The sequence below is a fragment of the Bacillus sp. MT94 genome, assembly GCF_058792475.1.
Genome location: NZ_JBXAEZ010000002.1, coordinates 707,973 through 823,315, shown reverse-complemented (window position 1 = coordinate 823,315; position 115,343 = coordinate 707,973). Strand labels below are relative to the sequence as shown.

Here is a 115,343-nt window from a genome sequence, read left to right as displayed (position 1 = left end):
CATTTATTCCGCCAGAAGTGCGTGAAGATGGAAAAGAAATTGAATTAATTAAAGAGTATCCAAACTTAATTCAGTTTTCCGATATACAAGGTGATTTACATATGCATACAACTTGGAGTGACGGTGCTTTTTCTATTGAAGAAATGGTACAAGCGTGCCGTGCTCGTGGATACAAGTTTATGGCGATTACTGATCACTCGCAATACTTGAAAGTAGCGAATGGTTTAACGAAAGAGCGTCTTCGTGAGCAAGCGAAAGAAATTGAACGTATGAATGAAAAGTATCCAGACATTACAATTTTACGCGGAATTGAAATGGACATTTTACCAGATGCCTCGCTTGATTTTGATGATGAAGTATTAGAAGAATTAGACTATGTCATTGGAGCGATTCACTCTAGCTTCTCACAAGACCGTGAAACGATTATGAAACGTCTGCGTACTGCACTTGAGAATAAACATGTCACAATGATTGCCCATCCGACAGGACGTCTTCTCGGGCGCCGTGAGGGTTATGATGTAGATACAGATTTATTAATTGAACTCGCAAAAGAGACAAATACAGTTTTAGAATTAAATGCGAATCCGAACCGTCTAGATTTAAGCGCGAAATTATTAAAACAAGCACAAGATGCTGGTGTAAAAGTAGCGATTAATACGGATGCTCATACACTTGAAATGTTAGAAGATATGGAAACAGGTGTAGCTGCAGCACGTAAAGGTTGGATTCAAAAAGATAACGTGATTAACACATGGGATATTGAACGTTTATTAGACTATATTAAACGTAATAAGTAACACAAGGGGGACCTGCAACATGTTAGAAAGAACGTTGCGTGTATTAGAATACAATAAAGTAAAAGAACAATTACTTGAACATACAGCCTCTTCACTTGGCCGTGATAAAGTGAAGAATTTAGTGCCGAGCACTGATTTTGAAGAAATTGTAGAAATGCAAGATACAACGGATGAAGCAGCGAAAGTCATTCGTTTAAAAGGTAGTGCACCATTAGGTGGCATTACGGATATTCGCTCAAATGTGAAGCGTGCAAAGATTGGAAGTATGTTAAGCCCTAATGAACTACTTGATATTGCGAATACGATGTATGGTAGTCGTAATATGAAACGTTTCATTGAAGATATGGCTGATAACGGTGTCGAGCTTCCGATTTTAGAAACTCACGTCGCTCAAATTGTATCTTTATATGATTTAGAAAAGAAAATTACAAATTGCATCGGTGATGGCGGTGAAGTAGTCGATAGCGCGAGTGATAAACTGCGTGGTATTCGTACTCAAATTCGTACTGCGGAAAGCCGTATTCGTGAAAAGTTAGAAAATATGACGCGTTCTTCAAACGCACAAAAGATGCTGTCTGACTCGATTGTAACGATTCGTAACGAACGTTACGTAATCCCAGTAAAGCAAGAATACCGCGGCGTATATGGCGGTATTGTTCACGATCAATCTGCTTCTGGACAAACGTTATTTATTGAACCACAAGTAATTGTAGAATTAAATAATGCACTACAAGAAGCACGAGTGAAAGAAAAACAAGAAATTGAACGCATCTTATTAATGTTAACAGAAGAAGTGGCAGCAGAAGCCGATATCGTTTTATCAAACGTAGAAGTAGTTGCAAATCTTGATTTCATCTTTGCGAAAGCTTTTTATGCGAAACGAATTAAAGCAACGAAACCAATTGTAAATAACGAGCGTTATATGGATTTAAGACAAGCTCGTCATCCGCTAATCGATCCAGAAATTATTGTGCCAAATAACATTATGCTAGGTAAAGATTTCACAACAATTGTTATTACAGGACCGAATACAGGTGGTAAAACAGTTACGCTGAAAACAGTTGGTATTTGTGTATTAATGGCGCAATCTGGTCTTCACATTCCAGTAATGGATGAGTCAGAGATTTGTGTATTTAAAAATATCTTTGCTGATATCGGTGATGAGCAGTCGATTGAACAAAGCTTAAGTACGTTCTCCTCACATATGGTGAACATTGTAGATATTTTAGAAAAAGCTGATTTTGAAAGCTTAGTTTTATTTGATGAATTAGGTGCTGGAACAGACCCGCAAGAAGGTGCTGCACTAGCAATTTCGATTTTAGATGAGGTATGTAACCGCGGTGCTCGCGTTGTTGCTACGACGCATTACCCAGAATTAAAAGCGTACGGATATAACCGTGAGCAAGTTATTAATGCGAGTGTTGAGTTTGATGTAAATACATTAAGTCCAACTTATAAGTTATTAATCGGTGTACCAGGTCGCAGTAACGCCTTTGAAATTTCGAAGCGCCTTGGATTATCTGATCGCGTTATTGACCAAGCACGTAACCACATTAGTACAGATACAAATAAAATTGAAAATATGATTGCGAAGTTAGAAGAAAGCCAGAAGAACGCAGAGCGTGACTGGAACGAAGCAGAGGCACTTCGCAAACAATCTGAGAAACTTCATCGTGAGTTGCAACGTCAAATTATTGAGTTTAACGATGAGCGTGATGAAAAATTATTAAAAGCGCAAAAAGAAGGGGAAGAAAAAGTCGAAGCTGCGAAGAAAGAAGCAGAAGGTATTATTCAAGAACTTCGTCAATTGCGTAAAGCACAGCTTGTAAATGTGAAAGACCATGAGCTTATTGAAGCGAAGAGCCGTCTAGAAGGAACAGCGCCAGAGCTTGTGAAGAAACAAAAAGTAAACGTGAAAAACACTGCGCCGAAACAACAGTTACGCGCAGGTGATGAAGTAAAAGTATTAACGTTCGGTCAAAAGGGTCAATTACTTGAAAAAGTAAGTGATACAGAGTGGAGCGTACAAATCGGTATTCTGAAGATGAAAGTAAAAGAATCTAACATGGAATACATTAACACACCGAAGCAAACAGAGAAAAAAGCAGTCGCAAGTGTGAAGGGTAGAGATTACCACGTTTCATTGGAACTTGATCTTCGCGGTGAACGTTATGAAGATGCAATGATGCGCGTTGAAAAATATTTAGACGATGCCCAGCTTGCAAGTTATCCTCGTGTATCAATCATTCACGGTAAAGGAACAGGAGCGCTTCGCCAAGGTGTACAAGATTACTTGAAGAAGCATCGCGGCGTGAAGAATTACCGTTACGGTGACATGGGCGAGGGAGGCCTAGGCGTAACAGTTGTCGAATTAAAATAGCAAACAACGAAACAAAGGGGAAACCATTATATGTTTATGGACAAACTTGCAAAAGTATTGTTAGCTTGTTGTGGAATATTTTTGGTGATTGGGGTTATTTATTTAGTTGTTTTTGCGAAGTGAAAAAGCGTCAATCGTGGCATAATGATATTGCCATAGATTGACGTTTTTATTATATATGAAAAGGAATAAAACATGAAAATCAACCAATACATAAGCGAAGCAAAATCATGCTCAAGACGTGAAACAGACCGCCTTATTAAAGCTGGACGCGTGGCTATTAATGGCGAAATATGTACGCACGGTGCACTTGTGAGCGATGGTGATGTTGTAACGATTGATGGACAGGTTATTGCGAAAGAAGAGAAAGAAAAGGTGTATATCGCATTCCATAAACCAGTCGGAATTACTTGTACAGCAGCTGATCATATTGAAGATAATATTATTGATTATATCAATTACCCAGAGCGAATCTTTCCAGTTGGGCGATTAGATAAAGCATCAGAAGGACTTATTTTATTAACGAATGATGGCGCGATTGCCAATCAAATTTTACACGGTGATCACGAACACGAGAAAGAATATGTTGTCACAGTCGATAAACCTTTTACGGACTGGTTTATTGATGAGATGTCCAGCGGTGTAAAGATTAAAGATGGTATGACGAAGCCGTGCAAAGTGACGAGAGTCGATCAATCAACATTTCGTATCGTTTTAACGCAAGGAATGAACAGGCAAATTCGTAGAATGAGTCGTGCTTTCGGATTTACTGTAATAAAGCTAAAGCGAGTGCGCATTATGAATATAGAGCTAAATGAGCTTGGAGTAGGAAAATGGCGGAACATTGCAACTGAGGAATTAGAGATATTAAGAGGGCAGTTATAGGGAGGAAAAATTTTCTCCCTATATTTTTTTGTCAGAAAAAATAAAACTATTGATTTTTTAAAAAATAGCCCATATAATAAAAAACAACAAGTTTCGACAAGATATTTTATAAAAGTAATGATGAGGACATGAGTTGTATTTTACGATTCTCAGAGAGGGGAGCCTTAGGCTGTGAGCTTCCTAATACGAAAAGACAAGCTTACCACCTCTAAACTTCAAGAGTGAACTGCATACATGATGCATTGTAATTCTTGACGGATAAAACCGTTATCAATTTACACGAGCTATAAAATGAGCTTATTTTGCTATAAATTCATTTTATTAGAATAAGGGTGGAACCACGATTTCAACACTCGTCCCTTTGTTAGGGACGGGTGTTTTTTGCGTTCTTTTACGGGGAAGTATGCTTGAAAGAGGATATGTGACGGATTTAAAATCAGAATATTTTGTCAATTAATTATTTTAGGAGGTTAGTAGAAATGAAATCATCTTTAAAGTTTTCAGAGATGTTTGCAATAAGTTTAATGTTATTTGCACTGTTTTTTGGTGCAGGCAATATGATTTTTCCACCAGCGTTAGGGCAAGGTGCTGGAACGGACGTATGGATCGCGCTGTTTGGTTTTATCGTAACAGGGGTTGGACTACCTTTATTAGGAGTAATTGTTATAGCTTTAAAGGGAGATATTAATGAGCTAGCAGGACGTGTACATCCTATATTCGCACTTGTTTTTATCACTGCAATTTATTTATGTTTAGGCGTATTCGTAAGTGTGCCGCGTACAGGAACAGTAGCTTATGAGATGAGTGTTGCACCGTTTTTACCAAGTGAGATAGCTGGTCAGTCATATCCACTTGTTATCTTTACACTTATTTTCTTTGCAGTCACTTTCTATTTAGCTTTAAATCCTTCGAAATTAGTGGGGCGTATTGGTAAAGTACTAACTCCAATATTATTAGCAGTTATTGCAATTATCGTAGGTAAAGCACTTATTACACCAATTGGAGAATTTGGTGCACCGACAGAAGCGTATAGTGCTCCTCTCTTCAAAGGATTTATTGATGGATATTTAACTTTAGATGGACTTGCAGCACTTGTTTTCGGAAATGTTGTAATTCATGCGTTAAAAGAAAAAGGCATTACAAATAAAAATAGTATTGCAAAAGTAACAATCTTTGCAGGATTTATTGCAGCACTTGGTTTACTACTTGTATATTTAGCGCTTGCGTATCTTGGAGCTTCTAGTGTATCGCTTGGAATGGGCGCAAACGGAGGAATTATTTTAACAAATGTCGTGAATCATTTATTTGGTAGCTACGGAACTTTATTACTAGGGATCGCAATTACAGCAGCATGTTTAACAACTTCTGTAGGTATTGTTGCAGCTTGTGGTGATTACTTCTCTTCCTTATTACCAAAGCTTTCTTATCAAAAAGTCGTTTTTATTTTCTGTGTATTAGCATTTATGGTAGCAAACCTTGGGTTAACTCAGTTAAATGCATTAGCATTACCAATCTTAATCGCCATTTATCCAATTGGAATCGTACTTATCGTATTATCACTTGTTGAAAACTACGTTCGTCTTCCATTAGCGATGTATGTGGGCGGGATTGTAGGAGCATTTGCAATAAGTTTCTTTGATGGGTTACACAATGCAAACCTTCAAATTGCAGCGCTAGCACCTATTTTAGATAAGATTCCATTATATAGTGTAGGAATTGGTTGGTTAGTTCCAGGCATAATCGGTATAGGATTTGGTTATATAGTTTCTAAGTTTCAAAAACAGGAAATTGCTGTAGAAAAATAGAGAAAAGAGGCTTTCTATAATAGAAAGTCTCTTTTTTTGTAGAAAAAGCCACATATAGAGAAATTCAGATATTAAAAATTTTATACGTAATATAGTTGACAAAAAATTTATGAGTAGGCTAAGATTGACTTAGTTGTGGAAATATTGGAAGGGAAGTGAGGGAAAAGGGTTTTCTATAACTAAAGTGTTGTTAGGGGGAAGAGGTGAAAGAAGAGGAGAAGAGATAGTTTATTTTTTTTGATTTATATTGAGAATGATAATCAATAAATAAGTTTTGAAATTTTTTCTCAGTTTCTATGCCTTCATATAAGGAATAGGGTGAGATATTATTTTTAACATTCAATGAGAATGATAATCAATAATGCTTATATTACATAAAAGAATGCTAATTAAATAATAGGTAGAAGAGATTATTTTTTTTCTTATAAATTGAGAATAATTATCATTTTCAAAAAGTGAAGTGAAAGATAACAAAGGAGGAAACAAGAAAAATGAAAAAGGTTTCTGTATTACCCGCTTTTATTATAACGTTCGTATGTATGCTAGCTTTTCTTGTAATGCCATACGGGAATGCTTCAGCAAAACTAGCTGATGGTACTTACGATATTAATTACGTAATTCAAAAAGCGGAAAATGATTCAGCTTCAATGGCAAATGACTATTTTGAAAAGCCAGCAAAATTAATAGTGAAAAACGGTGAGATGAGAGTACAAGTTCCGATGAATCATAGTGCTTGGATTACAGAATTTAAAGCACCAGAGAACGGGAATTTTGTTGATGCGAAAGTTGTTAGTAAAGATGAATCGGCAGATAAAAGAACAGTAGAGTTTAAAGTAGATGATTTATCCAAACCAGCAGCTGTAAAAATTCATGTTGTTGTACCAAATGCAAACTATGACCACCACTACATAATTCGTTTTGCTTTTGATGCAAATGTAAAAGCTGTAGGTGGCGATAACGGCGTAGCTGCTACAACAAAAAATAATGATCAAGCGAAAACAGATACACAAGTAAAAGAAGAGAAAACAAAAGTAGAGAGTAAGGAAACAGCTAAAGAAGCGAACAAAGAAACAAAAAATGAAAATGGAAAAGCTGAAAAAACAGATAACCCAAAAACAGGCGATGAAGCACGTATTGGATTGTTTACAGCGTTAATTCTTATTTCAGGTGCTTTCTTAATTCGTAAAGTGAAATTGAGTAAATAAATCTTTTGAAGGGTGATGAATATATGTTTAAACAATTTAAAATGATTATTGCCGTATTTGCTGTTTTATTTACGTTTATCGCAACACTAGGTTTACAAGATGCAAAGGCTGCTACAAAACTAGCTGATGGAAAATATAATATTGCTTTTACTGTATGGAAAGGCGATAAAGATGAATCGTCTAGAATGAATAGTTATTTTGAAAGCCCAGCAACATTAACAGTTAAAAATGGAAAACAATATGTTTCATTTAAAGTGAAAGATAGTGCTTCTATTAAAAGTTTCCAAGTAGAAAAAGATGGTCAATTTGTAGAAACAACCGTGTTAAGTGAAAACAAAAAAGATAATACTAGAGTTGTAGAATTTGAAGTTGCTGACTTGTCAAAAAAACTAAATGGCAAGGTGAAAATTAATATTCCAATTATTAATTATAATGCTTCGTATGATATTCGCTTTGTATTTGATGGGAACAGTATTAAATAATTTTCAAAAGGGAGAGTCGTTCCATTGAACAGGTATACAAAAATTATTGTTGCTATGTTTTTAATGATATTTACATTCGTATCAACATTACAACCACTTGCAGTTCAAGCAGCTACCAAGTTGGCTGACGGTGAATATTCAATTGGCTTCAAAGTTTTAAAAGATACATCAGATGAAGAATCGATGATGAATCAATATTCAGTAAGCCCGGGAACTTTAAAAGTGAAGGATGGGAAAAAGAAAGTATCCTTTACATTAACGAATAGTTCATGGATTACGAAGTTTGAAACAGAAAAAGCAGGTAAGCTAGTTGCGACAAATGTAATTAGTGAAGATAAAGAAAAAGACACAAGAGTAGTAGAATTTGATGTAGAAGATGTAGAGAAGGTATTAAATGCAAAAGTAAAAGTAGATATTGATTTTTTAAATTATCATCATGAGTACGACGTTCGTATTGCATTTGATCAAAATAGCATTACACCAATTCATGTAGAAAAACCAAATGAAAAAGAGGACCCAGCTAATAAGCCAGATCCAAATGAAACTACCGATCCAGGTCAGAAGCCCGACCAAAAGCTTGACCCAGATCAACAACCAAATTCTAACACAATTACAGATGGTGCGTACAGCATTCCATTTAAAGTATTAAAAGATCAAACAGATGAAGAATCTAAGATGAATACTTACATGGTAAATCCAGGAGTATTAAAAGTAGAAAACGGTAAGAAAAAAGCAATTGTAACACTAAAAAGTAGCTCATTAATTAAAAATTTCCAAACGGAAAAAGATGGCGCATTTGTTGATGCAAAAGTAGTGAGTGAGGATAAGGAAAAAGATACAAGAGTAGTAGAGTTTGAAGTAAACGATTTATCTAAAAAACTAAATACAAAAGTATTTATCGAAATGGCATCAAGAAATTATAAGCAAACGCATGATGTACAACTTTTATTTGAACAAGATAAACTTGAACAAATTAAAAATGAAGAGAAACAACCAGAAGTAGAAAAACCGGAAGTAGAAAAACCAGAAGTAGAAAAACCGGAAGTAGAAAAACCAGAAGTAGAAAAACCGGAAGTAGAAAAACCAGAAGCAGAAAAACCAGAAGTAGAAAAACCGGAAGCAGAAAAACCAGATGAAAATAAAAAACCAGATGCTGAAACAATTAAAGATGGTGAATACAGCATCAATTTTAAAGCATTAAAAGATCAAACAGACGAAATTTCAATGATGAACACATATACAAAAAGTCCAGGTGTGCTAAAAGTAAAAGATGGTAAGAAGTATGTATCATTTACGTTAACGAACAGTTCTTGGATTACAAAATTTGAATTTGAGAAAAATGGTTCGTTTGTTGATGCGAAAGTAATAAGTGAAGATAAAAAAGCTGATACACGCGTAGTGGAAGTAGAAGTACCAGATTTATCGAAAAAGTTAAATGCAAAAGTAAAAGTAGATATCGATTCAATGAATTATCACCATTTTTACGATATTCAATTTGCATTTGATAAAGGTAGCATTAAGCCGTTAGATAACCAAGGAGGAAACGACAACCAAGGCGGAAATAACAACCAAGGAGGAAACGACAACCAAGGCGGAAATAACAACCAAGGAGGAAACGACAACCAAGATAATAACACAACAATTGATCCAAAAGCTCTTAAAGATGGTGAATACAGCATTGGCTTTAAAGTGTTAAAAGATCAAACAGATGAAATCTCAATGATGAACACATACACAAAAAGCCCAGGTGTATTAAAAGTAAAAGATGGTAAGAAATACGTATCGTTTACATTAACAAATAGTACATGGATTACGAAATTTGAATTTGAGAAGAATGGTTCTTTCGTTAATGCAAAAGTGTTAAGTGAAAATAAAGAACAAAATACAAGAGTAGTAGAAGTAGAAGTAAACGATTTGTCTAAAAAATTAAATGCAAAAGTAAAAGTAGATATTGATTCAATGAATTATCACCATTTCTACGATGTTCAATTTGTATTTGATCAAGACAGTATTAAAGCTTTAGGGAACCAAGGAGGAAACGACAACCAAGGCGGGAATGACAACCAAGGTGGAAATGACAACCAAGGCGGGAATGGAAACCAAGGTGGAAATGACAACCAAGGTGGAAATAATAACCCGAAAGTAATAGTTGATCCGAAAAATTTAGTAGATGGCCAATATGATATTACATTTAAAGTATTAAAAGATAAAACAGATGAGATTTCAAAGATGAATGACTATGTTGTAAATCCAGCGAAATTAATCGTAAAAGATGGTAAAAAATACATTGAGATGACGCTGAAAAATAGTGCGTGGATTACGAAATTCCAAACGGAAAACAAGGAACTATTCGCTGATGCGAAAGTAGTAAGCGAAGATAAAAATGCAAATACGCGAGTAGTACAGTTTGAAGTAGAAGATCTATTTAAAAAATTAAACGCAAAAGTAAAGGTAGATATCGATGAGATGAACTACCATCATTTCTACGATGTACAAATTCAATTTGATACAAATAATATCGGCGCGTTAGGAACTATTAAAGAGGAACCGAAAAATGAACCGAAAAATCCAGTGACTACACCGAAAGTAGATAATGTAAAAACAGTAGGTACTCCTGATTTTAACCGAAATGCAGATGATCAGAAGAAAAAAGAAGATACAAAAAATGATTCAAAAAAAGAGAAAAACTCAAAAACTGCAGATACAGCACAACTTGGTTTATACATGGTGTTACTGCTAGGTTCACTTGCTTTACTAGTTCGTAAATATAGAGCAGGTAGATTGTAATTTTTGGAGTCTTGATGCATGTTCGCGTGCATCAAGACTTGTTTCATATTGTATGGAAGGGAGTGGTGATTGAGAGTGAAGAAAATCGTAAGTGTACTAATGGCTATCATTTTGTTAATGAGTATAGCCGGGTGCTCATCACCAAAAAAAGAAACAGCAAAGCAGGTAAAGAGTGAGAGTAAAGAGCGCGTTGTTGCAACAACAGTGGCTGTTACTGAAATTATGGATGCGTTAGAAGTAGATTTAGTCGGCGTTCCAACAAGTTCTAAAACTTTACCGAAGCGATATAAAGGTTTACCTGAAGTTGGGAATCCAATGAGTCCAGATATGGAAAAGGTAAAGTCATTAAAGCCTTCAGAAGTGTTATCTGTGACAACACTTGAATATGAATTAAAGCCAGTTATTGATGGTGTGGGTATGAAAGCAAACTTTTTAGATTTAACGAGTTTAAAAAATATGCAAAGTTCTATTAGCGATTTAGGTAAGAAATATGGACGTGAAAAGCAGGCTGAAGCAGTAGTAACTAAGTTAGATAAAAAGGTTGCTAGCATTCAAAAGGAAGTAAAAGGAAAGAAAGAACCGACAGTGCTTATATTATTAGGTGTGCCGGGCAGTTATTTAGTAGCAACAGAGCATTCTTATATTGGAGATTTAGTGAAACAACTAGGTGGTAAAAATATTGTACAAGGTGAACAAGTAGAATATTTAGCTTCTAATACAGAGTATTTAAAGAAAGCTGATCCAGATATTATTTTACGAGCAGCTCATGGTATGCCTGATGAAGTTGTAAAAATGTTTGATAAAGAATTTAAAACAAATGACATTTGGAAACACTTTGCTGCGGTTAAAAATAACCGTGTTTACGATTTAGAAGAGCGTTTATTTGGAACGACAGGCAATTTAGCAGCAATTGAAGCGTTAGATGAATTGAAAAAAATGATGTATCCGTGATGCATTTTAATATAAAGGAAGAGCAGAATGAATAAAAAAACTTGGAGTTTCCTCATTGTTACTGCATTGCTCATTGTTATGACATCATTGTCAGCGATGAAAGGGAGTTTAGAAGTAGGTATTGTTGAACTTGTGCAAGGGATATTTACAGGTGGGAATGAAGATGTTGAAGTCATTAAAGATTTACGTTTCCCGCGTATTATTATTGCGCTGTTCACTGGAGCGGCTCTTGCTGTTTCAGGGGTGCTTTTTCAAGCTGTTATGAAGAATCCACTCGCTGATGCTGGGGTAATCGGTATATCTTCAGGAGCTAGTTTTATGACACTCGTTATTATTACATTGTTCCCGCAATTCTTTTTCTGGACACCCGTATTCGCCTTTTTAGGTGGTGCGTTTGCGTGTTATCTCGTTTATTCGTTTTCATGGAAGTCAGGGTTAAGCCCGCTTCGCATTATTTTAATTGGTATTGCCATTAATGCGATGTTTACTGGATTAAATGAATCATTCGTTACGATTTGTGGGTATTTTATTAAGAGTATTAAGCAAACGACGACTTCTAACATAACAATGAAGACGTGGGGCGATGTAGAAATAATGGTGACTTATGGAACGATTGGTCTTATTCTTGCTCTGTTCGTAGGAGCTTGGTGTAACTTATTATCGCTACAAGATAAGACTGCGAAAAACTTAGGCTTGCACGTGACGAGAGTTCGTCTTATTATTTCTGCCATTGCAGTACTCTTAGCGGCAGTATCAACAGCGATTGCAGGTGTTATTGCTTTTGTAGGATTACTAGTTCCGCATATTTCAAGACAATTAGTCGGTTCAGACCATAAAGTATTAATTCCATTTTCTGCTCTTGCAGGCGCGTTATTAATTTTGACGGCGGATACGATTGGAAGGTTAATTGTGCCACCTAACGAAATTCCAGCAGCAACAATTATGGCGGTTATTGGTGGTCCATTCTTAATATTCTTGCTTAGAAAGAGTGATAAAGTTCATGGAAATTAAAAATGTAACCTTTTCATACGATAACGTAACAAATCGTTTAAAGTCTGTTAGTAGTGAAATAGAAATTGGGAAAATTACAACAATCATCGGCCCGAATGGATGCGGGAAATCAACATTACTTAGTGTCATGTCTAGAAATCACGTTCCTAGCAGTGGAGAAGTAATACTTGATGGGAAAGCGATTAGTGAATATAAACCGAAAGAGTTTGCTAGAAAGCTAGCAGTTGTCCATCAACAAAATGAGGCTCCAGCAGATATTACAGTGGAAAAGCTAATAAGCTTTGGGCGTATGCCATATAAAAATATTTTCTCTCCGCAAACAGATGAAGATAGAGAAGCGATAGAGCGCGCACTAGTATGTACGAATTTACAAAGTAAGCGTGATAAGCCAATCTATGCTTTATCTGGTGGAGAGAGGCAGCGAGTTTGGATCGCAATGACATTAGCTCAAAATACACCAATGCTTTTCTTAGATGAACCGACAACATATTTAGATATTTACTATCAGCTAGAAATATTAGAGTTAGTGAAAGAGTTAAATGAAGTGTATGGGCTAACGATTGTAATGGTATTACATGATATTAATCAAGCCATTCGTTATAGCGACCATATTATCGTTATGAAAGATGGAGAGATCATTACGAAAGGTAATCCTAATGATGTAATAACAGAAGAAATGGTTAAAGCAATATATGGTGTAGATGTCATTGTAAAGCAGGATGAAGATACCGGATTGTACATGGTACCTATGGGAATCTAAAGGCTGAGCATAATCCGTTTTGAGGTGATAATTTGAATAGCAAGAAAGGACGGAAAAAGAATTCTTTTTTTCAACGCATACTTACAATTGCGTTTTTAGGAATCTTTTTCTATTCAATGTATGAGTTGGGCGGGATTTTCATGGATTATTATGAAAATCGTAAAGTAATGGCTGAGGCACAACATATTTATAAAAGAAGTCCAATGGAAGAAAAATCGGAAGACGGAGAGGTACGTAAACAGTTTCAGGATCTCCAGAAAATTAATCCAGAGATAGTCGGATGGATTACGATGGATAATACACAAATTAATTATCCAATCGTTCAAGCAAAAGATAATGAGTACTATTTATTTCGTAATTATAAAGGTGAAGATATGAGAGCGGGCAGCATTTTTATGGACCATCGTAATGATGTGAAATCTCGAAATCGCAATACGATTTTATATGGTCATCGTATGAAAGACGGTTCTATGTTTGGTAGTTTAAAAAAGATGTTGGACGAAGACTTTTTCATGTCCCATCGTAAATTATATTACGATACATTATTTGAAGGATACGACGTTGAAGTTTTTTCAGTATACACGACAACAACGGACTTTTATTACATTGAAACGGATTTTGAAAATGATGCAGCATATACATCGTTCTTAAAGGAAATTCAAGAAAAATCACTGTACAAAACGGATACGGAATTGACGGCTAATGATGAAATTGTAACACTTTCTACTTGTGACTATGCGCTTGATCCAGAGGCTGGAAGGCTAGTTGTACACGCAAAATTAGTAAAAAGAAATTAAAGAAAAAAGTATAGAATATGAGAAGTGATAGATAACGCTTCTCATATTCTATACTTTAAAAAAGAACTGTATTTACTGTGCTGCAGCCATTGGCATACGTACAACTTTTACATCATAGTAAGCAATTTTATTATCAAGAATATATTCTGGCATCCCGCCTTGATGTGAGTGAGCATCTTTAAATGCGGCGCTCTTTGTCCAACCTTGGAAATCTTCTTTTGCATTCCAGCGAGTGCTAATTGTTACTTCATCATAATCAACGGTATTTTGCGTTAAAAGAACTTCTAGACCTAAAAAGCCTGGCATCGTTTCAACTTTACCTACTTTATTAAAACGCTCAATTAATTTATGTCCATTTCCCTTTGTAATTTTAGCTGTATTTGTAACAATAATCATGTTTATTCCTCCTATAAATGTAGCTATATTTTCAAGAACTCATATACATTAAATGATAATGAAAATCATTATCAATGTCAATGGTAAATGTGAAATATATAATTTTTTTCTATTATTTTGGACAGTGAGAGTTCCATTTCAAAACGTAGTAAATATGTGGCGGTTAAGTGCGAGAATGAGCGAGTTGTACTAGCAAAGCAATAATATGGTATAGTGAAACGAGGCTGTTTTTTCAGGCTCGTTTTTTAAATGCTTCCTATAGAGAAAGCATGCAAATGGAAAGGAAGTTATTATATGCGATCAGAAGTAACTATAAAAATAAAACCGAAATTTATAAAAGAAATTAAAAGTGGATACCCACTTATTTTAAAAGATGCAATTCAAAATTTAAACGATGTTCGTGAAGAAGGGACAATCATCAAAGTAGTAGATGAGAAGAACAACTTTGTCGGAAAAGGTTATTATGGAAAACAAAATAAAGGGTACGGCTGGATTTTAACGAGAAAAGAGAGTGAACAAATTAATCAATCTTTCTTTGAAAGTAAAATCAAATCTGCCTTACATAAACGAAAACAATTTTATAAATCAAGTGATACGACAGCATTCCGTGTGGTGAATGGTGAAGGTGATGGTCTTGGCGGATTAATTATTGATTACTATGACGGCTACTACGTAGTAAGTTGGTATAGTGAAGGGATTTACACTTTCAGAGATGAGATTATAGCAGCTCTTCAAAAAGTAGCAAACTTTAAAGGCATTTATGAGAAAAAGCGTTTTGATACGAAAGGGAAATACATTGAAGGTGATGATTTCGTAGCAGGAGAGCGCGGTGAGTTCCCGCTTATCGTAAAAGAGAATGGTGTGAACTTCGCTGTATATTTAAATGACGGAGCGATGGTTGGTGTATTTTTAGATCAGCGTAACGTGCGAAAACAAATTCGTGATAAATATGCAAAGGGAAGAACAGTGTTAAATATGTTCTCTTATACAGGTGCTTTCTCTGTATTTGCAGCGCTGGGCGGAGCGAGTAAAACGACGAGTGTTGACCTTGCAAATCGTAGTTTAAGTAAAACAATTGAGCAGTTTAGTGTCAATGAAGTTGATTATGAAGCACAAGATATTATTGTAGAAGATGTATTTCTTTACTTCAAATATGCAGCGAAGAAAAAGATGAAATTTGATATGGTCGTACTTGATCCTCCAAGCTTCGCCCGATCAAAAAAATATACATTTAGTGCAGCAAAAGATTATAAAAATTTATTAAAAGAAACAATTGCTATTACAGAAAATAACGGTATTATCGTTGCTTCTACAAATTGTAGCGCATTCGATATGAAAAAGTTTAAAGGCTTTATCGATACAGCCTTTAAAGAAATGAATGGCAAATATAAAATATTAGAAGAACATTCTTTACCAGAAGATTTCCGTACCATTGATCAATTTAAAGAAGGAGACTACTTAAAAGTAGTTTTCATCGAGAAAATTAAAGGTTAATAAAGAAAAGGAGCTCGAGTTTACTTGAGCTCCTTTTCTTATTGAACGATATTTTGTACTCTACCGACTTGCCCGTCCTGCAATCGTACTTTAATGCCATGCGGATGAGAAGGGGATTTTGTTAAAATATCTTTTACAATTCCACGTGTTAATTTGCCTGTTCGTTGATCTTGTTTTAATACAATATCAACTTCAAGACCGGGCGCGATATTAGAACGTTTTTGTCCGTTCATTTACACACCTGTACGTCTACGTTGGTTGTTTGTTTTCTTCGTTTGTTGGTTTTGTAATTTTTTCGTTTCTTGGCTTTGATTTTTTGCATTTTGACCATTTCCATTTCCTTGCTTTTTCTTAGCAAGTTGTTCGCGCATTAAATCAGCTAAGCTTACTTTTTTATTCTCTGACATGATAAGTCTCCTTTATATAAAGTTAATTATGAACAATCGTAGTGAATTTCATCATATCATTGTTAAGGAAGGAAGGGAAGTTGGTTTGAAAATTCATATAATTGTTTCCAGTCTGTAGTAGTTACGATACAATTGGATTGTTAACGTTTGTAAAAAGGGGATAGACAGATGTCACATCATATTTTATTAGTTGAAGATGATATCTCAATTCAAGAGATGGTGGAAAAGTATTTAATAAAAGAGGGCTTTCAAGTAACAATTGCGTCTGATGGAGAAGAAGGTGTGAACACATATTTAAAAGGTTCATTTGATTTGATTATCCTTGACATTATGATGCCAAAGCTAGATGGCTTAGAGGTTGTACGAATCATTCGTGAAAAAAGTGCAGTTCCGATTTTAATGATGTCGGCAAAAGATACAGATGTTGATAAAGCTGTTGGATTAGGACTTGGAGCAGATGATTACATTTGTAAGCCGTTTTCTATGATTGAATTGGCTGCACGTGTAAAAGCAGGTATTCGGAGGTCTACGAAATACTCGGCTACAGAAACAATAGAAAAAATGATTCAAATTGGTGATTTAACAATTGATCCAATTAATTTTACAGTTGAAAAAAACGGGAAGCCTCTCAAACTTACTTTAAAAGAATTTGAGATTTTAAAGCTATTCGTAAAGAACCAAAATCGTGTATTTACAAAAGCGCAAATATATACGTTAGTTTGGAATGAAGAGTATTACGGTGATGATAACGTTATTAATGTTCATATGAGAAGATTGCGTGAGAAAATCGAAAGTGATCCATCTAATCCAGAATATATTAAAACGTTATGGGGCATCGGCTATAAGTTGGAAGTGATGTAATATGGTCAATTTGTTAATAGGTATTATTTTTATATTGTTATGTGTTATTTATATGCAATATAGAATGAGAAAAAATAGTAGTAAAAATTTACGATACACATATGAAAAGTTAGAAAGTATTGTAAATGACAAAACAGGCGAGACGTTACTCGTTATGACAGATGATCTAGAATTGCAAAAATTATTAGTGGCAATTAATCAATTATTAGATGCAAAACAGAAAACGAATGCAGATCATGCAAAAGTAGAAATTTCGATGAGAAAAATGCTTTCAAATATTTCGCATGACTTGAAAACACCACTAACAGTTATTCTTGGATATACAGAAATGTTAAATAAGGATAAAACGATAAATAAAGAAGAACAACAAATATTACTTGAAAAAGTGCATACGAAAACACTAGAAGTGATGGAGTTAATTCATAAGTTTTTTGACTTGGCAAAATTAGAATCTGGTGACAAAGCAATTGAAATGACAAAAGTAAATATGAATGAAGTTTGCCGCGAGAAGATTTTATCTTTTTATGATTTAGTGACGACGAAAGGTTTTCAGGTTCATATTGATGTACCAGAAAGAAATATATACGCACTTGGAAATGTAGAAGTATTAGGTAGGGTATTGAATAATTTAATATCAAATGCGATTACATATGGAGACGATGGAAAGGCACTTGGTATGACGTTAAGAGATGATGAAACGAGTGTGTATATAGACGTATGGGATAAAGGAAAAGGGATTGATGAATCTCATATTGATAAAGTATTTGAGCGTATGTACACACTTGAAGATTCAAGAAATAGATTGTACCAAGGAAGCGGTCTAGGATTAACGATTACGAAACGGCTTGTGGAAGCGATGGACGGAAAAATTCACCTTTCTAGTAAACCGTATGAAAAAACAATTTTTACAATTGTATTAACAAAGATGCAGTTTTAGCTTGTAGAGCAGTAGATTCTACAAGCTTTTTTTCAGCGTAAGGAATTTGTAAGAAACGGGTAAGAAAAAAGAGATTTCCGTTGTCTATTATAGAAATATAGAGTATTGCGAAAGGGGAAAGTAACATGACATATATATTAAAAACAAACCAGTTAACGAAAGTGTTTAAAGGGAAAGAAGTTATTTCCGGTGTTAACATGCATGTGAAAAAAGGAGAAATTTACGGTTTTTTAGGACCAAACGGTGCTGGTAAAACAACGATTATGAAAATGATTACAAATTTAATAAAACCGACGAGTGGTGATATTGAAATCTTCGGTGAGAAATTAACAGATACATCTTATGAAGTATTAAAAAGAATGGGGACAATTATTGAATACCCAATCTTTTATGATAAATTAACGGCGAAAGAAAACTTAGACCTGCATTGTGAATATATGGGCTACTACGATAAAAATGCAATTGACCATGCTTTACATTTAGTGAAACTACAAGGGATAGATAATAAAAAAGTAAAAGATTTTTCATTAGGAATGAAACAACGACTCGGTATTGCAAGGGCAATCGTGACAAAGCCAGAATTGCTCATTTTAGATGAACCAATTAACGGTTTAGATCCAATTGGTATTAAAGAGTTACGAGAATTATTTAAAATGCTCTGCAAAGAATACGGTATTACATTATTAGTTTCTAGTCATATTTTAGGTGAGATGGAACTAATGGCCGATACAATTGGTGTGATTCAAAATGGAAAACTAATAAAAGAAGTTTCAATGAAGAGTATTAACGGAAAGCAAACAGAGTACATTGAAATCACTGTTCCTGATGTGAAACGTGCAGCTTATATTTTAGAAGATAAACTTGGTATAAAAAACTACAAAATAATGAGTGGAACCATGATTCGTGTGTATGATACGTCAGCGTCTCAGCAGGCCATTTCAAAAGCACTTATTATGAACGATGTGGAAATTGAAAGTATTAATAAGAAACATAGTTCCTTAGAAGAATATTTCTTAAATGTAATGGATGGAGAAGGTATTCATGCTTAATGGACTGTGGCTGAACCTGGTAAGTGGATTTATCGTAATGCTAATAAGTGGAATTTTATATTATAGAAAACCAGAGCGGAAATGGTTGTTAATTCTACTAGTGATAGGAATGTTAAGCTTCGTTACTGCTGGAATTAGAATGTTAGCTGCATAAAGACAGTTATATAAAGAATGGAGGAGTGGTTTGTATGCTTAGATTAATGAAGCTCGAATGGAAGAAACATAAATTATCTAGTTACTTTAAAGGGGTAGCAATTTGTATTATAGCAATTTTCGCTGCAGTAAGCCTTATGGCATTGGGAATGAAAGCCGAGGAAGACATGCTCTTCTCTGACTTCACACAGAATATGGCTTTAGTAAATATTTTTATTAGGATAACATTCATTATTTTTAGTTCGGTCATTTTATCACGTTTAGTAATTGATGAGTATAAGAATAAAACGATACAACTATCATTTATGTATCCGCTTCAAAGGAAAATGCTAATGAGTGCGAAATTAACAATTGTTTTTTGTTTTTGTTTTGTGAGTACCATTATCGCGACTTTCATTATTAGTTTGCTTGTTTATTTTGTGAGTCCAATGATGGGACTGATTGAAAGACCAGCTACGATAGGTGAAATAATAGCTATCGTTCCAGGTACTATTATAAGTGCATTTATGATATCTGGTATAAGTTTAATTCCTTTGTTTTTTGGAATGAGAAAGAAATCGACACCGACAACGATTACTTCGGCAGTAATAATTGGTATGCTGATTAGTGGTAACTTTGGACCTGGAAACGGTCAAGTAAGTATGTTTGATTTTATAGCTATCCCAATCGTGCTCTGTTTATTAGGAATTTTCATTAGTTATCTATCGTTTCGTAAAATCGACAAGATCGATGTGGCGTGAAGCAAGCTTAAAACAAAAAACGAACTGGGGTATGAATGGTGAAAAAAATAATAGTAATTGCAATATTATTCATTACAATTGCTAGTGCGGTTTTTGGTTTTAAGGTGTTTCAGGGGAAAGATTTTAAGAAAGAAAAGTCTTTTGAAATCAATAATATAAAAGAAATAGAAGTAGACAATGAAAATTGGAATCTTGAATTTAAAAGTAAAGACGCTAATAAAATAGTAATTTCCGCTCAAGGTGAACAAGTAGATAAAGAGATAGATCCTGTCAAAATAGAAAATGATGAAAATAAAATTATGATTAAACAAAAACAAAAGATGAACAGATTTTTTAATGGTTTCACGTTTAGGAAGAAAAATAGTATATCTATAGCTATTCCGAAGAAAGAAATAGATAAAATTGTAGTAAATAATAAATCGGGTGATGTGAAAATAAGAGATATAGTAGTAAAAAGCATCGTGACAAAAGGAAAATCTGGAGATGGAATGATTACAGGGTTATCGGCAGAGAAGGGTGAATTTACATCCGAAAGCGGAGATTTAATGTTAAAAGATAGTTCATTACAAGAAGTAAATATAACTTCCACTACTGGAGATAATTATGTAAAAAATGTAAAAAATAAAAATATGAACATCAATTCAACATCTGGGGAAGTATTACTGAAAGATATGACAGAAGGAAAATCATTATTTGTAGAAACAGAATCAGGGGATATTGGCGTACGGTATAAAGGTGTCCCTACATCATTGAAGCTTATGGCTAAAAGTAATTCGGCTGACGTAATAGTGGATTTAAAAGGACTTAAGAAAGATAAAAATACAGACAAAATAAAAGTAGGAACGATTGGTGATGCAAAAAATGAAGCGAAGATTTTAAGTGAAACAGGAGTCATTTATATTGATTAAGTCCAAGGAGGAAGGAGGAATATCATGCTACGTCTTATGAAGTTAGAATTGAAGAAATTTAAGTTTGGATGGTATGTGAGGGGAGCAGTTATTGCAAATATTATTATACTGGCATTATTAATCTTTGTTAGTTTCATTGCACAAATAGAAGGAGATCCAGAAATAAGAGATCCGCAGATGATTTTGTTAATGGCTAGTACAGTAGTAAGAGCAACATTTATTATTTTTGGTAGTGTATTAATAGCAAGGTTAATAATTGGCGAATATAAAAATAAAACAATACTACTCATGTTTTCTTATCCCATTAACCGAAAGAAAATGATGGCTAGTAAGTTGGCTATTACAGCGATAGTAACATTTATAACAGTTATTGTATCTAACATTTTAGTAGTAGGAATCTTCTTTGGGATAGATAGTTGTTTTTCAATTCTTCCTAATTCATTCACAGTAGATCAATTGGTGCAAGAAGGAATAAAACTAGTTCCTTTAGCCATTGCAACTGCGGGGATGAGTTTAATCCCATTATATTTCGGAATGCGTAAACGTTCAGTGCCAACTACAATTGTTTCATCTCTTATCGTTGTCTCAATTGCAATGAATACCAACCCAGAGTTTCCTACAGCAACTTTACTTCCCCTTCAACTAGCACTCGCAGCAATTGGAGTTGTGATTGCGTATTACGGCATTAAAAATATAGAGAAGGAAGATATAACTGTATGATAAGAATATGTGAAAAAGAGTTGGCGTTACACCAACTCTTTTTTGTATATGTACGCTTCGTTACTACTCTGTAAATTTAGAGTGTGTGCTTAAATACTTTTGCACGTCTGGAGAAATGTTAAAGTTATTAGGACTTTTATATTCGATAGTAAACTCGCCGTCGGTACTTGTTTCAAAGGAGATTGCATAGCTATTCATTTTAGCATCGTAAGAAGTATTTTTGACTTCTGCATCTAGATTAAAATATTTTGTAATATACTCTTTTGAGTCCGTAATTGCTACTTGTTTTCCCCAAGGGGTACCATAATAGGTGAAATAAAGAGATACACTAATAACTCCAATAATAGAAGTTAGTAAAATAGTTCCCATAGCTATTTTTTTATTTTTTGTATTCAATTTGGTTACTCCTCTTCGTAATATGTATTCATTTTAACCTATCTTTTCCATAAAACAACCATTAAGAAAAAATAGTTTCACATGAAACAAGTTACAGAAAAAGACAAGATATGTAAACATCTTGTCTTTTTTGTCGTTACATTTTAGGAGCTTCCATTCCAGCCGCAGCCCATTCTTCTTTTGCGGGGCCATATACGCCAGGAACTGTTAAGCCAGCTTGTCGCATTAAAACCGTCATTTGTCCGCGGTGGTGATTTTGATGATTAATGAGTGTCATTAGAAATATAGAATTCGGCATAGGGCGACCAAAGAAGTCATTAATAGTAGCTAAGTCTTTATCAGTCCATTTACTTTGAAGTGTTTCAACAAAAGCCGCGTTTACTTTACGGTATTCATCTGCAATTGTTTTTGCAGAAGTTGGAACAGGATAATCTTTCAATTCTCCTTCAAACTTTAGCCCTGTGCCAGATAGTATAACAGGAATTGCCGTCACGATGTGCCAAGCAACTCTACCTAACGTCCAGTGCCCAGGTGCAATTTCTTGTGATAAAGATGCATCGGTTAATGAATCAAGCATTTTCTGAGTAGACTCTGCTTCGTATGTCCATGATTGCAAGAAGCCTTCAATTGTTTGGTACATAGTTATCCCTCCTATTTTTGTTCATAGATTAAATTCGTGAGAGATAGTATAATCCCTGTTCCATAAGAAATAATTACTTAAGCATTGCTACAATATGAAAACAATTAGAAAATATTTGTAAAAGTGTCAGGAAACGAATGTGCTCATTCGTATATATAATGAATAAAGAATTGGATAAAGAGTGGTGATAAGGGTGAAGGATATAGAAATAGTAGAAGGTCTTCGAAAACAAGATATGTTAGCATTACATACAGCAATTGATCGATATGGAGATTTAATTTATAAGGTAGTTCATAGTGTTTTAGATACGGCACAGAGTAAGGTGTTAGTGGATGAATGTGTTGACGATATTTTATTAATCGTTTGGTACAACATTAGTAGCTATGATGAAAATCGTGGGAAGTTTAGAAACTGGCTTATATCTGTCGCTAAGTTTAAAGCCATTGATTATAAACGAAAAAGTAATAAGGTTTATCAATTACAAGAGTTTCAGCAAGAAATATATGAAGATAGAAAAAATATCAATTTAACAAAAGAAGAGCGAGATTATAATTTTTACGTTTTAATTAAAGAATTGAATGAAGAAGATAAGAAAATTTTTATAAAAAGGTATTTAGATGAATATAGCGTACAAGAAATAGCGCTTGAATTCGGTATGACACGAGATACGGTATATAGTAGGCTTTCAAGAGGGAGAAAGAAATTGAAGAAGCTGCTGGGGGGGGAAAGGAATGAATAAAGAAAAGTTACTTCAGGAATTAAATAACTTACAGTATAGCGATAATTTTGTAGATGATTATAGAAATGATGAGAAAATAGATAAAAAGAAAATAGATCGTACAAAAGAAGTTGTAACAAAAACAATTTTAATGAAACGTTGTTATGAGGTTGTACAAGAAGAGTTACAGGGAAGCGAAGAGATTTTATATAGTATGCTTGCCGAAAATCATCGTGTGAAAAATTGGCAGACAGGCACAGCCATGACATTAGGGATAGGCGTTCTTGCAATGAACTTTGGTATTAATAATGTGTTAATCGTTACAAATAAACGGTTGTATGTGTTTTTTATGGATCGTTATTATAATGAAGTTGATTTAAAAGTATGTGTATTGAATGAAGTAGCTTATATGAAAACAATATTAGACCGTAAAGGTGGAAGTGAGTTTCTGCATATAAAGTATAAAAATGATAACGAATACGTATTATTGGGAAATGCTGATGATTACAGAGAGTTATTTCAAATAGTAGGTAGGTTGAAAATAGCGAATGGAATAGAATTGAGATTACAAGATAAGAAATTAAAGAGAAAGTTAACTTTAAAACGAAGTGTGTTCAATATAATCATGTATTCACTTGTTATATATATTATGTACAAAGCCTATGCTAATTTTATGCCATAATAGGAAAAGACGGCTTCACATATATGAAGCCGTCTTTTAATTAACCTTCTTCCCACTCTTCCTCATCAACCATAAGAAATAAGGCGCTCCAAGTACAGCGACGACAAGGCCAGAAGGGATTTCTTTCGGATATGCGATTGTACGTCCAAGTAAGTCAGCGACAGAAAGAAGGATTGCTCCAAATAGTGCTGAACAAACGAATAGTCTTTGATGGTTCATACCAACAACAATTCTTGCTAAGTGAGGTGCGACAAGGCCTAAAAAGGCAATTGTACCGACAGCAGCGATATTTACTGATGCAAGTAGTGTCGCTAGCACAATTAGAGCAAGACGTGTTTTATTTACTGGTTGCCCAAGTCCAGTTGCTAAATCGTCTCCCAGTACGAGAACGTCAAGTTGTTTTATTAAGAAAAAGATAATTAATACAAGAATTAGAGATGGATATAGAATGATATTTTCTAAGTGATTCCACCCTCTTGCATACGTACTGCCAGATAACCATGTTAAAGCAGCGGCAACATTCAAATTGGCTCTAACGATAAAGATTTGAATAATTGCTGAGCCAAGTGCAGAAATACCAATCCCTATTAAAGCAAGAGCTGTGGGGCTAAACCCTGATTTCCATGAGAAGAAGAGGACAATTCCTACTGCAAGTAGTCCACCAATAAATGCACCAATTGGTAGGAAGAAACCAGGAAGTGCAGGAAAGACATACATAACAGTTAAAGCACCGACACCAGCTCCCGATGAAATACCAATAATAGAAGGATCGGCAAGTGGGTTTCGTAGTATACCTTGGAAAACAAGCCCACTTATTGCAAGGCATGCACCAGCAATAGCGGCAACGAGCATTCTTGGTAATCGAAGATTCATCATCATGTTTTTGTCAAATTGTGTTAATTGACCTGATATAACATTTGTAATGCTTTCGATATAAGCGTTACTACCGATTGTAACACCAAGAGCAATCGTCACAATACAAAGTGTGATAGATATAATGATTACCTTTTTATAAGAGTAATAGCGGGAACTAGCTCCAGCTGCATTCGCACCGTTATCATTCATATATTGTTTCGACTTCATCATTCGATAAACTAAGTAAATAAGCCAAGGAGATCCAATCATTGCTGTGACTGCCCCAACAGGAAGTTCTGCACCGGTTGGATCTATTAATCTACCGACAACATCTGCTCCAAGCAATAATACTGCCCCCCATAAGAAAGAAGAGAGAAGAAGAGTAAAGTGTTGACGGTATCCGATAAGGCGCATTAAATGAGGTGCAACTAAGCCGACAAATCCAATTGGTCCAACAACAGTAACAATTACTGCTGTTAAAAAGATTGCAGCAATGAAGGCGATAAGACGTGTTACTGCTGTTTTTTCACCAAGAGAAACAGCAACATCATCACCAAGTAAGAGAATGTTGAGTTTACGAGATATAAATAGTAAAACTAGGAAAGAAATAATGATAAATGGAAAAGCAAATTGAACGCCATCCCAGTTATTTTGAATAAGAGATCCAGCTCCCCATAAAAATAAACCAGCTGTTTCATTTTCATAGAAAAGCTGCATCGTTCCGGTAAAGGCAGAGAGCATTAATGTAACGACCATACCAGCTAATGCCATTCTAAGTGGGGTTCCCTTTTTTCCACCAGAAATACGGTATACAAATAAAGCAGTAATAGCACCGCCGATAAATGTGAACAGAAGCGAATTAATTTGCAAGCCTTTCGGTAAGAAAATTGTAGCCGCTACTAGAAAGAAATATGCGCCAGAGTGAATACCCATTGTACTGGATTCAGCAAGTGGATTTTTCGTTAACGTTTGTAAAATAACCCCTGATGCAGCAAGAGCACCTCCAGCTAAAATGGCAATTACAGCTCTAGGTAATCGAAGCATGATTAAAGTTTGATGTTCTAGCGATTGGTTCGGTGAGATAAGAGCATCAATAATCATACTATAGGAAATGTTTGCTTGACCTTGTCCGATATGAATAAAGAAAAGGAGGAGCAAGAGAGCTGCTCCTCCTCCGAATACAAGACTTGCTCGAAGTGTATGTTGTAAGCTATTCATCGTGTAATCACTTCTTCGCTGTCATTACATCTGCTACTTGTGTTGCTAAAGATGTTGCAGACTCAGGACCACCGAAAATCCAAGTGTCGCCTTTTAATTTATACATTTTGTTTTCTTTTTTGAACTTTAATTCTTCCCAAGCAGGGTTGCCTTTTAGTTGCGTGTCAAAAATGTTATCTTCATCCGCTACAATGTAAATGAAGTTTGAATCTTGTACACTTTGTAATGATTCTACAGTTGTTTGTTTGAAACCATCTGGCTCAGATTTTCCTGCTTCAAAAGTATTTGTTAAACCTAATTTTTTTGTAACTTGTAAAGCTAAAGAATTGTCAGTTAAGATACGGAACGTTGGTACGTTTTTAGCAGTAAATGCTTGTGCCATTGCGATGTTTTTATCTTTTAAGTCTGCTTTCTCAATTTTTGCTTTTGCATCAGCGAATGCTTTATCCATATCAGCTAATACTTTTTTACCTTCTTCTTCTTTTCCAACTGCTGTTGCAATTTGTTTAAATGTTTCTGTCATTTCAGCAAAGTGATCATTATTGCTTGTTGATGGATCAAACATAACTGTTGGTGCAATTTGCTCTAATTCATTTTTAATTGCTTTACCACGGAATGAAGCTGTGATAATTAAGTCTGGTTTTAAACGGCTAATTTCTTCTAAGTTTGGTTGTTGACGTGTCCCTACATCTACAACATCTTTACTTGGTTTTGTTTTTGTATTTACCCATTTATTATAATTCTTAATGTCTGCCATCCCTACTGGCTGAACACCAAGTGCTAATAAGTCTTCTGAATATACCCACTCAAGTACAACTACTTTTTTCGCTGGTTTATCTAACTTCGTTTCCCCTTCAGCGTGTTTAATTGTTATAGCTTGATTTTTATTGTCCGCTTTTGTTTCTTTTTTCTCCTCTTTTTGCTGTCCGCATCCAACAGCGAATAGAAGAACTACTATGAAAATACTGAGAATTTTCTTCATCTTCTGCCCCCAAATTAAGTGTTTTTTGTAACTAGTACCATAAGTGAAAATGGTTATCAATTACAACACCCAAATCATACTATGAGGGTATTTTAAGTGTCAATATATTTTTAAAATTTTGACGAAAAATAACGAATTATACGGATTTTTATATATTATAGTCGCTATTTATGAAGAATAAGCCTCTTTACTAAAAATATTGGCGAATGTGGAAAGTTTAAATGGGAAAGTGGCTGTGTACGATAGTGTAATGTGTATTGTTAATAGTCTGTGGAGATAAGGCGAAAGTACAAGCAAAAGGAGAGTGAATCGCATGTAATAATTACTAGAATGTATGGAGGAAATCTGTGTTTTATCCCCGACTAGGCAAAGTATTTCTTTGTTATTTAGATAGGTGTTTTTTAAGTCGGTGATTGCGCTAAAAAGATCGAATGTAAAGGAAGTGATCAACATGTCTTCATGGAGCAATAACGTAAATGGATATTGTGGGTGTAATAATCAAAATGGTGTACATGTTGATTCATGCTGTTTTAGTTGCGATGGGACAGTTCCTAAGGTTGGTCCAACCGGTCCGACGGGGGCAACAGGTGGCACAGGCCCAACGGGGGCGACAGGAGTAACAGGCGACACAGGTCCAACGGGAGCAATAGGCCCAACGGGAGCGACGGGAGTAACAGGCGATACAGGGGCAACAGGTCCAACGGGAGCGACAGGAATAACAGGAGCAACGGGTTCAACAGGTCCAACGGGAGCGACAGGAATAACAGGAGCAACGGGTTCAACAGGTCCAACAGGAGCGACAGGAATAACAGGAGCAACGGGTCCAACGGGAGCGACGGGAATAACAGGAACAACGGGTCCAACGGGAGCGACAGGAGCAACGGGTCCAACAGGAGCGACAGGAATAACAGGAGCAACGGGTTCAACAGGTCCAACAGGAGCGACAGGAATAACAGGAGCAACGGGTTCAACAGGTCCAACGGGAGCGACGGGAATAACAGGAACAACGGGTTCAACAGGTTCAACAGGTACAAGTATCACGGCGACATATGCATTTGCAAATAATACGTCAGGAACAGCGATATCAGTACTTCTAGGTGGAACGAATGTCCCGCTTCCGAATAATCAAAATATCGGTCCAGGTATTACGGTTTCCGGGGGAAATACAGTATTTACGGTTGCAAATGCTGGAAATTACTATATTTCATATTCGATTAATATAACGGCTTCATTATTAGTTAGTTCACGGATTACAATCAATGGAGCACCACTTGCCGGAACAATCAATTCTCCTGCTGTAGCGACCACATCATTTAGCGCAACAATCATTACAACTCTTGCAGCAGGAGATGCTATTAGCTTGCAATTATTTGGTTTGTTAGCTGTCGCAACATTATCAACAACTACCCCAGGAGCGGTATTAACAATTATAAGATTAAGTTAATGACAAACTCTCTTACTCTTTTAAGATTAAGAGAGTTTCTACATATAATAAGAAGTTAATGAAGTAAAGCATAGTTATACAAAAGTCAGAATATTATGATTGTAACGCTATGGTGACTATAATATAATGAAAATAACCATCATGAATGAACATTCATTTATTTTTTATGTATTTGAAGGGGGAATGAAGGTGGAAAAATCATGGTTGAAAAGTTATCCAGAGGAAATTCCGAGTACGATTTCTTATGATATTCAGCCGCTTCATAGATATGTAGAACAGATGGCTTCTCGCTACCCAGAAAAGAAAGCGCTTCACTTTTTGGGGAAGGATATTACGTTTTCGGACTTCCATGATAAGGTGAAGCGGTTTGCAAATTATCTTCAAAAACTCGGTGTGGAAAAGGGTGATCGAGTTGCTATTATGTTGCCGAATTGTCCGCAAGCTGTAATTGGTTATTACGGTACATTACTTGCGGGAGGTATCGTAGTACAAACCAATCCACTGTATACAGAAAGGGAATTAGAATATCAGCTTCATGACTCGGGAGCAAAAGTAATTCTTTGTCTCGATTTAGTGTTTCCAAGAGTAACGAATGTTCAATCTGCTACAAAAATTGAGCATATTATCGTAACTCGTATTGCAGACTTTTTACCATTCCCTAAAAATCTATTGTATCCATTTGTGCAGAAAAAACAATCGAATTTAGTTGTGAAAGTATCAGAGAGTGAAACAATTCATCTTTGGAATTCAGTAGAAAAAGAAGTGAATACGAATGTTGAGGTGCCTTGTGATCCTGAAAATGATCTAGCTCTTTTACAGTACACAGGAGGAACAACCGGATTTCCGAAAGGAGTTATGTTAACGCATAAAAACCTCGTCTCTAACACGTTAATGGGAGTTCAATGGTTATATAATTGCAAAGAAGGAGAAGAAGTCGTTCTTGGGGTTCTTCCATTTTTCCATGTTTATGGTATGACAGCTGTTATGAATTTAAGTATTATGCAAGGATACAAAATGGTCCTTATTCCAAAGTTTGATATGAAAATGGTTTTTGAAGCGATTAAGAAGCATAAAGTGACATTGTTTCCAGGGGCACCAACTATTTATATCGCTCTTTTAAATAGTCCGCTTTTAAAAGAATACGATATTTCTTCTATTCGTGCTTGTATTAGTGGATCAGCACCACTGCCAGTAGAAGTACAGGAAAAGTTCGAAAAAGTTACAGGTGGTAAACTAGTAGAGGGATATGGTTTAACAGAATCCTCTCCGGTTACACATAGTAATTTTTTATGGGAAAAGCGAGTGCCAGGTAGCATCGGAGTTCCGTGGCCAGATACAGAAGCAATTATTATGTCGCTTGAAACTGGTGAGGCATTACCGCCAGGAGAAATAGGTGAAATTGTAGTGAAAGGCCCTCAAATTATGAAAGGATATTGGAATAAGCCAGAGGAAACAGCGGCTGTATTGCAAGATGGCTGGCTCCATACAGGTGATGTTGGCTACATGGATGAAGATGGGTTCTTCTATGTAAAAGATCGCAAGAAAGATATGATTGTCGCGAGTGGATTTAATGTGTATCCTCGTGAAGTTGAAGAAGTATTATATGAGCATGAAAAAGTGCAAGAAGTAGTGACAATTGGAGTTCCAGATCCGTACCGAGGAGAGACAGTTAAAGCATTTGTTGTGTTAAAAGAAGGTACGGAATGCTCTGAGGAAGAATTAAATCAGTTTGCACGTAAATATTTAGCGGCTTATAAAGTTCCGAAAGTATATGAGTTTAGAGATGAATTGCCGAAAACGACAGTAGGGAAAATTTTGCGCCGTGTTCTAATAGATGAAGAGAAGAGAAAGAATGAGGATGAGCAAACGGGCTAAGGCCCTTTCTTTTTGAAAAAATAGGATTGACACTTTTCTAAATAGTCAGTATTATAAGAATATGAATGACTATTCATTCAGTCATCTTCTTGAAGGGGACAGTAAAGTGAAGAAAAATAGACCGAAATACAATCAAATTATTGATGCGGCAGTCATTGTGATTGCGGAGAATGGGTACCACCAAGCGCAAGTTTCTAAAATCGCAAAGCAAGCTGGGGTAGCTGATGGCACGATTTATTTATATTTTAAAAATAAAGAAGATATATTAATATCCTTATTCCAAGAGAAGATGGGAGAATTTGTCGAAACAATTCGTCAAAAAACAGCAGGAATTGAAAGCGCTGTATCGAAGTTATTCATGTTGGTAGAAACGCACTTCTTGCTGTTGTCGCAAAATGATCCGCTTGCTATCGTTACGCAATTAGAGCTAAGGCAGTCCAATCAAGACTTGCGCCTTAAAATAAATGAAGTATTAAAAGGCTACTTACAAGTTATGGATGAGATTTTAGAGACTGGTATAAAACAAGGTGAATTTCAAGCAGATTTAAATGTTCGCGTGGCAAGACAAATGATCTTTGGAACAGTAGATGAAGTTGTGACCAATTGGGTAATGAGCGATCATAAGTATGATCTGGTCGCACTTTCAAAAACGGTACACGGGCTACTTATTGCAGCTTGTGGTTATCGTCAATAATGGGAGGGATCATGTTGAAATTCCTATCTGTAAGAGTTGAAGATCATATCGCGGTGGCGACGTTAAATCACGCACCAGCGAATGCGATGTCTTCACAAGTTATGCATGACGTTACTGAATTAATTGATCAAGTGGAAAAGGATGATAACATTCGTGTTGTTGTTATTCACGGTGAAGGACGTTTTTTCTCAGCAGGAGCAGATATTAAAGAATTTACATCTGTTACTGAAGCGAAGCAAGCAACAGAATTAGCACAGCTTGGACAAGTTACGTTTGAGCGTGTTGAAAAATGTTCAAAACCAGTTATTGCGGCAATTCATGGAGCGGCACTGGGCGGCGGCCTTGAGTTTGCTATGTCTTGCCACATGCGCTTTGCAACTGAAAGTGCAAAACTTGGTTTACCTGAATTAACACTTGGATTAATTCCTGGCTTTGCAGGTACACAGCGCTTACCACGTTATGTTGGGAAAGCGAAAGCTTGTGAAATGATGTTAACAAGTACACCAATTACTGGTGCAGAAGCATTAAAGTGGGGACTTGTTAACGGATTGTTCTCTGAAGAATCATTTTTAGATGATACGCTTAAAGTTGCAAAACAAATTGCTGGAAAAAGTCCAGCAACAACTCGTGCTGTACTAGAGTTATTGCAAACGACAAAATCGTCTCATTACTATGAAGGTGTACAACGTGAATCACAAATTTTTGGTGAAGTATTTACGAGTGAAGATGGAAGAGAAGGTGTAGCCGCATTTTTAGAAAAGCGTAAACCTTCATTTAGTGGCAGGTAGTTCAATTATTTTTTTAATATAAATTAACAGAAAATTAAAATTGATAGAATCTTTCTGAAAAACAAGGGGGTAAATGGAATGAACATCTACGTACTCATGAAACGAACATTTGATACAGAAGAAAAAATCGTAATTAAAAACGGTGCAATTTACGATGGCGAAGCGGAATTCATCATCAACCCTTACGATGAATATGCAATTGAAGAAGCAATTCAAGTAAGAGACGCACAAGGTGGAGAAGTTACAGTTGTAACAGTCGGTGGCGAAGATAGTGAGAAAGAACTTCGTACTGCATTAGCAATGGGCTGTGATAAAGCGGTATTAATTAATATTGAAGATGATGTAGAAAATGGTGACCAGTTCACGACAGCAAAAGTACTTGCTGAGTATTTAAAAGATAAAGATGCAGATTTAATTTTAGGCGGAAACGTTGCAATTGATGGTGCATCTGGACAAGTAGGGCCACGCGTAGCTGAAGCGTTAAATATTCCATATGTAACGACAATTACAAAACTTGAAATTGACGGTACAAATGTGAAGATTGAGCGTGATGTTGAAGGTGATACAGAAGTGATTGCAACTTCATTACCAGTTTTAGTAACAGCACAGCAAGGTTTAAATGAACCTCGTTACCCATCGCTTCCAGGTATTATGAAAGCGAAGAAAAAGCCACTAGAAGAATTAGAATTAGATGATTTAGATTTAGAAGAAGATGATGTGGAAGCAAAGACAAAAACAATTGAAATCTATTTGCCTCCTAAGAAAGATGCAGGAAAAGTGTTACAAGGCGAGCTGCAAGATCAAGTAAAAGAACTTGTATCGTTGCTCCATACAGAAGCGAAAGTAATCTAATAAAATACGAAATTATATATGCAGGAGGGAAAATCTATGGCTCGTAAAGTATTAGTAATGGGTGAAGTTCGTGATGGATCGCTACGTAACGTTTCGTTTGAAGCGGTAGCAGCAGCAAAAACAATTGCAGAAGGCGGTGAAGTAGTAGGTCTTCTAATTGGAGACAGCGTTGCCTCTTTTGCAAATGAATTGATTCATTACGGTGCAGATCGCGTTGTGACAGTTGAAAATGATAAATTAAAATCATATACATCTGATGGTTATGCACAAGCGTTTTTAGCTGTACATGCTGAAGAAAATCCAGAAGGTATTGTCTTTGGACATACGGCACTTGGTAAAGATTTATCACCAAAATTAGCAGCGAAGCTTGAAGCTGGTTTAGTTTCTGACGTAACTGCTTTAGAGGTTGAAGGTGGAAATGTTATCTTCACTCGTCCAATTTACTCTGGTAAAGCATTCGAGAAGAAGATTGTAACAGACGGCATCTTATTTGCAACAGTGCGTCCAAATAACATTGCAACTCTGGAAAAAGATGAGTCTCGCAGCGGTGACGTATCTTCTATTACAGTTGATGTGAAAGATTTACGTACAATTATTCAAGATGTTGTCCGTAAAACAGCAGAAGGTGTGGATCTTTCTGAAGCGAAAGTTATTATCGCTGGCGGACGCGGTGTGAAGAGTGAAGAAGGATTTAAACCATTAAAAGAGTTAGCTGACGTACTAGGCGGCGCTGTTGGGGCATCTCGTGGTGCTTGTGACGCTGAATACTGTGAGTACTCATTACAAATTGGTCAAACTGGTAAAGTTGTTACGCCAGACTTATACATTGCATGTGGTATTTCTGGTGCGATTCAGCATTTAGCAGGTATGTCTAACTCAAAAATAATCGTTGCGATTAATAAAGATCCAGAAGCAAGTATCTTCAAAGTAGCTGACTACGGTATTGTTGGTGACTTGTTCGAAGTTGTACCTCTTTTAACAGAAGAGTTTAAAAAGTTAAAAGTACATTCATGATTTAAGTACCCTTGAGTTCCAAGTGAAGTACCCCTATATATAGAAAAAGGTGAGAGATCCCCTGTCTCTCATCTTTTTAGTATTTAATCCATATTTTTATATAGTATAAAGGAACATTTTTTTGTTACAATACATAACGATACATATTATTCGCCACGTATATAAGTTAATGATATACTCTTGGTAGAATATACTTGAAGGAGGAAATAAAATGGCAATTGTAAACGCAAATGACCAAAGCTTCGCAGCTGAAACTAGCGAAGGTGTTGTATTATTAGATTTCTGGGCACCTTGGTGTGGACCTTGTAAAATGATCGCTCCTGTATTAGAGGAAATCGATGCAGAACTAGGCGAAAAAGTAAAAGTAGTAAAAGTAGATGTTGATGAGAACCAAGAAACTGCTCGTCAATTCGAAGTAATGAGCATTCCAGCTCTTTTCGTATTAAAAGACGGTAAAGTAGTTGATCAAACGTTAGGTTACAAACCGAAAGAAGCGTTAGTAGAATTAGTTTCTAAACATTTCTAAAATAAAAAAGCTACCAGTTGGTAGCTTTTTTTATTTTCTTTTTTACAGTCTTTCCGTTACAATAAAAGAACGTATGTTGGGTGTTTGAGCATAGTATGTTTTCAAGGGAAAATAAAAATGCTAAGTATGTAGAAATGGAGGGAGACGAGTGCACGAACATTTGAAAGAGAAGTTGGCTATTTTACCAGATCAACCTGGTTGTTATTTGATGAAAGATAAGCAAGGAACGGTTATATATGTTGGAAAGGCAAAAGTGCTTAAAAATCGTGTGCGCTCGTACTTTACTGGTTCACATGATGGGAAAACACTGCGGCTTGTAGGAGAAATTGTTGATTTTGAATATATCGTAACCTCTTCGAATTTAGAAGCACTTATTTTAGAGTTAAATCTAATTAAAAAATATGATCCGAAATATAATATTCAATTAAAAGATGATAAAACATATCCTTTTATTAAAATTACGGCGGAGAAGCAACCGCGCTTACTCATTACTCGAAATGTAAAAAAGGATAAAGGAAAGTATTTTGGTCCTTATCCAAATGCACAATCTGCTCATGAAACGAAAAAACTACTAGATCGTATGTATCCACTTCGGAAATGTACGAATATGCCAGATAAAGTTTGTTTGTATTATCATATGGGTCAATGCTTAGCGCCGTGTGTGAAAGAAGTGACGGAAGAACAAAATAAAGAAATTGTAGATGAAATTATTAAGTTTTTAAATGGTGGACATAAAGAAGTTCGTTCAGAATTAGAAGTAAAAATGTATGAGGCCTCAGAGAAACTAGAGTTTGAACGTGCAAAAGAGTTGCGTGATCAAATTGCTCATATTGATGCGATTATGGAAAAACAAAAGATGATTATGAGTGACTTAGTGGATCGTGATGTGTTTGGATATGCAGTGGATAAAGGATGGATGTGTGTTCAAGTTTTCTTCGTTCGAAAAGGAAAGCTAATTGAACGTGATGTTTCTATGTTTCCAATTTACGATGAACCAGAAGAGGGCTTTTTAACGTTTATCGGCCAATTTTATGAAAACAGTAGTCATTTTAAGCCGAAGGAAATTGTCGTTCCAGGAAGTATAGACTCGGAATTAGTAGAGCGCTTTTTAGAAGTAGAAGCGACACAGCCGAAACGTGGTAAGAAAAAAGACCTTGTAGAATTAGCAAATAAAAACGCGAAAATTGCTCTTGAAGAGAAGTTTTACTTAATTGAACGTGATGAAGAACGAACGATTAAAGCAGTAGATCATTTAGGGAAGCAGCTTGGGATTGAAACGCCGTATCGTATTGAAGCGTTTGATAACTCAAATATTCAAGGAACAAATCCTGTTTCTGCAATGATTGCTTTTATCGATGGGAAACCGGCGAAGAAAGAGTATCGAAAATATAAAATTAAAACGGTTCAAGGACCAGACGATTATGAGTCTATGAGAGAAGTTGTGAGGCGCCGTTATACAAGGGCCCTTAAAGAAAATTCACCTTTACCTGATTTGATTATTATTGATGGAGGAAAAGGCCATCTAGCGGCTGCAAGTGATATTCTAGAGAATGAGCTCGGATTATATATTCCGATGGCAGGTCTTGTGAAAGATGATAAACATAAAACCTCCCATTTAATTATTGGGGACCCACCGGAACCTGTGATGCTTGAGAGAAATAGCCAAGAATTTTATTTATTGCAGCGTATTCAAGATGAGGTGCATCGATTTGCGATTACATTCCATCGTCAATTACATGGGAAATCTGTCATTCAATCAGCATTGGATGACATTCCAGGAATAGGTGATAAACGGAAAAAGGTATTGTTAAAACATTTTGGTTCATTAAAGAAGATGAAAGAAGCTTCTATAGAGGAATTTGTCGAAGCGGGTATGCCGAAAAATGTCGCGGAGACGATTTATACGTATTTAACAGATAAGAAGACGTTGTAGTTTACAACGTCTTCTGTTTTTTGGTATAATTTCTGAAGATTTAAAATAAATGCATCTGAATGAAAATACAAAAAAGTCAACTAAACTGATATGTCTAGTTGACTGTAGGTAATGCTTACACTTCAATGAGATCTTTTATATCCCATTTTACAAGAAATGTAATAGAGTCAGAACGTTTTTTCTTTTCTTCGTATGACTCTGCAACGACGTTCCGTTGCTTTTGAATTTGTTCAGCGATGAATCCAGCTTCTAGTTGATAAGAAGAATGTCGTTTTTGTTTTTGACGTTCTGCAATGAGTGTGCCTTTAAGTTGGAACTGCATTTCACGACGCTTATGTTCAATAATGCTTAAAGTGCCCCAGCCAGCTTTTTCAAAGAACTGAATGACTTCTTCAATTGTTTCTAGCGGATATTTTCTTGCAAGGTTTCTACCAGACCAGTATAAAATACCATCTAAATCGTTGCCGATTAAATCAGGTAGTAATTCTTCACGTAGCAATTCATAAGCGAAGGCGTTCAATGAAACATCTTCTAAAGATGTTATATCGATTGTATTTTTACTCACAATATTCCCCTCTTTCTATAGGGATTATTATATAACATTTTTCATTTATAAAAACAGATTTTTCTTTAGGGAAATCTGAATATCTAAGAAGAAAAAAAGAATTGCCAAATTATATGCAAATTATGTATACGTTTTCTTGACGCTTCGACAAAAATAGGGGTAAAATGAACTTGTTATCAAATTATGCTGAAATATTTCGAATAATTTTTTCAGTTTTTCTTATGCCAATAGTGAAAAAACATTATTGTTATAAATTAATCTGAAAACAGCAGTCAAACATTCAAGGGGGTAATGGGGACATGAAAGGCCGCGAGTATACGTTTCGTAAGTGGCACTCATTAATGGGGGTCATCCCGGTTGGTGTCTTTTTGACGCAACATCTAATTGTAAACAACTTTGCAACAAGAGGAGCAGAGGCTTTTAACAAGGCTGCAGGCTTTATGGAGCTCCTTCCATTCCGGTATGCGCTAGAAATTTTCATCATCTTTTTACCGATACTGTACCATGCTATATATGGCTTATATATTGCATTTACAGCTAAGAACAATGCGGTTTCTTACGGTTATTTCCGTAACTGGATGTTCGTTTTCCAAAGAATTTCAGGTATCGTTACGCTGATTTTCATTTCTTGGCACGTCTGGGAAACTCGTATTCAAGCAATGTTAGGTAAAGAGGTAAACTATGATATGATGGCAGATATTTTAAACAATCCAGCTATGTTTGCATTCTACTTAGTTGGTGTTGTTTCAACAATTTTCCACTTTGCAAATGGACTATGGACATTCTGCATCAGCTGGGGAATTACAGTATCTCCACGTTCACAAAGAATCTCTACTTATGTAACATTAGCTATTTTCTTAGGTCTATCTTATGTAGGTGTGAGTGCATTATTAGCGTTCATCGATCCACAGCTAGCAAATCAGTAAGGAGTGGGAGAGCATGAAAGGGAAACTTATAGTAGTCGGCGGTGGCTTGGCTGGCTTAATGGCAACGATTAAAGCGGCAGAAGCAGGAGTAAATGTTGAACTGTTTTCTTTAGTACCAGTAAAACGTTCACATTCTGTATGTGCTCAGGGCGGAATTAACGGTGCCGTAAATACGAAAGGTGAAGGGGATTCTCCATGGATCCACTTTGACGATACAATTTATGGTGGGGACTTCTTAGCGAACCAACCACCAGTTAAAGCAATGTGTGAAGCAGCACCTGGTATCATTCATTTAATGGACCGTATGGGTGTTATGTTCAACCGTACGGAAGAAGGACTTCTTGATTTCCGTCGATTTGGTGGAACGCAACATCACCGTACAGCATTTGCTGGTGCAACAACTGGACAGCAATTACTTTACGCATTAGATGAGCAAGTACGTCGTCACGAAGTAGCAGGACTTGTAACGAAATATGAAGGCTGGGATTTCTTACGAGCTGTTGTTGATGATGAAGGTGTGTGCCGAGGAATCGTTGCACAAGACTTACAAACTATGGAGATTAAAAGTTTCGGAGCTGATGCCGTGATTATGGCAACAGGGGGCCCTGGTATCATTTTCGGAAAATCAACAAACTCCATTATTAATACAGGTACAGCAGCTTCTGCTGTATATCAACAAGGTGCATATTATGCAAATGGTGAGTTCATTCAAATTCACCCAACGGCAATTCCTGGAGACGATAAATTACGTCTTATGAGTGAATCTGCACGTGGTGAAGGTGGACGTGTTTGGACATATAAAGATGGTAAACCATGGTACTTCTTAGAAGAAAAATATCCGGCTTACGGAAACCTTGTACCTCGTGATATCGCAACGCGTGAAATCTTTGATGTTTGCGTAGAGCAAAAACTAGGTATTAACGGTGAAAACATGGTGTACTTAGATCTTTCTCATAAAGATCCGAAAGAACTAGATATTAAACTTGGTGGAATTATTGAAATCTATGAGAAATTTACAGGGGATGATCCTCGTAAACTACCAATGAAAATCTTCCCAGCTGTTCACTATTCAATGGGTGGACTATGGGTTGACTATAAGCAAATGACTAGTATTCCAGGTTTATTTGCAGCAGGTGAGTGTGATTATTCTATGCACGGTGGTAACCGCCTTGGTGCAAACTCACTATTATCAGCAATTTACGGTGGTATGGTAGCAGGACCAAACGCAATTGAATATATGAAAGGTCTTTCTAAATCATCAGATGCTGTTTCATCTACTGTATATGAGCAAAATGAATTAATCGAAACAGAGAAATTTAACAATATTTTAACGATGGATGGTAATGAAAATGCATATGTTCTTCATAAAGAGCTTGGAGAATGGATGACAGATAACGTTACAGTAGTTCGTGAAAATAAAAAGTTATTAGAAACAGATGCGAAAATTGAAGAGTTAATGGATCGTTACAAACGTATTAACATTAACGATACAGCGAGATGGAGTAACCAAGGTGCTTCATTTACACGTCAACTTGCAAATATGTTTGAGTTAGCACGTGTTATTACAATTGGCGCATATAACCGTAATGAGAGCCGCGGGGCGCATTACAAACCTGAATTCCCAAATCGTGATGATGCAAACTTCTTAAAAACTACTATGGCAAAATTTGAAGGAGAAGGAAATGCACCAGCATTCCATTACGAAGACGTTGATGTTTCATTAATTAAACCACGTAAACGTGATTATTCTTCAAAACATGATGTAGCTGCTAAGGGTGAAGAGAAGGGGGATAAACAACATGTCTGAGAAAACAATCCGCCTCATCATTACGAGACAAGATGGACCAGATGCACAAGAGTTTGACCAAGAGTTTGAAATTCCATATCGTCCTAATATGAATATTATTTCGGCGCTTATGGAAATTCGTCGTAATCCTGTTGATTCAAAAGGAAACCAAACAACTCCGATCGCATGGGATATGAACTGCTTAGAGGAAGTATGCGGTGCATGTTCGATGGTTATTAACGGAAAGCCACGTCAATCATGTACGGCTCTTATTGACCAATTAGAACAGCCAATTCGCTTAAAGCCGATGAAGACATTCCCAGTTGTACGTGATTTACAAGTTGATCGCAGTCGCATGTTTAATGCTCTAAAACGCGTTAAAGCTTGGATTCCAATTGATGGTACGTATGACTTAGGTCCAGGACCAAGAATGCCTGAGAAAAAGCGTCAATGGGCTTATGAGCTTTCAAAATGTATGACATGTGGTGTTTGCTTAGAATCATGTCCAAACGTAAACAGTAAGTCTGACTTTATTGGACCAGCGCCGTTATCACAAGCTCGTTTATTCAACTCACATCCAACGGGTGAAATGCATAAAGCAGATCGCTTACGTGCAATTATGGGAGATGGAGGACTAGCAAACTGTGGTAACTCTCAAAACTGTGTGCAATCATGTCCGAAGGGTATTCCTTTAACAACTTCAATTGCGGCATTAAACCGTGATACAACAATTCAATCGTTCAAAGATTTCTTTGGTAGCGATAATAACTATTAATAAATATTGCCTCTTCATCTTGAAGGGGCAATATTTATAACTTCATTTTTCAGTTTATTCTGTTTTTTTGGCAGGAAGGGGAGATAGCGTTGAAGAGAATTTCTTATATTGAAGACTTCGAGAAATGGGAAAGTGGTTTTTCATTTTACAATCCTGTAAAGGTTCGTTTTGGTGAAGTAGATATGTTTGGACATGTAAATAATGTCGTTGCTTTTACTTATTTTGAAGAAGCTCGTATCGCGTTGTTTAAAGAACTTGGATTTATGCAAGAGTGGACACATGCATCATCAGAAACGATGATCGTTGTTGCGGATTTACAATGTAATTTTATTAAGCAAATATATTTTGATGAACAGTTGAAGGTGTATGTAAAGGCAGGATCGGTTGGGAACTCTTCTTTAGATCTACATTATATGGTGAAGAATGCAGAAGGAGAGGTTTGTTTAGTAGGTCGTGGAATGATGGTTCAAGCGTCGAAAAAAACAGGAAGAGGCGAACCATGGCCTGAAGAATGGAAGAAGAAATTACTACAATGATAGAGTGAAAGAAAAATAAGAGAGCAATTTGCTCTCTTATTTTTTGTCTTCCATCGCTTCTTCTAATGTTAAGTGATGTTTATATAGGTATGTAGCGTATGGATTACCAACGTAGCGTAAGTGCCATGGTTCATATGCATATTCTGTTGTATCTGTTTTATCTTCTAAGTAACGAATGACAAAGCCGAATTCATGAGCGTGTTCCGCGACCCATTTTCCTTCTGCTGTCTCCCCGAAAATAGGCTCTAATTGAAATTTAGCTGTTTTTGAACTAATATCCATTGCTAAACCCGTTTGGTGTTCACTCGTACCAGGAATTGCGCTTACTGAATTAGCCTCAGCTTTTCCTTGACGCCTAACGTATGTATCATGCAACGATTTTTGGCGTTTGTATGAACGATAACCAGATACAGCTGTAAGATCAAGCCCTTCTTTTTTCGCAGCTTTGAACATGTTTTCAAGTGCCTCTGCAGCATCTTTGCGTAGCAATGTTTTTTCTTTATCTTTTGGACTAGCAAATGGTACGTTTGGTCTCGTTAAGTCTTCAGGAATGTATCCATCTGGTAGTTTTCGATGTTTATTAATTAAGACAAGATTAGATTTTGGATTTGTTACAACTGAAAAGTTATTGTCTATTTTCTTTGCATTATGATCAGCTTTTGGAAAAGCAGGAATCTCTTCTTTTGGGTGGTTAGTATGTTTTTGACTTTCGACAGCTTTCGCTTCATTATGTAGTGGTGATTTAGAACCAAAGTAAGTGAAAGATGTGATACCGATTACAATAGTAGTGGCAGAAATAATTATTATCTTTTTCATAATGCCTTGTAATCACAGTCCCTTCTTAATAAAATGTGTATCGTTTTTTTATTATAAGTCTAGTTTGTTGGAAAAGGAATATAAGAGTCATAACGTAATAGAAATGCAAAGAAAATGTCAGAAAATGTGTGAATTTGTAGTATTTTTTTATATAATTCATTTCTTATCTTTCATGAATTGCATTTTTTATGTAATATATATACATAAGAAGATGTAGCGATTATCGAGAATAAAGAACTTCTTGTATAGACTAGGAGTGAATGGGAATGGATTTTGCAACAATTATTGGACTTGTTTTAGGATTTTTAGCAGTGGTAGTAGGGATGGTCGTCAAGGGCGCTGACGTAACAGCCTTATTAAATCCTGCCGCAGCATTAATTATTTTTATCGGTACATTTGCTGCAGTATGTATTGCATTTCCGATGAATCAACTAAAAAGGGTTCCAAAACTATTTAAAGTTCTTTTTGGTTCAAATAAAAAGGATTTAAGTTATGAACAGTTGCTAGAATTATTTGTTCATTGGACATCTGAAAGTAGAAAATACGGTATTTTGTCTTTAGAGCAACAATTAGACAAAATTCAAGATGAATTTCTTTTGCGCGGTATGAAATTTGTGATTGATGGCGTATCCGCAGAAGATTTAGAGCAGATTTTGGAATCTGAATTAGAGGCAATTGAAGAAAGACATGCAAAGGGAGCTGCTATTTTTTCACAAGCTGGTACGTATGCACCGACATTAGGAGTTTTAGGTGCTGTTATCGGTCTTGTAGCTGCGCTTGGTAACTTAACTGATATTGAAAAGTTAGGTCATGCTATTTCGGGTGCGTTTATTGCAACGATTTTTGGTATTTTTTCAGGTTATGTATTATGGCATCCATTTGCAAATAAGTTAAAGCAAAAATCTTCAGCTGAAATTGAGAAAAAACGTTTAATCATTGATTGTTTATTAATGCTACAAGAAGGTACATATCCGTTTATTATGAAGAACCGCATTTTAGGTGCACTTTCTGCAACTGAGCGTAAAAAGCTAGAAAAAGGAGCAGAAAAAAATGCGGAGTAAGAAAAATAGAAGAGGCAAAAAGAAAAAACATGATGAGCATATCGATGAAACGTGGTTAATTCCATATTCTGATATGTTAACGTTGTTATTTGCATTGTTTATCGTTTTATTCGCAATGAGTAGTATAGATGCTGCGAAGTTTAAACAGATGGCAGTTGCTTTTCGAAGTGAATTAGCTGGGGGAACAGGTAACAAAGAATTTTTAAGTGATCAAAAGCCAAATGAGGAAAAAGAATTATCAGCAAGTAGCCTTGAGGCAGAACAAGCAAAAAAACAAGAAGAAGCTAGAGCTAAAGAAAAAAAAGAGATGGATGAATTGAAAGCATTACAAAAAAAGATTGATCAATATATTAATGAAAAACAATTATCCTCTTCTTTTCAAACTAAATTAACTGAAAAGGGATTAATGGTGACAATATTAGAAAATATACTGTTTGATTCGGGGAAAGCAGATGTGAAATTAGAATCTTTAGGGATTGCGAAAGAGATGTCTAGCTTACTTGTTTCAGCGTCACCTCGTGAAATTACAGTATCGGGTCATACGGATAATGTCCCTATTGCCAATGCGCAGTTTGCGTCGAATTGGGAATTAAGTACGCAGCGGGCAGTTAATTTTATGCAAGTATTACTGCAAAATAAAGAATTACAACCAGAAAAATTTAGTGCGATTGGATACGGAGAATACCGTTCAATTGCTCCAAACGATACACAAGAAGGAAAGGCAAAGAATAGACGTGTGGAAGTGTTTATCTTGCCTTTAACAGAGAAAGTAAAATAAAAGAGGATGGCGAATGCCATCCTCTTTTATTTTACTTCAAATGATTTTAAGTTGTCGCGACGGATTTTATCTTTTTCTGCATCTGATTTTTTGAAATCATAATCATATAAAGCGCCTTCCCAATCGCCATACATTGGATTCGGGAAAATAATGAATTTCTCACCAAATTGTGCTTTTGAATCTTCTACTGTTTGGTTACGATCTTTTACAGATTTTCCATCAAAACCTGTGAAATCAGATAAGTTATCACCGAAGAATAAGACAATATCATGGGTTTGAGAAACGAGTTCACGGCGTTTTTCTTTTCCTTTTTCTTTCGGATCTTGTAGTAATATATGTTCTTTCGTTGCTTGAGGAGCACCTACACGCTCAAGATTTTTAATTGTTGCATCTAGTTGGTTCGTTTTACGATTTGAGATGTAGTAAATATCTACACCTTTAGACTCTGTATATTTTAAGAAATCAATTGCGCCTGGAAGGGCTTCAGCCTCAGCTTTATTAATCCAATCATCCCATTTGTAAGGATAGCCTTTGCCTGTTTTTACGCTCATTGCTTGATGAGGACTGTTATCTAAAACAGTTTCGTCTAAATCAAGTACGATAGCAGGTTTTTTCTCTGTCCCTTTTGCAAGAACTGCATCAAGCTTTAATTGACCGATATTGTACCCTTGGTAGTAAAGTGCTTTCGTTTCGCCAGCTGTTTGATACCATAAATCAGCCATTAATTGCTGTTCTGTTAATTTTACTTTCTCTTCTTTCGCCACTGTTTTCTCTGGTGTTCCTGAACATGCTACAAGTGATGTAGATAGAACCGCTACAGATAATAGAGTGGTAATGCCCCTCTTCATCTTCATATGTATCCTCCTTGATGTTAGAAAATCATTTTATATTATATATTAAAATATAATATTTTTATATGAACATTTGCATATTGTCTTTTGTATATATAGTAGTATGTCCTATATTAGAAAGATGAGCAAAATAATAATAGTTATTTTGACAAGTTTTATTGTCGTAATGACAATTATAATTGACAAAAAGGGTTTTGTTATTTACAATTTTAACTAAATAGAACAAATGATGGATTAATGACGGTGTTTACATATAAGAGGATGAAGTGTAGTGCTATATTTTTTCTTGAATAAACATAGTCTTTGAAAGAGAGTACGAATGATACTAAAGGGGAGGCTTTATACTTTGAGTTTACAAATTCAAAACTTAACGAAACAATTTGGGGAATCAAAAGCAGTTAACGGTTTGCAAATTTCGTTACCAAAAGGTGAAGTACTAGGATTACTTGGACGAAATGGTGCAGGGAAAACAACAACAATCAAAATGCTTCTCGGATTATTAACGCCTAATGAAGGTACGATTACGTGGGATGGAAAAGCATTTGGGGATAGTGGCGTAACAATTGGGTATTTACCAGAAGAAAGAGGTTTATATACAAAAAGTAGAGTAATAGATCAGTTGCGATATTTTGGTAGATTAGAAGGAATGTCGAAGAAAGAAGTAGATCAAGCTATTGATCATTGGTTAGAGCGTTTAGCGATACCAGAATATAAATTTAAAACGGCTGGAGAGCTTTCAAAAGGGAATCAGCAAAAAATCCAATTAATTGCTGCTCTTCTTCATAATCCGGAACTTCTCATTTTAGATGAACCATTCAGCGGCCTTGATCCAGTTAACGCCGGGATGTTAGCTAGTATTATTGAAGAACAAGTACAGAGCGGAAAGACGATTATTTTATCAAGTCATCGTATGGAACAAGTAGAGGCTTTTTGCCAACATGTATGTATTTTGAAAAAAGGTGAAGCAGTCGTAAAAGGACAGCTAAGTGATATTAAGAAAGAATACGGTTTCCGTAATTTAACGATTGAAGATACAGTAGAGAATGAAAAGGGATTAGAGGCTATACATGTATCGTATGAAAAACAACAAGGCCTTCTTTATGTGAAAGTACAAGACGATGCGGAAGCTCTCAAGATTTTGCAACAGTTGCAAGAGCAAGGTGTTAGCTTACGACAATTCAAAATGTTAGAGCCGACGTTAAATGAAATCTTTGTAGAGAGGGCGAAATAACGATGCGTAAATTTTCTCACGTATTTTCATTTTATTTTAGGGAAGCATTTTTATCTAAAAAATCATTAATTACGAGTGCCATTTTATTTTTAGTTGTGTTTGGGATTTTTGCATTTAATCATTTTACTTCAGGCGATGATAAAAATAAGGATAAAGATAAAATTGCAGTTGTAGTAGAGAGTTACACATATAAAGTACAAAAAGATGAGCTAAATAAGCTATTGCCATCAGCAAAAATAACACTTGGTTCAAAGGATGATTTTGATAAACTGCATAAGCAAGTAGAAGAAGGCGATTTAGATGGTCTATTCCATGTGACGGAAAAGGGTGGGGCTCCATCGATTACATATATGTATAATGGATTTCCAAGCCAAGCAACTTCTGCAATTATGGCAGGATATTTAAAGCAACAATATACGATGGTGACAATTGCCAAAAATAATGTTTCACCAGAAATTGCACAGCAATTACAAACAGAAATTCAAGTAAAGCAAGAAGCGATAAAAGATCGTACATCTTCTTTCGGAATTGCCTATTTCTTTACATTTGCTTTATATATGTTTATTGTAGCGTTCGGAAATACAATCGCAATGAATATTGCATCTGAGAAGGCGTCACGTGTAATGGAAGTAATGCTTCCGAAAGTGAAACCTCTTACGATGATGTATGCGAAAATTTTAGCGGTTGTTTCAACGGCTTTATTGCAACTTGTCATATTGGCGTGTGGTTATCTTATTCCATATTTGTTAGGTTGGGTCGATTTAGAAAGTGCCTCACTATTTGGTATTCCAATTGACTTTACGAAATTAGATGCAAAGGTTGTAAGCATGTTTCTTGTTTATTTCATTACGGGATATTTACTTTATGCAATGATGTATGCTGCTGCTGGAGCTGTCGTGTCTAAGACGGAGGATTTACAAGCTGTATCTTTCCCGGTAATGATTTTAATTATGGCTGCATTCTTCATTAGTATTAAATCATTAAGTGATCCGAATAGTACTATCGTTGTTGTAAGTTCTTACGTTCCATTTTTTACACCGATGGTTACCTTCTCACGTATTGTAGCTGGTGAAGCAGGTATGCTAGAAATTACGATAACATTAGCAGTCTTATTGGCGACAATTGCGATATTAAATGCTGTTACAAGCCGCATTTACGTAAATGGCGTAATGAATTACTCAGATAAAGTGAAATTTAAAGATTTAGCGAAATTTATAAAGCGTCAATAATGAGAGAAAAGCATGATTTCCTATTGAAATCATGCTTTTTCTTTATGTATAAATTAAAAATAGTATATAATAATAAGAGTCGTCTTTTAATAGAATGAATAAAAAGGAGGGTGTGCAGATGGGGATTAGTAGTCGTTTTACAGTAGGTGTTCATATGCTGACATTACTTGCGATAGATCGAAACTCTCGCTGTACCTCTGAATGGATTGCCGGTAGTGTGAATACAAATCCAGTTGTGATTCGTCGCATTACAGGAATGTTGAAGAGAGCAGGACTTGTTGATGTACAAGCTGGTAAAGGTGGTACGACACTTGCTCGAGATTTAGAAGAAATTACATTACTTGATGTATATAAAGCAGTGGAAGTTGTAGAAGAAGGACAGCTATTTTCCTTCCATGAAAATCCCAACATTGAATGTCCAGTAGGAGCTAATATTCAATCAGTATTAGAAATTATTTTAATGCAAGCGCAAGAAGCGATGGAAAACGTGCTTGCAAATGTAACGGTAGATCAATTAGTTACAAATTTAAAGTCTAAAATGAAAGAATAAAAAAGCGAGCTTCCTCATAATGAGGGCTCGCTTTTTTTTATTCAGAAATATTGAAAATTCTATTTTTCAGTATTTAAAATGAATTTACCTACGATAGCTGCGAAGATACCACCAAGAATTGGTGCTACGATGAATACCCATAGTTGAGAAAGTGCTTCTCCACCAACAAATAAAGCTGGTGCGATACTACGAGCTGGGTTAACAGATGTTCCAGTTAACGGAATTCCTAATAAGTGGATTAAAACTAATGTGAAACCAATTACTAGTCCAGCTAAAGAAGAACTTCCTTTTTTACCTGTTACAGCGACGATAACTAAAATAAATACGAAAGTTAAAATGAACTCAACTAAAAATGCTCCAGATAAACCAAGAGTTCCGAAACCATTTTGTCCTAAATTATCTAAAGGTGTTTTAGCAGATTTTAAAATTGTTACTAACGTTGCAGTTCCTAATAAACCACCTAAAATTTGAGCTAATACATAATAACAAAGTTCCATAGCGTTCATGCGTTTGTTGATGAACATAGCTACTGATACTGCTGGGTTAATGTGACATCCAGAAATTGTTCCGATGCTATATGCCATAGCTACAATAGATAAGCCGAAAGCCATAGCGATTCCTAATGTTCCAATTCCTTCGATTCCGCCGCCAGTGACAGCTACTCCAGTTCCGAATAATACAAGTACAAAGGTACCAATAAATTCAGCGATTGCTTTTTTTAACATAATTTACCTCCTATTAATGCGCATGAAACGTATTATAACATACGTTTTAGTATAAACAGCCAATGAAATACTATTCTGATAAGGCGAAATAGGGGGACAATAAAAAAGAGTATGGTTCATCTCTATAGAACCATACTCTTTTTTTATGCTGATTTTTTCTGTTTAACGGCTGGAATAGATCGGTTTAAAATACTATTTGCAACCATTCCTAACATAATAATAATCATTCCAAGTAGGGAAAGCCCGCCAGGAAACGAACCATTCAAGAAAACAATTTCTCCAAGTACGGTAAAGACCATCGTTCCAGCTTGTGTTGCTTCAACAGCTCCAAGTAAAGCCAGGTTATCTTTTGCTAAGTCAGTAGCAAAGAAAAATGTCATCGTTGCAATAACGCCGGAACATAATGCTAACAAAAATCCTTGAAGCATTTGGCTAGATGTTGGAATACCCGTAGTAGAAAATCCGTATACACCAAGCAAAATTGTTATAGGAAGACTTCCAATTGCCATTCCTAATACACGTTGGAACGTATCAAGGCGTCCGCCAACAAGCTCCATCATTTTTCGGTTACCGAACGGATATAAGAAAGCGGCTAATACGACAGGTAAAAAACCTGAAATGAACTGAGTCATTGTAATATGGCCTGCGGCAGTTGCTTGCATACAAATTACACCAAGTAAAATAAATAAAGCAACATATAAGCTACGAAGTGGAATTTTTCCACGTACAAGTTTCGTACCTGATTTTGTTTCTATTTTCACAAAAAATAGTGGTGATAGTAGTAAACCAGCTAAAATCGTAACTTGCCAAGTTCCAGCAACGAGCCAAGCTGGAGAAAAGACAGCTGCGAAACTTAATAAAGAATAAAAACCAATACCGGCAACAGAACCCCATCCGATCCACGCCAATGGATGTTTTTTTAACTCTTCCCATAATCCCCTAAAGTTTTTGCGAAATAAAACGATAAGGAATAAAATAGGGAGAGCAAATAAAAAACGGAAGGAAGCTGTCCAAGCCCAGCTCGTTCCAGATACATTCATTGCTCTATTAATAATAAAGGTTGCAGAAAAAAAGGCCGATGATAAAAGACCTAATAAAATTGCGCGCATGAAGTATAGCACTCCTTTCAAAATAAATAATTATGTATAGTATGATATACTTTAATTGAATAAAAGTAAACTATTTTATACTTAGAGGTGGTTTTATATATGAAAGAAAATGAAGATATGCAAACGAAAGAAGTCATTCAACAAGTTGGACAGTTATTGAGACAAATTCGAAATGAACAGAAATTAAGTTTAGAAGAATTAGCTCATAAAACAGGAGTTAGTAAATTAACATTAGGAAAGATCGAAAGAGGGGAAACAAATCCGACGCTAGCTGTCATTTGGAAAATAACGAAAGGGTTATCAATTCCTTTATCTAGATTAATGGTTTTTGGAGAACCAGTAGCCGTTGCGCGCTGTGGAGAAGGATTTGCAGTAGATGTAGGACAAGCATGGCATTTAGAAACGATGTTCCGTTATACGAAAGAAACAGGGATGGAAATGCACCGTGCTTGTTTACGATCAAATAGTATATATGAACCAGAAGCTCATCATGAAGGTGCGATTGAGCTTGTAACGGTAATGAAAGGGAAAGTGTCTATTCAAGTGGAGAATGATGTATATGAATTAAATGAGTTTGATTCCATTCAATTTGAAGCGAATAAGAAGCATATTTATAAAAATGAAGAAGAAGAAGTGGCGGTATTACATTTAACGATGAAATATTCTTCATGAAAAAATCCCCTATAGAAAAATCTATAGGGGATTTTGTATACACTATGCTCAAATATATGAAAGAATGTTATTAGTAAGAGCGTGGCATAAGTAATAAAAAAATAAAATAAACTAAAAACCCCGTCCCAAAACATAAAACTGCAATGACCCAAAGTATGCGAATGAGAGTAGAGCTAATATCAAAATATTCTCCTAAACCACCGCATATACCAAATAGCATTTTATCAGTTTCGGATTTACATAATCTTTTTGACATCTTCCAATACACTCCTTTTTATAGCAAACTCTATACTTCTATTCTATATGGAAATCTATGAGGAGACTATGAGGTTGTATGACATTTTTTTAGGGAACAGTCATATTAATTGTCTTAATTTTCAGTTTATATTAAAGTTATAGTAAGAGGTAACTTTTAATAAAGGGTGGGGAAATAGAGATGACGGTATATTGGTTGACTAATGTAACGCTTGAATCGGGGTATACATATGAAGAGGGGAGAATTTCAAAAACAGAAACAGAGTTATGTAGTTTACTTATTGAAGAGGGACGAATTAAAAAAATTATAGCAGGGACTGTTCAAGAGGAAGGGGTACTCATTCTTGATGCTAATCGTTTATTAATTTTGCCCGCTTTCGAAGAGATGCATATTCACATTGATAAGACATATTATAGTGGTCCTTGGAAAGCTTGTATGCCAGCAGAAAGTATTTTTACACGTTTTAATGAAGAAGAAAAAATTTTACCAAAGCAATTAGCGACTGCCCAAAATAGAGCGGAAAATATGCTAGAGTTACTACTGCAAAATGGTGCAACGAATATTAGAACGCATTGTAATGTTGATCCAATTATTGGGCTTGGTAATTTGGAGGCGACGTTAGCGGCATTAGAAACATATAAAAATCGAGTGTCTAGTAGAATTGTTGCGTTTCCGCAACATGGATTATTGCGCAGTAATTCTGTGCAACTCGTGAAAGATGCGATGCGTATGGGTGCTCATCTAGTCGGAGGCGTAGATCCAGCTACAGTGGATAATGACATTGAAAAATCATTACATACAATTATGGATATCGCAGTAGAATTTAATGCGGATGTTGATATTCATTTGCATGATGCGAATAATCTTGGAACATTTACGATGAAGAGATTGGCAAGTTTAACAGAAGAAGCAGGATGGCAAGGTCGTGTAACAATTAGTCATGCACTTGGACTTGGTGGTGTTACTGATAAAGAGGCTGAAGAAGTGGCAGAAAGACTCGCAAATGTAAATATTGATATTACTTCAACGGTACCAATTGGTAAACAAGTAATCCCAATTCCGTTATTAGATAAAAAAGGTGTTAAGGTTTCATTAGGAAATGATAGTATTACAGATCATTGGTCACCGTTTGGAACAGGTGATATGCTTCAAAAGGCGAATCGATTAGCAGAGCGTTTTGGGTGGAGTGACGAAAGGTCTTTAGGAAAAGCACTTCGCTTTATTACAGGAGGAAAAGAAACGTTAAATAATGAAGGGAAGCGAGTATGGCCGAATGTAGGGGATGAAGCGAGTTTTGTTTTGACAAATGCGACATGCGCTGCTGAAGCAGTAGCGCGTCAAACAGAAAAACGTTTAGTCGTGTATAAAGGAAATATTGTTGTTGGAAGTTTAAATGAGGTGGAATTAAATAATCTTGTGTAGAAGAATCGTTTAAATATTTTGAGGGGGGTTCTAATGGTAAGTCTAGAACTCTTCTTTTTTATTCTTACAGTATATTTTTTATAGGAAAGCTAGAAGGGATGAAAATTTTGGACAATCAACATAACCAAAATCATATTATGGGAACTTTGCAATGGTTTATATTTTTATTAGCAAATTCAATCGCACTACCAATTGTCGTTGGCGGATTATTTCATCTTACGACGGAAGAAATATTTTATTTAATGCAGCGTACGTTTTTTGTAGTTGGTATATCTTCTTTTTTACAAGGCTGGCTTGGGCATAGACTGCCAATTGCGGATGGGCCGGCTGGATCTTGGGTTGGTGTATTTACCGTGCTTGCTTATGCAACGGCCGGACAGGATCAATTACATAGTACACTGCAAATTTTAGAATTAGGAATGATAATCTCCGGTGTTATTTTAATAGGATTAGGAGTAACTGGTTTTATAGGACGTATTTTATTTTTATTTACGCCGCTTGTGACAGGGACGTTTTTACTTTTATTATGTTTACAATTAAGTGGTGTATTTTTAAAAGGAATGTTAGGGATTACAGCTACTATTTCTCAAATTGACGGATTTACAGCAATGATCGCGTTTAGTATATTTTTGTTCGTTATTATACTATCTAATTTCGGAAAAGGCTTTGTCAAAAGTTATGCAGTTTTAATAGGATTAATTAGTGGGTGGATTATTTTTCTCATTGCAGGAAAAGTGACAATCCCATCTCAAGTAACTCATTTTGTGCAACTTCCACATATATTTGCTTGGGGACTTCCAAAATGGAATACAGGTATGGCTGTATCAAGTTTCGTTATGGTATGTATTTTAGTTTCGAATACGGTGGCAGCTATTATAGCAATTAATCAAGCAACTATTCATAAAGCGACTATTGAACAAAAACAGTTGAAAGCTGGAACATGGGTTGGGGGGATTTCACATATCATCTCTTCTGTATTTTCAACTGTAGGTGTCGTTCCGTTACCAGCAACGGCAGGATTTATACGTTTAACAAAACAAAAGTATATACGATCGTTCTTAATGGCATGTGCGTTACTAGTCGTAATGTCTCTTTTTCCAAGTATTATTCGTTACTTAGCATCTTTACCATCTGCTATCGCATCGGCTGTTTTAATGGCTTCGTTCGTACAGTTAATTGGAATTGGATTTAATAATATAAAACAAGTGCCGATGAGTGAAAGGAATGTAACGATTTTAGGCGTTGCAGTATTATTTGGCAGCGGCGTTATGTTTTTACCGTCTGGAGCACTCCAATCCTTGCCGTCTGTTATGCAATATATATTCGGTAATGGTTTATTTGTAGGTACGGTTGTAAGTATATTGCTAGAACAAATATGGCGCGTTGGAAAGTAAGTGGATAAAAAGAGTGTACGCACTGTATAAAAGTCTAAAATAACATAGGAAATAAAGCCCATTTTCATTCACCACCTGCACATTTCGTTCATACAATATCTTGACTAAATAAACACCCAACTTACACATACACAGCTCTGGCTTAAGCAAGGAGGGTTATACCAGTTGAAGGAAAAAGCGTATCAATCTAAACCTTTACTCACAAAGAGAGAAAGAGAAGTATTTGAATTACTGGTTCAAGATAAAACAACGAAGGAAATTGCAGGTGAACTTTTTATAAGTGAAAAGACAGTTCGCAACCACATCTCAAACGCAATGCAAAAGCTAGGGGTTAAAGGACGTTCACAAGCAGTTGTGGAGCTTCTTCGTATGGGAGAGCTCGAACTATAAGAAAGCAGCCGACTTTTATACAAAGAGTCGGCTATTTTTTTGTTTGCTTCACTTGCTATATGAATGATAAGAACACTCCATACATAAATAGGTAATAAGGAGGGGATATGTTGAAAAGGATACTGTTAGTTTCAACAAGTGCTCATGATATGAATGGACACCCGACTGGTTTGTGGCTTGAAGAGCTCGCAGCTCCTTATCATTTATTTAAAAAGGCTAAGTTTGATGTTGATATTGTGTCAATAAAAGGCGGGAGAGTACCTATAGATAGAGTGTCTATTCCGAATGGTATACCTCGTGAATTCAAGCACGTAGCTTCTTTATTGCAAAATACAAGGCCGATTTCAAATGTTCATTTTTCGGATTATGATGCGGTTTTATTTGGTGGTGGGCACGGGGCGATTGTAGATTTTCCAGGTAATCCATATGTAGCAAATTTGATTGAGAATATGTATAAGAATAACCGGATTGTAGCGGCTGTTTGTCACGGAGTAAGCTCCTTAGTCGGTGTGAAAAATAAGGATGGCTCGTTTTTTGTTGCCGGTAAGCGTATAACAGGTTATACAAACGATGAAGAAAAAGCTGTACATTTAGAAAAGCGCGTTCCGTTTTTGTTAGAAAGTAAGTTGAAAGAAGAAGGAGCTTTGTTTTATGTAGCGCCTAATTTTACGCCGCATGTGGTAGTAGATGGGCATTTAATTACAGGGCAAAATCCACAGTCTAGCGTGGAAATAGGTAAGGCTATAAAAAGGGCTGTAAATAAATTATAGAAAAAGTACCCGCTACTAACAAAGGTAGTGGGTATTTTTATCCTAAAATTCCCCCTCAAAATTGGTTTGTAACCGTCCAGTTGGTGATAATGGATTCTAGTTCTCTATGTATAGTATATGAAAATGTAATAAACTAAAAAAGCATAATGAGTATAATAACTTCATTTATAATCATTCGTGAATTTGCTATACTATTTTGTATGGACAAAAGGGGAGGCTCTTTTAAATGAGAAAAGTCGCATGTGCAAATACTTATATTAATAAAATAAAGCCCGTTATTAGAAAGACGAGTTTTAGCCAATTGAAAATAGATGAAATTGCGAAATATATGGATATTAGTAAAGCTACTTTATATAAACGTTTTTCTTCGAAAGATGAAATTATTGAGGCGGTAGTAGAGGATTTTATAAATTATCTACTCGAAGGTGATGCGGACAATCAAGATGAAAGCATGTCTTTTGCAGAACGTTTCCAAAAGACGTTTATCCACTCTTTAAAATGTGTGACATATATTTCGGATGTTTTTTTGCAAGATTTGAAAGAAGCATATCCGCATTTGTCAGATCAATTAGTCGCTGCACAACAAAATCGTAATCATAATTTGCAAATGTTTTTTGAAGCGGGTATGGAACAAGGTTATTTTAATAAAATGAATGCACAATTATTTATGGTACAAGATGATGTGATGTTACGACGTATTATAGATCATTCTTTTTGTATTCAGTACGATATTACTTTAAAGAAAGCGATATTTGATTTTTATCAATTAAAGAAGTATCAACTTTTTAAACCAGAGTATATAGAAGCAATTGATGATTCTGAAATTGAAAAAGAAGTTATTGCTATTTTGCAAATGATTTCGTAAAAAAGCAGATCTCCCTTAATAGAGGGGAATCTGCTTTTTTTAGTACATAATTATTTTTGCAACTGTTTTAATACTAATTCGGCTACTGGACCACCTGAAGCTGGGTTTTGACCAGTGATAACACGATTATCTTCTAGAGCAAAAGCTTCCCAAGGCTGTGCAGCTTTTTCGTAAAGTCCTCCATTTTTAATGAGTTCATCTTCTGTTAAAAATGGAACGAATTGATCTAATTCAGCTAATTTTTCTTCTTCATTTGAAAAGCCTGTTACCTTCTTACCGCTAATTAAACGATCCCCATTACTTAATATAATATGAAATAAACCAGCAGCTCCATGACAAACGGAAGAAACAATACCGCCGTTTTCATAAATATTACGGCTAATATTTTGAAGTTCTTTATTTTCTGGGAAGTCCCAAATAACTCCGTGACCACCTGCGTAATAAATAACAGCGTAGTCTTCTGGATTCACTTCACTTGGTTTCATTGTAGAACCGAGGCGATTCATAAACTCTTTCTTTTGGTACCATTCCCAATCGATGCTCTCCGCCATTGCTAAACTATGTGGATCAATTGGTGTATAACCGCCTTGTGGACTGACGTAATCAACTTCGTAACCCGCTTCTTCTACTTTTTTTACGAAATGTACAGCTTCACCGAGCCAAAGTCCGGTAGCCCTATTTAAATTTGGGTATTTTTCTACGCTTGTTAATACAACTAACATTTTTTTCTTCATCATAATCCTCCTATAATGTCTCTTCTATATAAAAGTTCTGTATTCGTTTCATTTTATTAAGTTAAAAAATGCAAATTTGAATAATTATGCCAGTCCTCCTTATATCAGCTTCGAAATTAGTGTATAATAACTTTTGAACAAAGTAAACTAAAAAGACTGAATTAGTTTACTTTGTATGTTTTTCGTTGACAAACTGTAATGTTGAAACTATGATAGTTCCATGAATATCGAACAACATACGTGTTTCGTTTCGAATTCAATTTATCGCGCGATAAATTAGCACCATTTATACATTTAATGAAGTTGTTTAGTGGTGATACAACATTTAAATAACTTCATTTTTTTATCTATAGTTTGACAGTTTTAAAATTGCAATCAGGAGAGTGTTACACATGGGGAAAGATATAAGTAACCATTCGAAATGGTTTGTTTTTACATTATGTTTTATTGTTTTGTTAGGACCGATGAACGCTGTGTTATTTAATGTAGCGCTAGAGGATATTGCTAATGATTTATCAATTAGTCAATCGAAAGTAAGTTGGGTTGTAGTAGGGTATTCTTTAGTCGTCGGTATCGGTTCGATGATATATGGAAAACTGGCTGATCGTTACAGTGTAAAAAGGCTATTAATTATTTCTATTATCATATTTGTAGCTGGTTCTATTGTTGGGTTTGTGAATCAATCTTATGAGATTATCATTTTCGCAAGGTTAGTGCAGGCGAGCGGAGGAGCAGCGTTTATTGCGCTTAGTATGATTGCGGTGGCGAAATTAGTTGCTCCAGCTAAAAAACCGGGTGCGTTAGCAATGATTAGTTCTTCTATTGCATTAGCGGTTGGTATTGGACCTTTAGTTGGTGGGGCAATTACAAATACGTTAGGGTGGCCGTATTTATTTTTATTTATGGTTATTTCAATGGTTGGTATTTTCTTGCTCGTAAAATTTATGCCAGAAGAGGTGCAACATACCGATGAAGTGTTTCACTTTGATTTCATTGGAGCAGTTTTATTATTTGTATTGATTACGACCGTTTTATTAGGAGTGAATATTAATAGTTGGCTTTTTGTGTTATCTGTTGCTTTCTTATTTTTATTCAAGGCTCATATGAAGAGAGCAGAGTCGCCGTTTATTGATATTGAGTTGTTTACAAATAAACCATTACTGCGTTTAATAGCGGTCGGATTTATCATTAATGTGGCGTTATGTGCTAGTTTATTATTATTACCATTACTGTTAGGAAGAGGGCACGGATTGTCTCCGTTCGTTATTGGAATTGTATTGTTTGTTGCATCTCTCTTTGGTATTGTATCTAGTTTTATTACCGGAAAGATTATTCCTGCGTTTGGGAATGTGAGGATGATGTATGTAGCGTCTGTAGTTATGATCATTGGCTTTTTAATTTTAGGGATTATTCCAGACGGGAACTTACTCTTTATTTTATTTGCGGTTATTTTAACATTTATGAGTTATTCGGCAATTCAAGTATCATTAAACACATTTATTCCGAAAACATTAAATCCAGCTAAAGTTGGAGTTGGCCTTGGTTTATATAATTTAATTAACTTTTTCGGTATGGCATTCGGACCAGCTGTAGCAAGCAAAATTATGGAATCTACAAATAGTTATCGATTGAATTTTATTTTGATCGTCATTTTAATTTTTGTTCATTTCGTCTTATTAATGGGAATGTCTTCTTTTCAAAAAAAGATGGATCAATGAATATGCACTTTATATAGAAGAAACCGACTTTCTTATAGAAGGTCGGTTATTTTTCTATCTTGCAAATTATGAAAAAAAGGAGCAAAATAAAAAAGGTCCTAGTCTATACATGGGCAAATGAAAATTTTCATACAGAAGCATTTGAAGTGAGCGAACTTAAAGTGTGTAAAATATAATGATAAACATAAAAGATGATGAATGAGAAAACGGGTGATGAAGTTGAATAGAGCAATCGGTGTTATCGATTCAGGAGTTGGCGGTTTAACAGTAGCGAAGGAATTAATTCGTCAGTTGCCGAAAGAGCGTATCATATATTTAGGAGATACAGCACGTTGTCCTTATGGTCCACGTTCTCGAGAAGAAGTACGTCAATTTACGTGGGAAATGACGGAGCATTTACTAGATTTAAATATTAAAATGTTAGTTATTGCGTGTAATACAGCAACTGCAGTTGTATTAGAAGAGATGCAAAAACAATTACCAATTCCAGTAGTAGGAGTTATTCACCCAGGATCACGTACAGCTTTAAAAGTGACAAACACGTATCACGTTGGGATTATTGGAACGATTGGAACGGTGAAAAGTGGTGCATACGAAGAGGCGTTAAAGTCTATTAATAACCGTGTTATGGTAGAAAGTTTAGCTTGTCCACCTTTCGTTGAACTTGTAGAGAGTGGGAATTTCGAAAGTGAAATGGCGTATGAAGTTGTAAGAGAAACGCTGCAACCACTGAAAAGTACCGATATTGATACACTTATATTAGGGTGTACACACTATCCAATTTTAGGACCTGTTATTAAAAAAGTAATGGGAAATAAAGTACAACTAATTAGTTCTGGTGATGAAACAGCACGTGAAGTAAGTACAATCTTATATCATAGTAAAATGTTGAATGAAGGAGAAGAACAAAGCGATCATCTCTTCTTAACAACGGGAAAAATAGGCTTGTTTAAAGAAATTGCATCAAAATGGTTCGGTCAACCGATTGAAAATGTGAAGCATATTCATTTAGAAAAAGAATAATAGTAGAATTCATATAGGTGAGCTCCTGAGAAATCAGGAGCTTTTTGTTTTATCTTGCTATTTGCTGGGCAGTTAGACTCTCCACTGATTAAAGTTTCACTTTATAAGAGGCACAGCTTGTTCTAAAATGTGAAACGGCTCGTATACATAATAGTACAAACTTAGATTTTAGGGGGGAATGGCATGCCTAAATCCACTTTTAAATGGGTTGTTGGTGCTACTGTGAGCGCTGTTTTACTAACAGGGTGTGGCTTTATAAATCAGGAGAAAGCAACTGAACAAATTGATCCGCCAAAACAAGTTACGTATACAGAGGGTGGGAAGAAAGAAGTAGCTAAAAAAGATAAGCAAGGGCAAATGGTAAATAGAGAACTATACCTTGTTGATAAAAATGGTTATGTTGTACCACAAACGTTAGCTATACCTACTCCGAAAGCAAATGAGACTGTGAAGCAAACGTTAGAATACCTTGTGAAAGATGGACCGGTAACGAATTTATTACCGAATGGGTTTCGTGCAGTCATTCCGGCGAATACAACGATGACTTTAGATTTGAAAAAGGACGGGACGGCAGTTATTGATTTCTCTAAAGAAATGAAAAACTATGCGAAAGAAGAAGAGCGTCAAATCATTGAATCTATAGCGTGGACGTTGACGCAATTTACAGAGATAAAACAAGTGCAGTTCCAAATAAATGGTGAGAAATTGGCGAAGATGCCGGTTGCTGGTACACCGCTTGGTGAAGGAGTGAGCCGTGCAAATGGTATTAACTTCGATGATGAACAAGTAGCAGATGTAACGAATACAAAACCAGTCACACTGTATTTTATGGCGCAAAATAATAATAAACAGCAATACTACGTACCAGTCACACGCCGCGTTGCGGAAGGAAAAGAAAATGATTATGCAGCAATTATAGATGAACTTGTAAAAGGTCCGATTCATCAATCGCTCCTGAATGATTTTAATCCAGGCGTTAAGCTTATTACGAATCCGAAATTACAAGACGGAAATCTTACATTAAACTTTAATGAAAATATATTTGTAAACCCAGATAAAAATATGATCTCAAATTACGTATTGAAGTCGTTAGTTTTATCTTTAACAGAAAAGAAAGGTGTGAAAAATATTTCTATTGAAGTGAATGGAAAAGCAAATCTTATAGATGAAAAGGGCGGAAAGTTAATAAAACCTGTAGATCGTCCAGAAAACGTGAATACAGGTAGTTTTTAATCTTGAATAATTTGATATACTTAAGTAAGAAAGGAGAATTGCTTTTTGGGTTCTCCTTCTTTTATTGTATACATATCATACATTTAAATTTGGCTATACTAACGAGTAGTAATTAAGAGGAGGTTATTTTTATGCGAGTAGATGGTAGAGAGAAAACAGAATTACGCCATATACATATTCATACGAATTATTTAAAACATCCAGAGGGATCTGTATTAATTGAAGTTGGGGATACAAAGGTGATTTGCTCAGCGACAATTGAAGAGCGTGTCCCGCCATTTATGCGTGGAGAAGGAAAGGGGTGGGTAACAGCTGAATATGCGATGATTCCACGTGCGACAGAACAACGTACAATTAGGGAGTCAAGTAAAGGGAAAGTAACAGGACGTACAATGGAAATTCAACGTCTAATTGGACGAGCATTACGTGCGGTAGTTGATTTAGAAGCGCTTGGCGAGAGAACAGTTTGGATTGACTGTGATGTTATCCAAGCAGATGGTGGAACGAGAACAGCGTCTATTACAGGTGCATATGTAGCGATGGTATTAGCTTTCGAGAAATTATTACAAGCAGAAAAAGTATCTAAAATTCCAGTAAAAGATTATTTAGCAGCAACGTCAGTAGGAATTGTTGAAGAGCAAGGTGTTGTTTTAGATTTAAACTATGCAGAAGATTCTAAAGCAGACGTTGATATGAACGTAATTATGACTGGAAAAGGCCAATTTGTTGAAGTGCAAGGAACTGGAGAAGAAGCGACGTTTAGTAGAGCGCAGTTAAATGAACTACTTGATGCTGCGGAAAAAGGCATTTTCCAACTGATTGATATACAAAAAGAAGCTTTAGGTGACATCGTATCTCATATAGAGTAGAGGTGGAAAGTATGAAACAAGTTGTTGTAGCGACAAAAAATATGGGAAAAGTACGTGAGTTTGCTGAGTTATTTGAGCGATTTGATTTAGAAGTGAAATCATTACACGATTTTCCTCATATTGAAGAAGTCGAAGAAACTGGTGAAACATTTGAAGAAAATGCGATCTTAAAAGCGGATAGTTTGAGTAGACAGTTGAATTCTATTGTAATTGCGGATGATTCGGGTCTTATTGTAGATGCTTTAAATGGAAAACCAGGAGTGTATTCAGCGCGTTTTGCTGGTGAACCGAAAAATGACCAAGCAAATATCGATAAAGTGTTACAAGAATTAAATGGCGTTGACTTTGAAAAGCGTAAAGCTCGTTTCTATTGTGCATTAGCAGTTGCTTTCCCTGAAGGTGATAAAAAGCCTGTCATTGTAAATGGGACATGTGAAGGATTTATCTTAGAACAACGCCGCGGAGAAAATGGCTTTGGATACGATCCGATTTTTTATGTGGAAGAATACAAAAAAGCAATGGCGGAATTAAGTTCAGATGAAAAAAATGCTATTAGCCATCGTGGCCGTGCTCTTCGTAAGTTAGAAGAAAAAATCCCGGAATGGTTTTTAGGAGAATAAGGGAGAGAGAATGATGAAAGCTTTAATCGTAAGCGATAGTCATAGCTCTGTGAAGGAATTACAGCAGTTGAAAGAGAAATATGAAGGGAAAGTAGATATCATGATTCATTGCGGTGATTCAGAGCTAACGCCTGCTCATGAAGAACTGCAAGGTTTCCATGTTGTAAAAGGAAACTGTGATTATGCTAACTTTCAAGATGAAATTGTAACTGATGTAGATGGAATTCGCTTCTTAGTAGTGCATGGACATCGCCATAATGTGAAAATGACATTACAAACACTAGCGTACCATGCTGAAGAAGTGGGAGCGCAAGTTGCATGCTTCGGACATTCTCACGTATTAGGTGCGGAATTAATCGAGGGCGTTTTATTTATTAATCCAGGCAGTATTTTATTACCACGTCAGCGTGTAGAAAAGACATTTGCTTTATTAGAAATGGATGAAAATCAAATGGAAGTTCGTTTTGAAACGTTAGACGGACAACTAGTTGAACAAGCAGTTTTTAAAAGAGGATAAGAAAATTTATCCTCTTTTAAAAAAGGTGTTGACTTTATGTGTGGTTATACATATAATAAATATTGTCGATAGGGCAACGGCGCTAACGAAGAAAAGAAAATAACATATGCGGGTGTAGTTTAGTGGTAAAACAAGAGCCTTCCAAGCTCTGGTCGAGAGTTCGATTCTCTTCACCCGCTCCATGTCCCAGTAGCTCAGCCGGATAGAGCATACGCCTTCTAAGCGTACGGTCGGGAGTTCGAATCTCTCCTGGGACGCTAAAAAAACCTTGTTATCTTTTGATAACAAGGTTTTTTGTTTGTCTATAAATTGATGTATGTGCAAGAGGTTTAAAAATATTATAACGGGATATATGATAATGAGTATATGCAACAGATTAAAGTGCATTAAAAAGAGCGCTTAAAAACGCTCTTTGCTAGTCAGTTATATTATTTGTTTGTTCAGGCTCATCAAATGGTTTATGCACGTATTGAAAACCATATCCAGATTCTCTTAATTGTTTATTTACAATATTATCAAACTCTTTACCATTCTAGTACGATTGAGCTGCAGTTATCGGAACTTATCCCCGGCAGTGTGTTACAATTAATAGAAGCGGAAAACGAGAATCTCCAATTGACTGGACCTGTGATTGGTTAGAGGGTTTAAGAAGGTCGTATAAAAAAGGGAGATGGCGCAAAGATGGCGAGATCAAATGAGAATGATTTAACGGAGAAATTGGCAGAAGGTCACCGGAAATATGGTGATGGCAATTTTACAGTACAGAACATCGGTGATGAAACTAACCCGAATTGGACTGTTGTAAAAAATGTGAGGAAGGGATCGGCAGGCATTCGCGAAGGAGAAGATATATTAAGACTGCGATCAAAATATATAAAATAGTACGGAAATGGGCGGAGCGGGAGTTCGAATCTCTCCTGAGACGCTAAGAAAACCTTGTTATCTTTTGATAACAAGGTTTTTTGTGTATTTAAAATTAGTTGTTAATAAACTTGTCAAAGACAAAACCATAATCTTTCACATTATATTGTTTCTTCGTATCAACAAGCCAGTTAAAGGCAATCTCGTTCATTTCTTTAAATTGCTCTGCTAAGTTTACTTGTGCGTTTGAAATACGGCTAAAGGCATTAGATGCCATATCTAAACTTTTATGTGCATATTGTAATGTAATATCGTTGTCGTATGAAATTTCTTCAATTTTAAGTAAAGCCTTATATAAATCTTTTAATTCTTCAATATGTTTTTTATGAACATCAATTGAGTAATGTTCATCGCCCATTTGAAACTTAATTTCTACATCTAAATCAATCGTTCCTGCAGTTTCAAGTGCTACGTTTTTAATTTGATATTTGCTATAACTAAAGCGGCGTAGTGTACGTTTTTTACTTGTTGCGCTTGTACCGTCTAAGTGAATTAACCCTTTGTTTGTGAAGCAATATTCATCTGATTTGGATTTAATTAGAAAGTAAATTTTCTCCCCATCTTCATGCATCACATAATCATCAGCATCGACCTTATCATAGTCTTTAGGTGTAATGACAGAACCTACATCGCTTAGTCCTAATACATCTGCCGCCATTTTTTTAAACATATATAATCCCCCTTGTAAATTAAATTCTTAATTGTACAAAAATATATTAACACGATTTTCACCAGTTGTTTTCTTGTAATACGAAAATATCTGAAAGTAAGTTAAGAAAAGTAACGAATAATTATTTTGATTCTAAATTATTTAGTAAATCTATTAATTTAAGAGTCGATTCGTTCAAAAATAACTAAAAGAAAAAAGTTGATTTTACAAGTGATTATAGAGAAATTCCGTGAAAGCACCTCAAGCGATATGAGGTGTTTTTCAATCTCTTTTTGAAATCTTACAATTCTGTAAGGTAACTGTAAGGTAGTTCGATGGTAAGAAATTGCTAATCTTTTATAATGAAGATAACAACGATAAAACAAGGAGGAAGAAATGATGAAAGGATTAGTTGTAACGGGCTTAACGGTTGCTTTTGGATTTGTAGCGTATGAGAAATTAACGTATGTAGTTGATGTTGTGAAACATTTGATCGCTTAGAGAAAACAGCCATGAGAGGGAAAGGGAATGAGTGAATGAATGGAATGGTTATTTGGAATTATAGGTACTTGTAGTGTAGTGTTATTGTTCTTTGTCCCAAGTGGTATACTTAGTTCGACAACAAGTTTGTTCTTCTTAAGTTTGTTTGCTTGTACGATGCTTATTATTATGTTTTTAATGAAGCGAAGTAAACCAATCTTCTATTTTAGCATGATTGTTATGGCAATTATTGTTCTCCAAATTATTACCCTTGTAATATACCCCACAATTATAAAAGCTTTCCATTAATGATGAATCCTCTGCGCTTGTTGCTGGGGATTTTTATTTGTACAATTTTAATTTTTAGTAGAAATTTATTCGTATTGGAATGTAAAAATTAAATATTTTCATATTTCAAACAAATAGTTTAGGGATGTTGTGTTCTCATTACGCATTTGATATATTTACTTTGAACATAATTAAAATCAAGAAAAAGAGGCGGACGTATGGATAAAAAAGAAAATACGGTCGTATTGTTTCCACAACTATCAGAGCGCTATATTGATGAAGGTTTTTTAGCGCTGAAAGAGCGGGAATTCGAAGATGCATTGCGTTGCTTTGAAATATTACGTCAGTATAATGCGGAAACGGAACAAACGGAATTAGCTTCAGTTATTTGTTTACTCGAATTAAAACGTATGGAAGAAGCGAAAGACAAATGTGAACAGTTGCTTAAAACAGGAGTTGTCTTATTTGGTGATATTCTTGAAACGTACGTAACTATTTTAGTTCAAACAAATGATTATGAAGGTGTTATTGAAACTGTTGAAAAGGTTTTACAAACGAAAGATATAATGCCTGATCAAAAGGAAAAATTAGCGCAGCTTGCTTTATTTGCAGAAGGTATGCTAAATGAGGGAGACGCATCGCTAGTGGATTCAAATTTTGAATTGGATGAGTTTACTAATGAAATTTTTGGAGAAAACTTTGGACAGAAGCTAAGAGCGATTCAGCGACTTTCGTTAAAAGACTTAGATCTTGCATTACCTGTTTTAAAGAAATTTTTAATAGACGAAGAGCAGCACCCCTATTTGAAAACTTCTATTTTGTATAAAATGATAGAAAGTCAGGTAGAAGAAGAAATAGAGGTAGAAAAGTTTGGAAATACGATTAAGGTGATTCCAGCATTTACAGGTCATAATGAGGAGCAATCCAATAACATTATACATAAATTATCAAGCCGATTAGAGCAAAATTATCCCGATATATTTGAAGCAATGGTTACATATTGGAAAGAGTTGCAAATTAGCGTTTTCCCATTCGCTCTATTAATGGATAAAGAAGAGATTTGGTCAGCTGTTTTAGAGAGAATTGGAAGAAAGCGTTTCGGATTGGCTATAGATGAAGAAGAGCTTATGGCAGCATATAATATCGAATTGGAAGAGTTTCATATTGCCTATCAATGGTTATTACGTGTTGAAAGAGAAGGATATTTGCCCGTATAATTATGAAAAAGAATCGTTCAGTTCTTGAAACGAGCATATTCTATGTTATAATGTAAGGGTTGCAAAAGGCAGAAATCTGCCTGTTTGTAAGAGAAGAGAAGTGTAATTCTCTTACTTAATATGTTTCATATTATTCTCGAACAAAATATACCGTAGTTGTCTTCTGGGCAATTAGTAGATTGGAACATTATATCTGAAAGCTTTTGCTAGAGGATTATTTGTGTATTTGTTATTTCAAAAAAGAGATAATGAAGATCTTAATCTATAGAGGTATGTGCATACATTATTATAGTTGGAGGGAAAGAATAAATGTCTACAAAATGGGAAAAATTAGAAGGTAACGTTGGCGTTTTAACAATCGAAGTTGATGCTAAAGAAGTAAACAACTCTATCGACGCTGCGTTCAAAAAAGTAGTAAAAACAATTAACGTACCAGGTTTCCGTAAAGGAAAAATGCCTCGTCCATTATTCGAACAACGCTTTGGTATTGAATCTTTATACCAAGATGCTTTAGATATCATTTTACCAAAAGCATACGGTGAAGCGATCGAAGAAGCTGGTATCTTCCCAGTTGATCATCCTGAAATCGACATCGAGAAGTTCGAAAAAAATGCTAACCTTATCTTCACTGCAAAAGTTACAGTGAAACCTGAAGTTAAATTAGGTGAGTACAAAGGTTTAGCAGTAGAAAAAGTTGAAACAACTGTAACTGACGAAGATGTAGAGAACGAATTAAAATCTTTACAAGAGCGTCAAGCTGAACTAGTTGTTAAAGAAGAAGGAACTGTTGAAAACGGTGATACAGCTGTAATCGACTTCGAAGGTTTCGTTGATGGCGAAGCATTTGAAGGCGGAAAAGGCGAAAACTACTCTCTAGCAATCGGTTCTGGTACATTCATCCCAGGTTTCGAAGAGCAAGTAATCGGTCTTAAATCTGGTGAGTCTAAAGACGTTGAAGTATCATTCCCAGAAGAGTACCATGCTGCTGAATTAGCTGGCAAACCAGCAACATTCAAAGTAACAATTCACGAAATCAAAACAAAAGAACTTCCTGAGTTAAACGACGAGTTCGCTAAAGAAGCAGACGAAGCGGTTGCAACTCTTGATGAATTAAAAGCAAAACTTCGCACAAACTTAGAAGAAGGCAAAAAGCACGAAGCTGAGCACAAAGTACGTGACGAAGTAGTAGAATTAGCTGCTGCTAACGCTGAAATCGAAATTCCAGAAGCTATGATCAACACTGAGTTAGATCGTATGGTTCGTGAATTCGAGCAACGTTTAAGCCAACAAGGTATGAACCTTGAGCTTTACTACCAATTCACAGGTACTGACGCTGACAAATTAAAAGAGCAAATGAAAGAAGATGCACAAAAACGTGTAAGAATCAATCTTGTTCTTGAAGCTATCATTGAAGCTGAAAACATCGAAGTTACTGAAGAAGAAGTAACTGCAGAAGTTGAAAAAATGGCTGAAATGTACGGTATGCCAGTAGACGCTATCAAGCAAGCTCTTGGAAGCGTAGACGCTTTAGCTGAAGATCTTAAAGTGCGTAAAGCTGTAGACTTCTTAGTAGAAAACGCTGCATAATAAAATAACAAGGCACGATTTTAATCGTGCCTTGTTTTATAAATATAGAAATATATTTATAAAACTTTTCGATGGAGAAGGAAAAGTTCCTTTACAAGTCGAATATACATATTTCAAAAGTTTTAAAATTTTTTTATTTGTACATAACTAGTCATATTATTTGTATTTCTCGCCACGTAGTGACATAATATGTATTTACATACGATACATTTATCGTGTACATACGAAGGCAAGAGGTTAGCACTTTGTAAGGGGTGTGAAAATATGTTTAAATTTAATGATGAAAAAGGGCAATTAAAATGTTCTTTCTGTGGTAAAACACAAACGCAAGTTCGAAAGTTAGTAGCAGGTCCAGGTGTTTACATTTGTGACGAGTGTATCGAACTTTGTACTGAAATTGTACAAGAGGAGCTTGCGAAGGACGAAGAAGTAGAATTCAAAGATGTACCGAAACCGGTAGAAATTCGTGAAATCTTAGATGAGTATGTCATCGGGCAAGATAGCGCGAAAAAAGCACTAGCGGTAGCGGTATATAACCATTACAAACGCATTAATTCTAACAGCAAAATTGATGATGTAGAATTAGCGAAGAGTAATATCGCACTTATCGGGCCAACAGGTAGTGGTAAAACATTACTTGCACAAACGTTAGCGCGTATTCTAAATGTTCCATTTGCAATCGCGGACGCAACATCTTTAACAGAAGCTGGATATGTTGGGGAAGATGTAGAAAATATCTTACTAAAATTAATTCAAGCAGCTGATTATGATGTAGAGAAAGCGGAAAAAGGAATCATTTATATTGATGAGATTGATAAAGTGGCACGTAAGTCCGAAAATCCATCAATTACACGTGATGTATCTGGTGAAGGTGTGCAGCAGGCACTTCTGAAAATTTTAGAAGGTACTGTAGCAAGCGTTCCACCTCAAGGTGGTCGTAAGCATCCGCACCAAGAGTTTATTCAAATTGATACAACGAACATCTTATTCATTTGTGGTGGAGCGTTTGATGGCATTGAGCCGATTATTAAACGTCGCCTTGGTGAGAAAGTAATTGGATTTGGTTCTGAGAAGAAAAATGCTGATGTAAATGAGAAGCATGTTTTATCTCACGTATTACCAGAGGATCTTTTAAGATTTGGTTTAATTCCAGAGTTTATCGGTCGTCTTCCAGTTATTGCGAACCTAGAGCCACTTGATGAAGATGCTCTTGTTGATATTTTAACGAAACCGAAAAATGCACTTGTTAAGCAATTCCAAAAACTATTGGAGCTTGACGATGTTGAGTTAGAGTTTGAAGAAGGTGCACTGATCGAAATTGCGAAAAAAGCAATTGAACGTAAAACGGGTGCTCGTGGACTTCGTTCTATTATTGAAGGCTTAATGCTTGATGTAATGTTCGAACTTCCATCTCGTAAAGATATCGAGAAGTGTATTCTTACAAAAGAAACGGTAGCTGATAATGAACCGCCAAAATTGGTGTTACAAGACGGTACTGTACTTGATACAAAAACATCTGCATAATGCGAAAGGGAAACAGCAATTTTTATAATTGCTGTTTTTCTTTATGTTTAGCTACGTTCCTCCGCGGAAATACTAAGAGATAAAATATTGCGGGAGGAAATAAATAATGAGCTGGACAAATATATTTTTAGTTGTTCAACTTGTTTTTGGTGTAATTGTCGGATTATATTTCTGGCATTTACTTCGAAATCAACGAACACAAAAAGTTTCAATTGATCGAGAATCGAAAAAAGAATTAGAACAGCTTCGTAAAATGCGTGAGATTTCTTTAACAGAGCCGCTAGCAGAAAAGGTGCGTCCTACAACCTTTTTAGATATTGTAGGGCAAGAGGACGGGATTAAGTCCTTAAAAGCGGCTCTTTGTGGTCCGAATCCGCAACATGTAATCATATATGGCCCGCCAGGTGTTGGGAAAACAGCGGCAGCACGTCTTGTATTAGAAGAAGCGAAACGAAATCCTAAATCTCCATTTCGTACGAATGCAACATTTATTGAACTTGATGCGACGACAGCTCGGTTTGATGAACGTGGTATCGCAGACCCTTTAATTGGTTCGGTGCATGATCCGATTTATCAAGGTGCTGGGGCGATGGGGCAAGCAGGTATTCCGCAACCGAAAAAAGGTGCTGTAACAGATGCGCATGGTGGTATTTTGTTTATTGATGAGATTGGCGAACTCCATCCGATTCAAATGAACAAAATGTTAAAGGTGTTAGAAGATCGAAAAGTATTTTTAGAAAGTGCGTACTATAGTGAAGAAAATACGATGATCCCAACATATATACATGATATTTTCCAAAAAGGCTTACCGGCAGATTTTCGCTTAGTTGGAGCAACGACACGTTCGCCAGAGGAAATTCCTCCTGCTATTCGGTCACGTTGCTTAGAAGTATTTTTCCGTGAATTAGATACGGAAGAGATTCAAAAAGTAGCGAAAAACGCCGCGGAAAAAGTGGAAATGCAAATAGGTGAAAATGGTATTGAAATGATTGGGATGTATGCAAGAAATGGACGAGAGGCGATTAATCTCGTACAAATTTCTGCTGGTATGGCGATAAATGAAGAACGTTCTTTCATTAAAGATGAAGATATAGAGTGGGTTGTTCACTCAAGTCAGCTTACGCCGAAATACGAAAAGCACATTTATCCGATTCCAAGGATTGGTCTTGTAAATGGTCTTGCTGTATACGGACCAAATACAGGAGCGTTATTAGAAATTGAAGTAACAGCAATTCCGGCGAAAGATAAAGGATCGGTAAATGTTACCGGAATTGTAGAAGAAGAAAGTATTGGTAGTCAAACGAAATCGATTCGCCGTAAAAGTATGGCAAAAGGCTCTGTTGATAATGTATTAACAGTACTTCGTTCTTTAGATGTGTTGCCAGAAGGATACGATATACATATTAATTTTCCAGGTGGTATCCCAATTGATGGACCTTCTGCAGGAATCGCTATGGCAACAGGTGTATATTCTGCGGTGCATCGCACATATGTAAATAATGAAGTAGCGATGACAGGTGAAATAAGTATACACGGAGAAGTAAAGCCTATTGGTGGCGTGTACGCAAAAATAAAAGCTGCGAAAAAAGCGGGAGCTAAGAAAGTCATTATTCCTGCTGAAAATATGCAACCATTTTTGTATACGATAAAGGGAATCGAAATTATTCCTGTCCGTAAATTAAAAGAAGTATTTGAGTTAACGTTTATGCAAGAAAATATGCATAGAGAGCTAGATGTACATACTAACGTAGACGAAACAGATGCACAATCTATGTAAAAATAAACAATAATAAAATTTGCCAGACTTCGTTTAAGTTTGTATGCTTAATCGGAGTCTTTTTTCTTTTCGTGAGGTAGAAAAACAAGCTATTTACAATTGCGAGGAATCTCAGCAATTGCATCTAGGTGTATTGTAATATAAAATAGTTGAACAGGAGTTTAATTTATTATGGAGGTGCTATGTCTAGTATGAATACGAACGAAAGAATCGTGCCCCTCCTACCATTAAGAGGCGTTCTCGTATATCCAACGATGGTTTTGCATCTTGATGTAGGACGTGATAAATCGATACAAGCACTAGAGCAGGCGGCAATGGATGAAAATATCATCTTTTTAGCAATGCAAAAAGAAATGAATATCGATGATCCGAAAGAAGATGACATATATAGTGTAGGTACAGTGGCGAAAGTAAAGCAAATGCTAAAATTGCCGAACGGTACGCTTCGTGTCCTTGTGGAAGGTTTACATAGAGCAGAAGTAATAGAGTTTATCGAAGAAGAAAATGTAGTACAAGTGTCTATTAAAACGGTAACTGAAGAAGTAGAAGATGATTTAGAAGAGAAAGCTCTTATGCGTACGTTACTGGAGCATTTCGAACAATATATTAAAGTTTCGAAAAAAGTTTCAAATGAAACATTTGCAACAGTAGCTGATGTAGAGGAACCAGGGAGATTAGCTGATTTAATTGCTTCTCACTTGCCGATTAAAACGAAGCAGAAACAAGAGATTCTAGAGATTGTATCTGTAAAAGAACGATTACATACACTTATTTCAATTATTCAAGATGAACAAGAGTTACTTAGCCTAGAAAAGAAAATTGGGCAACAAGTGAAACGTTCAATGGAGCGCACGCAAAAAGAATATTTCTTACGTGAGCAAATGAAGGCGATTCAAACTGAACTTGGCGACAAAGAAGGTAAGGGCGGAGAAGTAGAAGAACTTCGTGAAAAAATTGAACAGTCAGGAATGCCTGAAGAAACAATGAAGGCTGCGCTGAAAGAATTAGATCGTTATGAAAAGTTACCAGCAAGTTCTGCGGAGAGTGGTGTTATTCGCAATTATATTGATTGGTTATTAGCGCTTCCGTGGACAGAGGCAACAGAAGATATAATTGATCTTGCTCATTCGGAAGAGATTTTAAATAACGATCATTACGGTCTTGAAAAAGTGAAAGAGCGTGTACTTGAATATTTAGCTGTACAGAAGTTAACGAATTCATTAAAAGGACCTATCCTTTGTTTAGTAGGCCCTCCTGGGGTCGGAAAAACTTCGTTAGCGCGTTCAATTGCAACATCATTGAATCGTAACTTTGTCCGTGTATCTCTTGGTGGTGTGCGTGATGAATCTGAAATTCGTGGTCACCGCCGTACATATGTTGGAGCAATGCCAGGACGCATTATTCAAGGTATGAAAAAGGCGAAAACAGTTAATCCAGTCTTCTTATTAGATGAGATTGATAAAATGTCTAACGATTTCCGTGGAGATCCATCAGCAGCATTACTTGAAGTATTAGATCCAGAACAAAACCATAACTTCAGTGATCATTACATTGAAGAACCATATGATCTATCGAAAGTTATGTTTGTAGCAACTGCTAATACACTTTCAAGTATTCCAGGTCCATTACTTGACCGTATGGAAATCATTTCGATTGCTGGCTATACAGAACTTGAAAAAGTACACATTGCTCGTGAGCATTTATTGCCGAAACAATTAAAAGAGCATGGCTTACGAAAAGGTAATTTACAAGTACGTGATGAAGCGCTTCTTGAAATTATTCGTTATTATACACGTGAGGCTGGTGTTCGTACGCTAGAACGCCAAATTGCAAAAGTTTGCCGTAAAGTAGCGAAAATTATCGTTACAGCAGAACGTAAACGTATCGTTGTGACAGAGAAAAAGATTGTTGATTTACTTGGTAAACACATATTCCGTTATGGGCAAGCTGAAAAAACAGACCAAGTTGGTATGGCAACAGGTCTAGCTTACACAGCAGCAGGCGGCGATACACTTGCAATTGAAGTTTCTGTAGCGCCAGGAAAAGGGAAACTAATTTTAACAGGGAAACTTGGGGATGTTATGAAAGAATCAGCACAAGCTGCGTTTAGTTATATACGTTCTCGTGCAGAAGAGCTTCAGATTGATCCGAATTTCCATGAGAAAAATGATATTCATATTCATGTTCCAGAAGGAGCAGTTCCGAAAGATGGACCGTCAGCAGGTATTACGATGGCAACGGCACTTATTTCTGCACTAACAGGTATTCCTGTAAGTAAAGAAGTAGGTATGACAGGTGAAATTACACTTCGTGGTCGTGTATTACCAATTGGTGGCTTAAAAGAAAAAACATTAAGTGCTCACCGCGCAGGCTTAACAAAAATTATTTTGCCAGCAGAAAACGAGAAAGATTTAGATGATATTCCAGAGAGCGTAAAAGAAAACCTTACGTTTGTGCTTGCATCTCATTTAGATGAAGTATTGGAGCACGCATTAGTAGGAGTGAAACAATGAAAGTAACAAAAGCAGATATTGTAATTAGTGCTGTTAAACCAGAACAATATCCAGACAGTGATTTACCAGAAATTGCATTAGCAGGTCGTTCAAATGTCGGGAAGTCTTCCTTTATTAATAAAATTTTAAATCGTAAAAAGTTAGTGCGTATTTCTTCTAAACCAGGAAAAACGCAAACGCTGAACTTTTTCTTGATCAATGAGATGATGCATTTTGTTGACGTTCCAGGTTATGGATATGCGAAAGTGTCTAAATCGGAGCGCGCGGCATGGGGGAAAATGATTGAAACGTACTTTACAACGCGTAAGCAATTAGACGCAGCTGTATTAGTAGTTGATTTACGTCACCAACCGACAAGTGATGACGTGATGATGTATGATTTCTTAAAGCATTATGAAATCCCAACAATTATTATTGCGACGAAAGCTGATAAAATCCCGAAAGGGAAATGGCAAAAGCATTTAAAAGTTGTAAAAGAAACGCTTGCTGTTGAAATTGGCGATGAAATCGTTCTATTCTCTTCTGAAACAGGACTTGGAAAAGAAGAAGCGTGGAAGGCAATTCATAAAATGACAAAAACAAAAAACGCGTGACGAATGTCGCGCGTTTTTTTCTTTATATAAGCTGTTAACGTACGTTTAATGTAACTTCAATATTACCTCGTGTTGCTTTAGAGTAAGGACATACACCGTGAGCCGCTTCTACAAGTTCTTGTGCTTCGCTATGTGAAACGCCAGCGACATGTACATCAAGCACGGCAGATAGGCCAAAACCACCATCTGTATCTTTTCCGATAGAAACGTGAGCGGTTACTTCTGTACTTTCTACTTTCATACGTTTTGTACGAATGACAAGTTGTAATGCACTATCGAAACAAGCTGCATAACCAGCTGCAAATAGTTGTTCTGGATTTGTTGCTTCTCCACCTGCACCACCTAGTGCTTTCGGCATTTTCACATCAAGATTTAATATGCCATCATCTGAAACTACTTTCCCATTTCTTCCACCTGTTGCTGTTACTGAAGCAGTATATAATTTATCCACATTTATTCCCCTTTTCCATCATTAATTGTTTTCATTGTTTCAATTAGTTTATTTAGTTGAATTAATAAAGAGCGATATTCTTGCTCTGTAATTCCTAAGTTTGTAGCCATTGTTGTCGGTAATGAACAAGCCTTTTCCTTTAAATTTTTACCTTGTTCTGTTAATTCAATACAAACTTTTCGCTCGTCTTCTTTGGAACGAACACGTTTTACAAGTGTTAATGATTCCATTCGTTTTAACATAGGTGTTAACGTACCGGAATCTAAAAATAGACGTTCTCCAATTTCTTTTACTGTTAGTCCATCTTGCTCCCATAGTACGAGTAAAGTAATGTACTGGGGATACGTAATACCCATCTCTTCTAAATAAGGTCGATAAAAACGAGTAACCTCTCTAGAACAGGCATAAATAGAAAAACAAAGTTGGTTATCTAGATGCAAAGAGTCCTCTGTCATACATAACTCCCTTCTTATTAAGTTGTGCACAATTTAATTTTGTAAAATCAATATAACGAAAAAGAAATAAAATGTCAAATACATTGTATTGAGAAAGTGTTTGCTACATTTTGGAACAATCATACATATTTTCCTTCATGATGAAAGAAGATAGGAAAGATGATGTTATAATTTATATGGAATAGTTTCCATCACTTGATTATGAGGACTTTTTTTGGTAACGTACAAATAGAGTTATTAATTTATAATCATTATAAAGTAGAAGTTTTTTTATTAGTTTGCTGAATCTCCTTTATTACATACGGAGAATAATTAAAAAATAATCGGTTGTTCACACGATTGTCAGATTCATAAGAGGAAAGTTGTATTATGATAGTAGATAAAGTGATAAAACGGGTGAAGGGGGACATGCTGCGTGCATATTCTTGTTGTTAGTGTAAATTATCGAACAGCCCCTGTAGAATTTCGTGAGAAACTCACATTTCAGGCAGCAGAGCTAGAGCGAGCGATGACTACATTACAAAATCAAAAGAGCGTGTTAGAGAATGTCATTGTATCAACTTGTAATCGCACTGAGATTTATGCTGTTGTCGATCAATTACACACGGGACGGTATTATATTAAGAAATTTTTAGCTGATTGGTTTCAGCTTGAAATAGAAGAAGTCGCACCATATTTAACTATTTTTGAACAAGATGGTGCAATAGACCATTTATTCCGCGTAACGTGCGGTTTAGATTCTATGGTAGTGGGAGAAACACAGATTTTAGGCCAAATAAAAGATAGCTTTTTAGAAGCACAACAAGTTAAAGCAACAGGCACAATTTTTAATGAATTGTTTAAGCAAGTCATTACATTAGCAAAACGTGCCCACTCAGAAACAACAATTGGTGAAAGTGCGATGTCTGTTAGTTATGCTGCTGTTGAGCTTGGAAAGAAAATATTTGGCGAGTTAACGGATTGTCACGTGCTTATTCTTGGTGCTGGTAAAATGGGCGAACTTGCATTGCAAAACTTATATGGAAGTGGTGCTCGTAAAGTAACAGTTATGAATAGGACGCTTTCGAAAGCAGAAGTAATGGCTGAGAAATATATGGGACATGCAAAATCATTAAGCGAATTACAATGTGCATTATTAGAAGCAGATATTTTAATTAGTTCAACTGGTGCATCTGAGTATGTCATTACGAAAGAGATGATGACAAAGGTGGAGAAAATGCGCTCTGGTCGTCCTTTGTTTATGGTTGACATTGCAGTGCCACGTGATATTGATCCAGCGATTGATGAGCTAGAAGGTTCTTTCTTGTATGACATTGATGATCTGCAAGGAGTGGTGGAGGCAAACCGTGCTGAGCGTTTGAAAGAAGCAGAGAAAATTCAATTTATGATTGAAGAGGAAATTGTTCTATTTAAAACGTGGTTAAGTACACTTGGTGTTGTTCCATTAATATCAGCTCTTCGTGATAAGGCACTTGCAATCCAAAGTGAAACGATGGTAAGCCTAGAGCGAAAAATACCAAACCTTAGTGATCGTGAGAAAAAAGTTATTAGTAAGCATACGAAAAGTATTATTAATCAATTATTAAAAGACCCAATTTTAGTAGCAAAAGAAATAGCTGCTGAAGAGGGAGCGAGCGAAAAACTAGCGTTATTTGCAAAAATTTTTGATTTAGAAACGGAAGAAGTAGAGAGTCGTGCGGAAGAAGTAGAACATAAAAGAGTGTGGACACCATCCGTTCCATCTTTATAATTTGGAAGGATGATCGGATGAGTTTTTTAAATAACAGTATTATTTATCATATTGCAATTATTTTATATGCTTGTAGCATTAGTTTATATTTTATAGATTATTTCCAAAGTAACCGAAAGGCGAACCGATTTGCTTTTTGGTTACTTTCGATTGTATGGGTATTGCAGTCTATTTTTATGTTGCTTAGGGCGACAGATTCAGAAACGAATCCCATTTTAACTTTATTATCAGGGATTTATTTTTATGTTTGGTTATTGATTACGATGTCGTTAGTCATAAATCGATTTATGCGCGTTGACTTTTTAGTCTTCTTTACAAATGTTGTTGCATTTGGCGTAAGCGCTTTTTCTATTTTTACACCGCTCGGAAAGATGTCGCCAGTACTTGCAGAGCAATTAGTTTCAGAACTTGTATACGTGCATGTTGGAATGGCGATTATTTCTTATGCAACGTTTACGGTATCGTTTATTTTTTCTATTATGTATTTACTGCAATATCGCCTATTAAAAAAGAAAAAGTGGAATGCGAGATTAAGAAGGTTAGGGAATTTACCGAAGCTTGAATCTACTTCTTACGGATTAAATTTATTTTCTGTTCCATTTTTCTTATTAGCAATTTTATTGGGGTGTATATGGGGATATACAAAATTGGACAATTTCCATTGGTATGATACGAAAGTAATCGGATCTTTTGTCGTTCTATTTGTGTATTGCACAGGTTTATATTTACGAGCGGCAGATGTGTTGCAAGGTAAGAAAATTGTACAGTGGAATATCGGATCGTTTCTCGTAATGCTAGTAAACATTTTTCTATTAAGCAGTTTATCCAATTTCCACTTTTGGTATTTATAATGAGGAGAGAGAATTATGCGCAAAATTATTGTAGGGTCACGAAAGAGTAAACTAGCATTAACGCAAACAAACTGGTTTATTGATCAGTTAAAAGCGCTAGGTCTACCATATGAATTTGAAGTGAAAGAAATTGTCACAAAAGGTGATGTTATTTTAGATGTTACTCTTTCAAAAGTAGGCGGAAAAGGCTTGTTCGTTAAAGAAATTGAGCATGCGTTACTTACGAAAGAAATCGATATGGCTGTACATAGTATGAAAGATATGCCGGCCGTACTTCCAGAAGGTTTAATGATTGGCTGTACACCAAAGCGTGTTGACCCTCGGGATGCTTTTATCTCAAAAAATGGAGCATCGTTTAAAGAGTTAGCGGAAGGTGCTATTTTAGGTACGAGTAGTTTGAGACGTAGTGCACAGCTACTCGCTGCGAGACCAGATTTACAAGTGAAGTGGATTCGCGGGAATATCGATACACGTTTACGTAAATTAAAAGAAGAAGATTACGATGCGATTATTTTAGCGACAGCTGGATTACAAAGAATGGGCTGGGATGATGAAGTTATTACAGAACATTTAGATGAAACGTTATGTGTACCTGCTGTAGGACAAGGTGCATTAGCGATTGAATGTCGTGAGGATGATAAGGATTTATTGCAATTGTTAGCGCATATTAATGATGCGATAACAGAAAGAACAGTGGCAGCGGAGCGAGTATTTCTTCATAAACTTGAAGGTGGATGCCAAGTTCCAATCGCTGGATATGCAACCCTTACAGAAAACGATGCAATCGAATTAACAGCTCTTGTTGGCTCTATGGATGGCTCTGTTTTATTAAAAGAGACAGTAGTGGGTACTAATCCTGAAGAAGTAGGATTAGAGGCCGCGGACCGTTTAATTAAACAAGGCGCCAAAGAACTCATTCTTGCTGCAAATAAGGAGCAACAATAAATATGAACGCTCTCGCTGGAAAAACGGTATTGATTACACGTGCCCAGCATCAAGCGAAACAAATGAGTGTAGCAGTGAAAGAAAAGAGCGGAATTCCATTGGAAATTCCGCTTTTGCGTATGGAAGGTATGTCTCATAGGCAAATTCAACATATTGAAGAGCAGCTACATTCATACGACTGGGTTATTTTTACGAGCAGAAATGGTGTAGCTTTTTTTCTAGATAGTTTAAAAAAGAAACTACCACTAACCATTGAAATCGCTGCGGTAGGTGTGAAAACAAAATTAGAGTTAGAAAAAAGGGGCTATCAAGTTCATTTTGTCCCGAATTCATTTGTTGCAGAAGCATTTGCCGAAGAGTTTCTAAAAGAATTAAATGGAAACGAACGTATTTTATTTCCAAAAGGCAATTTAGCAAGAGATGTAATACCAGTTAAACTGCGTGAAATTGGTGTTTCTCTAGATGAGTTGATCGTATACGGTACGAAAGTGAATGTAGAAAAAAAGCAAGAGCTTATAGCAGCGTTGAAGTTAGGAGAAGTAGACATTATTACATTTACGAGTCCTTCAACTGTTACTAGTTTTGTTCGTTTACTTGAGGGTGCAAACTGGAGAGAATGGACAAAAAAATGTACAATTGCTTGTATAGGACCTATTACGGAAAAAGAAGCAAGTCGTTATTTTCCGTCTGTTATTGTGCCGAAAGAGTACACTGTAGAAGCATTACTACAATGTGTTTGTGAATCTATAAAATGAAAGAATGGGGATAGAAATCTATGAACTCTTTACAATTTAATCGTCATCGTCGTTTAAGACAAAGCGGGGGCATGCGTGCGCTTGTGCGTGAAACGTTTTTACATACGGAAGATTTTATTTACCCTATTTTTGTATTAGAAGGTGAAAATGTTCGTAATGAAGTTCCTTCTATGCCAGGCGTATATCAAATTTCTTTAGATTTATTGCAAGCTGAAATGCAAGAAGTTGTTGATTTAGGTATTCGTTCTGTTATTGTATTTGGTTTACCTGCTGAAAAGGATGAAGTTGGATCATCAGCATATTGTGATCATGGAATTGTACAACGTGCTATTCAGCAAATTAAAGGTGATTTCCCTGAGCTAGTAGTAGTCGCAGACACATGTTTATGTCAATTTACAAGCCATGGTCATTGCGGTGTAATTGAAGATGGTATTATTTTAAATGACGAGTCTCTTGCAGTTCTTGCGAAAACGGCTGTAAGTCAAGCGAAAGCAGGAGCGGACATTATTGCGCCATCAAACATGATGGACGGCTTCGTAACAGCAATTCGCCATGCATTAGACGAAAATGGTTTTGGACACGTGCCAGTTATGTCGTACGCTGTGAAATATTCATCAGCATTTTATGGACCATTCCGTGATGCTGCGCACGGTGCACCGCAATTTGGTGACCGTAAAACATATCAAATGGATCCGGCAAACCGTATGGAAGCATTCCGTGAAGCAGAATCAGATGTAATGGAAGGTGCAGATTTCTTAATCGTAAAACCAGCTCTTTCTTACTTAGATATCGTTCGTGATGTGAAAAATAACTTTAATTTACCAGTTGTCGCTTATAATGTAAGTGGTGAATATTCGATGATTAAAGCGGCAGCGCAAAATGGCTGGATTAATGAAAAAGAAGTTGTTCTTGAAAAATTAATTAGTATGAAACGTGCAGGAGCAGACTTAATTATTACGTATCATGCGAAAGATGCAGCAAAATGGTTACAAGAAGGAGGCGCTAAATAATGAAAAAGTTTGATAAATCGATTGCGGCGTTTGAAGAGGCACAAGACTTAATGCCTGGTGGCGTAAATAGCCCGGTTCGTGCTTTTAAATCTGTTGGGATGAATCCGTTGTTTATGGAGCGTGGAAAAGGCTCTAAAGTATATGATATTGATGGGAATGAATACATCGACTACGTATTATCATGGGGGCCTTTAATTCATGGTCATGCAAATGATTGTGTTGTAGAAGCGTTAAAATCTGTTGCTGAAAGAGGTACAAGCTTCGGTGCACCAACAGAAATTGAAAATAAATTAGCAAAACTTGTTATTGAGCGCGTGCCATCAATTGAGATTGTGCGTATGGTTAACTCTGGAACGGAAGCAACAATGAGTGCACTACGTTTAGCTCGTGGTTATACAGGTCGTAATAAAATCTTGAAATTTATTGGTTGTTACCACGGTCATGGTGATTCGCTATTAATTAAAGCTGGTTCTGGTGTGGCGACTTTAGGTTTACCAGATAGTCCTGGTGTACCAGAAGGTGTAGCGAAAAATACGATTACAGTAGCTTATAACGATTTAGAAAGCGTAAAATACGCGTTTGAACAATTCGGTGATGATATTGCTTGTGTAATTGTAGAACCAGTAGCAGGAAATATGGGGGTTGTTCCTCCGCAGCCTGGATTTTTAGAAGGTCTTCGTGAAGTAACAGAACAAAACGGTGCATTGCTTATTTTTGATGAAGTAATGACAGGGTTCCGAGTAGCTTATAATTGTGGCCAAGGTTATTATGGTGTAACACCTGATTTAACATGCTTAGGTAAAGTAATCGGTGGTGGTTTACCAGTAGGAGCATACGGTGGTAAAGCAGAAATTATGCGCCAAGTTGCACCAAGCGGACCGATTTACCAAGCTGGTACTTTATCAGGTAATCCACTTGCAATGGCAGCAGGTTATGAAACGTTAGTACAGTTAACGCCAGAATCATATGTAGAATTTGAGCGTAAAGCTGAAATGTTGGAAGCTGGATTACGTAAAGCAGCTGAAAAACATGGCATTCCACATCATATTAACCGTGCAGGTTCTATGATTGGTATTTTCTTTACAGATGAGCCCGTTATTAATTACGATGCAGCAAAATCTTCAAACTTAGAATTCTTTGCGGCTTACTATCGTGAAATGGTAGAACAAGGTGTATTCTTACCGCCATCTCAATTCGAAGGTTTATTCTTATCGACAGCACATAGTGACGCAGATATTGAGGCGACGATTGCAGCAGCTGAAATTGCAATGTCAAAATTAAAATAATGTATTAGAGAAAAATCGCTCTCCATAAGGGGGGCGATTTTTTTTTTATTCATAAAGTAAGCTTTCCCTACATAAATCTGTAATGACATATAGTTTGGGAGGGGGAAAAGAAGTGGCTGCAGATCATTCGTTACGATTTTCATTAAAAGAATCTGTTTGGTTCCAAAAGGGACAGGAAGTCGATGAACTTTTGTCAATTTCGTTAGATCCAGACGTTGAGATAGAAGAGCTTGATCATGAAGTAATCGTGAGAGGGCAATTAGATTTAACGGGAGAGTATGTTGCACGAAAAGATGATTCGGCGTATTCATTAAGAGAACTATCGCCAGCAAAGTCAATTGATTATGTAGAAACAAGGGAAGATGGGGTTAATGAACTTGTTCATTCCTTTCCGCTTGAAATATCAATTCCGAGAAATCGAGTGAAAGTAATTGAAGAGCTATATGTATCAATTGAGGAATTTGATTATGAATTAAAGGAAAATGGTTGCTTACAATTATTAGCGGATATATCTATTACCGGTTTGTGTGATGAAGAGAGAAACGAGGATGAAGCTGAAGAGGAAGAAACGGTGTATGCCGAGTTAGAAGAAGATTCAGCGCAAGAGGATGAAAATAGACCGGCGCCGCATGTAGAAGAACCAGCATATAAGGAATCAGATGAGTGGGAAGATTACGCATTTGAACCGTTCCAATTAGAGGAAAGAAAAGAGCAGGAATTAGAAGAAGAGAAGATAGAGGAACATGAATTTGTGGAGCGTGAAGAGGAGCAAGAAACAACGCCGCAATTTGAATTGTTTGGGCGAAAAGATTTCAAGAAAGAAAAAGCGAAAAAGCAGGAAGAACAAGAAGAAGAGTACTCACAGCGAGATGAAAATGCGCTTTATTTAACAAAACTATTTACGAAAGAACCGGAAGAAGAATTTACAAAGTTAAGAATGTATTTCGTGCAAGAAGGGGATACAATTGAATCTATTGCAGAACGTTATGAAACGTCTGTGCAAAATGTGTGCCGTGTCAATCAAACAGAAGATATATTTTTAAATACGGGGCAAATTATTTATATTCCCGTTTCAAGGGTAAAGGCGAAATAAGGAAGTGAGTGTTTTCACTCGCTTCTTTTCTTAGAGGCTATGTTTTGAATAGAAAGGGTTATTCGTATGGATATTGAATTACGAAATCACTATGAACCTATCGTGAGGCAATATAGATTGGATACGCAGCATATGGAAGAGCACGGAAGCGTAATGAAAATTTATACGAATCAAGGTCCATATGCACTCAAGAAAATAGAAGGCAGAAAGTTAGAGCGGAATAATTTTCTGCATCATATTCAATATTTGAAGGAGAAAGGTTTTTCAAATTATGTACCTATATACCACGCGACGGATGGAAATTATATTTTAAGTGACGGGACGTATAATTATTATTTAATGCCTTGGTTAGAACGTGCAGAAGGAAACGGCGAGGATAATGATCAATACCATAAAATGTTTCAGACACTTGGAACGTTGCATCAAAAAACTGTGAAGGAAGAAACATATACGGAAGAAGATTTAGAAAAACATTATACAACTATATCCGATCGCTGGGAAAATGATGGTGAGATGTTAGAAGAGTTTCTCGTAGAATCTGAATCAAAATGGTATATGTCCCCGTTTGAATTACAATATTGTACGTACTATCATCATGTAATGAGAGCGCGTGAATTTGCAACGAAGCAATTAAATGAGTGGAACGATGCGATGAAAGAAAAAGAGAAAACACGTATTACTTTTGTGCATGGTAACGTGTCACTTAATCATTTTTTATTTGACTATGAGCGAAATGGCTATTTTATTAGTTTGGAAAAATCGAAGTTTGCAACGCCTGTGCAAGATATAGTAGGTTTTTATTCACGGTCTTTAAACACATATCCAATCGCAAGAAGTGATCGGTTTGAATGGTTTCAAATGTATCAAAAAAATTTCCCTTTTACGAAAGAAGAGCAACTACTTATGTTTGCGTATATGACGTATCCATCGCAATTTATTCGGCAAATCCAGTCTTATAAGAAAAAAAGAGATAATCGCAACGAGGAAAATGAACTGCGCGGAGTAAAGAGTTTGCAACAATCGCATTGGCTCGTTAGCAATATAGAATATTTCCTGTCACAATTACAAGCTGCCCAGCAAGGGAACGGGTAAAGTAAAACTTTAATCAGCGGGTGGCTCCAACCTAACTTCTTTGCTTCAGCTGAATTTTGAGGTGGGGTCTTATTGCCCGCAAATAGCGGGATAAAGAAGATAAGTAGAGAATGCTACTTATCTTCTTTATATTCACCCGAAAAGTCATAGTTTTAAATTTATCTTGACGAATAAGGTTTCGTTTTTTACACTATTGTATATAATAATTAACAATCATATAAATGCCTTGAAGGGGAAGAGTATAACATGAAACGTCTTCAGAGAGGAGAATCAGTAGCTGGGAGATTCTCTAGATAGTTATGTTAGAAGGTAGCCCTGGAGCATCTTTTCTGAACAGAATAGTTCTCATTAGGAAAAGACGGATTTGTCCGTTATCAAATTAAGAGTATAAGCAAATTATGAATTTGTTTGTAAATAAAGGTGGTACCGCGATGTCCCTCGTCCTTTTTGGATGAGGGACATTTTTTATTTTAAGGAGGGAAAATAATGTCAAACACGGAAAAGAATTTACCAACTAAATATGATCATATGTCCGTTGAAGAAGGCCTTTATCAATGGTGGCTTGAAGGCAAATATTTTGAAGCAACAGGAGACGAGAAGAAACAACCGTATACAATTGTAATTCCACCTCCGAACGTAACTGGTAAGCTACACTTAGGTCATGCTTGGGATACAACTCTTCAAGATATTTTAACTCGTACGAAGCGTATGCAAGGTTACGATGTGCTATGGCTTCCAGGAATGGACCATGCTGGTATCGCAACACAAGCGAAAGTAGAAGGAAAACTTCGTGAAGAAGGTATTTCACGTTACGATCTTGGCCGTGAGAAATTCCTTGAAAAAGCTTGGGAGTGGAAAGAAGAGTACGCTTCTCACATTCGTCAACAATGGGGGAAAGTCGGTTTAGGACTAGACTATTCTCGCGAACGTTTCACATTAGACGAAGGTTTATCTGATGCGGTTAATAAAGTATTCGTTCAATTATACGAAAAAGGCTTAATTTACCGCGGTGAATATATTATCAACTGGGATCCAGCAACACGCACAGCTCTTTCTGATATTGAAGTAATTCATAAAGAAGTTCAAGGTGCATTCTACCATATGAACTATCCGTTAACAGACGGTTCAGGTCACATTCGCCTTGCTACTACTCGTCCAGAAACGATGCTTGGTGATACAGCGGTAGCAGTTCATCCAGAAGATGATCGTTACAAACATTTAATCGGAAAAACAGTTACACTTCCAATCGTAGGTCGTGAGATTCCGATTATTGCTGATGAGTACGTAGAAAAAGACTTCGGAACAGGCGTTGTAAAAATTACACCAGCTCATGACCCGAACGACTTTGAAGTAGGTAACCGTCATGACTTACCACGCATCTTAGTAATGAACGAAGATGGATCAATGAACGAAAAAGCTGGTAAATATAACGGTATGGATCGTTTCGAATGCCGTAAAGAATTAGTGAAAGACTTACAAGAAGCTGGCGTATTAGTAGAAATCGAGCCACATATGCATTCAGTAGGTCATAGTGAGCGTAGCGGTGCAGTTGTTGAGCCTTACTTATCAACACAATGGTTCGTAAAAATGGCTCCACTTGCTGAAAAAGCAGTAGCGCTTCAACAAAAAGAAGAAGAAAAAGTAACGTTCGTACCAGAGCGTTTTGAAAACACATATTTACGATGGATGGAAAATATTCATGACTGGTGTATTTCTCGTCAATTATGGTGGGGACACCGTATTCCAGCTTGGTACCATAAAGAAACTGGTGAAGTATACGTAGGTACAGAAGCACCAGCAGATATTGAAAACTGGAATCAAGATAACGACGTACTTGATACATGGTTCAGTTCAGCGCTATGGCCATTCTCAACACTTGGTTGGCCAAATGAAGATTCAGCAGACTTCAAACGTTACTATTCAACAGATGCACTAGTAACGGGTTATGACATCATCTTCTTCTGGGTATCTCGTATGATTTTCCAAGGTTTAGAGTTTACAGGCGAGCGTCCATTTAAAGATGTATTAATTCACGGTTTAGTTCGTGATGAGCAAGGTCGTAAGATGAGTAAATCTCTTGGTAACGGTATTGACCCAATGGATGTTATCGAGAAGTACGGTGCAGATGCAATGCGCTATTTCTTATCAACAGGAAGTGCACCAGGTCAAGATTTACGTTTCAGCATGGAAAAAGTAGAATCTACTTGGAACTTCATTAATAAAATTTGGAACGCATCACGTTTCGTATTAATGAACATGGATGATATGAAGTATGAAGAAATCGATTTAACTGGTGAAAAATCAGTTGCAGATAAGTGGATCTTAACTCGCTTAAACGAAACAATCGAGAGTGTAACACGTAACATGGATAAATATGAGTTCGGTGAAGCTGGTCGTTCATTATACAACTTCATTTGGGATGATTTCTGTGACTGGTACATTGAAATGGCGAAACTTCCACTATACGGTGAAGATGAAGCAGCTAAGAAAACGACTCGTTCTATTTTAGCTTACGTATTAGATCAAACAATGCGTCTATTACACCCATTCATGCCATTCGTAACAGAGAAAATTTGGCAACATTTACCGCATGAAGGCGAATCTATTACAGTAGCTGCGTGGCCAACAGTTCGCGAAGATTTACAAGATACGGAAGCTGCGGCAGAAATGCACCTTCTAGTTGATATCATTCGCTCTGTTCGTAATATTCGTGCAGAAGTAAATACGCCAATGAGCAAAAAAGTTCAAATGCAAATTAAAGCAAAAGATGAGGCTGTACTTGCTCAACTTACGAAAAATAGCTCTTACATTGAGCGTTTCTGTAACCCAAGCGAATTAACAATTCAAACGGACTTACAAGCGCCAGAAAAAGCAATGACTGCAATCGTATCAGGTGCAGAGTTATTCTTACCGTTAGCTGATCTTATCAATCTTGATGAAGAGAGAGCTCGTCTTGAGAAAGAACTTGAGAAGTTCGATAAAGAAGTAGAACGTGTACAGAAGAAACTTTCTAACCAAGGTTTCGTAGCGAAAGCTCCTGCAGCGGTTATTGAAGGAGAGCGTGCGAAAGAGCAAGATTACCTAGAAAAACGCGAAGCAGTTCGTCAACGTCTAGCAGATCTTGAAAAGTAAAAATATTTTTAGAGACTCACTATATTGGTGAGTCTCTTTTCTTTGCGTATAATAGAACTATGAAAGTTGTCTTTTGAAAGGGGAAAAGCATACGTGATACATACATACGAAGAAGCGATAGGGTGGATTCATAGCCGATTGAAATTTGGTATTAAACCAGGATTAGAAAGAATGAATTGGATGCTAGAAGAGCTCGGAAATCCAGAGCGTCATATAAAATGTATTCATCTTGCTGGTACAAATGGAAAAGGTTCAACGTTAACATATATGCGTTACATGTTAGAAGGCGCGAAATATAAGGTAGGAACGTTTACCTCTCCTTACATCGAAACATTTAATGAACGCATTAGTGTGAATGGAACACCAATTGCAGATGAAGAGATTACTGAACTCGTAAAGATGGTAAAACCAGTCGTGGAAAAACTAGATGAAACGGATTTAGGGGAAGCGACTGAGTTTGAAATTATTACCGTTATGGCAATTTGCTATTTCGGTAAAGTCAATTTCTGTGATGTTGTTTTATTTGAAACAGGGCTCGGTGGACGTTTTGATTCTACCAATGTTATACACCCTGTTCTCACGATTATTACGAATATCGGTCACGATCATATGCATATTTTAGGGAATACACTAGGAGAAATTGCATATGAAAAGGCGGGGATTATTAAGTCTGGTGTGCCGGTAATTACTGGTGTGCAAGATGAAGAAGCTTTGCAAGTCATTCAAAATGTTGCAAAGGAAAACCATGCAAACTTATACGAACTTGGCAAGCATTTTACAGCGTTACATAAACAGTCTAACGAAGATGGGGAACAGTTTGATTTTACTTGTCCTTTTACCGCGTTTGAAGATTTGCAAATCTCAATGAAAGGTATTCATCAAGTAGGAAATGCAGCGCTAGCACTTATGGCAGTAATGTATGTAAAAACATATTTATCATTTTTAATTGAGGAAGAGGGAATAAGAACGGGATTACGGGAAGCGTATTGGATTGGGCGCTTTGAAAAGCTACAAAGTAACCCGGATATTATTATAGATGGTGCTCATAATCCAGAAGGTATCGAAAGTCTTGTGAAAACAGTAGAAGCGCATTACAAAGATAAAAATGTAATAGTTTTATTTACTGCCCTTGGTGATAAACAATTGCATAACATGGTAGGCCGATTAGAAACCATTGCAGATGAAATTATTTTTACAACATTCGCCTTTGATCGTGCTATTTCTGCAGATAAGCTTGCATCATATTCGCAAAAAGAATCAAAATTAGTTTTTGAAAATTGGAAAGAGGCAATTGATACAAAAGTTGAAATGATAGGGGAAAATGATGTTTTTATCATAACAGGTTCTCTTTATTTCATTTCTGAAGTTCGAAAATATATTCGAGAGAAAAACTAGATAGTCTTTGCTATCTAGTTTTTTTGTTCTACAAATGAAGTCAAATGCATACATATAAGATAAATATATAGGGTTATTTGGCGAATTCCTCTGACAAATATCTCGTTTTTTTGTGAAATGAATATGATATGATGCGGACAACGATAAGAGGTGAGGTGTGAGTGTATGGACAAGCAATCACGAACGATCTCAGTGAAAGTGAATGGAACAGAAGCGAAGTATGAGGAAAAGAAGAAAGATGAATTTGAATGGATGGTAGTAGAAAGTGAACGACCTAAAAATGTTGTTCCGTTTCAAAAAGCGAAATCAGTGTCTGTGGAAAAATACCGAAAGAAGTGGAGTAATACATTAATTGCAATCGTTACAACCGCAATTATTATCGGTACGGCGTTTGGAATGGGGATGCTTCATTTACTTACTGGACAAGGAACAACAGGAGGAAGTGAAGTAACTGCTTCAAGGCCGACTGGAAATGGAGAATCAAAGGTGGGTGGAACGGCAGAACAAACACCAGCACCGAAAGAAGAAAAACAAAAGGCACAGACAGGAACGTCATTGGATCCGATGAAATTATTTTTTGTTCAAGGGGGGATTTATTCTTCTGAAGAAAAGGGACAGGCAGCTCTTGAAGAATGGAAAGGCAATGGGGGCATTGGTGCTTTGAGACCGAGCGGGGATAAGTATGCAATAGTTGTTGGTATTGCTAGCGATGAACAGGCTATAAATCAATTAATGACTAAGTATAAAAATGATGGTGTCTCCGTTTTAAAAAAGAACTGGGATATAACAGATAAAGCATTGCTGAAAGATGATAAAGAAGTAGGAACATTTTTAACAAAAGTGCAGCCATTATACACTCATTTAGCAAAATATGCTTCTAGCGTACAAGGTGGTGGAAAAAGCAGCGCAAAAGATATAGAAGTGATTGAGAAAGAATGGAAAGCGATTGAAAAAGAAGGGAAAAGTATGAAGCGAGAAGAAGCAAAGAAACTGTATATGTATACGTCGGTAGCTGTACAAACAGTAAAAGATGGGAAAATGGATAAGGAATCTTTGGCGAAATTAAATCAAGTTATTATTGATGGCTTACTCTCGTATGAAAAAATTGTTTCGTAGAAAGTGAAATGATAGGATAATAAAATGAGTAAGAAAGAAGTACATGTACTTCTTTCTTTTCTTTTGAATTTAGAGCAAAGTGCTTTCTCTATGACAGGAATATAATCGTATGCAATAAAGAAGTGTTATTTTTAGTTAGAGAAATTAATATTTCTTTCATTTGTGGGCAAACTATTCCTTTGATACGATTGATATAAATTGTTCTGCTTCATGTGAGAAAGGAAGGAGAAAATATGAAAAAAATAATTTTAGCTTCAGGGTCACCTCGGAGGAAGGAATTGCTTGAGTTAGCTAGCGTACCATTTGAAATCGTTGTAAGTGAAGTAGAGGAAACAATTGGTGCATATTCATCGCCTTCTGATATTGTAATGTCGCTTGCCTTGCAAAAAGCATCAGCGGTTGCAGAAAATAATAGTGATCACATTGTGTTAGGTGCAGATACAATTGTTACATATGAGTCGCGTATCCTTGGTAAGCCTTCTAATGAGGATGAGGCGAAAGAGATGTTACAATTACTATCTGGGAAAACACATGAAGTGTATACAGGTGTTGCGATTATATCAAAAGAAAAAACGGTTACTTTTTATGAGCGTACAGAAGTTACGTTTTGGGAATTAACAGAAGAGGAAATTGATACATACGTCGCGTCGAAAGAACCTCTTGATAAAGCAGGTAGTTATGGGATTCAAGGTAAAGGGTCTATTTTCGTTCAACATATTCAAGGGGACTACTATAGTGTAGTTGGCTTACCAATTGCACGTCTCGTTCGAGAATTAAAACAATTTGATATTGATGTAACCCATGCGTAAAATTGCATGGGGTTTTCTTTGAGAGAACAAATAAAGGGGTGGAGAGATGAACGGTATTCGTGATGTTGTAAGAGAAGAACAACCACGGGAGCGTTTATTGTTAGAAGGTGCTGGAAGTTTATCAAATCGAGAGCTCCTCGCAGTGTTACTCAGAACAGGTTCTAAAGAAGAAACAGTTTTAAAGTTGTCAGATAAAATTTTACACCAATTTGATGGCTTACGTATGTTGAAAGATGCAACATTAGAAGAGCTAATTAGTATACATGGTATTGGGATTTCAAAGGCATCGCAACTTATGGCAGCCTTTGAGCTAGGCAGAAGAATGGTACGTTTAGAATATCAAAATAGATATAGTATTCGAACTCCAGAAGATTGTGCGAAATACATGATGGAAGAAATGCGCTTTTTACAACAAGAGCATTTTGTTTGTTTATATTTAAATACAAAAAATCAAGTTATACATAGGCAAACGATCTTTATTGGAAGTTTAAACACGTCAATTGTACACCCAAGGGAAGTTTTTAAAGAAGCCTTCCGTCGTGCAGCAGCCTCTATCATATGTCTTCATAACCATCCCTCAGGAGATCCCACGCCGAGCCGTGAAGATATTGAAGTAACCAAACGCTTAGTAGAATGCGGCCAGATTATCGGAATTGAAGTGCTTGATCATATTATAATAGGTGACCATAAATTCGTGAGTTTAAAGGAAAAAGGTCATATTTAAGACTATGCTTTTTACTTATTTTGTTTTATAATGTGATTTATGAGTTTTTTGTAGAAATTTATCTACAAAAAGGATAAAGATATAAAAAACGTACTGTTTTTATAATATAAAGTAAGAAAAAATGAGTCCGTGAAAACAAGAAAGGAAGATAAATAATATGTTTGGATTTGGTGGATTTACTCGCGATCTTGGAATAGACTTAGGAACTGCGAACACGCTTGTATATGTAAAAGGAAAAGGTGTAGTTTTACGTGAACCTTCAGTAGTTGCGTTACAAACTGATACGAAACAAATCGTTGCTGTAGGTAGCGATGCAAAACAAATGATTGGTCGTACACCAGGGAACGTTGTGGCACTTCGCCCGATGAAAGACGGTGTAATTGCTGATTATGAAACAACTGCAACAATGATGAAATATTACATTCAACAAGCTCAAAAATCAAACGGTTTCTTCTCACGTAAGCCGTATGTAATGGTATGTGTACCATCTGGTATTACAGCTGTAGAAAGACGTGCAGTAATCGATGCGACTCGTCAAGCGGGTGCTCGTGATGCTTATCCTATCGAAGAGCCATTTGCAGCAGCAATTGGTGCAAACTTACCTGTTTGGGAACCAACTGGTAGTATGGTTGTTGATATCGGTGGTGGTACAACAGAAGTTGCAATTATTTCTTTAGGTGGTATTGTAACAAGCCAGTCAGTTCGTGTTGCTGGTGATGATATGGATGATTCAATCATTCAGTACATTAAGAAAAGCTATAACTTAATGATTGGTGAAAGAACAGCTGAAGCATTAAAATTAGAAATTGGTTCTGCAGGCGAGCCAGAAGGTATCGAGCCTATGGAAATTCGCGGTCGTGATTTAGTAAGTGGTTTACCAAAAACAGTACTAATTCAGCCAGAAGAAATTGCAGATGCATTAAAAGATACAGTAGATGCGATTGTAGAATCAGTTAAAAATACGTTAGAAAAAACGCCACCTGAATTAGCGGCTGATATTATGGACCGCGGTATCGTATTAACAGGCGGCGGGGCATTACTACGTAATTTAGATAAAGTAATTAGTGAAGAAACGAAAATGCCAGTTCTTGTTGCAGAAGATCCATTAGATTGCGTAGCAATTGGAACAGGTAAAGCATTAGACAATATCGATCTTTTCAAAACTGCTGCTCGATAATATTGCAAAATAAAAATCAGTGAAATTAAGAGGGTGTGAACGTGCCACAGTTTTTCTTAAACAAAAGATTAATTGTTTTGTTGGTTAGTATTATTCTTCTCGTGGCATTGATTGGAATCTCATTGAAAGAACGGAACAGTTTAACATGGCCAGAGCAGTTTGTTAAAGACACTGTGGGTGTTGTAGAACGTGTATTCCAAAAGCCAGCGAAATACGTAGCTGGATTCTTCGAAAATGTAGAAGATGTAAAGCGCACGTATGAAGAGAATAAAGAATTAAAAGCAAAATTAGATAATTATGCAGGTCTATCAGGGAAAGTAAAACAACTAGAAGATGATAACAAGAAGCTACAAGAGCTAACTGGTAAAAAAGAGTTAAATAGCGGGTATACTGAAATTCCAGCTACTGTTGTTTCGCGTAATCCAGATAAATGGTACGATTTAATTGGAATTGATAAAGGGGCACAGCAAGGAATTAAAAAAGATATGGCTGTAGTAACTTCACAAGGGTTAGTTGGAAGAGTGAAAAGTGTATCTCAGTTTACATCATCAGTAGAATTACTAAGTTCTATGAGCCGAACAAATCGCGTTTCTGCTATTGTACAAGGGCAAGAGAAAATCTTTGGTTTGATTGAAGGTTATGACAAAGAAAAACAATTACTTCTTTTCACAAAGATTGGCTCTGATGCACCGGTAGAAAAAGATCAACTAGTTGTAACATCTGGACTTGGTGATATTTTCCCGAAAGGTCTTGTAATTGGAAAAATCGTTGATGTTCAGCCGGATGCATATGGCTTAACAAAAACAGCTTATGTAAAACCTGCCGCTGATTTAAATGACGTAGAGCATATTACGGTTGCTAAACGTGCAACACCTTCAGCGCCATTAGAATAGGAGGAGAAGAAGAGATGATGAAGATATTAAAAAGAGCAGCTCTTCCTCTTTTGCTCCTTTTTGTGTTTCTATTTGAAAATATGTTTGCTACTGTTGTTCCAACGGATGTGTTTTGGAAAGACAGTATAGCAGCACCGCATTTCTTTATAATCGTCTTATGTTTTATTACAGTGTATTATAGTCCGGTCCAAGGGATTTATTACGGACTATTATTTGGCTTCTTATTTGATACCGTATACACAGAACTTGTCGGGATATATATTTTTGCTTATCCGATTTTAGCTTATTTAGTTTATAGTGTGATGAAAGTATTACAATTGAATTTATTTATTGTTGTTTCTATCATATTAGCTAGCATTGTAGCACTAGAGTATTATGTGTATGGATTCTTAACTTTGTTAGGACGTACTCATATGCCAGCGCATGTCTTTTTCACAGATCGTCTCCTTTCTACTTTATTGTTAAATGCTATTTTCTTATTGATAGTTTGTTTCCCACTGAGACGATATATAGTGCGTCTTTCAAAAGCGATGGAAGAAAAAGAAAAAAGGATTTTCTAATTTTATGTCGAATTGAATCGGTGGGGTGAACTTTAGTGGAAGAAAAAAAGCAACAAAATGTAACGATAAAAGGGACAAAAGATGGGATAACGCTTCATTTAGATGATTGTTGTTCATTCTCAGAATTATTGATGGAATTAGACGAAAAACTTTCTACACATTACTACGATGGTGATGGGCGCTCTTTAATTGAAGTGCATGTGAAAGTAGGAAATCGTTATTTAACAGAAGTCCAACAAGAAGAGATTCGTACGTTAATTCGTAATAAAAAGAATCTTGTTGTGGATTCAATTGAAAGTGATGTTATCACTAAAGCAGAAGCGATAGCTTGGAAAGAAGAAACAGAAATTGTCCCTATTTCCAAAATTGTTCGCTCTGGACAAGTTCTACATGTAAAAGGAAATTTGTTGTTAATTGGAGATGTTAATCCAGGCGGAACGGTTATCGCTGGGGGGAATATTTTTGTCGTAGGATCATTAAGAGGAATTGCACATGCTGGGTATTATGGGGATTCAGATGCTGTAATCGCTGCATCTGTTATGAACCCGATGCAACTTCGAATTAGTGATGTGGCAATGCGGGCTCCGGAAGAGAAAGAAGACGGAGCGGAGGCGGCAGAATGTGCGTATATTAATGAGAACAATCACATTGTTGTCGATCGCCTGCAACTTCTCACTCATCTTAGACCTAATTTAACAAAGTTAGAAAGGGGAATTGTATAGCTGTGGGAGAGGCAATAGTAATTACATCTGGAAAAGGCGGAGTAGGTAAAACTACTACATCTGCGAACATTGGTACGGCCCTAGCGTTATCTGGAAAGAAAGTGTGCTTAATTGACACAGATATCGGTCTTCGAAATTTAGACGTAGTAATGGGGCTGGAAAATCGTATTGTATTTGATCTTGTTGATGTCGTTGAAGGGCGTTGCCGTTTACCTCAGGCTCTTATTAAAGACAAACGTTTTGATGATCTTTATTTATTACCTGCAGCACAAACGAGTGATAAATCAGCGGTAACACCTGAACAAATGGATGAATTAATACAAGTATTACGTCAAGATTATGATTACATATTAATCGATTGTCCTGCGGGGATTGAGCAGGGATTTAAAAATGCGGTAGCTGGTGCGGATAAAGCAATCGTTGTTACGACTCCAGAAGTATCCTCAATGCGCGATGCGGATCGTATTATTGGGCTTTTAGAAAAAGAGGATATTGAACCACCGAAACTTGTTATTAACCGTGTACGTAGTCATATGCTTCATGAACAGGATATGTTAGATGTTGATGAAATTGTACGTACATTGTCAATTGAGCTTCTTGGTGTTGTCGAAGATGACGATGAAGTTATTCGAGCTACAAATACAGGTGAACCTGTGGCGTTGCAACCAAGCGGAAAAGCAGCGTTGGCTTATCGTAATATTGCAAGACGCTTGTTAGGTGAGAATGTACCATTACAAGCATTTGAACAAGAAAAGGTATCGGTATTTGCAAAGGTGAAAAACTTCTTTGGAATCCGTTAAGAGCACTTCGCACATATGCGAGGTGCTTTCTTTTTTCTTCACACGAATATCTTTCTTTCTTAGCTCATACATATGTACAAACTGTATACAACTGTTTCTATTGAAATTAGCTTAACGAAAGAAAGGAGACAGTATGAAGAATAGACGCGTAGAAGAAATTAAAAAGCGGATTGCAAAAAGGAAGGCCGAGCAAGAAAGGATGGAGGAAGAACAGTATTTTACCGGAGGGAATTTTGATAGCGAAACAGTAGTTATTGAAGATGGAGAAAAGGAAATGCATCCTTTATTTCGAAAGGAAGTCTTTTTCTTCAAAGTTTTATTATCGGCAATATTAGTTCTTTCGGTTGCTATTTTATATAAGAATGCTCCTTCTTCATTCAATGGAGCTAAAGCTGTTACAGAAAAAGTGATGAAAGAGGAATTTCAGTTTGCTACTGTAGCGAAATGGTACGAAAAGCAATTTGGAAAACCGCTCGTATTCTATTCGCCAAACGAGAAAAAAGAAGGAAGTATTCAGCAAAAAGATTATGCAATTCCCGCTTCTGGAAAGGTAATGCAAGGGTTTCAAAAAAATGGCCAAGGTGTATTTGTCCAAACAGCTACAAATGCAACGGTTGAGTCAGTGAATGAAGGATTAGTTGTTTTTGCGGGTAAGAAAGAGGAACTTGGAAATACAGTTCAAATTCAACATGCAGATGGTACGGAGTCATGGTATGCAAACTTAAACGATATGTCAGTGAAATTATATGATTACGTTTCAAAGAAACAAAAAATTGGAACGGTGAGTAATGATACAAATGATAAAAATGGAAAGTTTTATTTCGCGATAAAAAAGAATGAAAAATTTATTGATCCGATCCAGGTGATATCATTTGATTAAATATAGAGACGTTTTGACGAAAATTTCCGTGCATCCATTATTTTGGGTTATTATTGTCATTGGTATTTTTACTGCACGTTTTAAAGAGTTACTACTGTTATTTTGTATCGTTCTTATTCATGAACTTGGGCATGCTATTGCAGCAGCACACTATAATTGGCGTATAAAAAGAATTCAGCTTTTGCCGTTTGGTGGCGTGGCCGAGCTTGAGGAACATGGTAATAAATCATTGAAAGAGGAACTTGTTGTCGTAATTGCAGGGCCGATTCAACATGTTTGGATGATGCTGGTAGGTTATATGTTGTTTGAAGCCGGTTGGTTGAATGCAGATTTATATTATTTCTTTATGTGGAATAATATAATTATTTTAGCGTTTAATTTACTCCCTATTTGGCCGTTAGATGGCGGGAAAGTATTGTTTAATATACTATCATATCGTTTTCCTTATTTACAAGCACATGAAAAGATGATGAAATTGTCATGTGTTTTTTTTGGTGTAATATTAGGATGGCAGTTGCTCTGGAATAGTAACAATATTATGATGTGGGTACTACTCATATTTTTGGCAGTGTCGTTATATCAAGAGTGGAAACAAAGACGGTATGCATTTATGCGTTTTTTATTAGAACGTTATTATGGAAATAAAAGAGGGATTGAAAAGATTGCACCTATTGAAGTGCAATCAGAAGATCATTTATATAAGATATTCACAAAATTTCGTAGAGGATATAAGCATTCTATTATCGTCCGTGGAAAATATAAAGAGCATTACACATTGGATGAAAATGAATTGCTCTATGCATATTTTACTGAAAAACGAACAACCTCATCAGTTGAAGAATTAATCGGTTAGTGTTGACGATAGCACTAACCTTTTATTATTGTAAAAGCAAAGAAGATTATAAAGTGAGGAAATAATTTTGAAAACGTTATATGTGAATTACGCTGGTTCGGAAAAGCGCGTTGCAATTGAAGAGAAGAAAAAGATTGTTGAGTTTTTATGGAAACGTAATGAAGAGCAAGAGATTGTTGGGCATATTTATGTTGGACGTATCGTAAGAACAATTGCTGGAATGAACGCAGCTTTTGTAAATATAGGTTTAGAAAAACATGCGTATCTTTCATACGATGATGTACCACCTTCTTATCGTATACATGAAGGGCAAGCGATACTCGTACAGGTTGTGAAAGAGGCAATTGATACGAAAGGGCCTAAATTGACAGCGAATATAGAATTTACCGGGAAATATGTCGTTTATATGCCGTTTGATGAGATGCGAGCTGTTTCTCGGAAAATAAAAAATAATAAAAGAAGACAACAGTTACTTGAAATTGAAGTAGAAGGAACGGGAGGTTACATTTTCCGCTCTGCTTCTGAAAAAGGGGAAATTGAAGAAATACAAGCTGAAATGCAAGGGTTACAACAGTTGTATGAAGAGTTAAAAAGAAAAGAGGATCAAGGAAAGGCGCCGTTATTACTTCATCGACCCGCGAACTTTTTAGATCGTGTATTTCAAGAGAATCCAATTGAAACAATTGAAAAAGTAGTTGTAGATACAAGAAGTATAGTAAAAGAGCTAGAAGACAAAGTTGGAAAAGAAAAAGTATCTTTTTATAATGAAAAGTCTTCGATGTTTAACCATTTTGGAATAGAGCGTGAAATTGAGAAAGCACTCCAAAAAATTGTGTGGCTTCCAAATGGTGCTTATTTAATTGTAGAGCAAATGGAGACGATGACTGTAATTGATGTGAATACGGGCAAGTTTACTGGAAAACAAAATTTACAAGATACAGTACTTCGCACAAATGAGATGGCAGCTGAAGAAATTGCACGCCAATTAAGACTTCGTGATATTGGTGGTATGATATTAATTGATTTTATTAATATGAAAAAAAGAGAAGATAAAGAAAAGGTAAGAGAATGTCTCATAGCTGCTATGAAAGATGATCGTACTTATACAAGAGTACTTGGATTTACTGAGTTAGGAATTTTGGAGATGACACGAAAACGTAAAAAACATTCTTTACGTGACGTATTACTAGAAGAGTGTGTATCTTGCAAAGCGACGGGTTATGTAATGTCGTATGAAACAATTGCGTATGAGCTAGAGAGAGAATTAATCACATATGGCAACATAGAGGATGAGGCAGTATTAATCGCTGCGCCTAAAGAACTGCAAAAACAATTTTTGCAAAAAGAATTACAAAAAAATATTCCATTTGAAATTTATTTCAAAGATGATATTATCGAAAAGTACGCTATTATCCGTTTTGGAAGTAAAAAAGAAATTGTAGAACGGAAAAAATAGTTAGTAGAAGATTCATTGACAATACTCAATGAATTATGGTAAAATCTTTATGTTATAGTTTATAGCACCTAAACGGCTATATGCTACAACCGCACAAGACAGGTTCCCTAAAGGCATTTATGTCTACCTCGTTTTTGGCGAGTCTTAGTAATTAAGAGGAGGTGCAAGTATGTACGCAATTATCGAAACAGGTGGAAAACAAATTAAAGTTGAAGCTGGTCAAGCAATCTACATTGAAAAATTAGATGTTGAAGCTGGTGAAACTGTTACTTTTGACAAAGTTCTTTTCGTTGGTGGCGAAAACGTTAAAGTTGGTAGCCCAGTTGTAGAAGGTGCAACAGTTACTGCGAAAGTTGAAAAACAAGGTCGCGCTAAGAAAATCATCGTTTTCAAATACAAAGCGAAAAAGAACAATCGTAAGAAACAAGGTCATCGTCAACCTTACACTAAGCTAGTTGTTGAAGCTATCAACGCTTAATTCTGGTTAACATGATTAAAATTACGATAAGTCGCACGAAATTAGGAAGTATCCAATCATTTAAAATGACTGGACATGCCGATTATGCGCCACATGGACAAGACCTTGTCTGTGCTGGAACTACAGCGGTTGTGTTTGGTTCTATAAATGCAGTGGAAGAACTTTGTAATGTGCAGGCAACTATTGAACTCGGAAGTGATGGCGGATTCTTAACGTATGAATTGCCTAATGATTTAGACGTTCATGCAGCAGAAAAAGCACAGATACTTTTAGAAGGATTGGTTGTTTCGCTTAAGACGATCGAACTTGATTACGGAAAGTATATCCGTTTAATAGAAAAAGTGCAGGAGGTGTAACGTATGTTAAGATTAGATCTTCAGTTTTTCGCATCTAAGAAAGGTGTAGGTAGTACAAAGAACGGTCGTGACTCTCAGTCAAAACGTCTTGGTGCTAAACGCGCAGATGGTCAAACGGTTTCAGGTGGTTCAATTCTTTACCGTCAACGCGGTACAAAAATTTATCCAGGTGTTAACGTTGGTCGTGGTGGCGATGACACTTTATACGCGAAAGTTGACGGCGTAGTACGCTTTGAGCGTCTTGGCCGTGACCGCAAACAAGTGAGCGTATATCCTGTTGCTCAAGAAGCATAAGAACTCACGGAAAACTCTAACCTGAGTGCAGGTTAGAGTTTTTCTATATTAAGGGGTATCTAAATGAATGAAAAATGGACAATTATAGATGCATTGCGCCATTCAAGACATGATTGGCTCAATCGTATGCAGATGGTGAAAGGAAACCTTTCACTTGGAAAAGTGGAAGAAATTCATAGTCTCATCGATCGTTTTGTCCAAGAAGCGAGACAAGAATCCAATCTGATGGGGCTATCAATGCCTTTATTTTCAGAGTGGATTTTAACATATAATTGGAAACAGCAGCCGTGCTTATTGGAGTACGAAGTATTAGGGAAATTACATAACTTATCTCACTTAGATGAGACTGTATGTACATGGACGAATCAATTTTTCTCAATGCTTCAGCATAGTTTAGACGTATATGTTGAAAATTATGTTTGTATCACAATTGAATGTGACGCGGAGAATGCTCGTTTCTTTTTTGATTTTCGTGGTAAGCTAACGAGTGTAGAAGAACTACAAAATTGGCTTGCGACCCAAAACAATAAATGGTATTCCATTTCTTATACAGTGCGAGACGAAGAAGTCTCAGTTATATTACAACCAATTGAAAAAAGTGTGGTGAAATAATGTTTGTAGATCAGGTCAAGATATATGTAAAAGGCGGCGACGGTGGTAACGGTATGGTTGCGTATCGTCGTGAGAAGTATGTTCCTAAAGGTGGCCCAGCAGGTGGTGACGGCGGTAAAGGTGCAGATGTTGTTTTCGTAGTTGAGGAAGGCTTACGTACATTAATGGACTTCCGCTACCAACGTCATTTCAAAGCTGATCGCGGTCAGCACGGAATGAGTAAAGGTCAGCACGGGCGTAAATCTGAAGATTTACTTGTAAAGGTTCCGCCAGGAACAGTAGTAAAAGATGAAAAAACTGGTCAAATTCTTGCCGATTTAGTAACGCATGGACAAACTGCTGTAATTGCAAAAGGTGGCCGTGGTGGCCGTGGTAACTCACGTTTTGCAACAGCTACGAACCCAGCGCCAGAAATCGCTGAGAACGGGGAACCAGGTCAAGAGCGTGATGTCATTCTAGAACTTAAAGTACTAGCAGACGTTGGACTTGTTGGATTCCCAAGTGTAGGTAAATCTACATTATTATCTGTTGTATCATCAGCGCGTCCGAAAATTGCAGAGTATCACTTCACAACAATCGTTCCGAATCTTGGTGTTGTTGAAACTGGTGATAACCGCAGCTTCGTTATGGCTGACCTTCCAGGACTAATTGAAGGCGCACATGCTGGCGTCGGACTTGGACACCAATTCTTACGTCATATTGAGCGTACACGTGTAATCGTGCATGTTATTGATATGTCTGGTTTAGAAGGCCGTGAGCCATATGAAGATTACGTAACGATTAATAATGAATTGAAAGAATACAATCTTCGCTTAACTGAGCGTCCACAAGTTGTTGTTGCAAACAAAATGGATATGCCAGATGCAGAAGAAAACTTACAAGCATTTAAAGAGAAAGTGGGAGACGAAGTAAAAATCTTCCCAATCTCAGCTGTAACAAGACAAGGTGTTCGTGACTTACTGTTTGAAGTAGCAAACTTAATAGAAACAACACCAGAATTCCCAATACATGAAGTTGCGGATGAGTCTGATACAAGTGTAATGTACAAATTTGATACTGAAGGTGTTAAATTTGAAATTACACGTGAAAGTGATGGCACGTTTGTTATCTCTGGTTACGATATCGAGAAAACATTCAAGATGACAGACTTCTCACGTGATGAATCTATACGTCGTTTCGCTCGTCAAATGCGCGGAATGGGTATTGATGAAGCGCTTCGTGCACGTGGTGCAAAAGACGGAGATATTGTGAAAATTCTTGAATATGAATTTGAATTTATCGATTAAGACTGCCGAAATACGGCAGTCTTTTTTTATATCGTAAAAATCGGATTTATATAGGAAAAAATCCCCACTAATTAAATTTTCAATTTATAATGGAAAAAGGAGTAAATGTAGAAGAATTCTTTTATGGGGAGAAAAAAAACATGTATAAAATATTAATTGTAGAAGACGATGAGAAAATTGCGGGAATATTAGAGGAGCATTTAGAAAGGTATGGCTATCAATCATTTAGAGCAAGTGATTTACGTCATATAAAAGATGAGTTTGTAAAAATAAATCCTCATCTTGTGTTACTTGATATTAATTTACCGTACTTTGACGGTTTTTATTGGTGTCGTCAAATTCGTACTGTATCGAATGCGCCGATTATTTTTGTTTCTGCAAGAACAGGGGAAATGGATCAAGTAATGGCGATTGAAAATGGCGGCGATGATTATATTACGAAGCCATTCCATTTAGATATCGTAATGGCAAAGGTGAAGAGTGCGCTTCGCCGTGGCTATGGAGAGTATGCCTCTGCTGCTGAGAGTGATTGTTTAGGTGTAAATGGACTGTTGTTATTCCCGTCCCAGCATATCGTTGAGTGGCAGGGACAACAAACTGAACTGACAAAAAATGAGTTTTACTTATTAGAGTGTTTAATGAAACAGGTGAATCAATATGTAACGCGTGAAGAACTGTTAGAAGCTCTATGGGATGAAGTAGCATTTGTGGATGATAATACATTAACCGTAAATGTAAAACGTGTAAGGAAGAAACTAGAAGAGCTAGGCATTAAAAATGCAATTGTAACGAAACGTGGATATGGTTATGCGCTTCTTACAGAGTGGGGCGAAGGGCATGAAGGTTAAAAATTACCTCATGGACCGCTTTTCTTTAATACTTTCTTATATTGTTAGCCTTTGTTTATTTGGGCTTGTTTTGCAGTTGCAAAGTCTTTTAGAAAAGAAATCCATTGATTGGAGTACGTGGTTATATGGACTTTTATTAGGAACAGTTGTGTTTACTGTATACCTCATTTACGATTACCGAAAACGGAGTGTGTTTTTAAAGAGTATCAAAAAGTATGTTACTGGCGGAAATACATTACATGACTCTTTACTTATTGATGAATCTTATACATTAGAGCAAGAAATGGTCGTTGAATCTTTTACGTTATTAAGACAGCAATATATGAATGAAGTTCATAAACAGCATGCGAAAGAGCAACAGCAAATGATATTTATGAACCAATGGATTCACCAAATGAAAACACCAGTATCTGTTATTGAATTATTGTTGCAGAAGTTTGGCAAGGAGCATCGTGAGGCAAGAGCAACAGTTGAAAGTATTCGTGAAGAAAATAACCGTATACTAAATGGTTTAGATTTAGCGTTACATATGGCAAGGCTAGAGCAGTTTGCGAAGGATTATAAAGTAGAAGTAGTAAATGTTATAGATGTCGTGCGAGGTATTATTAATGAAAATCGAAAATCCTTCATTCAATCGTCTGTATTTCCGAAAGTGATGTTTGAAGAAGATACTTGTATGGTTGCATCTGATAGAAAATGGCTGAGTATTGCTATAGGTCAAATTGTTGTAAACGCAATCAAGTATACAAAAATTTCAGCGGCAGAGAAAAAAGAAATTCAATTTCAAATTGAAGAGAAAAATCAAAAGGTGTTATTACATATTAAGGACAATGGAATTGGTATTCCAGAGCAAGACGTAAAGCGCATATTTGATCCATTCTTTACGGGAATAAATGGACGTAAAACGAGAGAAGCGACTGGGATGGGCTTATATATTACGAAGGAAATTTGCGATAATTTACATCATGGAATATATGTTCAATCGGCTGAAGGAGAAGGAACAACATTCACGTTCCAATTTGCAAAAGATGAAGAGTATCATACATTAATGAGAAAAATGACAAAACTGTAAGATAACAAAACGTTTTGTAAGGGAAATCACTCGTTTCTTTTTCTTATTTTTCTTATAGTAAATGTAAGAAGAAAACACATAGGGGGATTAGAAATGAGTGTTCTTGAAGTAAAAGGATTAACGAAGGTGTACCAATCAAAAGGTTCAGTAGCGACGACTGCTTTAAACGATATAAATTTTAAAATAGAAGAAGGCGAATTTGTAGGGATTATGGGTCCTTCAGGAAGCGGGAAAACGACGCTTTTAAATTTATTAGCAACAATTGATAAGCAAACTTCAGGTCATGTGCTTGTAAATGGTGAAGAAATTAATCAAATGCGTGCTGCAAAATTAGCGGAGTTTCGCCGTACACATTTAGGGTTCATCTTTCAAGATTTTAATTTACTTGATACGTTATCCATTAAAGAAAATATTATTTTACCACTTGTAATGGCGAAGAAATCTGTAAATGAAATCGATGCGAAAGTACTGGAAATTGCGAAGTTTTTAAACATCGAAGAAATTTTAAATAAAAAAGTATACGAAGTATCTGGGGGACAACAACAACGTGCAGCAGCAGCGAGAGCAATCATTCATGAACCGACGTTAATTTTAGCAGATGAGCCAACTGGAAACTTAGATTCGAAGTCAGCGAAATCGCTAATGGGCGCTCTGCAAGATTTACACGAGCAAAAGAAAGTAACGATTGCAATGGTTACGCACGATCCAGTAGCGGCTAGTTATTGTGAACGTATCCTTTTCATACGCGATGGAGAAATTTTCTCGGAAATACATAAAGGAAGAACGAAACAAGCCTTTTTCCAAGAAATTCTGGACGTACTTGCGATGCTAGGAGGAGAGTATCATGAACTTTCGCCAGCTCGCGCTTAATAATGTAAAAGGAAATTGGCGTAACTATAAAGCGTTTCTTATAAGTAGTTGTTTATCGATTGTCGTATTTTTCATGTATGCTTCTTTTATTTATCATCCAGATGTCGTAAGCGGTAATATTAGTATGAGGAAGATGATCACAAAAGGATTAGAATCGATGAATTATATTGTGGTCATCTTCTCGGCACTCTTTATTTTATATGCAAATTCAACGTTTTTACGAGCAAGAAAAAAAGAGTTTGGTCTACTAACATTAATTGGCGGAACGAAATCGCAGCTCGGCCGAATGATTATATTAGAGCAACTGATGTTAGGTAGTATTGCAATTGTAGTTGGTATTGGGGCTGGAATGCTTTGTTCAAAATTATTTTTCCAAGCGTTAAGCGTATTATTGAAAATAGATAAGACACTTCCACTCGTTTGGAATAGTAAAGCAATTCTTATTACAGCTGGTGTATACTTTATTCTATTTTTAATCCTATCATTGTTTAGTGTTTGGACAGTCGGGCGCTTGCAAATTATTGATTTATTAAGAGAAGCAAGAAAGCAAAAAGTAGAGCCGTTTGCATTTACATGGTTATGTGTAGTTGGTATAGGATGTATTATTGCTGCGTATGTACTTAGCTTCCAAGTAACGTTTCTGAATTTCCTCATCCTCTTTTTACCGGTGGTAGGACTGACAATTGGCGGAACGTATTTACTATTTACACAAGGTAGTACAGTCGTATTAAAAGCATTGCAAAAACGAAAACAATCTTTTTATACGTACCCAAATATGTTCGTCCTTAGTAACCTTATTTATAAAATGAAAGATAATGCTCGTTTTCTATTTGTAATTTCTATTATTACGGCGGTTGTATCCTCGGCAGTTGGCACGCTTTACGTATATTTTGAGGATATGAGTTATAAAACGGTAGTCAAAACTCCACATGCTATTTCATATGAGGAAAAGGGGTTAAATACGCATAACCTTATTAATGAAGAAAAGGTACAGCAGCTTGTGAAGAGACACGGGTTTGAAGATGCGCGAAAAGTAACCTACGTTAAACTACCGGCAACACAGAAAATAACGTTGTTTAATAGTGAACATGAAGTACCGATGACGATTATTTCAGAAAAAGAATATAATGCAGAAGTGCGTGAACAAAAGAGAGAGCAAGTTACAGAAGTTCATAATGCACCAGGCAGTGCAACGATGGTTATGGTCGATATGGCAAATGAACTGATGAAGATAGACCGTACGAAACCGTATGAATTTACAATTAACGGACAAAAGCAGTCTGTTCAGTTAAATAGCCCAACTTCATTTTCTGTTTTTAATGATAGTGAATATCTCGTTGTAAATGATCAAGATTTTGAGAAGTATGCAAAACTTGTACCAGATGAAGAAAAGACGAAATATTACGGTTATTATATTGAGGATTGGAAAAGTACAGAAGATCTTGTATTAGATTTGAAAAATGAAATTGCACCAGAAAAGCAAGGAGAATTGAGAAATTCAGTGTTTGCGTATAAGGATATAAGAGAAGGTGGAGCGATTACAATGTTCATCGGTTTCTTCGTGGCGGTACTATTCTTCTTCTTCGCTTGTAGTATGACATACTTTAAATGGTTTAACGATAAAGAACAAGATCGTATTCAATTTAAATCGTTAAAGAGAATCGGTATGACAGATAAAGAAATTCGCAAAATTGCGATTCGACAAATGGGAGTTATCTTCTTTATACCAATTTTAATCGGTTCAATTCATAGTGGATTTGCTCTTCATACGTTAGGGAAAATGCTTTATATTAATTTGTGGAAATCAGGTGCGCTTGTAATTGGAGCATACATTTTAGCTTCTGCCATTTACTTTATGATCGCGCAAAGAGGATATTTAAAACACGTAAAAAGCTAGGGGAACCTCTAGCTTTTTGCCTATGTAGTAAGTTACAGGAGGAAGATAGATGAACATTCGGCAACTAGCGCTGCAAAATATAAAAGGAAATTGGCGTAATTATAAAGTGTTTTTCTTAAGTAGTTGTTTTGCAATATTTGCATCTTTTGCATATATGTCTATCATTGTACATCCGTATATGCAAGAGACGATGTGGTATCAAAACGTACGCTGGGGACTTATCATATGTAATGTTATAATTATTTCTTTTTTCGTCATATTTATTTTGTACTCTACTTCTATTTTCATAGAAGCACGTAAGAAAGAATTAGGGTTATATATGTTAATGGGAGCAACGAAGTCTAACGTAATAGGAGTAATTATGACCGAGCAAATATTAATTGGAATTTTTGCTAATATTTTCGGTATAGGGCTGGGCTTGATCTTTTTAAAGCTCTTCTTCATGGTGTTTAGTATGTTACTGGGGCTTCCGAAAGAACTCCCTGTTATATTTGACGTAAGTGCGATTGGTGTAACATTTATTACATATATGGTCGTTTTTATTCTGTTATCTTTTATAAGTGCTTTACGTATATGGAATATAAAAATCATTCGGTTATTGAGAGAATTTCGAACAGATAAAAAAGAGAAGAAAACATCAAAGTGGCTTTGTATATTCGGCTTTATTTGTTTAGGGATAGGATATGCGTTAGCGCTACAAGTGACGATGGCTACGATAGCAATATACTTTTTCCCTGTGTCTATACTTGTCTTTTTTGGAACGTACTTTTCTTTCGCGCATGGAGCTACCCAAGTGTTAGAAATGATAAAGCGAAATAAAAAGATTATGTATACATATCCGTATTTATTTATAGTGAATCAATTGTCACATCGAATGAAGGAAAATGGTCGCTTTTTCTTTCTGATGTCTATGGCAACGACGTTTGTAGTTACGGCAACAGGTACGGTGTTCTTGTATTTTTCTAGCATGCAAGATATGTGGCGAACGGGAGGGGTACACTCGTTTTCGTACATAGAAAAAGGTATTTCTACTTATGAAGTCTTTGAAGAAGGTGCGGTTGAAAAATTACTGAATCAATATGGGTATGATGATTTTCAATATATGAGTTTTGTTGGAGTGTATGCATCCTTTCAGTCTAATAAAGGAGAAACAACAATAGCACCGCTTATAAAAGAAAGTGATTATAACCAAGAAGCGAGGAAACAAAAACAGAAAACATATCATCCTAAAAAAGATACAGTGACACTCGTTTATTATAATAAATACAATAATTCGAATGTATATAATCAAAAAGAGATTCAATTGCAAGTAATGAATCAACCATATCAATTCGTATTTAACGGTCAGAAAGAAGGGGTTCAATTTAACTATCACCCTTCGTACATTAATGGTCTGTTCTTCGTTATGAATGATGAAGACTTTGACAATATAGCAAATAAGGTTCCTGATTCTGAAAAGATGATATATAGAGGCTACACATTATCAAATATCGAAAAGACGAAGAAATTGAACGAAGATTTACGGAAACATATGAAACAAGATAATAATAATGCATTTCGAAGTAATATGGAGTTATATGTAAGTATGAAAGAAGGCGGCGATATTACTCTATTTGTGGGCTCGTTTATTAGTATATTATTCTTTCTTACTTCATGTAGTATCGTGTATTTTAAATGGTTCCATAATATTGCATCGGACCGAAAGCAGTATGGTGCACTCTCTAAACTTGGAATGACGAAGGAAGAAGTATGGAAAATTTCTCGTTGGCAATTATGTATGCTATTTTTTGCGCCAATTATAGTAGGGAGTATGCATAGTGCAGTTGCGTTATATACGTTTCATAATACTTTCTTTATGGATGGATCATTAAAAAAAGTAGGTTTGTTCATTCTGTTTTATATCGCAGCATGTATCATTTATTTCTTCTTCGCTCAAAGAGAGTATAAGAAACATTTAGACTAGCGAATGTTAGTCTTTTTTAAATATTCGAAATTTACATAGAAGAATATAAAAAAGTATGGTATAACAGTAAGAAAACGAAAAAGAGGGGAAAAGACGATGATTCGAGTAGGATATTTAGGACCAGAAGCAACATTTACAAATATGGCGGTGAGTCGTTTTTTTCCGGAAGCAGAGCATGTACCGTATCGAACGATTCCAGATTGTATAGATGCAGCTGCAAATGAAAATGTAGACTTCGCAGTTGTACCGTTAGAAAATGCAATAGAAGGTTCAGTGAATATAACGGTTGATTACCTTGTACATGAGCAGCCGCTTTCCATTGTAGGAGAAATTACAGTACCAATTCAGCAGCATTTACTTGTACATCCGCAGTATGCAGAAGTGTGGGATGAAGTATATGCGGTGCATTCTCATCCGCATGCCATTGCACAGTGCCATAAGTTTTTAAATGAAGAATTAAAAGGAGTAACTGTTCGAGATATGACATCCACAAGTGCCGCTGCGCAATATGTGAAAGAACATCCTGAAGAAAAAATTGCCGCTATTGCAAATGAAGCAGCTGCAGAAAAATACGGATTAACAATTGTAAGACGTAGTATTCATACGCATAAAAATAATCACACACGTTTCCTAGTACTTCATAAGAAAAAGAAAGCAATACTCCCGAATAACGGAGAAAACCGCGGAGAGAAAACGACGCTTATGATAACGTTACCTGCAGATTATGCAGGTGCCCTATATCAAGTGTTATCAGCTTTCGCATGGAGAAAATTAAACTTATCAAAAATCGAATCGCGTCCGATGAAAACAGGTCTTGGAAATTACTTTTTCTTAATCGATGTCGATAAAGCATACGATGACGTATTGTTACCAGGTGTAACGATGGAACTTGAAGCGCTCGGTTTTTCTGTTACTGTGCTGGGGAGTTATTCTTCTTATTGGTTGTAAGATGTAGATGGAATATTTGTATTTGTCTAATCGTCCATATCATTTCATTGCTTAGTATATTTTTTGATAGATTAATAAAATCCCACCTGCAAAAGGTGGGATTCTTTATCCTGCTATTTGCCGGGCAGCCTGATTGGTGAGGGCTGATTAAAGTTTCACTTTATTTTAACTTCGCAAGACGATCTTCTAACTGACCACGCCAAATATCAGCTAGTTCTGGAACAGCAAGAATTTTTTCAATGCCATCTTTATCTTTTCTATTATGAAAATAAATTTCGTTAGAGAACAAAACAGAAACATTGCTCGGCTGACGTTCTAGTAATGTAATTTTAGAATCTTTACGTACAGTACCTTCTTGAAGAACACGGCATAGGTAACCAGTAAATCCAGTTGCTACAATACGCGGCAGTATGCCAGGGATGCCAAGACGTTTTGAAATTGTGCTACAAGGTACGCGCGCTTGTGTCACTTGAATAATCGCTTCACCTAATTTGTATGTATCTCCGATGCAAACATCATGCTCTAACATATTTGTTACGGTAATGTTTTCGCCAAATGCGGAAGCTGGAAGTGTTGTTTGAAATTCTTTTTCCCATAGTGCGTAATGCTCGTGTGAGTACACACAAACTGCGCGATCAGGTCCACCGTGGTGTTTTAAATCTGCTACATCATCACCAAGGAAGCCATCTTTTGATAGGAAAGCTTCTTCGGTAAGTTCTTTACATATACCGGTAATCATTTCTTTATCTTCGCCATATTTCATTTGTTTCGGTTTGCCAATGCTAAAGTGAACGAGTTCAATTCCCATATTTGATCTCCTTTACGATTGATTACAATATTATAGCATTAAAAAAGCACAGAGAATGATAAAAACTCTGTGCTTTACATTAATAAACGAGAAATCCTGCTTTATCTAACGCCTCACAAGCAGCATCTAATTTTTCTTTAGAATCTGCCTCGATTGTATGTAAGTGAATACCATCTGTTAGTTGTGAAAGATAGGAAGCATTTGTGTTTTCGATTTTTTGTAAATATTGCTCTACATCAAAGCGATTGCTTACCATAATGGATGCTGTTAAGTCGCCGTATACAGGATGCTCAACTTTTACGTCTTTAATCGTAACACCATGGTCAACAAGCGTTGTGAGTTCCTGACGTACTTCTGCTGGTTTATGTTGGCATACAATTACGCGTTCGAAAGTTTGTTGCTTCTCTTGTGGCTTTAAATATAAATAACCTTGAGCAGTCGCAATAATTGGTTCGTTTCGTGCTTTAAGCAAGGAAATATCTTGCACGATAACTTGTCTACTTACGTTCGTCTTTTTCGATAGTTCATTCCCCGATAACGGTTCATTTGCAGCAAGAAGCCACTGGAGGATAAGCTGTCGTCTTTCTTCACCTAAAATCTTTTTTTGTTCATTTTGTTTCATTATGATTTAACACCTCTATAAAATTGATTTCCAATTGTGTGTAGTGCATGAATAGTAGTATCAATTTGATCTTTCGTTGTTTGTTGTCCGAAAGAGAAGCGGACATATTGTTTGGCCTCTTCATACGTTTTTCCAATTGCAAGCATAGTTTTCGAAGGTTCTTGTTTACCGACTTGGCAAGCACTTCCGGTGGAAATGGCAATACCATGACGATTACATTCTAGCATAGTATATTGACCTTCTATTCTTTTTATTGTAACCCCAACAATATGTGGTAAACAAGAAGTAGAATGACCTTCTACTTCAATTTCTAGCGGAAGTGTTTGTATTTGCTCTAAAAAGTAGGATCGTAACTCTTTAAAACGTAAACTTTCTTCCCGTTGAGTTTTTAATATATTTTCAGCAGCTGTTAAAAAAGATGCGATGCCGGGAACGTTCACTGTACCTGGGCGAAATCCTTTTTCGTGAGAAGTTCCTGGAAATACTTGTTCCCAGCGAGATTGCGGATTTATGTAGCAAGCGCCGACACCTTTTGGGCCGTATATTTTATGTGCTGAAACAGAAAGACTATCAATCCCCATCTCAAAAACATGGATAGGCAGTTTACCAAATGTTTGCACACAATCCGTATGAAATAAAACATTATATGTTTTTAAAAGTGCACCGATTTCTGTAATGTTTTGAACGGTTCCGATTTCAGAGTTTCCATGCTGTATACTTGCTAGCACAGTATCCTCTGTAATAGCTGCCTCTAAATCTACTAAACAAATGAGTCCGCTTTTATCAACAGGAATTTCAGTGATCGTATAGCCTTTTGATTTTAGAGATTGAAAATAACTTCGAATGGATGCATGTTCCATAGGTGTCGTAATAATATGCTTCTTATTTCGGGCATTTAGAAGTGATTGAATCGCAAGATAGTTCGATTCCGATCCACCGCTTGTGAAAAATACTCCTTGTTCTTTGCCTCCAATCATTTCTGCAAATGTTTTTCGGCAAACTTGTAATAAAGAAGAAGCTGTTCCTCCAATATCATGTAAACTTTGTTCATTTCCGAAGTATTGCGAAGCTGCTTTCATATATGTTTGTAACGCTTCCTCGCTCATAGGTGTAGTAGCTGCATAGTCAAGATATATCATCATGTAAGTTCCTCTCTCTAGTAAGAGTTACATTTCTTTTTCTTTTTAAATGGTAGTGAAAATAAGAATTATAAAAAAACTCTTGTCATTATTTTAAAACTATGTAAATATAGGTGTCAAGACAGTTGAAAAGTGTAAAGTAGGAGGCAACAATTATGCCAAGTGCAGATGTCTTAATTATTGGAAGTGGCGTTGCGGCACTTCGTGTTGCAAAAGAGATTTGTCACGAAAAGAATGTGATTATTATCACAAAGGAGACGAAACGTAATAATAATACACATTTAGCTCAAGGTGGAATTGCCGCAGCGGTAGCTACATATGACAATCCTAATGATCATTTTGAAGATACGTTAGTAGCAGGGTGTCGTTATAACAATGAAGAAGTGGTCCGTTATTTAGTCGAGGAAGGACCGAAAGAAATTAATAACCTTATTGAAAGAGGAATGAAATTTGATGGAGATGAAACAGGTCCTCATCTTGGAAAAGAAGGAGCGCATCGAAAACGTCGTATTTTACATGCAGGTGGCGATGCAACAGGAAAGAATTTATTAGAGCATCTTATTCAAGAAGTAGCTCCATACGTTACGGTAGTGGAACAGGAAATGGTGCTCGATTTTATTATAGAAAAAGATAAATGTGTTGGGGCTTTAACTCGCAACAATAAAGGAGAACTGAAACGTTACAATGCAGATTATACGGTGTTAGCTTCAGGCGGTATTGGCGGTTTATACGCCTTTACTTCTAATGATGAGACAATTACAGGCGATGGACTTGCAATGGTGTACCGTGCAGGCGGAGAGCTTGTAGATTTAGAGTTTATACAATTTCATCCGACGATGTTATACGCGGGTGGGCGTTGTTCCGGCCTCGTGTCCGAAGCCGTTCGCGGAGAAGGAGCTGTCCTTATAAATGGCAAAGGGCAGCGTTTTATGATGGATATACATTCCGAACAGGATTTAGCGCCTCGTGATGTAGTCGCAAGGGCTATTCATGAACAGCTACTTGCGGGTGAAAAAGTGTACTTAAACATTGAAATGATTCAAAACTTTGAACAACGCTTTCCGACCGTGTCATCGATATGTAAAACGAATGGAGTCGATATAAATAAAAACCTTATTCCAGTCGTGCCCGGTACTCATTTTCACATGGGTGGCGTGAAAACGAACTGTGATGGAGAGACGTCTATTCCGAACCTATACGCAGTCGGAGAAGTAGCTTGTAATGGGGTTCATGGTGCAAATAGATTAGCGAGTAATTCATTATTAGAAGGTCTTGTGTTTGGAGGAAGAATCGGAAGGCACATTTTATCTAGAGAGACAAAAGAAAAGGTGAACATGCTAGCCGACAAAGAAGCAAAGTTTATCGTTCTGAATCATTTACCGACGAAAGAAGAAATACAAAAATGCATGATGAAATATGTTGGGATTGTGCGAACAGAGCAAAGTTTATCTTATGCGAAGAGATGGCTTAGTAAGTATGGTGTTCGAAATATGATATTACAACATGATGTTCTTACGAATGAAGAGATAACGCTTATTAATATGTTAACAGTTTGTGAGCTTATAGTTGTTTCAGCCCTGCAAAGAGAAGAAAGTATTGGCGGGCATTACCGAAGTGATTATCCAGATAGAAATATAGGAAAGAAAGAGATTGTTCGAGTAAAGAGAAAACTACAACTTGTGTGATGAGGGGAAGAGGGGCTTTATGAACACGATAAAAGTTAAAGAAGCATTAAATCGATTTTTTTTAGAAGATATAGGAGAAAGAGATGTAACATCTCAGCTTATTTTTCCAGATAACTTACTTTCGAAAGGAACGTTTCTTGCAAAGGATACAGGGGTCTTTGCAGGACGTTTAGTAATTGAATCAGGATTTAAATTAATTGATGAGAGAATTGAAGTAGAGCTTCATAAAAAAGATGGGGATCTTGTAGAAAAAGGCGAAATCATTGCAACTGTGCAAGGGCCAATTGCATCGTTATTAACAGCAGAGCGCGTTATATTAAACGTTATTCAGCGTATGAGCGGAATAGCGACGATGACGCGTAAAGCGGTTCTTGCTTTAGATAGTAGCCATACTCGCATTTGTGATACGCGAAAAACGATGCCAGGACTACGTATGTTTGATAAGTATGCAGTCGTGTGTGGTGGTGGATTTAATCATCGCTTCGGTTTATATGATGGTGTCATGATTAAAGACAATCATATTGCGTTTGCTGGTTCTATTACAAAAGCTGTTACATCAGTGAAAGAAAAGTTAGGACATATGGTGAAAGTAGAAGTAGAAACAGAAACTGAGGAACAGGTGAGAGAGGCTGTTGCTGCTGGTGCGGATATTATTATGTTCGATAATCGTACGCCAGATGAAATCCGGGAGTTTTCGAAAATTGTACCAAGCGCTATCGTTACAGAAGCTTCAGGGGGCATCACAATTGAAGATTTATCAAAATACGGAAAAATAGGGGTAGATTATATTTCACTTGGAGCGTTAACACATTCAGTGAAAGCACTTGATATTAGTTTCAATATTAAAGGGTAAGGAAAGTGGCTTAGAGGGGGAGAAACGTATATGAGTATTTTAGAACAAGTACAGCCAATTGAAACGATGTTACCAGAGCCTTATTACACGATGTCAACGGAAGATATGGAAAAGCGTGTTCGTGAAATTAAAGAGAAGATGGGGAAAATGTTATTCATTCCAGGGCATCATTATCAAAAAGATGAAGTGGTACAATTTTCAGATGCAGCAGGGGATTCACTTCAGCTTGCGCAAGTTGCAGCGAGCAATAAAGACGCAAAATATATTGTGTTTTGCGGGGTGCACTTTATGGCGGAAACAGCAGATATGTTAACGACAGATGATCAAGTTGTCATCTTACCAGATATGCGTGCAGGTTGTTCGATGGCGGATATGGCAGATATTGAACAAACAGAAAGAGCGTGGAAAGAGTTAAAGAAATTATTTGGAGATACGATGATTCCGTTAACATATGTGAACTCTACAGCTGCAATTAAAGCGTTTTGTGGTCGTAACGGAGGAGCAACAGTAACTTCTTCTAATGCAAAGCAAATGGTATCTTGGGCGTTTACTCAAAAAGAGCGTCTCGTCTTTTTACCAGACCAACATTTAGGGAGAAATACAGCGTACGATTTAGGTATTCCGTTAGATAAAATGGCAGTATGGGACCCACACACAGATTCATTAGAGTACGATGGGGATATAGAAGAAATTCAAGTGATTTTATGGAAAGGGCATTGTTCTGTTCATCAAAATTTTACAGTGAAGAACATTGAGAGCGTACGAAAAAATCATCCTGATATGAATATTATTGTACATCCAGAATGTTGCTATGAAGTGGTAGCTGCTTCAGATTATGCAGGCTCAACGAAGTATATTATTGATATGATTGAATCGGCGCCATCTGGTAGCAAATGGGCGATTGGTACAGAAATGAATTTAGTGAACCGAATTATTCAGCAACATCCAGATAAAGAAATTGTTTCACTTAATCCATTTATGTGTCCATGCTTAACGATGAACCGAATTGATTTGCCTCACTTATTATGGGTACTTGAAACGATAGAAAGAGGAGAAGAAATTAACGTTATTAGCGTAGATAAACAAGTAACGGCAGAAGCGGTTCTTGCATTAAATCGTATGTTAGAGCGTGTGTAAAGCAACGGTATTCCCGTTGCTTTTTTTCATACATATAATCATAACAAGAACAAAATGGGCATACATTGTTTTGAAGAAATCATTGTGGTTCTTTATGCTTATTCCACTTCGAATGATATTGAAAATCGAAGAAGTGATAAAAGTGAAAAGAAGTTAATGTTATTTAGAAAGAGTTACTTCATGAGATTTGTTACTTATAGATAAGTTATACAGGAGGGGGAAAATTTGAAAATTCATATCGTGCAAAAAGGGGATACCCTTTGGAAAATTGCGAAAAAGTACGGAGTGGATTTTGATACGTTGAAAAAAACAAATACACAACTTAGTAATCCAGATTTAATCATGCCAGGTATGAAAATTAAAGTGCCATCCAAGAGTGTTCACATGAAACAACAGGCTGGAGCAGGTTCAGCGCCTCCAAAGCAATACGTAAAAGAAGTGCAACAAAAAGAATTTGCAGCAACACCAACTCCACTTGGAATAGAAGATGAAGAAGAAGTTACGTATCAATCAGCACCAATTACACAGCAGCCAGCTATGCAACAAACACAAAAAGAAGTGCAAGTAAAACCGCAGAAGGAGATGCAAGTAAAGCCGCAAAAAGAAGTACAGGTGAAACCGCAAAAAGAGGTGCAAAAAGAACAGCCAATTCAAAAAGAGAAACCAATTGAAAAACCGTCTGTTATTCAAAAACCACCTGTGATAGAAAAACAAAAACCGGCGGAAAAAGAAAACACGAAGTTTTCGGTAAATGTATTACCGCAACCGCCACAACCACCAATAAAGCCGAAAAAAGAATATAAAATTTCGGATGTAATAAAAAAAGGCAGCGAGTTAATTGCTCCTCAAATTAGTAAAATGAAACCTAACAATATCATTTCTCCGCAAACGAAAAAAAATAATATAGTATCGCCGCAAGTGAAGAAAGAGAATGTAGGGAATATAATATCGCCACAAGTGAAGAAAGAGAATGTAGGGAATATAATATCGCCACAAGTGAAGAAAGAAAATGTAGGAAATATAGTATCGCCGCAAGTGAAGAAAGAAAATGTAGGAAATATAGTATCGCCGCAAGTGAAGAAAGAAAATGTAGGGAATATAGTGTCACCGCAAGTGAAAAAAGAAAATGTAGGGAATATAGTGTCACCGCAAGTGAAG

Annotated in this window: 113 protein-coding genes, 2 tRNA genes, 1 pseudogene and 3 other annotated features (1 of these 119 only partly in view); of the genes and pseudogenes, 96 read left to right on the top strand and 20 right to left on the bottom strand. The window is 36.2% G+C overall.

The features are described 5' to 3' along the window. The 11 genes from polX to srtB form a co-directional block, all read left to right on the top strand. Positions 1-797: the 3' end of a DNA polymerase/3'-5' exonuclease PolX gene (polX, locus tag AC1Q51_RS09985; RefSeq protein ID WP_492331483.1), read on the top strand. Its footprint begins 922 nt before the window's first position; the window shows 797 of its 1,719 coding nt (coding positions 923-1,719); its start codon lies beyond the left edge, outside the window; it ends in the stop codon at positions 795-797. 19 nt (positions 798-816) lie between these two features. Beyond that, positions 817-3,177: an endonuclease MutS2 gene (locus AC1Q51_RS09980; protein WP_492331482.1), complete on the top strand. Its 2,361-nt coding sequence runs from the start codon at positions 817-819 to the stop codon at positions 3,175-3,177. Between the two features lie 195 nt (positions 3,178-3,372). Next, complete coding sequence (locus AC1Q51_RS09975) at positions 3,373-4,062, top strand: 23S rRNA pseudouridine(2604) synthase RluF (protein ID WP_090976956.1); 690 nt, start codon at positions 3,373-3,375, stop codon at positions 4,060-4,062. A gap of 108 nt (positions 4,063-4,170) precedes the next feature. Continuing rightward, positions 4,171-4,426 (top strand) — a binding site (T-box leader). A 115-nt stretch (positions 4,427-4,541) separates the two neighbouring features. Then, on the top strand, positions 4,542-5,867 hold the full coding sequence (gene brnQ6, locus AC1Q51_RS09970; protein ID WP_000842650.1) for a branched-chain amino acid transport system II carrier protein BrnQ6: 1,326 nt from the start codon (positions 4,542-4,544) through the stop codon (positions 5,865-5,867). Positions 5,868-6,358: 491 nt separating this feature from the next. Further along, complete coding sequence (isdC, locus tag AC1Q51_RS09965; RefSeq protein ID WP_492331481.1) at positions 6,359-7,072, top strand: heme uptake protein IsdC; 714 nt, start codon at positions 6,359-6,361, stop codon at positions 7,070-7,072. A 23-nt stretch (positions 7,073-7,095) separates the two neighbouring features. Then, the gene (gene isdX1, locus AC1Q51_RS09960) at positions 7,096-7,554 is read left to right on the top strand and encodes an NEAT domain-containing hemophore IsdX1 (RefSeq protein WP_000476164.1); all 459 of its coding nucleotides are present in this window, start codon (positions 7,096-7,098) and stop codon (positions 7,552-7,554) included. A 24-nt stretch (positions 7,555-7,578) separates the two neighbouring features. Beyond that, positions 7,579-10,341, top strand: coding sequence for an NEAT domain-containing hemophore IsdX2 (gene isdX2, locus AC1Q51_RS09955; RefSeq protein WP_492331480.1), 2,763 nt, complete (start codon positions 7,579-7,581; stop codon positions 10,339-10,341). A 69-nt stretch (positions 10,342-10,410) separates the two neighbouring features. Further along, the gene (gene isdE / locus AC1Q51_RS09950) at positions 10,411-11,292 is read left to right on the top strand and encodes a heme ABC transporter substrate-binding protein IsdE (RefSeq protein WP_071731436.1); all 882 of its coding nucleotides are present in this window, start codon (positions 10,411-10,413) and stop codon (positions 11,290-11,292) included. Between the two features lie 27 nt (positions 11,293-11,319). Then, positions 11,320-12,303, top strand: a complete 984-nt coding sequence (locus AC1Q51_RS09945) for a FecCD family ABC transporter permease (protein WP_001036841.1) — start codon at positions 11,320-11,322, stop codon at positions 12,301-12,303. Next, positions 12,293-13,063 (top strand): ABC transporter ATP-binding protein, encoded by a 771-nt coding sequence (locus AC1Q51_RS09940; RefSeq protein ID WP_000403765.1) that lies wholly within the window; start codon positions 12,293-12,295, stop codon positions 13,061-13,063. Before AC1Q51_RS09945 ends, AC1Q51_RS09940 begins: the two co-directional genes overlap by 11 nt. A 32-nt stretch (positions 13,064-13,095) precedes the next feature. Next, positions 13,096-13,860, top strand: a complete 765-nt coding sequence (gene srtB / locus AC1Q51_RS09935) for a class B sortase (RefSeq protein WP_492331479.1) — start codon at positions 13,096-13,098, stop codon at positions 13,858-13,860. Between the two features lie 72 nt (positions 13,861-13,932). Here the strand turns inward: srtB and isdG are convergent, their stop codons facing one another. Next, complete coding sequence (gene isdG / locus AC1Q51_RS09930) at positions 13,933-14,256, bottom strand: heme oxygenase (RefSeq protein WP_000587818.1); 324 nt, start codon at positions 14,254-14,256, stop codon at positions 13,933-13,935. A gap of 294 nt (positions 14,257-14,550) precedes the next feature. Between isdG and AC1Q51_RS09925 the strand changes: the two genes are divergently transcribed. After that, positions 14,551-15,750 (top strand): class I SAM-dependent rRNA methyltransferase, encoded by a 1,200-nt coding sequence (locus AC1Q51_RS09925; protein ID WP_053563583.1) that lies wholly within the window; start codon positions 14,551-14,553, stop codon positions 15,748-15,750. Between the two features lie 38 nt (positions 15,751-15,788). On the opposite strand, the gene AC1Q51_RS09920 is transcribed toward AC1Q51_RS09925, so the two are convergent. Further along, a complete protein-coding gene (locus AC1Q51_RS09920; protein ID WP_001014307.1) occupies positions 15,789-15,983 on the bottom strand; it encodes a YwbE family protein in 195 nt (64 codons plus the stop codon). Continuing rightward, the gene (locus AC1Q51_RS09915; protein ID WP_001293578.1) at positions 15,984-16,157 is read right to left on the bottom strand and encodes a hypothetical protein; all 174 of its coding nucleotides are present in this window, start codon (positions 16,155-16,157) and stop codon (positions 15,984-15,986) included. It lies immediately after the preceding gene. Between the two features lie 168 nt (positions 16,158-16,325). Here AC1Q51_RS09915 and AC1Q51_RS09910 point away from each other — a divergent pair, with 168 nt between their 5' ends. The 7 genes from AC1Q51_RS09910 to AC1Q51_RS09880 all read left to right on the top strand — a co-directional run bounded on the left by AC1Q51_RS09910 (position 16,326) and on the right by AC1Q51_RS09880 (position 21,525). Further along, positions 16,326-17,018, top strand: coding sequence for a response regulator transcription factor (locus tag AC1Q51_RS09910; protein WP_000018029.1), 693 nt, complete (start codon positions 16,326-16,328; stop codon positions 17,016-17,018). A 1-nt stretch (position 17,019) separates the two neighbouring features. Further along, entirely contained in the window at positions 17,020-17,955 is a 936-nt protein-coding gene (locus tag AC1Q51_RS09905) for a HAMP domain-containing histidine kinase (protein ID WP_000247678.1), read from the top strand. A 125-nt stretch (positions 17,956-18,080) separates the two neighbouring features. Further along, positions 18,081-19,004 (top strand): ABC transporter ATP-binding protein, encoded by a 924-nt coding sequence (locus AC1Q51_RS09900; protein ID WP_000221065.1) that lies wholly within the window; start codon positions 18,081-18,083, stop codon positions 19,002-19,004. Further along, a complete protein-coding gene (locus AC1Q51_RS09895) occupies positions 18,997-19,158 on the top strand; it encodes a hypothetical protein (protein WP_000931814.1) in 162 nt (53 codons plus the stop codon). The genes AC1Q51_RS09900 and AC1Q51_RS09895 overlap by 8 nt, the downstream gene beginning before the upstream one ends. A 34-nt stretch (positions 19,159-19,192) precedes the next feature. After that, entirely contained in the window at positions 19,193-19,897 is a 705-nt protein-coding gene (locus tag AC1Q51_RS09890) for an ABC transporter permease (RefSeq protein WP_000945209.1), read from the top strand. 35 nt (positions 19,898-19,932) lie between these two features. After that, the gene (locus AC1Q51_RS09885) at positions 19,933-20,805 is read left to right on the top strand and encodes a DUF4097 family beta strand repeat-containing protein (RefSeq protein WP_141533149.1); all 873 of its coding nucleotides are present in this window, start codon (positions 19,933-19,935) and stop codon (positions 20,803-20,805) included. A gap of 24 nt (positions 20,806-20,829) precedes the next feature. Beyond that, entirely contained in the window at positions 20,830-21,525 is a 696-nt protein-coding gene (locus AC1Q51_RS09880) for an ABC transporter permease (protein ID WP_000945180.1), read from the top strand. A 63-nt stretch (positions 21,526-21,588) separates the two neighbouring features. On the opposite strand, the gene AC1Q51_RS09875 is transcribed toward AC1Q51_RS09880, so the two are convergent. Both AC1Q51_RS09875 and AC1Q51_RS09870 read right to left on the bottom strand, forming a co-directional pair. Next, positions 21,589-21,921, bottom strand: a complete 333-nt coding sequence (locus AC1Q51_RS09875; RefSeq protein WP_097924998.1) for a YfjL-like protein — start codon at positions 21,919-21,921, stop codon at positions 21,589-21,591. Between the two features lie 136 nt (positions 21,922-22,057). Further along, positions 22,058-22,561, bottom strand: a complete 504-nt coding sequence (locus AC1Q51_RS09870) for a DinB family protein (RefSeq protein WP_000284979.1) — start codon at positions 22,559-22,561, stop codon at positions 22,058-22,060. Between the two features lie 235 nt (positions 22,562-22,796). On the opposite strand from AC1Q51_RS09870, the gene AC1Q51_RS09865 reads away from it, so the two are divergent. Beyond that, positions 22,797-23,300: a sigma-70 family RNA polymerase sigma factor gene (locus AC1Q51_RS09865; RefSeq protein WP_492331478.1), complete on the top strand. Its 504-nt coding sequence runs from the start codon at positions 22,797-22,799 to the stop codon at positions 23,298-23,300. After that, positions 23,293-23,961: a septation ring formation regulator EzrA gene (locus AC1Q51_RS09860; RefSeq protein ID WP_090976972.1), complete on the top strand. Its 669-nt coding sequence runs from the start codon at positions 23,293-23,295 to the stop codon at positions 23,959-23,961. Before AC1Q51_RS09865 ends, AC1Q51_RS09860 begins: the two co-directional genes overlap by 8 nt. Before the next feature lie 36 nt (positions 23,962-23,997). Here AC1Q51_RS09860 and fhuB read toward each other — a convergent pair whose 3' ends face one another. Together fhuB and AC1Q51_RS09850 are read right to left on the bottom strand one after the other, a co-directional pair. Next, on the bottom strand, positions 23,998-26,034 hold the full coding sequence (gene fhuB, locus AC1Q51_RS09855) for a Fe(3+)-hydroxamate ABC transporter permease FhuB (protein WP_063548720.1): 2,037 nt from the start codon (positions 26,032-26,034) through the stop codon (positions 23,998-24,000). A 7-nt stretch (positions 26,035-26,041) separates the two neighbouring features. Further along, complete coding sequence (locus tag AC1Q51_RS09850; protein WP_492331477.1) at positions 26,042-27,016, bottom strand: ABC transporter substrate-binding protein; 975 nt, start codon at positions 27,014-27,016, stop codon at positions 26,042-26,044. A gap of 451 nt (positions 27,017-27,467) precedes the next feature. Between AC1Q51_RS09850 and AC1Q51_RS09845 the strand changes: the two genes are divergently transcribed. From AC1Q51_RS09845 to uvrC, 8 genes are all read left to right on the top strand, one after another. Beyond that, a complete protein-coding gene (locus tag AC1Q51_RS09845) occupies positions 27,468-28,460 on the top strand; it encodes a BclA C-terminal domain-containing protein (protein ID WP_492331476.1) in 993 nt (330 codons plus the stop codon). 189 nt (positions 28,461-28,649) lie between these two features. After that, entirely contained in the window at positions 28,650-30,335 is a 1,686-nt protein-coding gene (locus AC1Q51_RS09840) for a long-chain-fatty-acid--CoA ligase (RefSeq protein WP_063548716.1), read from the top strand. Positions 30,336-30,441: 106 nt separating this feature from the next. After that, the gene (gene fadR, locus AC1Q51_RS09835) at positions 30,442-31,029 is read left to right on the top strand and encodes a fatty acid metabolism transcriptional regulator FadR (RefSeq protein WP_000742223.1); all 588 of its coding nucleotides are present in this window, start codon (positions 30,442-30,444) and stop codon (positions 31,027-31,029) included. A gap of 11 nt (positions 31,030-31,040) precedes the next feature. After that, positions 31,041-31,817 carry an enoyl-CoA hydratase gene (locus AC1Q51_RS09830; RefSeq protein WP_000911291.1) on the top strand — a complete coding sequence of 259 codons (777 nt, stop codon included), beginning with the start codon at positions 31,041-31,043 and terminating at the stop codon, positions 31,815-31,817. Positions 31,818-31,895: 78 nt separating this feature from the next. After that, on the top strand, positions 31,896-32,669 hold the full coding sequence (gene etfB, locus AC1Q51_RS09825) for an electron transfer flavoprotein subunit beta (RefSeq protein ID WP_001029028.1): 774 nt from the start codon (positions 31,896-31,898) through the stop codon (positions 32,667-32,669). Between the two features lie 36 nt (positions 32,670-32,705). Beyond that, on the top strand, positions 32,706-33,683 hold the full coding sequence (etfA, locus tag AC1Q51_RS09820; RefSeq protein WP_000101946.1) for an electron transfer flavoprotein subunit alpha: 978 nt from the start codon (positions 32,706-32,708) through the stop codon (positions 33,681-33,683). Positions 33,684-33,894: 211 nt separating this feature from the next. Continuing rightward, a complete protein-coding gene (trxA, locus tag AC1Q51_RS09815) occupies positions 33,895-34,209 on the top strand; it encodes a thioredoxin (RefSeq protein WP_001018944.1) in 315 nt (104 codons plus the stop codon). 148 nt (positions 34,210-34,357) lie between these two features. After that, entirely contained in the window at positions 34,358-36,142 is a 1,785-nt protein-coding gene (uvrC, locus tag AC1Q51_RS09810) for an excinuclease ABC subunit C (RefSeq protein WP_000544300.1), read from the top strand. A gap of 115 nt (positions 36,143-36,257) precedes the next feature. Here uvrC and AC1Q51_RS09805 read toward each other — a convergent pair whose 3' ends face one another. Next, the gene (locus AC1Q51_RS09805; protein ID WP_000042214.1) at positions 36,258-36,707 is read right to left on the bottom strand and encodes a YslB family protein; all 450 of its coding nucleotides are present in this window, start codon (positions 36,705-36,707) and stop codon (positions 36,258-36,260) included. Between the two features lie 299 nt (positions 36,708-37,006). Between AC1Q51_RS09805 and sdhC the strand changes: the two genes are divergently transcribed. From sdhC to AC1Q51_RS09785, 4 genes are all read left to right on the top strand, one after another. After that, on the top strand, positions 37,007-37,633 hold the full coding sequence (gene sdhC, locus AC1Q51_RS09800; protein WP_000678354.1) for a succinate dehydrogenase cytochrome B558: 627 nt from the start codon (positions 37,007-37,009) through the stop codon (positions 37,631-37,633). 13 nt (positions 37,634-37,646) lie between these two features. Next, positions 37,647-39,440, top strand: coding sequence for a succinate dehydrogenase flavoprotein subunit (gene sdhA / locus AC1Q51_RS09795; RefSeq protein ID WP_000676743.1), 1,794 nt, complete (start codon positions 37,647-37,649; stop codon positions 39,438-39,440). Then, positions 39,433-40,194, top strand: a complete 762-nt coding sequence (gene sdhB, locus AC1Q51_RS09790) for a succinate dehydrogenase iron-sulfur subunit (protein ID WP_001291830.1) — start codon at positions 39,433-39,435, stop codon at positions 40,192-40,194. Before sdhA ends, sdhB begins: the two co-directional genes overlap by 8 nt. Before the next feature lie 89 nt (positions 40,195-40,283). Further along, on the top strand, positions 40,284-40,730 hold the full coding sequence (locus AC1Q51_RS09785) for an acyl-CoA thioesterase (protein WP_000822727.1): 447 nt from the start codon (positions 40,284-40,286) through the stop codon (positions 40,728-40,730). A gap of 36 nt (positions 40,731-40,766) precedes the next feature. Here AC1Q51_RS09785 and AC1Q51_RS09780 read toward each other — a convergent pair whose 3' ends face one another. Beyond that, positions 40,767-41,546, bottom strand: a complete 780-nt coding sequence (locus tag AC1Q51_RS09780; RefSeq protein WP_000720211.1) for a M15 family metallopeptidase — start codon at positions 41,544-41,546, stop codon at positions 40,767-40,769. 266 nt (positions 41,547-41,812) lie between these two features. Here AC1Q51_RS09780 and motA point away from each other — a divergent pair, with 266 nt between their 5' ends. Beyond that, entirely contained in the window at positions 41,813-42,607 is a 795-nt protein-coding gene (motA, locus tag AC1Q51_RS09775; protein ID WP_000344862.1) for a flagellar motor stator protein MotA, read from the top strand. After that, a complete protein-coding gene (motB, locus tag AC1Q51_RS09770; RefSeq protein WP_001256741.1) occupies positions 42,597-43,385 on the top strand; it encodes a flagellar motor protein MotB in 789 nt (262 codons plus the stop codon). The genes motA and motB overlap by 11 nt, the downstream gene beginning before the upstream one ends. A 26-nt stretch (positions 43,386-43,411) precedes the next feature. Here motB and AC1Q51_RS09765 read toward each other — a convergent pair whose 3' ends face one another. After that, the gene (locus AC1Q51_RS09765) at positions 43,412-44,239 is read right to left on the bottom strand and encodes a 5'-nucleotidase, lipoprotein e(P4) family (protein ID WP_000782771.1); all 828 of its coding nucleotides are present in this window, start codon (positions 44,237-44,239) and stop codon (positions 43,412-43,414) included. A 343-nt stretch (positions 44,240-44,582) separates the two neighbouring features. On the opposite strand from AC1Q51_RS09765, the gene AC1Q51_RS09760 reads away from it, so the two are divergent. The 3 genes from AC1Q51_RS09760 (at position 44,583) to AC1Q51_RS09750 (ending at position 47,246) form a co-directional block, all read left to right on the top strand. After that, positions 44,583-45,467 carry an ABC transporter ATP-binding protein gene (locus tag AC1Q51_RS09760; protein ID WP_000058130.1) on the top strand — a complete coding sequence of 295 codons (885 nt, stop codon included), beginning with the start codon at positions 44,583-44,585 and terminating at the stop codon, positions 45,465-45,467. 2 nt (positions 45,468-45,469) lie between these two features. After that, on the top strand, positions 45,470-46,696 hold the full coding sequence (locus tag AC1Q51_RS09755) for an ABC transporter permease (protein WP_090976977.1): 1,227 nt from the start codon (positions 45,470-45,472) through the stop codon (positions 46,694-46,696). A 118-nt stretch (positions 46,697-46,814) separates the two neighbouring features. Beyond that, positions 46,815-47,246, top strand: a complete 432-nt coding sequence (locus tag AC1Q51_RS09750) for an Rrf2 family transcriptional regulator (RefSeq protein WP_000512998.1) — start codon at positions 46,815-46,817, stop codon at positions 47,244-47,246. 59 nt (positions 47,247-47,305) lie between these two features. Here the strand turns inward: AC1Q51_RS09750 and AC1Q51_RS09745 are convergent, their stop codons facing one another. Together AC1Q51_RS09745 and AC1Q51_RS09740 are read right to left on the bottom strand one after the other, a co-directional pair. Then, positions 47,306-47,971, bottom strand: coding sequence for an aquaporin (locus tag AC1Q51_RS09745; RefSeq protein WP_000913213.1), 666 nt, complete (start codon positions 47,969-47,971; stop codon positions 47,306-47,308). Positions 47,972-48,114: 143 nt separating this feature from the next. After that, positions 48,115-49,080, bottom strand: coding sequence for a DMT family transporter (locus AC1Q51_RS09740; RefSeq protein ID WP_069356261.1), 966 nt, complete (start codon positions 49,078-49,080; stop codon positions 48,115-48,117). 99 nt (positions 49,081-49,179) lie between these two features. Between AC1Q51_RS09740 and AC1Q51_RS09735 the strand changes: the two genes are divergently transcribed. After that, on the top strand, positions 49,180-49,752 hold the full coding sequence (locus tag AC1Q51_RS09735) for a helix-turn-helix domain-containing protein (protein ID WP_000661921.1): 573 nt from the start codon (positions 49,180-49,182) through the stop codon (positions 49,750-49,752). 70 nt (positions 49,753-49,822) lie between these two features. Here AC1Q51_RS09735 and AC1Q51_RS09730 read toward each other — a convergent pair whose 3' ends face one another. Then, positions 49,823-50,008, bottom strand: coding sequence for a PspC domain-containing protein (locus AC1Q51_RS09730; protein ID WP_097925187.1), 186 nt, complete (start codon positions 50,006-50,008; stop codon positions 49,823-49,825). A 180-nt stretch (positions 50,009-50,188) separates the two neighbouring features. Here AC1Q51_RS09730 and AC1Q51_RS09725 point away from each other — a divergent pair, with 180 nt between their 5' ends. The 5 genes from AC1Q51_RS09725 to AC1Q51_RS09705 all read left to right on the top strand — a co-directional run bounded on the left by AC1Q51_RS09725 (position 50,189) and on the right by AC1Q51_RS09705 (position 54,849). Then, a complete protein-coding gene (locus tag AC1Q51_RS09725) occupies positions 50,189-51,430 on the top strand; it encodes an amidohydrolase family protein (protein WP_000219588.1) in 1,242 nt (413 codons plus the stop codon). A 98-nt stretch (positions 51,431-51,528) separates the two neighbouring features. Next, on the top strand, positions 51,529-52,824 hold the full coding sequence (locus tag AC1Q51_RS09720; RefSeq protein ID WP_335466984.1) for a purine/pyrimidine permease: 1,296 nt from the start codon (positions 51,529-51,531) through the stop codon (positions 52,822-52,824). A gap of 165 nt (positions 52,825-52,989) precedes the next feature. Continuing rightward, entirely contained in the window at positions 52,990-53,214 is a 225-nt protein-coding gene (gerE, locus tag AC1Q51_RS09715) for a spore germination transcription factor GerE (protein ID WP_000659484.1), read from the top strand. Positions 53,215-53,321: 107 nt separating this feature from the next. Next, on the top strand, positions 53,322-53,984 hold the full coding sequence (locus AC1Q51_RS09710) for a type 1 glutamine amidotransferase domain-containing protein (protein ID WP_090976983.1): 663 nt from the start codon (positions 53,322-53,324) through the stop codon (positions 53,982-53,984). A 226-nt stretch (positions 53,985-54,210) separates the two neighbouring features. Next, the gene (locus AC1Q51_RS09705; RefSeq protein WP_065229399.1) at positions 54,211-54,849 is read left to right on the top strand and encodes a TetR/AcrR family transcriptional regulator; all 639 of its coding nucleotides are present in this window, start codon (positions 54,211-54,213) and stop codon (positions 54,847-54,849) included. A 50-nt stretch (positions 54,850-54,899) separates the two neighbouring features. Here the strand turns inward: AC1Q51_RS09705 and AC1Q51_RS09700 are convergent, their stop codons facing one another. Next, positions 54,900-55,583: a type 1 glutamine amidotransferase domain-containing protein gene (locus tag AC1Q51_RS09700; RefSeq protein ID WP_097925182.1), complete on the bottom strand. Its 684-nt coding sequence runs from the start codon at positions 55,581-55,583 to the stop codon at positions 54,900-54,902. Between the two features lie 392 nt (positions 55,584-55,975). Between AC1Q51_RS09700 and AC1Q51_RS09695 the strand changes: the two genes are divergently transcribed. The 9 genes from AC1Q51_RS09695 to AC1Q51_RS09655 all read left to right on the top strand — a co-directional run bounded on the left by AC1Q51_RS09695 (position 55,976) and on the right by AC1Q51_RS09655 (position 62,445). Continuing rightward, positions 55,976-57,301, top strand: coding sequence for an MFS transporter (locus tag AC1Q51_RS09695; RefSeq protein WP_335466988.1), 1,326 nt, complete (start codon positions 55,976-55,978; stop codon positions 57,299-57,301). Positions 57,302-57,514: 213 nt separating this feature from the next. Then, complete coding sequence (racE, locus tag AC1Q51_RS09690; protein WP_016512279.1) at positions 57,515-58,324, top strand: glutamate racemase; 810 nt, start codon at positions 57,515-57,517, stop codon at positions 58,322-58,324. A 183-nt stretch (positions 58,325-58,507) separates the two neighbouring features. Further along, positions 58,508-59,557 (top strand): spore germination protein GerM, encoded by a 1,050-nt coding sequence (gene gerM / locus AC1Q51_RS09685; protein WP_001126743.1) that lies wholly within the window; start codon positions 58,508-58,510, stop codon positions 59,555-59,557. Positions 59,558-59,688: 131 nt separating this feature from the next. Further along, on the top strand, positions 59,689-60,426 hold the full coding sequence (gene rph, locus AC1Q51_RS09680; RefSeq protein WP_001261762.1) for a ribonuclease PH: 738 nt from the start codon (positions 59,689-59,691) through the stop codon (positions 60,424-60,426). 11 nt (positions 60,427-60,437) lie between these two features. Further along, on the top strand, positions 60,438-61,046 hold the full coding sequence (locus AC1Q51_RS09675) for an XTP/dITP diphosphatase (protein WP_000815949.1): 609 nt from the start codon (positions 60,438-60,440) through the stop codon (positions 61,044-61,046). A gap of 13 nt (positions 61,047-61,059) precedes the next feature. Then, positions 61,060-61,563, top strand: a complete 504-nt coding sequence (locus AC1Q51_RS09670) for a metallophosphoesterase (protein ID WP_000645488.1) — start codon at positions 61,060-61,062, stop codon at positions 61,561-61,563. A 108-nt stretch (positions 61,564-61,671) separates the two neighbouring features. Then, positions 61,672-61,745 (top strand) — tRNA-Gly (locus tag AC1Q51_RS09665). 1 nt (position 61,746) lies between these two features. Further along, positions 61,747-61,820 (top strand) — tRNA-Arg (locus AC1Q51_RS09660). 424 nt (positions 61,821-62,244) lie between these two features. Further along, entirely contained in the window at positions 62,245-62,445 is a 201-nt protein-coding gene (locus tag AC1Q51_RS09655) for a hypothetical protein (RefSeq protein ID WP_000124460.1), read from the top strand. Between the two features lie 94 nt (positions 62,446-62,539). Here the strand turns inward: AC1Q51_RS09655 and AC1Q51_RS09650 are convergent, their stop codons facing one another. Further along, on the bottom strand, positions 62,540-63,154 hold the full coding sequence (locus AC1Q51_RS09650; protein ID WP_000473868.1) for a PH domain-containing protein: 615 nt from the start codon (positions 63,152-63,154) through the stop codon (positions 62,540-62,542). Between the two features lie 519 nt (positions 63,155-63,673). On the opposite strand from AC1Q51_RS09650, the gene AC1Q51_RS09645 reads away from it, so the two are divergent. The 7 genes from AC1Q51_RS09645 (at position 63,674) to ysxC (ending at position 73,112) form a co-directional block, all read left to right on the top strand. Further along, positions 63,674-63,922: a hypothetical protein gene (locus tag AC1Q51_RS09645; protein WP_001983650.1), complete on the top strand. Its 249-nt coding sequence runs from the start codon at positions 63,674-63,676 to the stop codon at positions 63,920-63,922. A 197-nt stretch (positions 63,923-64,119) separates the two neighbouring features. Then, positions 64,120-65,118 carry a hypothetical protein gene (locus AC1Q51_RS09640; RefSeq protein WP_000358255.1) on the top strand — a complete coding sequence of 333 codons (999 nt, stop codon included), beginning with the start codon at positions 64,120-64,122 and terminating at the stop codon, positions 65,116-65,118. A 309-nt stretch (positions 65,119-65,427) separates the two neighbouring features. Beyond that, complete coding sequence (tig, locus tag AC1Q51_RS09635) at positions 65,428-66,705, top strand: trigger factor (protein ID WP_000105215.1); 1,278 nt, start codon at positions 65,428-65,430, stop codon at positions 66,703-66,705. A gap of 264 nt (positions 66,706-66,969) precedes the next feature. Then, complete coding sequence (gene clpX, locus AC1Q51_RS09630) at positions 66,970-68,229, top strand: ATP-dependent protease ATP-binding subunit ClpX (RefSeq protein WP_000472289.1); 1,260 nt, start codon at positions 66,970-66,972, stop codon at positions 68,227-68,229. A 106-nt stretch (positions 68,230-68,335) separates the two neighbouring features. Next, positions 68,336-70,006 carry an ATP-dependent protease LonB gene (lonB, locus tag AC1Q51_RS09625; protein ID WP_000119173.1) on the top strand — a complete coding sequence of 557 codons (1,671 nt, stop codon included), beginning with the start codon at positions 68,336-68,338 and terminating at the stop codon, positions 70,004-70,006. 182 nt (positions 70,007-70,188) lie between these two features. After that, entirely contained in the window at positions 70,189-72,519 is a 2,331-nt protein-coding gene (gene lon, locus AC1Q51_RS09620) for an endopeptidase La (RefSeq protein ID WP_000097288.1), read from the top strand. After that, positions 72,516-73,112: a ribosome biogenesis GTP-binding protein YsxC gene (gene ysxC, locus AC1Q51_RS09615; protein WP_000869118.1), complete on the top strand. Its 597-nt coding sequence runs from the start codon at positions 72,516-72,518 to the stop codon at positions 73,110-73,112. Before lon ends, ysxC begins: the two co-directional genes overlap by 4 nt. A gap of 34 nt (positions 73,113-73,146) precedes the next feature. Here the strand turns inward: ysxC and AC1Q51_RS09610 are convergent, their stop codons facing one another. Further along, the gene (locus AC1Q51_RS09610; protein WP_000359774.1) at positions 73,147-73,563 is read right to left on the bottom strand and encodes an organic hydroperoxide resistance protein; all 417 of its coding nucleotides are present in this window, start codon (positions 73,561-73,563) and stop codon (positions 73,147-73,149) included. Between the two features lie 2 nt (positions 73,564-73,565). Further along, entirely contained in the window at positions 73,566-74,018 is a 453-nt protein-coding gene (locus AC1Q51_RS09605; RefSeq protein WP_016080166.1) for a MarR family winged helix-turn-helix transcriptional regulator, read from the bottom strand. A gap of 415 nt (positions 74,019-74,433) precedes the next feature. On the opposite strand from AC1Q51_RS09605, the gene hemA reads away from it, so the two are divergent. The 32 genes from hemA to pheA all read left to right on the top strand — a co-directional run bounded on the left by hemA (position 74,434) and on the right by pheA (position 107,941). Continuing rightward, the gene (gene hemA / locus AC1Q51_RS09600) at positions 74,434-75,768 is read left to right on the top strand and encodes a glutamyl-tRNA reductase (protein ID WP_000547868.1); all 1,335 of its coding nucleotides are present in this window, start codon (positions 74,434-74,436) and stop codon (positions 75,766-75,768) included. A gap of 17 nt (positions 75,769-75,785) precedes the next feature. Next, the gene (locus AC1Q51_RS09595; protein ID WP_000009005.1) at positions 75,786-76,619 is read left to right on the top strand and encodes a cytochrome c biogenesis protein; all 834 of its coding nucleotides are present in this window, start codon (positions 75,786-75,788) and stop codon (positions 76,617-76,619) included. A gap of 15 nt (positions 76,620-76,634) precedes the next feature. Further along, a complete protein-coding gene (gene hemC / locus AC1Q51_RS09590) occupies positions 76,635-77,564 on the top strand; it encodes a hydroxymethylbilane synthase (protein WP_016080168.1) in 930 nt (309 codons plus the stop codon). 2 nt (positions 77,565-77,566) lie between these two features. Next, positions 77,567-78,319, top strand: a complete 753-nt coding sequence (hemD, locus tag AC1Q51_RS09585) for a uroporphyrinogen-III synthase (protein ID WP_199716993.1) — start codon at positions 77,567-77,569, stop codon at positions 78,317-78,319. Between the two features lie 20 nt (positions 78,320-78,339). Beyond that, entirely contained in the window at positions 78,340-79,329 is a 990-nt protein-coding gene (gene hemB, locus AC1Q51_RS09580) for a porphobilinogen synthase (protein WP_001087056.1), read from the top strand. Next, positions 79,329-80,615, top strand: a complete 1,287-nt coding sequence (gene hemL / locus AC1Q51_RS09575) for a glutamate-1-semialdehyde 2,1-aminomutase (protein WP_492331475.1) — start codon at positions 79,329-79,331, stop codon at positions 80,613-80,615. The genes hemB and hemL overlap by 1 nt, the downstream gene beginning before the upstream one ends. Before the next feature lie 82 nt (positions 80,616-80,697). Further along, positions 80,698-81,708 carry a stage VI sporulation protein D gene (gene spoVID, locus AC1Q51_RS09570; protein ID WP_003271973.1) on the top strand — a complete coding sequence of 337 codons (1,011 nt, stop codon included), beginning with the start codon at positions 80,698-80,700 and terminating at the stop codon, positions 81,706-81,708. Positions 81,709-81,774: 66 nt separating this feature from the next. Beyond that, complete coding sequence (gene ysxE, locus AC1Q51_RS09565) at positions 81,775-82,800, top strand: spore coat protein YsxE (protein WP_492331474.1); 1,026 nt, start codon at positions 81,775-81,777, stop codon at positions 82,798-82,800. Positions 82,801-83,017: 217 nt separating this feature from the next. Next, positions 83,018-83,249: a binding site (T-box leader), on the top strand. 37 nt (positions 83,250-83,286) lie between these two features. Further along, on the top strand, positions 83,287-85,932 hold the full coding sequence (locus AC1Q51_RS09560; protein WP_000072222.1) for a valine--tRNA ligase: 2,646 nt from the start codon (positions 83,287-83,289) through the stop codon (positions 85,930-85,932). A gap of 93 nt (positions 85,933-86,025) precedes the next feature. Beyond that, on the top strand, positions 86,026-87,327 hold the full coding sequence (locus AC1Q51_RS09555) for a bifunctional folylpolyglutamate synthase/dihydrofolate synthase (RefSeq protein ID WP_336972106.1): 1,302 nt from the start codon (positions 86,026-86,028) through the stop codon (positions 87,325-87,327). A 165-nt stretch (positions 87,328-87,492) separates the two neighbouring features. Beyond that, complete coding sequence (locus AC1Q51_RS09550; protein WP_492331473.1) at positions 87,493-88,443, top strand: stage II sporulation protein B; 951 nt, start codon at positions 87,493-87,495, stop codon at positions 88,441-88,443. A 233-nt stretch (positions 88,444-88,676) separates the two neighbouring features. After that, entirely contained in the window at positions 88,677-89,252 is a 576-nt protein-coding gene (locus AC1Q51_RS09545; RefSeq protein WP_029443367.1) for a Maf family protein, read from the top strand. Between the two features lie 46 nt (positions 89,253-89,298). After that, complete coding sequence (gene radC / locus AC1Q51_RS09540) at positions 89,299-89,976, top strand: RadC family protein (RefSeq protein WP_492331472.1); 678 nt, start codon at positions 89,299-89,301, stop codon at positions 89,974-89,976. A 157-nt stretch (positions 89,977-90,133) separates the two neighbouring features. Beyond that, positions 90,134-91,153: a cell shape-determining protein MreB gene (mreB, locus tag AC1Q51_RS09535; RefSeq protein ID WP_000466736.1), complete on the top strand. Its 1,020-nt coding sequence runs from the start codon at positions 90,134-90,136 to the stop codon at positions 91,151-91,153. 41 nt (positions 91,154-91,194) lie between these two features. Next, the gene (gene mreC / locus AC1Q51_RS09530) at positions 91,195-92,046 is read left to right on the top strand and encodes a rod shape-determining protein MreC (protein ID WP_001135487.1); all 852 of its coding nucleotides are present in this window, start codon (positions 91,195-91,197) and stop codon (positions 92,044-92,046) included. Positions 92,047-92,060: 14 nt separating this feature from the next. Continuing rightward, positions 92,061-92,606: a rod shape-determining protein MreD gene (gene mreD, locus AC1Q51_RS09525; RefSeq protein WP_000975765.1), complete on the top strand. Its 546-nt coding sequence runs from the start codon at positions 92,061-92,063 to the stop codon at positions 92,604-92,606. Positions 92,607-92,641: 35 nt separating this feature from the next. Beyond that, complete coding sequence (minC, locus tag AC1Q51_RS09520) at positions 92,642-93,328, top strand: septum site-determining protein MinC (protein ID WP_000391521.1); 687 nt, start codon at positions 92,642-92,644, stop codon at positions 93,326-93,328. Between the two features lie 2 nt (positions 93,329-93,330). Further along, positions 93,331-94,128, top strand: a complete 798-nt coding sequence (minD, locus tag AC1Q51_RS09515; protein ID WP_000503309.1) for a septum site-determining protein MinD — start codon at positions 93,331-93,333, stop codon at positions 94,126-94,128. Positions 94,129-94,261: 133 nt separating this feature from the next. Beyond that, complete coding sequence (gene spoIVFA / locus AC1Q51_RS09510; protein ID WP_000797475.1) at positions 94,262-95,008, top strand: stage IV sporulation protein SpoIVFA; 747 nt, start codon at positions 94,262-94,264, stop codon at positions 95,006-95,008. Continuing rightward, positions 95,001-95,861: a stage IV sporulation intramembrane metalloprotease SpoIVFB gene (spoIVFB, locus tag AC1Q51_RS09505; RefSeq protein WP_000599064.1), complete on the top strand. Its 861-nt coding sequence runs from the start codon at positions 95,001-95,003 to the stop codon at positions 95,859-95,861. Before spoIVFA ends, spoIVFB begins: the two co-directional genes overlap by 8 nt. Before the next feature lie 67 nt (positions 95,862-95,928). Then, the gene (locus tag AC1Q51_RS09500) at positions 95,929-97,317 is read left to right on the top strand and encodes an Rne/Rng family ribonuclease (RefSeq protein WP_098842170.1); all 1,389 of its coding nucleotides are present in this window, start codon (positions 95,929-95,931) and stop codon (positions 97,315-97,317) included. A gap of 77 nt (positions 97,318-97,394) precedes the next feature. After that, positions 97,395-97,472 (top strand) — a sequence feature (ribosomal protein L21 leader region). A 14-nt stretch (positions 97,473-97,486) separates the two neighbouring features. After that, complete coding sequence (gene rplU / locus AC1Q51_RS09495) at positions 97,487-97,795, top strand: 50S ribosomal protein L21 (protein ID WP_000270907.1); 309 nt, start codon at positions 97,487-97,489, stop codon at positions 97,793-97,795. Positions 97,796-97,806: 11 nt separating this feature from the next. Further along, entirely contained in the window at positions 97,807-98,151 is a 345-nt protein-coding gene (locus AC1Q51_RS09490; protein WP_002094147.1) for a ribosomal-processing cysteine protease Prp, read from the top strand. Positions 98,152-98,154: 3 nt separating this feature from the next. Then, entirely contained in the window at positions 98,155-98,445 is a 291-nt protein-coding gene (gene rpmA / locus AC1Q51_RS09485) for a 50S ribosomal protein L27 (protein ID WP_000944957.1), read from the top strand. Between the two features lie 63 nt (positions 98,446-98,508). Continuing rightward, positions 98,509-99,057, top strand: coding sequence for a sporulation initiation phosphotransferase B (locus AC1Q51_RS09480; RefSeq protein ID WP_001003587.1), 549 nt, complete (start codon positions 98,509-98,511; stop codon positions 99,055-99,057). Further along, complete coding sequence (gene obgE / locus AC1Q51_RS09475; RefSeq protein WP_000497130.1) at positions 99,057-100,343, top strand: GTPase ObgE; 1,287 nt, start codon at positions 99,057-99,059, stop codon at positions 100,341-100,343. The genes AC1Q51_RS09480 and obgE overlap by 1 nt, the downstream gene beginning before the upstream one ends. 140 nt (positions 100,344-100,483) lie before the next feature. After that, a complete protein-coding gene (locus tag AC1Q51_RS09470) occupies positions 100,484-101,191 on the top strand; it encodes a response regulator transcription factor (protein ID WP_002082113.1) in 708 nt (235 codons plus the stop codon). Next, complete coding sequence (locus AC1Q51_RS09465; protein WP_000865403.1) at positions 101,181-102,263, top strand: HAMP domain-containing histidine kinase; 1,083 nt, start codon at positions 101,181-101,183, stop codon at positions 102,261-102,263. The genes AC1Q51_RS09470 and AC1Q51_RS09465 overlap by 11 nt, the downstream gene beginning before the upstream one ends. Positions 102,264-102,356: 93 nt before the next feature. Next, entirely contained in the window at positions 102,357-103,133 is a 777-nt protein-coding gene (locus tag AC1Q51_RS09460) for an ABC transporter ATP-binding protein (RefSeq protein WP_000114529.1), read from the top strand. After that, positions 103,108-105,030, top strand: a complete 1,923-nt coding sequence (locus AC1Q51_RS09455) for an ABC transporter permease (RefSeq protein WP_075718177.1) — start codon at positions 103,108-103,110, stop codon at positions 105,028-105,030. The genes AC1Q51_RS09460 and AC1Q51_RS09455 overlap by 26 nt, the downstream gene beginning before the upstream one ends. A gap of 49 nt (positions 105,031-105,079) precedes the next feature. Continuing rightward, a complete protein-coding gene (locus AC1Q51_RS09450) occupies positions 105,080-106,993 on the top strand; it encodes an ABC transporter permease (RefSeq protein WP_492331471.1) in 1,914 nt (637 codons plus the stop codon). 96 nt (positions 106,994-107,089) lie between these two features. Further along, positions 107,090-107,941: a prephenate dehydratase gene (gene pheA, locus AC1Q51_RS09445; protein ID WP_098836058.1), complete on the top strand. Its 852-nt coding sequence runs from the start codon at positions 107,090-107,092 to the stop codon at positions 107,939-107,941. A 160-nt stretch (positions 107,942-108,101) separates the two neighbouring features. Here the strand turns inward: pheA and AC1Q51_RS09440 are convergent, their stop codons facing one another. The 3 genes from AC1Q51_RS09440 to AC1Q51_RS09430 all read right to left on the bottom strand — a co-directional run bounded on the left by AC1Q51_RS09440 (position 108,102) and on the right by AC1Q51_RS09430 (position 110,513). Beyond that, complete coding sequence (locus AC1Q51_RS09440; protein WP_090976998.1) at positions 108,102-108,749, bottom strand: MOSC domain-containing protein; 648 nt, start codon at positions 108,747-108,749, stop codon at positions 108,102-108,104. Between the two features lie 79 nt (positions 108,750-108,828). Beyond that, on the bottom strand, positions 108,829-109,371 hold the full coding sequence (locus tag AC1Q51_RS09435) for a transcription repressor NadR (protein ID WP_053563610.1): 543 nt from the start codon (positions 109,369-109,371) through the stop codon (positions 108,829-108,831). After that, positions 109,371-110,513: an IscS subfamily cysteine desulfurase gene (locus AC1Q51_RS09430; protein WP_098836057.1), complete on the bottom strand. Its 1,143-nt coding sequence runs from the start codon at positions 110,511-110,513 to the stop codon at positions 109,371-109,373. Before AC1Q51_RS09430 ends, AC1Q51_RS09435 begins: the two co-directional genes overlap by 1 nt. A 152-nt stretch (positions 110,514-110,665) precedes the next feature. Here AC1Q51_RS09430 and nadB point away from each other — a divergent pair, with 152 nt between their 5' ends. From nadB to exsA, 4 genes and pseudogenes are all read left to right on the top strand, one after another. Then, entirely contained in the window at positions 110,666-112,195 is a 1,530-nt protein-coding gene (gene nadB / locus AC1Q51_RS09425; protein WP_090977000.1) for an L-aspartate oxidase, read from the top strand. Between the two features lie 19 nt (positions 112,196-112,214). After that, positions 112,215-113,048, top strand: coding sequence for a carboxylating nicotinate-nucleotide diphosphorylase (nadC, locus tag AC1Q51_RS09420; protein ID WP_097925166.1), 834 nt, complete (start codon positions 112,215-112,217; stop codon positions 113,046-113,048). Between the two features lie 30 nt (positions 113,049-113,078). Further along, the gene (gene nadA / locus AC1Q51_RS09415) at positions 113,079-114,185 is read left to right on the top strand and encodes a quinolinate synthase NadA (protein WP_090977005.1); all 1,107 of its coding nucleotides are present in this window, start codon (positions 113,079-113,081) and stop codon (positions 114,183-114,185) included. Positions 114,186-114,410: 225 nt separating this feature from the next. Next, a pseudogene (gene exsA / locus AC1Q51_RS09410) lies at positions 114,411-115,343 on the top strand (spore coat assembly protein ExsA); the annotation flags it as partial.

What these genes read in the sequence shown, in the direction of transcription:
- AC1Q51_RS09980 (WP_492331482.1), top strand. Translation starts at nt 817, where the DNA reads ATGTTAGAAAGAACGTTGCGTGTATTAGAATACAATAAAGTAAAAGAA.
- AC1Q51_RS09975 (WP_090976956.1), top strand. Translation starts at nt 3,373, where the DNA reads ATGAAAATCAACCAATACATAAGCGAAGCAAAATCATGCTCAAGACGT.
- brnQ6 (WP_000842650.1), top strand. Translation starts at nt 4,542, where the DNA reads ATGAAATCATCTTTAAAGTTTTCAGAGATGTTTGCAATAAGTTTAATG.
- isdC (WP_492331481.1), top strand. Translation starts at nt 6,359, where the DNA reads ATGAAAAAGGTTTCTGTATTACCCGCTTTTATTATAACGTTCGTATGT.
- isdX1 (WP_000476164.1), top strand. Translation starts at nt 7,096, where the DNA reads ATGTTTAAACAATTTAAAATGATTATTGCCGTATTTGCTGTTTTATTT.
- AC1Q51_RS09945 (WP_001036841.1), top strand. Translation starts at nt 11,320, where the DNA reads ATGAATAAAAAAACTTGGAGTTTCCTCATTGTTACTGCATTGCTCATT.
- AC1Q51_RS09940 (WP_000403765.1), top strand. Translation starts at nt 12,293, where the DNA reads ATGGAAATTAAAAATGTAACCTTTTCATACGATAACGTAACAAATCGT.
- isdG (WP_000587818.1), bottom strand. Translation starts at nt 14,256, where the DNA reads ATGATTATTGTTACAAATACAGCTAAAATTACAAAGGGAAATGGACAT.
- AC1Q51_RS09925 (WP_053563583.1), top strand. Translation starts at nt 14,551, where the DNA reads ATGCGATCAGAAGTAACTATAAAAATAAAACCGAAATTTATAAAAGAA.
- AC1Q51_RS09920 (WP_001014307.1), bottom strand. Translation starts at nt 15,983, where the DNA reads ATGAACGGACAAAAACGTTCTAATATCGCGCCCGGTCTTGAAGTTGAT.
- AC1Q51_RS09915 (WP_001293578.1), bottom strand. Translation starts at nt 16,157, where the DNA reads ATGTCAGAGAATAAAAAAGTAAGCTTAGCTGATTTAATGCGCGAACAA.
- AC1Q51_RS09910 (WP_000018029.1), top strand. Translation starts at nt 16,326, where the DNA reads ATGTCACATCATATTTTATTAGTTGAAGATGATATCTCAATTCAAGAG.
- AC1Q51_RS09905 (WP_000247678.1), top strand. Translation starts at nt 17,020, where the DNA reads ATGGTCAATTTGTTAATAGGTATTATTTTTATATTGTTATGTGTTATT.
- AC1Q51_RS09900 (WP_000221065.1), top strand. Translation starts at nt 18,081, where the DNA reads ATGACATATATATTAAAAACAAACCAGTTAACGAAAGTGTTTAAAGGG.
- AC1Q51_RS09895 (WP_000931814.1), top strand. Translation starts at nt 18,997, where the DNA reads ATGCTTAATGGACTGTGGCTGAACCTGGTAAGTGGATTTATCGTAATG.
- AC1Q51_RS09890 (WP_000945209.1), top strand. Translation starts at nt 19,193, where the DNA reads ATGCTTAGATTAATGAAGCTCGAATGGAAGAAACATAAATTATCTAGT.
- AC1Q51_RS09885 (WP_141533149.1), top strand. Translation starts at nt 19,933, where the DNA reads ATGGTGAAAAAAATAATAGTAATTGCAATATTATTCATTACAATTGCT.
- AC1Q51_RS09880 (WP_000945180.1), top strand. Translation starts at nt 20,830, where the DNA reads ATGCTACGTCTTATGAAGTTAGAATTGAAGAAATTTAAGTTTGGATGG.
- AC1Q51_RS09870 (WP_000284979.1), bottom strand. Translation starts at nt 22,561, where the DNA reads ATGTACCAAACAATTGAAGGCTTCTTGCAATCATGGACATACGAAGCA.
- AC1Q51_RS09865 (WP_492331478.1), top strand. Translation starts at nt 22,797, where the DNA reads ATGTTAGCATTACATACAGCAATTGATCGATATGGAGATTTAATTTAT.
- AC1Q51_RS09860 (WP_090976972.1), top strand. Translation starts at nt 23,293, where the DNA reads ATGAATAAAGAAAAGTTACTTCAGGAATTAAATAACTTACAGTATAGC.
- fhuB (WP_063548720.1), bottom strand. Translation starts at nt 26,034, where the DNA reads ATGAATAGCTTACAACATACACTTCGAGCAAGTCTTGTATTCGGAGGA.
- AC1Q51_RS09850 (WP_492331477.1), bottom strand. Translation starts at nt 27,016, where the DNA reads ATGAAGAAAATTCTCAGTATTTTCATAGTAGTTCTTCTATTCGCTGTT.
- AC1Q51_RS09845 (WP_492331476.1), top strand. Translation starts at nt 27,468, where the DNA reads ATGTCTTCATGGAGCAATAACGTAAATGGATATTGTGGGTGTAATAAT.
- AC1Q51_RS09830 (WP_000911291.1), top strand. Translation starts at nt 31,041, where the DNA reads ATGTTGAAATTCCTATCTGTAAGAGTTGAAGATCATATCGCGGTGGCG.
- etfB (WP_001029028.1), top strand. Translation starts at nt 31,896, where the DNA reads ATGAACATCTACGTACTCATGAAACGAACATTTGATACAGAAGAAAAA.
- etfA (WP_000101946.1), top strand. Translation starts at nt 32,706, where the DNA reads ATGGCTCGTAAAGTATTAGTAATGGGTGAAGTTCGTGATGGATCGCTA.
- trxA (WP_001018944.1), top strand. Translation starts at nt 33,895, where the DNA reads ATGGCAATTGTAAACGCAAATGACCAAAGCTTCGCAGCTGAAACTAGC.
- sdhC (WP_000678354.1), top strand. Translation starts at nt 37,007, where the DNA reads ATGAAAGGCCGCGAGTATACGTTTCGTAAGTGGCACTCATTAATGGGG.
- sdhA (WP_000676743.1), top strand. Translation starts at nt 37,647, where the DNA reads ATGAAAGGGAAACTTATAGTAGTCGGCGGTGGCTTGGCTGGCTTAATG.
- sdhB (WP_001291830.1), top strand. Translation starts at nt 39,433, where the DNA reads ATGTCTGAGAAAACAATCCGCCTCATCATTACGAGACAAGATGGACCA.
- AC1Q51_RS09780 (WP_000720211.1), bottom strand. Translation starts at nt 41,546, where the DNA reads ATGAAAAAGATAATAATTATTTCTGCCACTACTATTGTAATCGGTATC.
- motA (WP_000344862.1), top strand. Translation starts at nt 41,813, where the DNA reads ATGGATTTTGCAACAATTATTGGACTTGTTTTAGGATTTTTAGCAGTG.
- motB (WP_001256741.1), top strand. Translation starts at nt 42,597, where the DNA reads ATGCGGAGTAAGAAAAATAGAAGAGGCAAAAAGAAAAAACATGATGAG.
- AC1Q51_RS09765 (WP_000782771.1), bottom strand. Translation starts at nt 44,239, where the DNA reads ATGAAGATGAAGAGGGGCATTACCACTCTATTATCTGTAGCGGTTCTA.
- AC1Q51_RS09755 (WP_090976977.1), top strand. Translation starts at nt 45,470, where the DNA reads ATGCGTAAATTTTCTCACGTATTTTCATTTTATTTTAGGGAAGCATTT.
- AC1Q51_RS09750 (WP_000512998.1), top strand. Translation starts at nt 46,815, where the DNA reads ATGGGGATTAGTAGTCGTTTTACAGTAGGTGTTCATATGCTGACATTA.
- AC1Q51_RS09745 (WP_000913213.1), bottom strand. Translation starts at nt 47,971, where the DNA reads ATGTTAAAAAAAGCAATCGCTGAATTTATTGGTACCTTTGTACTTGTA.
- AC1Q51_RS09740 (WP_069356261.1), bottom strand. Translation starts at nt 49,080, where the DNA reads ATGCGCGCAATTTTATTAGGTCTTTTATCATCGGCCTTTTTTTCTGCA.
- AC1Q51_RS09735 (WP_000661921.1), top strand. Translation starts at nt 49,180, where the DNA reads ATGAAAGAAAATGAAGATATGCAAACGAAAGAAGTCATTCAACAAGTT.
- AC1Q51_RS09730 (WP_097925187.1), bottom strand. Translation starts at nt 50,008, where the DNA reads ATGTCAAAAAGATTATGTAAATCCGAAACTGATAAAATGCTATTTGGT.
- AC1Q51_RS09725 (WP_000219588.1), top strand. Translation starts at nt 50,189, where the DNA reads ATGACGGTATATTGGTTGACTAATGTAACGCTTGAATCGGGGTATACA.
- AC1Q51_RS09720 (WP_335466984.1), top strand. Translation starts at nt 51,529, where the DNA reads ATGAAAATTTTGGACAATCAACATAACCAAAATCATATTATGGGAACT.
- AC1Q51_RS09710 (WP_090976983.1), top strand. Translation starts at nt 53,322, where the DNA reads ATGTTGAAAAGGATACTGTTAGTTTCAACAAGTGCTCATGATATGAAT.
- AC1Q51_RS09705 (WP_065229399.1), top strand. Translation starts at nt 54,211, where the DNA reads ATGAGAAAAGTCGCATGTGCAAATACTTATATTAATAAAATAAAGCCC.
- AC1Q51_RS09700 (WP_097925182.1), bottom strand. Translation starts at nt 55,583, where the DNA reads ATGAAGAAAAAAATGTTAGTTGTATTAACAAGCGTAGAAAAATACCCA.
- AC1Q51_RS09695 (WP_335466988.1), top strand. Translation starts at nt 55,976, where the DNA reads ATGGGGAAAGATATAAGTAACCATTCGAAATGGTTTGTTTTTACATTA.
- racE (WP_016512279.1), top strand. Translation starts at nt 57,515, where the DNA reads ATGAAGTTGAATAGAGCAATCGGTGTTATCGATTCAGGAGTTGGCGGT.
- gerM (WP_001126743.1), top strand. Translation starts at nt 58,508, where the DNA reads ATGCCTAAATCCACTTTTAAATGGGTTGTTGGTGCTACTGTGAGCGCT.
- rph (WP_001261762.1), top strand. Translation starts at nt 59,689, where the DNA reads ATGCGAGTAGATGGTAGAGAGAAAACAGAATTACGCCATATACATATT.
- AC1Q51_RS09675 (WP_000815949.1), top strand. Translation starts at nt 60,438, where the DNA reads ATGAAACAAGTTGTTGTAGCGACAAAAAATATGGGAAAAGTACGTGAG.
- AC1Q51_RS09670 (WP_000645488.1), top strand. Translation starts at nt 61,060, where the DNA reads ATGAAAGCTTTAATCGTAAGCGATAGTCATAGCTCTGTGAAGGAATTA.
- AC1Q51_RS09655 (WP_000124460.1), top strand. Translation starts at nt 62,245, where the DNA reads ATGGCGAGATCAAATGAGAATGATTTAACGGAGAAATTGGCAGAAGGT.
- AC1Q51_RS09650 (WP_000473868.1), bottom strand. Translation starts at nt 63,154, where the DNA reads ATGTTTAAAAAAATGGCGGCAGATGTATTAGGACTAAGCGATGTAGGT.
- AC1Q51_RS09645 (WP_001983650.1), top strand. Translation starts at nt 63,674, where the DNA reads ATGGAATGGTTATTTGGAATTATAGGTACTTGTAGTGTAGTGTTATTG.
- AC1Q51_RS09640 (WP_000358255.1), top strand. Translation starts at nt 64,120, where the DNA reads ATGGATAAAAAAGAAAATACGGTCGTATTGTTTCCACAACTATCAGAG.
- tig (WP_000105215.1), top strand. Translation starts at nt 65,428, where the DNA reads ATGTCTACAAAATGGGAAAAATTAGAAGGTAACGTTGGCGTTTTAACA.
- clpX (WP_000472289.1), top strand. Translation starts at nt 66,970, where the DNA reads ATGTTTAAATTTAATGATGAAAAAGGGCAATTAAAATGTTCTTTCTGT.
- lonB (WP_000119173.1), top strand. Translation starts at nt 68,336, where the DNA reads ATGAGCTGGACAAATATATTTTTAGTTGTTCAACTTGTTTTTGGTGTA.
- lon (WP_000097288.1), top strand. Translation starts at nt 70,189, where the DNA reads ATGTCTAGTATGAATACGAACGAAAGAATCGTGCCCCTCCTACCATTA.
- ysxC (WP_000869118.1), top strand. Translation starts at nt 72,516, where the DNA reads ATGAAAGTAACAAAAGCAGATATTGTAATTAGTGCTGTTAAACCAGAA.
- AC1Q51_RS09605 (WP_016080166.1), bottom strand. Translation starts at nt 74,018, where the DNA reads ATGACAGAGGACTCTTTGCATCTAGATAACCAACTTTGTTTTTCTATT.
- AC1Q51_RS09595 (WP_000009005.1), top strand. Translation starts at nt 75,786, where the DNA reads ATGAGTTTTTTAAATAACAGTATTATTTATCATATTGCAATTATTTTA.
- hemC (WP_016080168.1), top strand. Translation starts at nt 76,635, where the DNA reads ATGCGCAAAATTATTGTAGGGTCACGAAAGAGTAAACTAGCATTAACG.
- hemD (WP_199716993.1), top strand. Translation starts at nt 77,567, where the DNA reads ATGAACGCTCTCGCTGGAAAAACGGTATTGATTACACGTGCCCAGCAT.
- hemB (WP_001087056.1), top strand. Translation starts at nt 78,340, where the DNA reads ATGAACTCTTTACAATTTAATCGTCATCGTCGTTTAAGACAAAGCGGG.
- hemL (WP_492331475.1), top strand. Translation starts at nt 79,329, where the DNA reads ATGAAAAAGTTTGATAAATCGATTGCGGCGTTTGAAGAGGCACAAGAC.
- spoVID (WP_003271973.1), top strand. Translation starts at nt 80,698, where the DNA reads ATGACATATAGTTTGGGAGGGGGAAAAGAAGTGGCTGCAGATCATTCG.
- ysxE (WP_492331474.1), top strand. Translation starts at nt 81,775, where the DNA reads ATGGATATTGAATTACGAAATCACTATGAACCTATCGTGAGGCAATAT.
- AC1Q51_RS09560 (WP_000072222.1), top strand. Translation starts at nt 83,287, where the DNA reads ATGTCAAACACGGAAAAGAATTTACCAACTAAATATGATCATATGTCC.
- AC1Q51_RS09550 (WP_492331473.1), top strand. Translation starts at nt 87,493, where the DNA reads ATGGACAAGCAATCACGAACGATCTCAGTGAAAGTGAATGGAACAGAA.
- AC1Q51_RS09545 (WP_029443367.1), top strand. Translation starts at nt 88,677, where the DNA reads ATGAAAAAAATAATTTTAGCTTCAGGGTCACCTCGGAGGAAGGAATTG.
- radC (WP_492331472.1), top strand. Translation starts at nt 89,299, where the DNA reads ATGAACGGTATTCGTGATGTTGTAAGAGAAGAACAACCACGGGAGCGT.
- mreB (WP_000466736.1), top strand. Translation starts at nt 90,134, where the DNA reads ATGTTTGGATTTGGTGGATTTACTCGCGATCTTGGAATAGACTTAGGA.
- mreD (WP_000975765.1), top strand. Translation starts at nt 92,061, where the DNA reads ATGATGAAGATATTAAAAAGAGCAGCTCTTCCTCTTTTGCTCCTTTTT.
- spoIVFA (WP_000797475.1), top strand. Translation starts at nt 94,262, where the DNA reads ATGAAGAATAGACGCGTAGAAGAAATTAAAAAGCGGATTGCAAAAAGG.
- rplU (WP_000270907.1), top strand. Translation starts at nt 97,487, where the DNA reads ATGTACGCAATTATCGAAACAGGTGGAAAACAAATTAAAGTTGAAGCT.
- AC1Q51_RS09490 (WP_002094147.1), top strand. Translation starts at nt 97,807, where the DNA reads ATGATTAAAATTACGATAAGTCGCACGAAATTAGGAAGTATCCAATCA.
- rpmA (WP_000944957.1), top strand. Translation starts at nt 98,155, where the DNA reads ATGTTAAGATTAGATCTTCAGTTTTTCGCATCTAAGAAAGGTGTAGGT.
- AC1Q51_RS09480 (WP_001003587.1), top strand. Translation starts at nt 98,509, where the DNA reads ATGAATGAAAAATGGACAATTATAGATGCATTGCGCCATTCAAGACAT.
- obgE (WP_000497130.1), top strand. Translation starts at nt 99,057, where the DNA reads ATGTTTGTAGATCAGGTCAAGATATATGTAAAAGGCGGCGACGGTGGT.
- AC1Q51_RS09470 (WP_002082113.1), top strand. Translation starts at nt 100,484, where the DNA reads ATGTATAAAATATTAATTGTAGAAGACGATGAGAAAATTGCGGGAATA.
- AC1Q51_RS09465 (WP_000865403.1), top strand. Translation starts at nt 101,181, where the DNA reads ATGAAGGTTAAAAATTACCTCATGGACCGCTTTTCTTTAATACTTTCT.
- AC1Q51_RS09460 (WP_000114529.1), top strand. Translation starts at nt 102,357, where the DNA reads ATGAGTGTTCTTGAAGTAAAAGGATTAACGAAGGTGTACCAATCAAAA.
- AC1Q51_RS09455 (WP_075718177.1), top strand. Translation starts at nt 103,108, where the DNA reads ATGAACTTTCGCCAGCTCGCGCTTAATAATGTAAAAGGAAATTGGCGT.
- AC1Q51_RS09450 (WP_492331471.1), top strand. Translation starts at nt 105,080, where the DNA reads ATGAACATTCGGCAACTAGCGCTGCAAAATATAAAAGGAAATTGGCGT.
- pheA (WP_098836058.1), top strand. Translation starts at nt 107,090, where the DNA reads ATGATTCGAGTAGGATATTTAGGACCAGAAGCAACATTTACAAATATG.
- AC1Q51_RS09440 (WP_090976998.1), bottom strand. Translation starts at nt 108,749, where the DNA reads ATGGGAATTGAACTCGTTCACTTTAGCATTGGCAAACCGAAACAAATG.
- AC1Q51_RS09435 (WP_053563610.1), bottom strand. Translation starts at nt 109,371, where the DNA reads ATGAAACAAAATGAACAAAAAAAGATTTTAGGTGAAGAAAGACGACAG.
- AC1Q51_RS09430 (WP_098836057.1), bottom strand. Translation starts at nt 110,513, where the DNA reads ATGATGATATATCTTGACTATGCAGCTACTACACCTATGAGCGAGGAA.
- nadB (WP_090977000.1), top strand. Translation starts at nt 110,666, where the DNA reads ATGCCAAGTGCAGATGTCTTAATTATTGGAAGTGGCGTTGCGGCACTT.
- nadC (WP_097925166.1), top strand. Translation starts at nt 112,215, where the DNA reads ATGAACACGATAAAAGTTAAAGAAGCATTAAATCGATTTTTTTTAGAA.
- nadA (WP_090977005.1), top strand. Translation starts at nt 113,079, where the DNA reads ATGAGTATTTTAGAACAAGTACAGCCAATTGAAACGATGTTACCAGAG.